This is a genomic window from Kribbella sp. NPDC000426 (assembly GCF_040300265.1).
Taxonomy (GTDB): domain Bacteria; phylum Actinomycetota; class Actinomycetes; order Propionibacteriales; family Kribbellaceae; genus Kribbella.
This window is the reverse complement of sequence record NZ_JBEPDK010000010.1, coordinates 280,281-366,501: the sequence shown is the minus strand read 5'-3', so window position 1 is coordinate 366,501 and position 86,221 is coordinate 280,281. Positions and strand designations below refer to the sequence as shown.

Sequence of the window (86,221 nt, the reverse complement as noted above, 5' to 3'; positions counted from 1 at the left end):
ACCCGCCTCCTGCTCGACTGCCGGTGAGCGGCGCCCAGGGCAAGAGCCAGACCAGCAACACCGCGCCAGCACGCGTGCAAGACAACACGCGGACCTGCTCGCCGAGTCGTGGGAACCGGCTCCGGGCCTGTCGGTCGTCGAGTCGTGGAGAGTGGTTCAGAAAATCTGCCACGATCCACGACTCGGCGTTCGAGGGCGGAACCATTCGCCACGACTCGGCAGGGTTATGAATGACGAGCGCCGACGGACGCCGACGTCCTCAGCGAGCCTGACTCGAGGTGCCGAGCCCGTCCGGAGCTGTTCACAGTCCCCAACCCACCACCGTCGCTTAAGGGTAGACGCCGGCCAAGCAGTCACTCGCGAGCGTCAGCGAGCAGACCTCGGGCGGCAGCCCGCAATCCCGGCGATAGCCGGACGGATGCTCCGGGCGATAAGCCCGGGGGTGGGTGGGTAGCGGGCGGAGCTGCCGCGCCGAGCGGAGCGACGAGAGGCGGCTGCGGAGCACGCGGGGGCGACCGCAGTACCGGCTATTCGCCGGTGGAGCCGTCCAGGCGTTCGCGGAGGAGGTCGGCGTGGCCGTTGTGGCGGGCGTATTCCTCGATCATGTGGATGTAGAGGTAGCGGACGGAGTACGGGGCGTCGTGGCCGGGGCGGGTGAAGGTGGCGTCCAGGGGGTAAGCGGCGGCCAGGGTGTCCGATGTTTTGACTAGGTCGCGGAAGTCTTCGACGTCTTGCTCGGCTTGGGCGGGGTCGGCTAGGTCGAAGTCGCCGTCGGGGTGTTCGGCGGTCCAGTACTTCGGGGGCGAGTCGTGGCCGGCGAGGGCTCGGTGGAACCAGTACTTCTCGACCTCGCCCAGGTGTCTGACCAGCCCGATCAGCGACATGCTCGACGGATCGACGCTGCGCCGGACCAGTTGGTCGCCGGTCAGGCCGGAGACTTTCCACAGCAGCGTGCCGCGGTGGTAGTCGAGGAATCCCTGCAGGAGCGTGCGCTCGTCGGCGGCCGTGGGCGGGTCCACCCGGAACTCTGTCGTCACGTGCAGAACCCTAGGCATGTGACGAGGGTCCTGTGAATATCCGGCGGATGTCGGCCCCCGGTGACGTAGACTGGTAACGACGGCCCGCCCAGTTCTGCCTCGGGCCGGTGAGCGCAACTACCTTGCGCCAGCAGTCGACCACCACGCGCCGCGGCCCACCAGGCCGCGCCGGGCAGGACGACCCCCGACTTTTGGAGTACCTCTATGGCGGCCCGCCGCCCCACGTCTACAACCACGCAATCCACGTCCCCGCGCCGCACCGCGAGCGCAACCACACAAGGCCCGGTCGCGTCGTCGCGACCGCGCCGCCGGCGCCGTACCGGTGCCGCGCGCAACAACTCGACGACAGCACAGCCCGTAGTTGCTGAAGACAACGAGACGGTTGCTTCTGACAACCATGTGGAGATCGCCCCGGACAACCGCACGTTCGCAGAGCTCGGCGTACCGGCTCCGCTGGTCGCCGCGCTGGACGCGTCCGGTGTGACCAAGCCGTTCCCGATCCAGGCGGCCACGCTGCCGGATTCACTGGCCGGCAAGGACGTTCTCGGCCGCGGCCGGACCGGCTCCGGCAAGACCTACGCGTTCGTGCTGCCGGTCCTGGCCCGCCTCGCCGCGAGCGGGACCAAGCGCCGGCCCAACCAGCCGCGCGCTCTGATCCTCGCGCCGACCCGCGAGCTCGCCACCCAGATCCAGGCGTCGATCACGCCGCTCGCCGACACGCTCGGTCTGCGGTCGATGACAATCTTCGGCGGTGTCGGTCACGGTCCGCAGATCAACGGCCTGCGCAAGGGTGCCGACATCGTCGTCGCCTGCCCGGGCCGGCTCGAGGACCACATCCAGGCCGGTCACGCGAAGCTCGGCGCGGTGGAGATCACCGTGCTCGACGAGGCCGACCACATGGCCGACCTCGGCTTCCTCCCCGCCGTACGCCGGATCCTCGAGGCGACCCCGGCGACGGCACAGCGGCTGCTGTTCTCGGCCACGCTGGACGCCGGCGTCGACGTTCTCGTCCGGCGTTTCATGAAGGACCCGGTCACGCACAGCGTCGACTCCGCCCGCTCGCCGGTCGCCAAGATGACCCACCACGTACTGCACGTCCAGCCGGACACGCGGCTCCCGGTGCTGGTCGACCTGACCGCGGCGCCCGGGCGTTCGCTGGTGTTCACGCGGACGAAGTACGGCGCCAAGGCGCTGACCAAGAAGCTGATCGCCCAGGGCGTCCCGGCGGTCGAGCTGCACGGGAACCTGTCCCAAGGTGCTCGGACCCGCAACCTCGAGGCCTTCGCGGAAGGTACTGCGAAGACGCTCGTCGCCACCGATATCGCGGCCCGCGGCATCCACGTCGACGGGGTCACGCTGGTGATCCACGCCGACCCGCCGATCGAGCACAAGGCGTACCTGCACCGCTCCGGCCGTACGGCGCGGGCCGGCGCCGAGGGGACCGTGGTCACGCTGATGACCGACGAGCAGGTCCGCGACGTCCGCGACCTGACCCGCAAGGCCGGCATCGCGCCGACGGTCACCAAGCTCACCACGGGCGACCCGCTGCTGTCCGAACTGGCCCCCGGCGAACGCACGTACGTCGAGCCGCCGGCCAGGCCGGTCCAGACCGAACGCGTCGCGGGCTCGAACGGTAGCGGATCGGGCCGAGGTAATCGCCGTCGGCGCTCTTCGGGCTCAGCTCAACCGGCGAGCGGCAAGCGGTCGAGCCAGGCGGCCTCCGCCCAGCCGACCGGAGGCTCTCGGGGCTCGGGCCGTTCCAGGTCCCGCGGCGGATCGGGCGGGGGGCCGAAGAGCTACACGACGAGTACCCCGGGGTCGGCGGCTCGTCCCGCCGGAGCCGCTGCGTTTTCGGCGGGATCGCGCGCCGGCAGCTCCCGCCGAGGTCGCTGACACCACCGGTCGCTCGTCGAGACGATGGGCCGCAGGCACCCCGCGGAACGCTACGTTGGTTGTGTGATTCGTACTGTTCTGGGGGACCTGCGGCCCGATGCGCTAGGCATCACCGACTCGCACGACCACCTGTTCTTCCGCTCTGCAGCCCTCCCCGGCCAGGAGCTGGACGACGAGGAGGCCGCAGTCGCGGAGGTGCGGGCGTTCGCGGACGCGGGCGGTCAGGCGATCGTGCAGTGGACCCCGCACGGGTTGAACCGGCGTGCCGAGCTGCTGCCCGGAATCTCAACCAGCACAGGGGTTTCGATCATCGCGGCCACCGGTCTGCACCGCCGCGAGCACTACCCCGACGGATTCGTCGACAAGGTCCAGGACCAGCTGGCCGAGATCTTCGTCCGCGAGCTGACCGCAGGCGTCGGCGACACCCAGGTGCGCGCCGGCCTGATCAAGGTGGCCAGTGGTTTCCACGTCCTGGACGCCCACGCCGAGCTGGTGATGCGCGCCGCGGCCGAGGCGCACCACGCCACGAACGCGCCGATCGCGATCCACCACGAGCTGGGCTCGGCGGCAGACGCCGTACTCGATCTGCTCGTCGACGAGCTCGGCGTACATCCGGGCGCTGTCGTCCTCGGCCACCTCAACCGCTTCCCGGACCATCGTGTGCATCGAGAGCTGGCGGAGCGGGGTGCGTGGCTGACGTTCGACGGGCCGTCGCGGGCCAACAACGCAACCGATCCGCGGCTGATGGACTGCCTCGCCGCGCTGATCGACGCCGGATACGCCGACCGCCTACTGCTTGGCGGCGACACGACGACAGCTCGCGCGCGGGCCTCGACCGGTGAAGGCCCGGGCATGCCGTACCTGCTGACGCACCTGCGGCCGCGGATCACGCGGTACTTCGGTGCCGACATCGCGGACGCCGTGTTCCGGAACAACCCAGCGCGTGCCTTCACCACGGATTGGCGGGCGTAGCGGTACCTTCCGGGCATGAGCGTTGTCGCGCAGGTCTTCGTGGTGATCGCTGGCGTGTTCCATCTGTTCGTGTTCGCGCTGGAGAGCCTGCTGTTCCGCAAGCCGAGCACCTACCGGCGGTTCCTGGTCAAGGACGACACCGAGATGGCGGCCGCGCGGCCGTGGGCGTTCAACCAGGGCTTCTACAACCTGTTCCTGGCGATCGGCGCGCTCGGCGGGCTGATCTGGGGTGGCGACACGGGCCACGCGATCGCGCTGTTCGCCTGCGCGTGCATGGCGGGCGCGGGCGTCGTGCTGGTCGCCTCCGACCGCCGGATGGTTCGGGCCGCGGCGACGCAGGCGGTACCGCCGATCGTCGCTCTCGTACTCGCAGCCTTGACTTAAAGTGCACTTGAGGACCGAACCTACTCGGCATGACCACCCTTGCCGAGCCGACGACCAGCCCGACGTCCAGCCCTGACACAGGCGGCGTCCTCTCCCCGCAGTACCGCGCCCTGACGATCGGGATGGTTGCCCTGATCACCCTGGTCGCGTTCGAGTCACTGGCCGTGGCGACCGCGATGCCGACGGTCGCGCAGTCGCTCGACGGCCTTCGCCTGTATGCGCTCGCGTTCGGCGGACCGCTCGCGTCCGGTGTGGTCGCGATGGTTGTCTCCGGCACCTGGAGTGACCTGAAGGGACCGGCCCGCCCGCTCTGGCACGGTACGGCGTGGTTCCTCGGCGGGCTGCTGATCGCCGGGTTCGCGCCGACGATGGAGGTGCTGGTCGTCGGCCGGATCATCCAGGGGTACGGCTCGGGCCTGCTCACCGTCGCGCTGTACGTCGTCGTCGGGCAGTTGTACCCGGCCCGGTTGCGCCCGAAGATCTTCGCCGCGTTCGCGACGGGGTGGGTCGTCCCATCGTTGGTCGGTCCAGCGATCGCGGGGTTGATCGTCGAGCACACCAGCTGGCGGTTCGTGTTCCTCGCCGTACCGGCGCTGGCGATCCCTGCCGCGCTGGTGATGCGGCCCGGTCTGGCGCAGGCTGGTGAGCACGAAGTACGTGCGGGGAAGCTGTGGGACAAGCGAGCGATGTGGGCGGTCGCGGCAGCGGTCGGGGTCGGGCTGCTGCATTACGGCGGACAGCAGCGCGGCGTACTGCAGGTGGTTCTGCTGCTCGTCGGGCTGGGTGGCGTGATTGCGTTCGGGCCGCGGTTGCTGCCGGCGGGGACGTTCGCGTTCGGGCGTGGGCTGCCGTCGGTGGTCGCGCTGCGTGGGCTGGTTGCGGCGTCCGGGTTCGGCGCGGAGGTGTTCCTGCCGCTGATGCTGACCAGGGAGCGCGGCTTGTCGCCGGCGCTGGCGGGGCTGGTGCTGACGGTCAGCGCGCTGAGCTGGTCGGCGGCGTCCTGGTACCGCGGGCGGCCGAATCAGCCGTTCTCGCACTCGGTCTTCCTGCAGGGCGGCATGGTGCTGATCGTGCTGGGCATCGCCACCGCGACGTTGACGCTCGATCCCCACGTCCCGGTGCTGGTCGGCATTCTCGGCTGGAGTCTGACCGGGCTCGGGATGGGGACCGTGTTCCCGACCCTGTCCGTGCTGACCTTGGAGTACTCCGAGCGGGACGAGCAGGGTGCGAACAGCTCCGCGGCGCAGCTGAGCGACTCGTTGTCAACGGCAACGGTGTTGGCGATCGGCGGATCGTTGTTCGCGGCCATCGAGCCGCATTCCGACCTGACGGCGTACCTCGTGGCGTTCGGGTTCCCAGCGCTGCTCGCACTGCTCGGCGTGCAGGCGGGTCGGCGTACTACTCCTTAGAACCGGTGACGGCGATGCTGGCGCCGAGGCCGATGATCATTAGGCCGCCAGTACCGCCGACCAGTTCGAGCCGGCGCGGCGAGCGGGCGAACCACTCGCGCGCCGTACCGGCAACGACTGCCCAGACGCTGTCCGAGCAGAGCGCGATCAGGATGAAGATGAGTCCGAGGACGAGGATCTGAGCCCATGCCGGGCTGCTCGCGCTCTTGTCGACGAACTGCGGGAGGACGGCCGCGAAGAACACCGCGGTCTTGGCGTTGGTCACGCCGACCAGGAAGCCTTGCCGCACGGTCTTCCGGCTGCTGCCCGGCTTCACGCCGGTGGCGAGCGCCTCCGCCAGCGACTTCCGCGAGCGGAACGCCTGGACGCCGAGATAGATCAGGTACGCCGCTCCGCCGAGCTTGACCACGGTCAACGCGATCGCACTGGCCGCGATCAACGTGCCGAGCCCGAGCGAGATCAGCACCAGCATGAGAGCGGCGCCGAGCGTGTTCCCGACCATCGTCAGGACCGCTTCGCGCCGTCCGACCGCGAGCGCACGGCCGACGATGAACAACACACTCGGCCCCGGAACCACGATGATGATGAACGCAGTGATCGCGAACGCAAGTAGATGATGAGCGGACGGCATCCACCCAGAATAGGTGAGACCGCCCGCGCTCAGGTGGCTGTGGCCAAGGATTGGCGGATGGCCTCGGTCAGGGAGCCCAGGTCCTGCGGGCCGTCGTGGCGGTGGCTGTTGATGAAGAAGGTCGGGGTGCCGGCCACTCCGCTGCGGTCGGCCGAGTCGATGTCCTGGGCAATCCGGGTGGCGAAGTCGTGGGAGGTCAGGTCGGTTCGGAAGCGCTTCAGGTCCAACTGCAGATCTTCTGCGTACTGCAGGATGTGTTCCAGTTCGAGGTTGTTCTGATTGGCCAGGAGCAGGTCGTGCATGGGCCAGAACTTCCCCTGGCGTCCAGCTGACTCGGCCGCCTCCGCTGCCAGCTGCGCATGCGGGTGGACGTCGTGTAGCGGCAGGTGTCGCCAGACGTAGCGGATGTGGCTGTTCGTCGCGAGCAGCTCGCGGGCGGTGGGCGCGGCCATCTGGGTCCACGGGCATTCGAAGTCGCCGTACTCGACCACTGTGACGACTGCGTCCGCCGGACCGCGCACATGGTCGCGGGCGGCGTCTACAGGAGTCGCTAGGTCGACCAGCTGGCTGCCGGTTCCCAGCAGCGCCCGGGTGTGGCCAGCCATGAGTCGGTAGAAGACCAGAGTGATCACGGCGGCGGCGACGGCGGCCGCGAGTACGCCGATCTTCGCCTCCTCCAGCGCCGTTCCAGTCAGAGCAAGGTCGGCGATCAGCAGTGACACTGTGAACGGCACCCCGGCGATCAGACCGCTCCCCACGACACCGGCCCAGCCGACAGACGGCCGCACCGAGCCGTGCGTCGTCTTCGTGAGCGCCCAGGAGGTCCCAGCGACAGCAAGCGGCTTGCCGACCACGAACGCAACAAACAGACCGACAGCTACAGGTGCGGTCAGTGCGTCCCGCAGCAGAGTCGGCCGCAGCGAGATGCCCGCGTTCGCGAGTGCGAACAGCGGCACGATCACATAGCTCGTCGCGCTGTGGTACGTGTGCTGCAGGCGAGCGTTGGCCGACAACGTCCCCGTCAGTCCGGTGGTCGCCTCCCGAACCAGCTCTGGCGTCGGCTGCTCACGGAACAGCCGGACCAGTGTGGTCGCCTGCTCGAGTGCATCCCTCCGAGGCAGGTACGCCGACGTGGCCAGTCCGACCGCGAGACCAGTGACCACCGGGTCGATCCCGCTGGCCAGCAGCGCGCACCACAGCACGACGGCGAGCGCGGTGAAGAGCACCCGTCGCTGCCGGTACGGCACCCGCCTGGTCGCCAGCAGACCGCCGTACGCCGCGATCGCGACCAGCAGTCCGACGACGTGCACCTCGCTCGTGTACGCGACCGCGATCACCACGAGTGCGACCACGTCGTCGACGACGAACACGGTCAGCAGGAAGGTCCTGATCCGGTCCGGCACCTGCTTGCCGGCCACTGCGAGCACACCCAGAGCCAGCGCGGTGTCCGTCGACATCGCAGCGCCCCAGCCGTGCAGTCCGTCGCCGGAGTGGTTGAAGGCCAGGTAGATCAGCACCGGTACGACCATCCCCGCCAGGCCGGCGGCGAGCGGGAGGACCAGTCGGCGGCGTTCACGGAGCTCACCGAGGTCGAACTCGCGGCGAGCCTCGAGTCCGACGACCAGGAAGAACAGCGTCATCAGGCCGCTGTTCACCCAGGTCCGAAGGTCGAGGTTCGCGGACCACGGCCCGATCCGGATCGGCAGCTCGGTCGTCCAGAAACCCTCGTACCCGGTGCCGCTGACGTTGGCCCAGATCAGCGCGACGGCGATCGAGGCGACCAGGACCGCCGCGCTGGCCGCCTCGGTGCGCAGGAACGCGCGCAGCGGACTGGTCGCGGCGCTCGTCTGCGACATGCCGCTGGGATCGAGCTCGGTCATCTGTTGCTGATCTCCTGCAGCGTCCAGGTGTTGCCGTCCGGGTCGCTGAGCTCGGCCATGCTGGCGTACGGGCGACGCTCCGGGTCGAGGCCGGGTACGAGTTCGCCGGCCCAGGTGTCGATCGGCTCCTTGTGCCGGATGTCGCCGATCTTGATGCCGTTGGCAAGCAGTTCCCGGTGCGCGGCCTCGAGATCGTCGACGACGAGGTAATTGGTCCGCGCCGAGCCCGGCGCCGCGTCGGTCAGCCCCTCACCGAACTGGATCGAGCAGGCCGAGCCGGGTGGTGTCACCTGGACGACGCGGAAGCCGTCGCGCGGGTGGTAGTCGACGTCGACGCTGAAGCCGAGCGATCGATAGAAGGCCAGCGACGCGTCCACGTCGCTGACCGGCAGAGTGACAACTTCGATTCTGTAATCCATCACATGTCCAGTACGAGATCAGTCGTCGGGCGGGCGCAGCAAAGCAGCGTCTGACCGTCCGGCGGGGGTTCGAGTGGGGTGGGAGAGTAGGTGACTTCTCCCGAGAGCAGTGGGGTGACGCAGGTCTGGCAGACCCCGGTCCGGCAGCTCCAGCGCGTCGGTACATCGCATGCCTCCGCCAGATCGAGGAGACTGCCGGTCCGCATCGCAGTAGCGATGCCACTGCGAGCGAAAGTGACCTGCGGTCCGTCGCCGGGGGGTCCGTCCGGCTGATGCGGCGTACGGGCGGTCTGGCCGACCAGGCCAGGGTTGATCGCGGCCAGCGCACCGAACAGTTCGGTGTGGACCTGAGTGACCCCGACCGCGCCCAGTGCGGCCTGCATGTCGGTCATGAAGGCCGCCGGCCCGCAGATGTACGCCGTTGCGTCGGCTGGTAGTCCCAGTTCGGCCAGCTTCTTCTCGGTGAGCCGACCGTCGACAGAGCTGTAGTAGATGCGCTCATGCCCGTTGGGGATCCTGGCCAGCAGTTCGTGCGCTTCGGACGCGAGCGGGTGCTCGGATGGTCCACGGGCGGTGTGGATCCACCACACCTCGCGAGAGCTGCCTGCGAGCGCGTGCAGCATCGCCAGGACAGGAGTCAGCCCGATCCCGGCCGAGAGCAGCACGACCGGCGTGGTGCCGTCCTGCAGCAGGAAGTCACCACGGGGTGCAGCGACGTCGAGGACCGCTCCGGCAGCCAGCCGAGTCATGTACGCGCTACCAACGCCGTGCGGCTCGCGCTTGATGCTGACGCGGTAGTCGGGCGTTGAAGACAACGAGTAGCTGCGCACCGCATCCGGCAGTTTGAAGGTCAGGTACTGTCCGGGGCGAGCCGGGGGCAGGTCGCTGCCGTCCAGGGTGGCGAGGCGTACCGAGAACACGTTGGTGCTCTCCGGAACCACCTCGGTCACCCGCAGCCGGCGAAAGCCGTCCCACGCCGGCTTCGGCTTGTCATCCGCAGCCAGCAGGTCCTGGAACGACCCCAGCCACCCGGGACTCAACGCAGGGATCTGTACGGCGACCTGCAGCTTGGCCCGGTCCCGGTGCGGCAGATAGAGCAACGCATCCGTGTCGGCCACGCTGAGCGCTCCCGGCCCGGTCGAGACCTTCACGATCGGGTCACCGGCCTGCACCGGTCCTTCGGTGATCACGCGGCAGTAGAACCCCGGCCGGTGATGGCTGACGAGCAGCGCCGGCAGCTCCGGCTCGCCCATCCGCAGACCGACCCGGTAGCACGTCACGCGTGGCTGTGTGACCTCGAGCTCGGCGCCGCCGATCCGGTACCGGTCGCCGATGCACACCTCGTCATCAGGCAGCCCGTCGATCGTCAGGTTCTCGCCGAACTGGCCGTACACGAGGTCGTCCCGGCCGAAGTGCTTCTCCCAGTGACGGTACGAGTCGATCTGGTAGACCATCACGGCCCGCTGCTCGCCGCCATGACCGGCCTTGTCGCCTTGCCCGTCGCCGTCGAGGTTCAGCCTGCGGACCATCACCGGTCCGTCGACGGGCTCCTTCCAGACCCCGGTGAAGACGGTCTTCCCGTTCCACTCGACGTTCTTCGGCATCCCGACGTTGACCGACAAAACACTGGCTGCACTCATCCGGACAGTTCCTCCACGGTCAGGTCGCGGTCGACACCATGCGAGATCACACCCTGACCAGGCTCCTGCCGCATCCGCTTCCCGTCCAGTTCCACCTCGACCTTGTCCGGTTCGAACGAGACCATCCCGGAGATCCGGCGGACCTCGGTCCAGGCGTCCTCGTAGGACCAGGCGGCCCGTTGCGCCGTACCGATGTCGTAGTAGCTGCACAGGCCCTTGTACGGGCAGAAGGTCTGGCCGTCGACCGGTGTGAGCACGCCGTCGACGACGTCCTCGCGCGGGACGTACCACCGCGGCGCGAAGCCTGATTCGAACAGCACCAGCGGGCGTGACGAGTCGGCAACGACCTGTTCGCCGGCACGGACGATCAGGTGCCGGCTGGTCTGCCGGATGTCGATCCGGTGGTACGCGTCGGCCGCGTGACCGACGATCCGCTCGTCCTCCTCGTAGAAGGCGTCCATCGCCCGCCACGAGAAGGCGACCCGTCCCTTCAGCTCGCTCGCGTAGTCCGGCAGCTCCACATGCTGCCAGGCCGAACGCGGCTTGCTCGCGTCACCAGCCGTCACCGTGTACCAAGCGGTCGCGCCGAGATCCTTGTGCTGCGTGGTCCGGTCCTCCGGCTTCAGTACGTCGGCCACCACGTCCGCCACCGGGAAGTACGCCACCGGGTACCGAGCAGGCTCGTGCAGCAGTACGACGTCCTCGCTGTCGGCGATCCAGTTGTCGCCGAACCGGACGCGCATCCGCCGGCGCGCCGGCTCGGCGTACAGCATCCGCTCCGGCAGCTCGACCGGTACCAAGAACCGTCCGATCGCACCGGTCCCCAAGGGACCTTGTTGCCAGGCCAGTCCCATCACACATCTCCGTTCAGATCAGCAGAACGCTTACGGACCACGAACGGCTCGCAGCGCTGCTCGTGGCACCGCTAGAGGGTGCGGCAGGCGTGAATCGGTTCGCATCCGCCACTGGCTAGCCACTCCGCGACGCCGGCAAGCGGGGATACCTTGAGGCTGTGCCACCTCTCCCTCGCCCTGCTGAACTGACCGGCCGCGACACGGAATGCGATGCGCTCGATCAGCTCGTCGCTGCGGTGTGCTCGGGGGAGAGCCGAGCGCTGGTGCTGTCCGGCGAGGCCGGGGTCGGCAAGTCGGCGCTGATGGACTACCTGGCGGCTCGGGCCCACCGCGGTCAGGTCGTCCGGGTCTCTGGCGTGCAGTCGGAGATGGAGCTGGCCTTCGCGGGTCTCCACCAGGTGTGCGCGCCGGCGTTCGACCTGCTCGACCGGCTGCCGGCACCGCAGGCCGACGCGTTGCGGACTGTGTTCGGTATCAGCGCTGGTCCGCCGCCGGACATGTTCCTGATCGGCCTGGGTGTTCTGAGCCTGCTGGCCGAGGCTGCGGTCGACCAGCCGCTGCTGTGCCTGGTCGACGATCAGCAGTGGCTGGACCGGTGCTCTGCCCAGATCCTGTCGTTCGTGGCACGTCGCCTTGGCGCTGAGTCCCTTGGCCTCGTCTTCGCGACCCGTCAGGTCGGGCAGGTCCTGAGCGGACTACCGGAGTACCAGATCGGTGGCCTGCGTGATGCGGATGCGCGTTCGCTGCTGGACGCCGTACTGACTGGGCCGATCGATGCGCAGGTGCGGGACCAACTGGTCGCCGAGGCGCATGGGAATCCGCTGGCGCTGCTCGAGTTGCCGCGTGGGTTGACCCCGGCGCAGTTGGCGGGCGGTTTCGGACTGCCGATCGCGACCGGCATCGAGGAGAGCTTCATCCGGCGGGTGACCGCGATGCCGGCCGAGACCCGGCGGCTGCTCCTGCTCGCCGCGGCTGAGCCGTCCGGCGACGACGCCTTGGTACGACGGGCCGCCGTACGGCTCGGGATCGATCCACAGGCCGCGGCGCCGGCGGCCGATGCGGGGCTGGCGGAGTTCGCGAACCGGATCCGGTTCCGGCATCCGCTGGTGCGATCGGCGGCGTACTGCTCCGCGTCGGCGGCCGACCAGCGCGAGGTACATCGGGCGCTGGCCGCGGAGACCGACGCCGAGGCCGATCCGGATCGGCGCGCCTGGCACCGGGCGCAGGGTGCGGCCGGGCCGGACGAGGAGATTGCGGACGAGCTGGAGCGGTCGGCCGGCCGAGCGCAGGGCCGGAGTGGGTTTGCCGCGACTGCCGCGTTCCTGCAGCGGTCCGCTGCCCTGACCATCGACCCGGTCAAGCGAGCCGGTCGGGCGTTGGCAGCTGCACAGGCCGAGCTGCAGACCGGTGCGTTCGACTCGGCCGCCGAACTGCTCGCCATGGCCGAGGGAGAGCAGCTCAGCGAGCTCCAGCGGGCTCGGGCGGACCTCGTGCACGCACAGCTCGCGTTCCTGACCAACAGAGGCAACGACGCGCCGCAGCTGATGCTGAAAGCGGCCAGGCGGCTCGAGAAGGTCGATGTGGTGCTGGCGCGTACGACGTACCTGGATGCGTTGTCGGCGGCGATCTTTGCCGGTCACTTGGCCACTCCGGACGGCGATGTGCTCGCTGTCGCGCAGGAAGCCGCTGCTGCGCCGCAGCCTGAGGTCACACGTTGTGTGGACCTGCTACTGGAGGGCTCTGCGCTCTACTACCGCGACGGGTACGCAGCGGGCGCTCCGACCCTGCACAAGGCGCTGGCCAGCTTCGGTCCTGGTCTCTCGGTCGAGGAGGAGCTGCAGCTGCTGTGGATGGCCACCACGACCGCACTGCGGTTGTGGGATGCGGACTGGTGGAGGCAGTTGTCCCACAGGCACATGCAGCTCGTGCGACAGACCGGAGTGCTCAGTGATGTCGCGTTGGCACTGACGTCGTTGGCGTACGTGTCCGTGTTCGCCGGTGACCTGGAGACGGCGGCCACGCTGACCGACGAGGTTGAGGCGGCGAACGAGGTGACCGGTGGCAAGCTCGCGCCGTACGGTCGGCTCGCGCTGGCTGCGTTCCGTGGGGATCGGTCCGAGACGCTGGCGCTGGTTGAGGCGGCTCAGCGGGAGGGAAGCCGACGTGGTGAAGGTATCGGGGTCGCATTCGGGGACTGGGCGGCCGCGGTGCTCGCCAACGGGCTGGGCAGGTACCAGGACGCGTTTGACGCGGCTCAACGTGCCAGTCAGGACCGCTCGATGATGCTCGCGCCCAGTGAGCTGGTGGAGGCGGCGGTCCGCACGGGTGCGATCGACACTGCGCACCGGGCTGCGCAGACGCTCGAGGAGATGGCCAACGCGACCGGGACGGACTGGGCGCTCGGAGTGTCCGCGCGGTGCCGGGCGATGGTCACAGCGGGCGAGACGGCCGAGGGGCTGTATCGCGAGGCGATCGCGCACCTGGAGAAGACCGCTCTGAAGGTTGAACTCGCTCGTGCCCAGCTGCTGTACGGCGAATGGCTGCGGCGGGAGCGACGGCGTACGGATGCCCGTGAGTACCTCCGCACCGCACACTCCGGGTTCGAGGCAATGGGACTGGCCGGGTTCGCGGACCGCGCACGGCGGGAACTCCAGGCGGCCGGCGGGACTGCCCGCAAGCGCGTCGTACCCACCCGCACCGAGCTGACCGCGCAAGAGGCGCAGATAGCCCGAATGGCTCGCGACGGCCTCTCCAACCCCGAAATCGCCACGCGGTTGTTCATCAGCGCTCGCACCGTCCAGTACCACCTGCGCAAGGTCTTCTCAAAGCTGGAGATAGCCAGCCGCAGCCAGCTGGACCAGGTGCTGCCACGGTAGCCACCTGCACAGTTCTGAGGGCTTCGGCCGCTACGCTGCTCGGACGGTGTCGGTGTGAGGCTTGAGCGAAGGTGGCTGCAGGTTGACGAGTTTGACTGTGGTCGCGCATGCCCTGACGCCTGCGCTGCGTGGGCTTGTGCTCGGCGGGGACATGGATCCGGATGCGGCGGGTCTCGAGGCAGCACGGGAGCTGAAGCTGTCGGCCGACGTGGTGTACGCCGGGCCCGAGCGGGCCGCTGTACGGACCGCCTCCGCGCTGGGGTTCGACCCGGTGGTCGAGCCCGCTGTGCGCGACCGTGAGTACGGCGAATGGGCCGGGCGCGAGCTGGAGGAGTTGCTCGCCGCCGAGCCGACCCAGGTGGCTGCATGGCTCGACCGGCCGCACACCGCGACACCCGGCGGCGAGACGGAGAACGACCTGATCGCGCGGGTCGCCGACTGGCTGGGTGATGTTGCCGAGCGCCACGAAGACGGCGGCTCGGTGATCGCGGTCGTGCATCCCGCGGTGGTCCGGGCGATCGTGCTGTACGTCGTCGACGCTCCCGCCGAGTCGCTGCGGCATGTCGACGTACGCCCGCTGGCGAGCGTCAACCTGTCCCTGCACGTCGGCTCCTGGTCGCTCGCGCTCCACTGAGTGATCCACAGGTCGGCGCCTGACGGGATGCGTGGGACCTCATCGCCTGGCAGACTGCGGTCAGTCCGGTCTCACGCCCAGGTGACCGGCTGTCACGGGGAGTCACGCCATGGACGAGCTGGCTGAGCGGTATCGCGCCAATCTCGAGTTGCTGGAAGCTGCCCGGGTCCGTCTGCAGGCAGCGGTCGACGCCGGTACCGCGGACGACGCCGAGCGACGACGGCTCGACACGGTCAAGGAACTCCTCACGCCGGTCACGGAATCGGCATCTGATGCCGAGGGCAACGTCGTGTCCGTGCAACGGCCACGGCAGTTCCTCAAGGTCGATGTGGACGGGCAGGGGCGTGCCGTCGAAGTCCTCGGGGATGTGCAGCACGCGAAGAACGTCGCGGTGCTGGTGCCCGGGATGGGGAACAGCCTGGACACCTTCCGTGGCCAGTCGGACCGCGGCGACCTGATCCGGCAGGAGTCTGGTCCGGCGGACACCGCTGTCGTGGTGTGGCTCGACTATGACTCGCCTCGGGGCGTGGTGCAGGCTGCGAGCAAGGACGCGGCGCTCGAGGGCGGGCCGCGGCTGGCGGAGTTCCTTCACGAGCTCGACGGGCTGAAGGCCGACGGAGCCGAGGTCACGGCGGTCGCGCACTCGTACGGGACCGACGTGCTCGGGCAGGCGCTGCTCGACGGCGGACGGGCGAAGCGCGTCGTGATGACCGGATCGCCGGGCATCACGAAGTACGTCAATGAAGCGGCCGACTTCGTGCAGCCACCGACCCGGCTGTACGTCGAACGCGCGCCAGGGGACTACGTCGCGTACTCCGAATGGCACGGGCCTGATCCGGCGACCTTCCCCGACGCGATCCGGATGGCGACGAACGACCCGATCGCCAACGACGAGGCGGTCTCGGTGCACTGGCACAACGAGTACTACCGCCCGAACAGCGAAGCGCTCCGCAACATCGGGCGCGTGGTCAGCGGCAAACTGAACTCGATCACGACGACGAACACCAGCCGGTCCGCGGAGACCAAGCTGGTCCTCGGAGCCTCGTGGGGCGGGCCGCTCAACGCAGTCGCCGGCGCAGCCTCGAAGGTGTACGACGGTGTTGTGTCCCTCACCAAGCCGTCGAAGGAATCCACCCGAGCCGCCGTCGACTCGGGCGGGGCCGGTTCGGGTAGCGGTGTCCGGGCGACCGGGGTGACGCGCGGCCGGCGGCCAGAAGGACCGAGACGATGACTGCACGGTCAGCGGGTGGGAGGAGCGCTGGGATGACGGGCGAGCGGGAGTTCTTGCGGAGTGAGCTGGTGGCGGTGGCGGCCGCCGTCGTACCGGATCAGGAGCCGGTGGTCACGCACGATCCTGGCGCTGTGAATCCGGGTGTGTTGTTCGACGGGCGCGGGGCCGCGACCGTGTGCCGGGTGTCGGTCGAGACGGGCAACCCGAAGGACCCGGACCCGGCGGCTGCGGTCTCGGCTGCGGCGGACGTGTTGCGCGCCCGGGGATGGAACGCCGAGGTGGCGGCGCCGGAGGACGGGCACTTCCGGGTCGCCGCATCGCGCGACGGGTACGAGGTCGCCGTACACGCGTGGGCGTCGGACTGGCGGATAACGTTCACCGGAGAGACACCGCTCGTCTCCTGACAACGAAAACGCGGCGTGCTGTCGCGTGGGTTGGCCGCACGGTGTATCACGGATACCGTGACGTTGACCGAAGCGCGAAACTACCTCCGCTCGGAGCTCCTGGCGGTGGCGGCGATCGTCGTACCGGACCAGACACCGACGGTCACGCAGGACGTCGGCCCTGCCGACCAAGGCGCCCTCTCCGACGACCGCGGCCGCGAGTCTGTCTGCACGATCACCGTCGAAACCGGTGATCCGACAACCCCCGACCCGGTCGCCCAGATCGGCTTCACCGCTGAGACCCTCGAAGCCCGCGGCTGGAAGGTGACGGTCTCCGACGTCACCGACGACCACCACCAACTAACGGCCCGCCGAGAGGGCTACGACTTGACAGTCGACGCCCACACCACCGACTGGCGATTGACCCTCACCGGCCACACCCCGTACACCGACGACCTGTAGACGGTCAGCTGGTTGCGGCTCGTTCGGCGGCGCTTCGGAGGACGCAGAACTCGTTGGCTTCGGGGTCGTGCATCACTACCCAGCCGGTGCCGTCGGGGTTGCGGAAGTCGGTGGCGATGGTGGCGCCGAGGGCGAGCAGGCGGTCGACCTCCTCGTCGCGCGGGATGTCGGGCTCGAGGTCGAGGTGGACACGGTTCTTGACGGCCTTCTCGTCGTCGTTCTGCTCGAACAGCAGCGTCATGGAATCCGTCACCACCGCCGCGTACGGGTCGCCGGGCTGGTCGTCGTCGGGCCGTGGGGCGTTGAGGACCTGGAGCCAGAAGCCGGCCAGCTCGTACGGGTTGTGGGTATCGAAGGTCACCGATCGCACGCGAGATGTCATGCGCAGAGGCTACTTCTGGAAGAGCAGCCGGTCGTGCGGAATTTCCGTCGCCAGGTACGGCGCGAAGCCGGCCGCGACGGCGAGCTCGGTCAACTCCGCCGCTGTCCAGCGGTGGACGTGGATGTTCATCGGGTGGCCGCCGTACCCGGAGGTCTTATGGGTCGACGTCGAACCGGCGTGAAACCCCAGCAGCAGGACTCCGCCGTGAGCCAGCACGCGGTAGAACTCGGCGAACGCCTGGGGGACGACGTCGCGCGGCAGGTGGATGATCGACCACCAGGACACGACGCCCGAGGCCGCCCCGTCGCCGATGTCCAGCGCGGTCATCGAGCCGACCCGGAAGTTGAGATCGGGGTGGTCGCGCCGGGCGACCTCGATCATCCCGGGCGACAGGTCGATACCGGTCACGTGCAGTCCGCGCTCGGCGAGCAGGCCGGTCGTCCGTCCCGGCCCGCAACCGACGTCGAGGACCGTCCGCCCGCTCCCGGCGACGAGCTTCGCGAGCAGGTCGAACGCCTCGTCCTCCCAGTCCGCGCCGTCCACCACGAGCTCGGCGTACGAGACGGCGACGGTGTCGTAGGAGGTGCGGATGTCGTCCAGGAAGTCAGTCACCCGGCCGACCCTAGAGCCGGCCGGGGACAGTTTCAGGCCTTGCCGAGGGACTGCTTCTGCCGGCCCAGACCCTCGATCTCCATCTCCATCGTGTCGCCGGGAGACAGGTACGGGAACCGGCCCGAGAGCGCCACGCCCTCCGGCGTACCGGTGTTCACGATGTCGCCGGGGCTCAGCACCATGTACTGCGAGAGGTCCCGGATCAGCGCCGCCACCGAGAAGATCATGTCGCGCGTGTTCGAGTCCTGCCGCGACTCACCGTTCACCCACGACTTCAGCGCGAGATTCGTCGGGTCGACCTCGTCGGCCGGGACCAGCGACGGCCCGAGCGGGTTGAAGGTCTCGCAGCACTTGCCCTTCGACCACTGCCCGCCGGAGACCTCGATCTGGAAGGTCCGCTCGGACACGTCGTTCGAGACGGTGTACCCGGCGACGCAGGCCAGCGCCTCCTCGTCGGTCTCGACGTACCGGGCCTGCCTGCCGATCACGACGGCGAGCTCGACCTCCCAGTCGGTCTTGGTCGAGCCGCGCGGGACCAGGACGTCGTCGTCCGGGCCGACGACCGTGTTCGGGTGCTTGAAGAAGACGATCGGCTGCTTCGGCGGCTCGGCGCCGCCCTCGGCCGCGTGCGCGGCGTAGTTCATACCGATGCAGACCACCGCGCCCGGGCGGGCGATCGGGGCGCCGATCCGGAGCCCGTCGACCGAGGCGACCGGCAGCTCTCCGGCGTCCAGGGCGGCGCGGGTGCGCGCGATCCCGTCGGAGCCGAGGAACGCGGCGTCGATGTCGGCGGTGATCGGGGTCAGGTCGTGGACGGTGCCGTCGGCGGCGCGCACGTACGGGCGCTCCTCGCCGATCGGACCGAGGCGGAGCAGTTCCACAGAATCTCCCTGGAGTCAGTCCTGGTCAAAGATGGGCCGCAGGCGGGCACGCGAGGCTTCGATGTGCGACCGCATCGCCGCGGCCGCCTCCTCGGGGTTGCCCTTGCGGACCGCGGTCACCACTACCTTGTGCTCTCGCAACGCCTTCGTCGCGATGCCGCCACCGTAGTACAGCCGGAACAGATGCAGGTGGCAGTGTGTCCGCTGGAAGGACAGCCGGGCCGTCTCGTTGCCGGCCAGCTCCAGGACCAGGTCGTGGAACCGCTGGTCGTGTGCCGCCATCGCACGGTAGCTCTCGTACGACGGACGGTCCGGTACGTCGGTGTAGCTGAGCATCTCGGCCTTCAGCCGGGCCAGGTCCTCGGACCCGGACCGTTCGGCCGCCCGCGAGGCCGCCCACGGCTCGATGTGCAGGCGGTACTCGAACAGGTCCTCGAACTCCTCCCGGGTCAGCCGCGACGACACGCGGTACCCGCGCAGCGGCTCCTTGATCACCAGGCCGTCGGACTCCAGCCGGGCCAGCGACTCCCGGATCGGGGTCTGGGAGATCCCCAGCTCGCGGGTCAGCGCGTCGATGTTCAGCCGGGTCCCCGGCTCCACCACGCTGTCCATGATCAGGCCCTTGACCGTCTCGTAGACGTCGTCGCTCAGCACCTGTCGCTGGGGCAGGCGGGCGAGCTGCCCCGCGAGCCCAACATGCGCATCCGTCACTGTCACTCCTCCCGGAACGCTCATTCTGCCCCACACTTGACGGCTCCAGTGTGAAGCGGGAGCATCAGGTACGCAATATCCTATAGGATCTGGAGCCGCCGCCCGTGAGCACGATCACCAAGGCCGAGGCGTACCTGGTCGACCTCGAGGTCGAAACGGTCCGCACGGACGCCGTCCAAGCGTTCCTGAAGCAGGAGACGATCTTCGTCTCCTTGTCGACAACCGACGGGCTCACGGGTCTCGGGTACTCGTACACGATCGGCACCGGGGGCACCGCGGTGCTGGCGTTGTTGCGGGACCACCTGCTACCTCGGCTGGTCGGCAAGGACGCTCGGAACGTCGAGGAGCTCTGGTCGGACCTGTTCTGGTCTACCCACGCCACCACGGTCGGTGCGATCACGTCGCTCGCACTGGCGGCCGTAGACACCGCACTGTGGGATTTGCGGTGTGTGCGGGCCAGCGAGCCGCTATGGCGACTGGCAGGTGGCTATCGACAGCAGGTGCCGCTGTACGACACCGAGGGCGGTTGGTTGCACCTGACAACCGATGAGCTTGTCGCGGGCGCACTGGCCTCGCAGAAGGCCGGCTGGCCCGGTGTGAAGCTCAAGGTCGGCAAGCCGCGCGTACACGAGGACGTAGAGCGGCTGAGCGCCGTGCGGGACGCTGTGGGGCCGTCGATGGACATCATGGTCGACGCGAACCAGTCCATGACCTATCCGGAGGCTCGGAGGCGCGCTGCGGCGTTCGAGGCGGTAGGCCTGTCCTGGTTCGAGGAGCCGTTGCCGGCCGACGACGTGACCGGGCATGTGCGTCTGGCCGAGTCGACGTCGATCCCGATCGCGGTGGGGGAGTCGCTGTACTCCGTGTCGCAGTTCCGCGAGTACGTCGCTGCCGGCGGCGCCGGGATCGTCCAGGCGGACGTGGCACGCATCGGCGGGATCACGCCGTGGCTGAAGGTCGCGCATCTGGCCGAGACGTTTAACCTGGAGGTCTGTCCGCACTTCCTGATGGAGCTGCATGTGAGTCTGACCGCTGCGGTGCCGAACGGCCGCTACGTCGAGCACATCCCGCAACTGCGGGCGATCACTCGCTCAGAGATGGCTGTGGTCGACGGGCATGCCGTGGCACCCGACGTACCCGGTCTGGGGATCGACTGGGACCAGGACGCCATTGACGATCGGCGGGTCGGATGAGCCGGGTCGACGCGCATCACCACGTGTGGGATCTGAGCGTTCGCGAGCAGACGTGGATGGTGGGACCGGAGCTGGATCCGATCCGGCGGAACTTCTCGATCGAGGACCTCGCTCCGCTCGCCGGGGCGGCCGACATCACGTCGACCGTGCTCGTGCAGACGGTCGGGCTGGTCGAGGAGACCGTCGAGTTCCTGGAGATTGCCGCCGGCAACGACCTGGTGGCCGGTGTCGTCGGCTGGGTCGACCTGACGGCCGAGGACATCGGCGAGGCGCTGGACGGTCTGCTGTCCCGTCCTGACGGCTCCTACTTGAAGGCGATCCGCCACCAGGTCCACGACGAGCCCGACGACAACTGGCTGCTGCGCGCCGACGTACAACGCGGCCTGACCGCCATCGCCGACGCCGGCCTCGCCTACGACCTCCTCACCAAGACGCCGCACCTCCGCGCCGCGATCCAAACGGCCCGCAACCTCCCCGAGCTCAGCTTCGTCGTCGACCACATCTCCAAGCCCGTCATCGGCGAGGCGCTCGAGCCGTGGGCGGGGCAGCTCCGCGAGCTGGCAGCCCTCCCCAACGTCACTTGCAAGCTCTCGGGCATGGTCACCGAAGCCCCGTGGACCACCTGGAAGCCCGCGGACCTCCAGCCGTACGCCGACGTCGTACTCGAGGCCTTCGGACCGGACCGGGTGATGTTCGGCTCCGACTGGCCCGTCTGCCTCCTGGCCGCCACTTACGACCAGGTCGTCGAGACGGCGGAAGCCCTGACCTCCGGCCTCGGTCCCGCCGAGCGCGACGCCATCTTCAGCACGACCGCCACCCGCACGTACAGGCTGTAGATGGAGCTTGGAGTCGTCGAGGCGATCTGCCGGCGGGCGTTCGGCGCAGACGCGACGCCGGTGCGGGTCGTTGAGCTGGGCTTCGGGTCGTACAACAGCGTCTACCGGGTCGAGCTGACCGGGCGGGACGAGCCGGTCGTACTACGGGTGGCGCCCGCGGAGTCGGGCCAGTTCGGGTCGGAGCGGCACCTGATGCGGAACGAGTACGCCGCCGCGCCGTGGCTCGGCGTGATAACCGGGTTGATGCCTCGAGTGCTGGCGGTGGACTGGTCGCATGAGCTGATCGACCGCGATTGGATGATCCAGTCGTGCCTGCCCGGAGTGCCGGCGCCGGAGGGGCTGGGCAGGTATCCACGGTCTGGGCGTACGACGTTCTTCCGCCAGCTCGGAGTTATCGCCCGCTCGGTGCACGACGTACGCGGGCCGTACTTCGGTCGGCCAGGCGGGCCGGCGTACGCGTCCTGGAGCTCAGTGCTGATCGCGTCGTTCACCCAGATCGCGGAGGACCTGGAGCTGCTTGGGCTCGACGCGGCAGACGTACAGACAGCCGCTGACCTGGCAACTCAGGGTCGGGCGACGCTGGATGACGTGCAGGAGCCGCGGCTGCTGGCTGGCGACCTGTGGACCGTCAACTGTCTCCTCGACCCTGCCGAGCCGGAGCCGTTGATCTCCGGGGTGCTGGACTTCGACCGGGCCGAGTTCGGCGACGCGGCGGCGGACTGGACGATCCGGATGGCGCAGGCGAAACCCGACGAGCGCGAAGCATTCTGGGAGTCGTACGGCGAACTGGACCGCTCACCGGAAGCGCTGTGGCGGGCGAAGATCTACGAGGCACGTCATCTCGCGGCGATCCGCCTGGAGCGCCATCGCCTCGGCAAGACCGAAGCAGTTCAGGAGAGCTACGAAGCGATGGCGAAGGTCCTCAGCTAGCGGCGTCGGGAGGGACGAACTCGACGCGGACGCCGATCAGGCGGATCGGACGCCGGATCTCGAACTTCTGCAGTAGCTCGAGGGCCGTGCCGGCGATGACCTCGGGATCCTGCGTCGGTGCCTTGAGCTTGCGGCTCTTGATCGGTGTGTAGAAGCTGATGAAGCGGAGCTTCACCCAGACGCGCTGGATGGTTCGGCCGTCGGCGACGACCTCGCGGGTGACCTCCTCGGCGATCCGGCGGACCTCGCGTTCGATGTCGGGGAGTTCGACCAGGTCAGTCGCGAAGGTCTCCTCGTGGCTGCGGGAGACCGGTTCGCGCGGTACGTCGGACACCTGGGTGTCCCCGAGTCCTCGGCCGAGCGCGGCGTACCAGGCGCCCATGTTCGGGCCGAAGCGTTTCTTCAGTACGTCGACGTCAGCAGCGGCGAGCTCGGCGACGGTGGTGATGCCGAGCTCGTTCAGGTTCTTCTCCATCCGGCTGCCGATTCCCCAGAGGTCCCGGATCGGGCGATGGTCCATCACCTCGCGCCAGTTCGCGGCCGTGAGCCGATAGACGCCGTCGGCGGGCGCGGCACCACCGGCGGGCGTCGCGCCCTGGAAAGGCTCAGCGTGCGAGCGCTCGTGCTTCGCGAAACCAGTGGCGAGTTTGGCCCGGGTCTTGTTGTCCCCGATGCCGACCGAGCAGGTCAGGCCGGTCCGCTCGGCCACGGCCGCGCGGAGCTGACCGGCCAGCGCCTCCGGGTCGTCGGTCTCGGCGCCGACGAAGCACTCGTCCCAGCCCCAGACCTCCACCACGACCGGGAACGAGCGCAGCGTGTCCATCACCTCGGCCGACGCCGCGTCGTACGCCTTGGGGTCCGACGGCAGGAACACCGCCTGCGGACATTTCTTGTACGCCGCCCGCACCGGCATCCCGGAATGTACGCCGAACTCGCGCGCCTCGTACGACGCGGTGGCGACCACCTGCCGTGGCTGGGTCGGATCGCCGGACCCTCCGACCACGACAGGCAGCCCCCGCAGCTCAGGCCGGCGCCGGATCTCCACGGCCGCGATGAACTGATCCATGTCCACGTGCAGGACCCACCAGCTCATACCCCACAGATAACCACATCAGCTCGACGCGCTGGAGTACGTCAGCAAGCCGCGCCGCCAGACCAATCGAACTAGTGTCATTGCCACTATCGCAAGCCCGACCCCGAGCACAACCGGCCACCAGCCCAGATCGCCGGCCAGTGCCCGCACCGGGAACGTCGTCGCGAACGCCACCGGAAACGCGAACGTGAGGAACGTCCGCACGGCAACCGGGAAGAACACCAACGGGTACCGCCCGGCCTCCACCATGCTCAGGTAGACGACCCCGATCGGGTTCACCGACTGCAGCCAGAACGCCAGGAACGACATCGCCGACCACACCGCCGTCAGCAGCACCGATCCACAGCCGACCAGCACGACCGCTTGCATCACCTGCCCGGCACCGGGGCGGAGATCGGACTGCACCAGCCCGATGACGAGCACAACGATGCCGCTGGCAACGTTCGTCAGTTCGGCGACGTTGATCCAGCGCAGGGTCAGGTAGAACTGACTCGACACCGGTCGGAGCAGTACGCCGTCCAGCTCGCCTTCGGTCAGGTACGTCGTCATCCGATTCAGGTTCGGCGCCACGAACGTCGCGATCAGCCCGGTGACGATCTGGTACACGCCGATCAGCGCGATCACCTCGGCCCGCGACCAGCCGTGCACTTCAGCGGTGAACCCGAACAGCAGCAGCGTCGGCACGATCCCCAACCCCAGCTGCACCAGCCCCACCAGCAGCGTGGTCAGAAAGTGTGCGCGGTAATGCGTTTCGCGAACGACCGCCTGGGCGAAGAACCGGCGCCACAGCCGGACATGCCGCCACTGCTTCTGCAGCCAGTTCCGGTCGAGCGAAGGGCGTTCCTCTGCATACGTGCTCATGCTCCCACCGCCGAATACGCCCGGATCCCGGCTGCCCACACGAGGCGGGTGAGCGCGCCGAGCACAACGACGTACCCGAGCTGGATCGCGAACCCGGACAGTAACTCGCGGCCCGTCAGCTGACCGGCGACGATCTCGACCGGGAACGACACTGTGTACCGGAACGGCTGGTGGTCGACGAAACCGCGCGACCACGAGGGCATCAGCGCCAGCGGTACGACGGCGCCGGACAGCACGCTCGCGATGATGACGCGGGCCTGCACCAGCGCGCCCACGTCGTCCATCCAGAACGCCAGCGCCGCGATCAGGATGTCGATCGTGAACACCAGCACCGCACCGAGCGCGATGCTGACCGCGAACAGCGCCCATCGGCCGACGCCGGCCGGGATGTTCATCGAGTCCCGGAAGATCCACCAGACGATGCCGATCATCGGCACCAGCGCGAACAGCTTCAGGAACTTCTCCGACAGGTTGTTCGCGACGAACTTGACCAGCAGCGACGCCGGCCGCACCATCCAGCTCGACAGCTTCCCGAGCCGGATGTCGTTGGCCAGGAACGCCGCCATCCACGACGACGTCGCCATCGTCACGAACCCGAGCAGCACGAAGTACGTCGTGATGTACCGCTCGTCGACCGGCAACTGCGCGCCGTTCGCGAGCGCGGTCCGCCAGATCAGCAGCGAGATGATCGGCATGCAGATGTTGGCGAGCATGAAGATGATCCACGCCCCGCGGTACACGGACTGCTGGGCGATCTCGGCCGCCGTCATCCGGCGGACGACGCGCAGGTTGCGGGTGAGCGTGCTCATGAGGCGTCCCCCAGCGTGCTGCGGCGGAGGAACAGGTCGCGCATAATGTCCTCGACATCCGCGTCCGCGACGTCGAGATCGACCAGCGGACCGAGCCGGGTGAGCTGCTCCATCACGACGCCGGCCCGCTCCCGATCGGCTTCGAGCTTCACTGTCTGGCCGTCGACGTCGACCCCGGTCACGCCGTCGAGCCCGTCGAGCCGCGAGCCGTCGACAGGCGTCGCGTACGTCGCCCGCACCAGCTTCCGCGGTTGCGCCGTACGGACCAGATCGTCCAGGCCGCCGTCGAACTGCAGCCGGCCGTGGTCGATGATCATCACCCGCGAGCAGAGCGCCTCGATGTCGTCCATGTCGTGGCTGGTGATCAGGATCGTCGTACCGCGCAGCCGGTTGACGTCGGCGAGGAACGACCGGACGCGGGCCTTCGCGACCACGTCCAGGCCGATCGTCGGCTCGTCGAGGAACAGGATCTCCGGCCCGTGGACGAGCGCGGCCATCAGTTCGAGCTTCATCCGCTCACCGAGCGACGTCTTGCGGACCTGGACGTTGAGCAGGTGTTCGACCTCGAGCAACTCGGCGAGTTCGGCGACGTTGCGGTCGAACTCCGCGGTGGACAATCCGTACATGTCCTTGTGCAGCAGGAGACTCTCCATGGCCGGGACGTCCCACCAGAGCATGGTCTTCTGCCCCATGACGAGCGCGATCCGGCGCAGGTAGTCGTGCTTGCGGTCCGACGGCGTGTGGCCGAGGACCTCCAACTCGCCGGCGGTCGTGTACAGCAGGCCGGACAGCATCTTCAGGGTCGTCGTCTTCCCCGCGCCGTTCGGGCCGAGCAGGCCGACGACCTCGCCGCGGCCGATGTCGAAGGTGATCCGGTCGACGGCGAGCCGGGTCTCGTACGTGCGTTTCACCAGGCTCTTCAGAGCCCCGCCGAGTCCGGCGCGCTGCTGGTGGAACGTGTAGGTCTTGGTCAGATCATGGGCCGCGATGACCGGCGGCAAGGCAGGAACAGGCGTCACGAAGGAACACCGCTTTCGAAGGGAGTCGATTGACAGGACCGGGCAGCGCCACCGCGCAAACGCGCAGAGCGCAGGACGAGCACTTCGCCAGGAGAGTTCGGCCGGGGGACTGCGAGGTCCGTCCCGGCTGCGCGATCCGGTCCGATCGCGGAGTTCGCTAACCCATATCCAGGCGACGTGTCGACATCGCTCCCTGTGGTCCTTTCGATGCGGCTACCGCCGACCACGGTAAGCCGGGACGGAAAGCGCCGTCCAACCGATTTAGAGCTCCTTGCGCATCTGCTGTGAGACGACCGCGTAGCCGAGCGAGTCGTACAGGCCGATCGCGGTGGCGTTGTCGCCGAAGACGTTCAGGTCCAGGTACTGGTGGCCGAGGCGGCGGCACTCCTCCTCGCCGGCCAGCATGATCGCGCGGCCGTACCCCTTGCCGCGCTGGGTGCTGTCGACCTCGATGCTGTAGATGAACGCGATCCGCGGCCCAATCCTGATCCAGAGGCTGCCGACAGTCTCGTCATCCGCCAGCGCGAACCAGAGGAGGTGCTGCTCGGTGGCAGGCCCGTCCGGGAGCAGCTTGTTGGTCTCCTCGTACGCGGCCTTGAGCGCGTCGGCCTTGGTCAACCCGCGCGCCGGACCGATCGCGGCCGCGTACGACGTGGCGGTGCGGTCCTTCCATCCCGGGAACTCGGCGTCGGTGATCGGGCGGAGCTGCACCGGTGGGGTGGTCACGGCCTGACGATAGCCCGATATCGTGCGCCGGGTGACGGAATTGACCCTCGAGGTGGCTCAGAAGCTGTTGGCGGCGCAGCCGTTCAGTCTGCTGGTCGGCGCGCGGGTGACCGCGTTCGGGGACGGGGGCGCGACGCTCGAGCTGGACATCCGCGAGGAACTCCAGCAGCAGAACGGGTTCCTGCACGGCGGCGTTCTCGCGTACGCCGCCGACAACGCGATCACGTTCGCCGGCGGCTCGGCGCTCGGCCCGAACGTGCTGACCGGCGGGTTCACGATCAGTTACCTCCGCCCGGCCCAGGGCACGATCCTGCGGGCCGAGGCGAAGGTTGCCCACGCGGGCCGGCGTCAGGCGACGTGCACCTGCGAACTCACCACGCTCGACGACGCCGGTACGCCGACGCTGTGCGCGATCGCCCAGGGCACGGTCATCGCCCGCTAGTCGAAGAGCTCCTCGAGGAACGACTTCTTCTTCTTGCGCTGCGGGTACTGGTTCCCGTACCGCCGGTCGTCGTCGTACCGGCGGTCGTCGTACCGCTTCTTCTCCTCGTACCGCTTCTCCTCGTACCGCGGCTGCGGCGACGGGGAGTTGTACTGCAGTTCGGCGTCGACCAGCCGCTCGAGCTCACCCCGGTCGAGGAAGATCCCCCGGCACTCCCCGCACTGGTCGACGGTGACGCCGTTGCGCTCGTACGACCGCATCTCGCCACGACACTTCGGACACGTCAGGCTCTCCATCCAGCAACCCTAAGTGACGATTTCCGCCCGAAGCCCTACTCTCAGCGAACTCTCAGCAAGTCCTCATTTGAAGCTGGAGAGGAACGTCTTGAGGATCGGGCCGGCGGTGTGTGAGCCGGACTCGCCGCCTTCGACGATGACCGCGAACGCGACGTCGCCGCGGTACCCGGCCATCCACGCGTTGGTGATGACCTTGCCGCCGGAGACGAGCTCCGCCGTACCGGTCTTCGCCGCGACCGCGCCGTTGCCGGCCAGCACCTTCGCCGTACCGCCGGTGACCGTGGTCCGCATGAACGTCCGCAGCGCCGCAACAGTTGCCGCGGGCAACGGAGAGGCGGCCGCGCCGGCGGCGTCCTTGCCCGGCACGAGCACCGGCTTCATCGCCGTACCGTGGTCGACCGTCGCGGCGACCAGCGAGATCGCCAGCGGGCTCGCGGTGACCGTGCCCTGGCCGATCATCGAGGCGGCCTCGGCCACGTCGTCCTTCGGCAGCGGCACCTGGCCGCCGTACGCGTTCAGCGACAGGTTCAGGTCTCGGCCGATGCCGAACATCGCGGCGGCCTTGGTCATCCCGTCCTTCGGCAGCCGCGCGTGCTGCGAGATGAACGCGGTGTTGCAGGACTCGTTGAACGCCTTCTGCATCGTGCCCGCGCCGTAGGCCGCCAGGCCGTCGTAGTTCTTGAAGGTCTTGCCGAAGACGTTGATCGTGTTCGTGCACGGCAGTGCGGTCGCGCCCGTCTCACCGCTGCCGATCAGCGCCGCCGAGGTGACGATCTTGAACGTCGAACCCGGCGCGTACCGGCCCTGGAACGCCTTGTTGTAGCTCGCCGGCGTCGGCCCGTTCGCGGCGGCGAGGATCTGCCCGGTCGATGCCTGTACGGCGACCAGCGACGCCGGCAGCTTGCTGGTCGCCAGCGCGGCCTCGGCCGACTTCTGCATCGCCGTGTCGAGCGTGGTCTTCACCGGCTTACCGGCGGTGCCCTTCTGGCTGAAGACGGTCTTGATCGTCAGCTTGGTCTTCCCGTCCCGCAGGGTGACCGTGCCGCCCGGCGTACCGGCGAGCTGCTGCTGGAACGCGTACTGCAAACCAGTCGTGCCGACCTGGTCCTGCGCGGACGCGGTCGGGCCGGCGTTCTTCAGCGTGTCCGCGGTCGCGGTCTTCATCGTGCCGATCAGGTTCTTGGCGAACGTCGCGGTCGGCGGGAGCGACTGCGTGCCGCCCATCGTCAGTACGCCGGGCAGCTTGCTCATCGTCGGCCGGAGCGTCTCCCACTGCTCGGCGCGGATCGTGATCGCGTCCACGAACTGCCCGGCCGGGGCCGCCTTCGCCCGGGCCGCGAGCTTCGTCCCGTCGACCTGGAGGTACTTCGTGAACGCGGCGTACGTCGCCGCCGTCGCGACCGCCCCGGATGCGACGCCGACGATCACGACCGGCCGGTTCGCGGTCAGCGCGACACCGTTGCGGTCGAGGATCGAGGCCCGTGCCGGCAGGGCCCGGACCCGCTTGAGGTAGTTGTTGTCGCCCAGACCCGGGTAGATGGTGTCGCCGGATGCCTTGATCTTCCACGCGTCGCCGGTCTTCACCGCGGTCGCCGTACTGGTCCACTTCATCGCGCCGATACCGCGCAACTGGGCCTCGACTGCGAGCTCCTGCGTGCAGTTGCTGGCGTCACTGCACTTCGGATCCCCCTGCGGCGTCACCGTCACGGTGCTGGCAACCAGCGCGGTGTCGGTGTCGTCCAGCCGCTTCGCGAACACGGTCGGGTTGTCGGTGAGCGCGCCCGCCGCGTCCGGCTTCCCGTCCGGCGCCCACGCCTTCACCCATGCATCGGCAAACTGCTTGATCACCGCACCGGAGGCCTGCTGCTCGTCGCTCCCGGACTTCCCACCACCAGACTTGCTGTCCGAACAACCAGCGGTGATCAGCAGACTACTCAGGCAAACGATCGCAGTGGTTCGCTTCACGTTCTCAACTCTCGCACGACGACGGATGGACACCGGGGCACAGTCTTCGGCGTGTGGCGGGCTTGCCACGAGGGCGAAACTACTCAATGCACGCAAGTACGACGCGGCTGGGCGCTCAGGAGTTGGCGTCAGAGGGGGTGTGAATCAGGGGCAAGAGGTTGTGTGAATCGGCGGGGGCTGGTTCTGGAACCGCGTTCCAGGAGCGGCCGGTGCGGCGTATTCTGCTCGTTTGTGACCCGCCTAGCGCTGCACAGCCGCCTGATTCCCGGTACCGAAGAGGCCTACGAGATCGAGCATGCTCGCGTCTGGCCGGAGCTGATCACTGCGATGCACGCCGCCGGCATCAGCGACTGGTCGATCTGGCGCAGCGGGCGCGACCTGTTCCACCTGGTCGACGCCGACGATTTCGAGGCCTCGGTCGCGTACCTGCGCAACGACCCGACCGACCAACGCTGGCAGCAACACATGAGCCAGTTCGTCGAGGGCTTCGCCGAGAACCCGGAAGGCGTCGCCGGCCAGTCCCTGCGCCACGTCTGGACGATGAGCGAGCAGGCCGACTAGCCCGTCATCTCCCACACCAGCAGTTCGGCGCCGTCCGGACCGGCGGTGACACGCTCGCCGTCAGAGGGAGCCAGGCGTACGGCGTCCGCGGTGGCCAGCTCGCCCGCGTCCTCAAGCACTGCCGTGCCCGCCGCGACGAACAGATGCAGGTACGGCGCCGCCGGTAGCTCGAGGCTCTGCGCCGGGGCGAGGCGGGCCACCGACATACCGGCGCCGGGCTGGTTCAGGTGGATCGCGGTGCTCGCAGCGTGCTTGGACAGCCCGGAGGCGACCGGAATCAGCTCACCCGTGCTGAGGTCCAGCTCTGTCTGCTCGTACGACGGGGGCAGGTCGAGCTGCCCCGGCCGGACCCACATCTGCACGTAGTGCACCGGGTCGTCGCCATCGTTCCACTCCGAGTGCCGGATCCCCGAGCCCGCACTCATCCGCTGCGCCAGCCCTGGGTACACCACTCCGGTGTTCCCCCGCGAATCACGGTGCGCCAGCGCACCCCGCAGTACCCAGGTCACGATCTCCAGGTCCTGATGCGGATGCGTCTCGAACCCGGTGCCCGGGGCAACCGTCTCGTCGTTGTGCGCGAGCAGGAAGCCGAACCCGACGTTCGCCGGGTCGTAGTGCTCCCCGAACGAGAACGAATGCCGGGAGTCCAACCAGTCGCTCGCAGTACGGAACCGCTCGCCCGCCCGACGGATCTCCATGAGGTCTAGTAATACCCCGTCTGCCCGTCGAGCGACTCCCGCATGGTGTCCAGCTGCCCGAGATGCCGGGCGGTCTCCTCGACCATGTGGATCAGGATCCACCGCAACGACGGCTGGAACTCCGCGTCCTTGCTGACGTCATCCAGCGCGTGGGCAGCGGTGATCTCGTTCGACTGCGCCCATTGGGCCTCGAACTCGTCCAGCAGACGCGCCAGCGGTACGCCGTCCACTCTCCAGTCGGCGCTCTGCGGCTCCTTCTGGAACTGCGGGTTGGTCGTCTCCGGCTCTCCCAGGAAGATCACGTTGAACCAGCAGTGCTCCGTCCAGCGCAGATGCGACACCAGCCCGGCCGGCGTCATCAGCGGCGACGTCGGGAACACCGCCCGGTGCTCGTCGGCTTCGGCGAGCCCCTCCAGCTTCCGCCGTACCAGGACCCGCTGCAGGTCCAGCCAGCCGACGAGCTGCACCCGTTCGTCGGCCGTCAACGGCGGCCGCCTGTCGTAGAAGTTCATGCCGGGACCGTAGTCAACGAACCGGGCCACCACAGCAAAGGGACTGCGCCGCTCGGTGGGCGGCGCAGTCCCGGTTCTGGTACGACGGTCGGTCAGCCGGTCGGGTTCCCGTTGTCGGAGCCGAGGGTGGCCTTGATCGCTTGCGGCTTGCCGTTGCGGGTGACGGTCAGCGTGACCTGGTCGCCCGGGCGGTGCGAACGGACTGCGGCGACCAACGCGTCCCCTGACGCGATCGCCTTGCCGTCAACAGCGGTCACCACATCACCTGACTGGAGACCGGCTTTGTCCGCCGCACCGCCGGACGTGACCTCGCCGAGGCGCGCTCCGTTCGTGAGCCCGTCGGAGGACTGCGCGTCGCCGACCGTCACACCGAGCCGCGCATGCGTGGCCTTGCCCTTGGCCACCAGCTCGTCGATGATCGGCTTGGCCTGGTCGATCGGGATAGCGAACCCCAGGCCGATGTTGCCGCCTTCGGATTGTCCCGATCCGCCGGCGGTTTTGATCGCGCTGTTGATACCGACCACCTGGCCGGCGAGGTCGATCAGGGCGCCGCCGGAGTTACCCGGGTTGATCGCGGCGTCCGTCTGGATTGCTGGGAAGACTGTCGTGCTGTCCTGCTGCTCGTCGCCCGATGTCACCGGGCGGTTCAGCGCCGAGACGATCCCGCTGGTGACGGTCGCCTCCAGGCCGAACGGCGAACCGATCGCCACCACGCCCTGCCCGACCGCGAGCTTGCCGCTCGACCCCAGCGTGGCCGGGGTCAGGTCGGTCGCGTCGGCGTGGATGACGGCGAGGTCGGTGAGCGGGTCGGTGCCCTTGACCGTGGCGTTGACCGTGCGGCCGTCGTTCAGCATCACGGTGATTGTGGCGCCCTGCCCGGCACCCGCGACCACGTGGTTGTTGGTGACGATCAGGCCGTCCTTGCTGATCACGATGCCGGACCCGGTCGCCGCGCCCTGCGACGTCGCGACCGCGATCTTCACCACGCTCGGCAGCACCTTGGCCGCCGCGCTCTGCACGGAGCCGTCCGGCGCGGCCGCGGGTGCGGCCTGGTTGCCGTTCAGCGGTGCGGTCACGGACGGGCTGTTCGTGGTGTGGTCGTTGGTCGCCGAGTACACGGCGGCACCGCCGACACCGCCGGCCAGACCGACGAGCAGCGCGGTCAGCGCCACTACTGCCAGGCCGGCCCGCTTCTTCGGCTTCTCCGCCTTGACGGTCGCCGGCTGCGGTCCGAAAGGCCAGTTCGGGTCCGGAGACGCCCCCTGATGCGTCCCCGGCGCTCCGAACTGCGGGTAAGCACTCCCACCTGAGGGGTACTGTCCCGGCCGCTGCCCCTGCGGCCCCGAGTCCGGCCTCTGCTGTCCCGGCTGGCCACCCTGCGGCGCGAACTGCTGTTGCTGATGCTGCCCGTACATCGGCAACTGCTGCGTCCGCTCCGGCCCCTGCGGACCTTGCGGGTTCTGGCCGGGCTGGTTCTGCGGCGGCTGGTTCTCGGTCATGAGAAGTACTGTGTCCGCCGGACCTGAGAGGGCCCTGAAGATCCGCTCGGAGTGACCGAAGAACTCCGTGAAGATCCTCTGAAGGACCTGTCAGGAACCTTTCAGCGTGTCTGGGTCGCCGCGTGCGGCAGCCACAGCGTGAACTGCGCGCCTGCGCCGGGAGCGTTCCGGGCGTAGATCATGCCGCCGTGCTGTTCGGCTGCGTGCTTCACGATGGCCAGGCCGAGGCCTGAGCCCGGGCGGCTGCGGGCCTCGCTGGAGCGGTAGAAGCGCTCGAAGACATGTGGCAGGTCCGCCTCGGCAATGCCCGGGCCGGAGTCTGTGACTGTCAGTACGCCGTCCAGCAGGCGGACCGTGATGTGCCCGACCGGCTGCCCGTCACTGCGCTGCTCGGCCCCCTCGGGGACGCTGTACTTAGCGGCGTTGTCGAGCAGGTTGGTCACGGCGCGTCCGAGCAGCCGCTCGTCACCCCAGACCGGGAACGGCGTGATCTGCACGTCCCACTCCAGTCCGGGTGCGCGGCGGCGTACCTTCATCACCGCGTCCTCGACCACGTTGGACAACTCGATCAGCTCCGCGTTCCGCACCTGCGGAGTGTCGCGGGCCAGCTCGGTCAGGTCGCCGATCAGCGTGGTCAGCTCGTCCATCTGAGCGCGTACGTCGTCCAGCAGCTGCTGGCGATCCTCCGGGCGGAGTCCGCCGCGTTTGTCCGCCTGGGCGAGCAGGTCGAGGTTGGTGCGCACGCTGGTGAGCGGCGTACGCAGCTCGTGGCCGGCGTCACCGACGAGCCGGCGTTGACGGTCGCGGGACTGTGCGAGCGCGGCGAGCATCGCGTTGAACGCCATCGCCAGCCGGGAGATCTCGTCCGTACCGCCCACCGGGATCGGCTTCAGGTCCTCGGTCCGCGCAACATGCTCTGCGGCGCCGGTGAGCCGTGCCAACGGGCGCAGACCGGACCGGGCGACGGCGTTACCGGCCAGCGCGGCACCGATCACACCGATCAGCCCGAACGCCCACAGCACGACGCCGAGGTTGTGCAGGGTCTCGTCGATCGGGCCCAGCGATTGGGCGACAACCAGCGCACCGGGCTGGAGGAAGTTCTCCGGCTCCGCGCGGCAGGCCTCGGTCCGGCCCTGCGGGCAGTAGCTCGCGGGGACGGCGACCACGCGGAAGTGCGAGCCGCCGTTGCGGATGCCGACGGTCCGCAGGCTGGCCTCGTTGCCCTGCTCCCGCGCTATCTGGAGCTCGTCCTGGCCCATCGGCGGCAGCAGGCTGTTCGGCGGCCCGAACTGCTGCCCTTGCGCGCTGATCACGCCGACGCGGATGTCACTCAGACCGAGAGCGTCGGAGGGTACGCCCTGCAGGATCGTCAGATCGGTCAGCACGCCCTTCTTCGCGGCCGCGGCGGCCCGCTGGGTCAGGCTGTTGTCGAGGTTCTGGTACATCTGCTGGCGCACGGTGATGTACGCCGCGACGCTGACGATCGCGACCGCCAGGCCCACCGCGACCGCGGCGAGCAGCGTCACGCGGGCGTGCAGGCTGAGCTTGTGGAGGGTCTCGTTCCACCAGTTCTGGGTCCGGGCAGCCGTCGCCGCAACCCGATTTCCATTGCCATTGGCAACGGGTTGCGCAGGTTGTTTCGGCTTCGGCTGCGGCTGCTGCGGTCGTCCGGCGTACGACGGGAAGTCGTCGGGGTGTTGCTGGCTCACGGCGGGGTGTCCCTCAGCACGTACCCGATGCCGCGGACGGTGTGGATCAGGCGGGGCAGGCCGTTGACCTCGGTCTTGCGGCGCAGGTACCCGATGTAGACCTCGAGCGAGTTCGCCGTGGTCGGGAAGTCGTAGCCCCAGACCGCGTCCAGGATGACGGCGCGCTCGAGCACGCGGCGCGGGTTGCGGATCAGCAGCTCGAGCAGCGAGAACTCGGTCCGGGTGAGCTGCATCGCGACGTCGCCCCGGTGCACCTCGTGTGCGTCGACGTCGACCACGAGGTCGGCGTACTGCAGCACCTCGCCGCGCTGGCCGCCCTCGCCGGGCGTGGTGCTGCGGCGCAGCAGCGCGCGCAGCCTCGCCAGCAGCTCCTCGAGCGCGAACGGCTTGGTCAGGTAGTCGTCGCCGCCGGCGTCCAGGCCGTCCACCCGGTCCGCGACCGCGTCCCGCGCGGTCAGCACCAGGATCGGCACGTTGTTGCCCGCAGCCCGCAAGGCCTTGGTGGTCTCGAGCCCGTCCAGCCGCGGCATCATCACGTCCATCACCACGACGTCCGGCTCGACGTTGCCGATCACCGCGAGCGCCTCGGCGCCGTCGGACGCGGTCACCACCTCGAAGTCGTTGAACTCCAGCGAACGGCGCAGCGAATCCCGGACCGCCCGGTCGTCGTCCACCACCAGTACCCGCATCGTCCTGCCCCGCTCCGCTCGAAGTTCCGCTCAGCCGAGAGTAGGTCGCTTCTTTGAGAATCGCCTGAGAACCCGCTGATCGCTCGCACAACACCTCCAGGACACCTTAGGTTGCCAGACGTGGACGTTCTGGAATTCACCCCTGAGCCCGCCGAACTCGCCTGGACCTTCGGCGGCGCGCCGCCCGTCCGCCGGGTCAAGCCCGGCACTGCCCTCCGGCTGTGGACCGAGGATGCCTTCGCCGGCAGCCTCCGCAGTACGACGGACCTGGCCAGCGCCTCGCTGAACATGCCCTTCGTCAATCCGCAGACCGGTCCGTTCTACGTCGAGGGCGCCGAGCCGGGGGACACCCTGGCGTTGCACCTCGTCGAGCTGACTCCGGCGCGGAGCTGGGGCGCCTCCGCGACCATCCCGTTCTTCGGCGGCCTGACCAGCACGGACCGGACCGCCACTCTGCAGGACCCGCTGCCGGAGCGGACCTGGATCTACGAGGTGGACACCGCGAACCAGACTGTCGGGTTCCAGGCTCAGGGCAGTGACTTCGAGCTCGCCCTGCCGCTGGAGCCGATGCTCGGCACGGTCGGCGTGGCGCCGGCCGCCGGTGAGGTCCGGTCAGCGCTGGTGCCGGACATGTTCGGCGGCAACATGGACTCGCCCGAGATGCGCGCCGGCGCGACCTGCTACCTGAGGGTCAACGTCGAGGGCGGGCTGTTCTCGGTCGGTGACGGCCACTACCGCCAGGGCGAGGGTGAGTCCTGCGGTACGGCGGTCGAGGGTGCGATGAACGTCGTACTGATCGTCGACCTGATCAAGACACCCGGACCGGTCTGGCCGCGGCTGGAGAACGACGAGTACCTCGCCGTCATCGGCTCGGCCCGCCCGCTCGAGGACGCGTGGCGAGCCGGCCAGGTCGACATGGTCAACTGGCTCGGCTCGCTCTACGGGCTGGACAAGCTGGACGCGTACCAGCTGCTCAGCCAGGTCAGTGAGGTCCCGCTGGCCAACGTGGTCGACGCCAACTACAGCGTGGTCACCAAGGTCCCGAAGCGCCTGCTCCCACCGGTCACCGCGTACGACGGTATCCATCAGCACCTGCGCGAGGCTGCAATCCAGTCGTTCAGCTGAACTGCCGTACGACGTCCTCGGCGTAGCGCTGCATCGGCTCGTGGTCGTACGCGACGCCGGGGATGTACGAGATCACGTAGTCGACCCCTGCCTCGGCCAGCTGTTCGACGTGCTCGCTGAGCTCCTTCGTGGTGATCACGTCCGCCAGCACGTGGGACGTGCCGCCGGAGCCGATCTCCAGGAACTCCTCGAGGCTGTACCGACCCCGGGCCCTGGCGGTCGCGGTTTCCGGATCAGCACCGGACTCGATCGGGAACACGTTCAGGCTGGTCGACTTGATGATCTCGTCGTAGTCGCGGCCGACCTCCTCGCAGTGCCGGCGGAGGATCGCGAGCTTGTGCTTGATCACATCGACGCGCCCGGTGCCGAAGTTGCAGGCGTCACCGTACTTTGCAACTAGTCGCAATGTAACGCGTTCACCACCGCCACCGATCCAGAGCTTGGGCTTGCGCCGCGGTACGACGTACGGCTTGTCGACCGAGTGGTACTGCCCGTCGAACACCACGTCGTCCTCGGTCCAGAGCCGGTGCATCAGCTCGACCGACTCGACGAACGAACCCATCCGCTCCTTCTGGCTCGTCCACGGATAGCCGTAGGCCTTCCACTCGTGCTCGGACCAGCCGGCGCCCAGTCCCGCGTACATGCGCCCGTGACTCGCCACATCTACGGTGGCGGCCATCTTGGCGACCAGAGCCGGGTTGCGGTAGCCGTTGCAGCCGACCAGCTGCCCCAGGTTCACCCGTGAGGTGTCACGTGCCAGAGCGGCTGTCGTCGTCCACATCTCGAAGACGGTCTCGCGGACGGGCTCAGGGACGGTGTGGAAGTGGTCGAAGAGCCAGATCGAGTCCCACGGACCTGCGTCCGCTGCCTTGGCCACGGCGGTCATGGCCTCCCACTGCTCGACCGGGTCCGCCAGCTCGACCAGATCCATCCGCCAGCCCTGCGGTACGAACACTCCGAACTTCATGCACTCCTCCGAGAGATTGCGACTCCAGTCAGGCACAGCGCCCCGCCGGCCAGCGCAAGCACTGCAGGGGTCTCGCCCAGGAACAGCCAGCCCAGCACGATCGCCACCACCGGTACGGCGTACACCGTCACGCCCATGCGTCCTGCGCTGGTACGGCGGAGCGCAAAGGCCCACGTGGTGAAGCCGAGTGCGGTCGGGAAGGCGGCGAGGTAAACGACCCACCAGATGGTGGATGCGTCGGCCGTGCGGAGCTCATCGACCAGCGTGGGCGCGAAGGGCAGGCAGACGACCGCACCGATCGTGCAGGCGAGCCAGGTGACCTCGGCGGCAGGCAGTCGGCTCAGCAACGGCTTCTGCGTGACCACTCCGACGGCGTACGAGATCGCAGCGACGACACAGAGGACGACTCCCCAGGTCTCGGTGCGGCCGCTGGAGGTCGACGTACCGATGATGACGATGCCCGCGAACGCGACCAGGCCGCCGATCACCAGCTGCCGCGGGAAGCCTTCGCGGAGGCCCAGGCCCGCGAGTACGGCGATCAGCAACGGGGCGATGTGGACGAGCATGGCCGCCGTACCGGCGTCGAGGCGGCGCTCGGCCTCGTTGAGGGCGATGTTGTAGACGCCGAACCACAGCACTCCACAGGCGATCAGCGGCAGCCAGTCCCGCTGAGCGGGCCAGCGGCGTACGGCGGTCGGCCGGGCCCGGGTGAAGAGCAGCGCGCCGAGGAAGATGCTGCCGAGCCCCAGCCGGGCCAGCGAGAGGGCGCCGGCGGAGATCTCGGTGCCGACGTGCCGGATGGCGACGAACGACGAGGCCCACAGGACGACGGTCACGGCAGCGGCGCCGGTGGCGAGGCCGGTCCGGGCCGGGGCTTCGGTGAGGGTTGTCACGGTCACTAGAGTAAGAATGGAGTCTGCGCGGTTCCATGGCAGATCGGAGCCTAGGAGGCGGTTGTGCTTACCGAAACGAGAAGCCAGATGCTGGATGAGCTCAATACTCGAATCCTCGAGGAGCTGATCGCGGACCCTCGCCTGCGGACCACCGAGCTGGCCCGCCGGCTGGGCGTCTCGACGCCGACGGTGCGGGAGCGGGTCGCCCGGCTGGAGGAGTCCGGAGTGATCCGCGGGTACCGCGTCGACATCGACCCGGCGGCGCTCGGCCGGCCGGTCGCGGCCTGGGTGCGGCTGCGCCCCGGGCCCAACCAGATCCCGCGGATCATCGAGCTCGCGGGCCGGACGCCGGAGGTCGTCGAGTGCCACCGGATCTCCGGCGAGGACTGTTTCCTGATGCGCGTCCAGGTTCCGGAGATCGCCGCCCTCGAGGACGTCCTGGACAAGTTCCTGGTGCACGGCCAGACGACCAGTTCGTTCGTCGTCTCCACGCCGGTCCCGCCACGCTCCGTGCCGCTGTCCGCAGGGTGAACCCCAACCACTTCCGGGAGTGGTCTGCATCACTAGTCTGTAGCGGACTTCAGTGACCCTTGGAAGGACCCTGGACCATGGCTGTCCGCAGAGTTGCCCTGCTCACCGCCGGCGGGCTCGCGCCCTGCCTGTCGTCCGCCGTCGGCGGGCTGATCGAGCGCTACACCGAGGTGGCGCCCGACGTGGAGATCATCGCCTACCTGAACGGGTACCACGGCCTGCTCAGCGGCCGGTTCCTCGACGTGACGCCGCAGGTGCGGGAGAAGGCGTCGCTGCTGCACAAGTTCGGCGGCAGCCCGATCGGCAACAGCCGGGTGAAGCTGACCAACACCGCGGACCTGGTCAAGCGCGGCCTGATCCAGGACGGGCAGAACGCCCTCCAGGTCGCCGCCGAGCGGCTGGTCGCGGACGGTGTCGACGTACTGCACACGATCGGCGGTGACGACACCAACACCACGGCCGCCGACCTCGCGGCGTACCTGCACGAGCACGACTACGACCTGACCGTCGTCGGGCTGCCGAAGACCATCGACAACGACGTGATCCCGATCCGGCAGAGCCTGGGCGCGTGGACCGCGGCGGAGCAGGGCGCGCTGTTCGCCCGCAACATCATCGCCGAGCACAGCTCGAACCCGCGGATGCTGATCGTCCACGAGGTGATGGGGCGGAACTGCGGATGGTTGACCGCGGCAACGGCTCAGGCGTACCAGCAGTGGGTCGACGAGCAGGAGTGGAACCCGGGTATCGGCCTGGACAAGGCCGGCTGGTCGGTGCACGCCGTGTACGTGCCGGAGGCAACGATCGACCTGGACGCCGAGGCCGAGCGGCTGCGCAAGGTGATGGACTCCGCGGACTGCGTGAACATCTTCCTGTCCGAGGGCGCCGGTGTGCCGTCGATCGTGGCCGAGCTGGAGGCCCGCGGCGAGGACGTCCCGCGGGACCCGTTCGGGCACGTGAAGCTGGACACGATCAACCCGGGCGCGTGGTTCGCGAAGCAGTTCGCGGAGCGGATCGGCGCGGAGAAGACGATGGTGCAGAAGAGCGGGTACTTCAGCCGGTCGGCCGCGTCCAACGACCGCGACCTCGCGCTGATCAAGGAGTGCACCGACTACGCCGTCGACGCGGCGCTGCGCGGTGAGAGCGGTGTGGTCGGCCACGACGAGGAGCGCGGCGACGAGCTGCGCGCGATCGAGTTCCCGCGGATCGCCGGCGGCAAGGAGTTCGACCCGACCGTCGACTGGTTCGTCGGCCTGAAATCGGGGATCGGCCAGAGCTAGGAGCTCGAACTCAGGCGGCCGACCCACTGGTCGGCCGCCTTCTCGATCTGTGCGAGGACCGCGTCGAAGCCGTCGTCCTCGCCGTAGTACGGATCGGGTACGTCGTCGGCCGCGAACAACTGCGCCGTCGTACCCCGTCGGCGCAGCTCGGCGACATGTCCCGAGTCCATCGCGAGCGTGAGATCCGCGGCGCGCTCGAACTGGCGGGCCCGGTGCGCGCTGCCGTCGTACCCGCGCCGGCGTAGCGCTGCCGCGGCGCGCGGGTCCATCCGGTCGCCGACGTGCCAGCTGCCCGTACCCGAGCTGGTCACCTCGACGTCGTCCATCCCGGCGTCGGCGAGCTTGGCCCGCAGGACGACCTCGGCCATCGGCGACCGGCAGATGTTCCCGGTGCAGACGATCTCGACGTGCACTGAGGGCATGGGTGCCGGTCCCACGCCTACTGCGCGGCGCTCGGCACGGCACCTCGCCGCACGGGACCGAAGGCCACGATGCTCCGCATCGAGACCTTCGCCCCCGCGCGCCGATGCACCGCACCGAGCACCTGCTCGCTACGGCGTGGGACCGGCACCCATGCCCTAATGAACTTCGGCCTTGTCCGGCAGGACGATGTTGATGATCATGCCGACGACCGTGATGATCAGCGCGCCCCAGAGCGCGGACCAGAAGCCGTCGACGTGGAACTGGACGTCGAGCTTGCCGGTGATCCAGGACGTCAGCCACAGCATCAGCGCGTTGATCACGAAGGTCAGCAGACCGAGTGTGAGGATCAGCAGTGGGAGGGACAGCAGCTTCACCACGGGCCTCACGATCGCGTTCACGACGCCGAAGATCGCGGCGACGATCAGCAGCGTGAGGATGCGCCTGCCGGTGGTCGCGCCCTGCAGCGTGATACCGGCGACGAGCCAGCTCGCGACCGCCAGCGCGACCGCGTTGGCCAGCAGCCTGATGATCAAGTTCTTCATGCCCTCGATCCTCCCACCCGGCCGGTAGCACCACGCTCGGTACACACCCTGATCGATCCCGGGGTCTTGACACGGAAAATGACCAAGTGATCTGATCATTTTCATGTTCCGTCCCCTGGTAGCGGTTGTCGCGTCGTCTCTCACGGCAGTGGGCCTCACGGTCCCTGTCGCCTCCGCCGCCCCTTCGAGCTGCAACGCCGTCCGGACGAACTGGACCGCCCAGGCCCAGCCGCACGCCGCTCCCGAAGGGCTTCTGAACGCCTACAGCAACACCGGCAAGGGCTGGACCGGTGCAGACAGCACGTACTCCGTCGCCCTCCCTGGCGGCCGGACGGCGTGGATCTTCTCCGACACGTTCCTCGGACCGGTGAACCCGGACGGCAGCCGCCCGACGTCGGCGCCGTTCGTCAACAACTCGTTCGTGATCCAGCAGGGCAAGAACCTGAGGACGGTCACGGGCGGTACGCCGGCCGAGCCGACGGCCCTCATCCCGCCGCCGTCCGACGGCTGGTACTGGGTCGGTGCCGCGCAGACCAGCCACGGCGGCCGTGACCTCGACGTGGTCGCGCTGCGCTTCGTGAAGACCGGGACGGGTCAGTGGGACTGGCACTGGGCCAGCAACTACCTCGCCCGCTTCGACAGCACGACGTTCAAGCTCAAGTCGCTCACCCCGCTGCCGTCGGCTGCGAATGTGCAGTGGTCGGGCTGGCTGCTGCGGGATCGCGGCTACACCTACATCTACGGCGTCGAGGACCTGGGCGCCTCGAAGTACCAGCATGTCGCCCGCGTGCGTGGTGACGACCTGACTGCGAAGCCGTGGGAGTACTGGACCGGTTCCGGCTGGTCGTCCGACGAGGCGGCGTCGACCCGCGTGCTCGAGGGCGTGGCCAACGAGCACAGCGTCACGCAGTTCAAGGACGGCTACCTGCTGGTCACCCATGACACCAAGGAGCCGTTCAGCAAGCGGGTCGTCGGGTACTTCTCCTGCTCGCCGACCGGTCCGTGGGTCAAGCCGGTGGAGCTGTACCAGACTCCGGAGACCGGCGGGAACATCATCACGTACAACTCCCACGAGCACCCGGACCTGCGCCGCGGCAACGAGCTCCTGCTCAGCTACAACGTCAACAGCCTCGTCAGCGACGACCTGTACGGCGATGTGAGCATCTACCGGCCGCGGTTCCTGGCCGTGACGCTGGCGGCGGCCAAGTGAGCACCCCGGGTGGCGTCGTACGCCGCAGCCTGCTGGACGATCTGGCGACGTCGATGCTGTCGCTGATCGCGGAGCGGAAGCTGTCGCCCGGTGACCAGTTCGAGGCGGTGCGGTCGCTGGCGGAGCGGTTCAAGGTCGCCGTACCGACGGTCCGGGAGGCGCTGCGCCGGCTGGAGGCAACCGGTGCGGTAGAGCTCCGGCACGGTTCCGGTGTGTACGTCGGTCCGAACGTCGGCCGACTCGTACTGGCAAACCCCCTGGCGCTGGCACCCAGTGCGGACCGGCTGGTCGAGCTACTGCAGGCTCGCGCACTGATCGAGCCACCTGTTGCTGCACTGGCCGCAGCGACCCGTGGAGCGGCAGCACTCGAGCAGATGGAGCAGGACCTAGCCACTGCGGCCGAGCTGATCGCATCCGGCGACCATGCCCGGCTGGCCGAGGTGAACATGGACTTCCACCGCTCGCTGGCCCAGGCGTCCGGCAACGCGACCCTGGCCGAGGTGGTCGAGTCGGTGACCGTCGTGAACGCACGGGAGCAGCTGGAGATCCTGCACATCCACGGTGACCGGCAGGCCGACCTGGACGAGCACCGCGCGATCTACGACGCAGTCCGCTCCGGCGACTCAGACCTCGCCGAACTCCTCACCCGCGAACACCTGGACGGCGTACTGGCCGTCATCAACCAACGACTTCAGCATCCCTGAGCTGGAAGGAAACACCATGCAACGCAAGACCAACCGGAAGGCGCTGGCTGCCCTGGTGATGGCCGGCACGCTCGCGCTGTCCGCCTGTGGCGGCGGCGGAGCGGCCGCCCCGAAGAAGGGCGAGGACAAGCCGGTCGATTCACTGAAGTTCTACAACGACAAGGGCGGCTGGAAAGACGCCTTCACCCAGGTCGGCGCGGCCAGCAAGAAGGACATCGGCGTCGGCATGGAGCCGGTCGGGTACTCCGACTCGAACACGTACACCGCATTCATCCGGTCGTCGTTCCGGACCAAGGAGAAGGCCGACCTGTTCACCTGGCACACCGGCAAGGAGCTTCAGGATCTGGTGGACCAGAAGCTCGTCGCCGACACCACCGACCAGTGGACCAAGGCGATTGCCGACGGCAACATTCCGGAGCAGCTCAAGCAGTACTTCACCTACGGCGACAAGCAGTACTGTGTGCCGCTGAACGCCGGCTACTGGGTGATGTACTACAACAAGGCCGTCTTCAAGAAGGCCGGCATCACCGCCAGCCCGAAGAGCTGGGCGGACCTGATCAAGGACGCCGACAAGCTCAAGGCGATCGGCGTGAAGCCGTTCTACCAGACCAACATCCTGTTCTCTTTCGTCTGGTTCGAGACGCTGCTCGCGGGCAAGGACCCCGACCTGTACGACGCGCTCGCCGCCGGCAAGGCGAAGTACACCGACCCGGGCGTGGTCGAGGTGATGAACGAGTGGAAGAAGATGATCGACGCCGGGTACTTCAGCGACCCGGGCTCTAAGACCGAGCCGCAGGCACAGCTGAAGAACGGCGATGTCGCGATGATCAACTTCGGCACCTGGTTCAGCGGCAACCTGAACACGCTGAAGATGAAGCCGGGCACCGACTACGACTTCTTCGTGATCCCGAACGTGAACCCCTCGCTGCCGAAGACGTCGATGATCTTCGAGACCGGACCGGTCTGCTCGGCCGCGGCCAGCGACCACGCGTCGACGGTGCAGAAGTGGACCGACTGGTGGGTCACGCCGCAGGCACAGACCGCGTGGGCGAACTCCCGCGGCGACCTGTCGTTCAACCCGAAGGCCGAGGTCAAGGACCCGGGTCTGGCGGCGCTGAACAAGGACGTCGGCGGTGACGGCTACCGGCTGATCAACCGGTGGTTCGAGGCAACGCCCGTACCCGTTGCGAACAAGGCGCTCGAGGTGTTCGGCGCATTCGTGACCAAGCCGGGTGACCCGATGCCGGGCCTGCAGAAGATCCAGGCCGAGGCGGACGCGTACTGGGCCAAGCAGAAGTGACTTCCACGATCGAACGGCCACCGGTGAAGGTCCGGGCGAGCACCCAGCGCCCGGACCGGACCGGGGCCCGCATGGCGCCCCTGTTCGGGCTGCCGGCTGCCGGTGTGGTCGCACTGCTGCTCTACCTGCCGTTCCTGTGGACGACGTACGTCAGCTTCACGCAGTACGACGGACTGGCGTCCCCGGTCTGGACCGGGCTGGCGAACTACAAGGCGATGTTCAGCGACCCCGATCTGACCGGGGCGCTCGTCAACACGCTGCTGTGGGTCGTCGGCATGGTGACTCTGCCCGTAGTACTCGGGCTGCTGATCGCAGTACTGACCTACGGGCACAAATGGGGCACGTGGCTACGGCTGCCGTTCCTGCTGCCGTATGCGATCTCTGGTGTGGCCGTGGGCGTCATCTGGGGCTTTGTACTGCAGCCCGATGGCGCACTGGGCCAGGCACTCGGCTTCTTCGGGTTGCCGGGAGCACACACCGGCTGGCTGCAGGCAGGTCCTGGCAACACGCTGATGATGATCGTCGCGGTGACCTGGCAGGCGGCCGGCGTGAACGCGTTGCTGTTCGTCGTCGGTCTGCAGTCGATCCCAGGTGAGCCGCTGGAGGCTGCGCGGCTGGACGGTGCGGAGGGGTTCAGTCTCTTCCGCCACCACCTCTGGCCGCAGCTCCGTCCGATCACCACGGTGGTCATCGGGCTGTCGATCGTCGGCAGCTTGAAGACGTTCGACGTGGTGTGGGTGATGACGCAGGGCGGCCCCGGTACGTCGTCCGAGACGCTCGCGCTGTCCATGTACAAGGAGACCTTCGTGCTGAACGACTACGGCCAGGGTGCGGCGATCGCGCTGTTCCTCAGCCTGGTCACGTTCGCCGCCTCGATCCTGTACCTGCGCTACCAGTTGGGGGACGCCCGTGAGCAGGGTTAAGACTCCCTTCCTCGTCGTACTCGGGCTGATCTGGCTCGCGCCGATCTACCTGCTGATCGTCAACGCCTCCAAGTCCGTCGACGGGTACGACGCCAAGACCGTGTGGAAGCCGGCCGGCTTCTCGCTGTTCGCGAACTTCGGCGACGCGTGGAGCAAGGCGTCGCTCGGGGACACGCTGGTCGCGACCACGATGTACAGCGTGATCGCGCCGGTGCTGGCCGTGCTGATCGGCGCGGCCGCCGGGTACGCGATCGTCGTACTGAAGCTGAAGCGCGGGTTTCTGTGGTTCGTGTTCATCTTCGGCGGGACCATCTTCCCGCTGCAGATGATCCTGATGCCGCTGTTCTCCGGGTACGCGGACTCCGGGCTGTACGACACGCGGGTCGGGATGATCATCGTGTACACCGCGATCAGCGTGCCGTTCTCGGCGTTCGTGATGCGCAACTTCTTCACCGGGATCGCGCGGAGCGTGTTCGAGGCCGCGGTGGTCGACGGCGGCGGGCTGTTCCGGATCTTCCGCAGCATCTACCTGCCGATGGCGGGCTCCGCGCTGGCCGCGATCTTCATCCTGCAGGCGACCTTCGTGTGGAACGACCTGCTGCTCGGCCTGACGCTCTCGCAGTCCGACTCGGTGCGGCCGATCATGCCGGCGCTGACCGGCCTGCAGAGCACGTACGGCGGGGCGTCGCTCCCGACCGTGCTGGCCGGCGGCCTGCTCGTCTCGCTGCCGACAGTCGTGTTGTTCCTCGCCGCCCAACGCTTCTTCTCCCGGGGCCTCGCCCTGGGGCAGTTCTGAAAGGACACATATGCCGCAACAGTCCAACGCCGCCCCAGGCGGAGAAGAGAACGCCGCCTCCGGCGGCGGGGAGGGGGGCGGTAGCCGCACGATCGTCGTCACCGGCGGTGCAGCCGGGATCGGACGAGGTGCTGTCGAACGGTTCGTCTCCGCGGGGGATCGAGTGGTCGCGCTCGACCGGGACGCCGACGCTCTCGGCCGGCTGGAGGCCGAGCTCGGCGAGCTCGTGACCGGTCGGGCTGTCGACGTCGGCGACCGCGCAGCCCTCGCTGCGGTCGCCACCGAGATCGGGCCCGTCGATGCGCTGGTCTGTGCCGCGGGAGTCCAGCGGTACGGGACCGTCGTCGATACCCCTTGGAACGTTTACGACGAGGTGATGGCCGTGAACGTCGGCGGGGTGTTCTTTGCCTGCCAGGCGTTCGTGCCGAAGTTGCCGCGTGGGGGAAGTGTCGTGGTGGTCGCCTCGGTGCAGGCGTACGCGGCGCAGACCAGCGTCGCGGCGTACTCGATGGGCAAGGGCGCGCTGTTGAGCCTCGTCCGCGCGATGGCTGTGGACCACGCCGCCGATGGCATCCGGGTGAACGCCGTCTGCCCGGGATCGGTGGAAACACCCATGCTGCGGACGTCGGCCGCGCAGTTCGGCAACGGGCGATCGACCGACGAGGTGGTCGCCGAGTGGGGCCGATCGCATCCGCTCGGTCGGGTCGCGACCCCGGGAGAAGTTGCCGAGGTCATCTATTTCCTGGCGTCACCGGCCGCGTCGTTCATGACGGGCGCGGACGTGAAGGTGGACGGCGGCCTGACCGCCGGGCTGCCCGTCGTACTGCCGGAGGGCACGAAGTGAAGATCGTCGACGTACGCGCGACCACGGTCACGATGCCGCTCGAGGCACCGCTACGGCACAGCAACGGGGCGCACTGGGGACGCTTCGTACGGACTGTCGTAGAGGTCGAGGCCGACAACGGGCTGATCGGCCTGGGCGAGATGGGCGGCGGCGGGCAGAGTGCGGAGGCTGCGGTCGCCGGCTTGAAGCCGTACCTGCTCGGGCACGACCCGGCGCGCACCGAGGCGTTGCGCTGGATGCTCGCCAACCCGACCGCGAGCCTGTACAACAACCGCACTCAGTTGCTCGCGGCAATCGAGTTCGCCTGCCTGGATCTGCAGGGCCGTGAGCTCGGCGTGCCCGTGCACGAGCTGCTCGGCGGCAAGGTGCGAGACACGGTGCCGTTCGCGAGCTACCTGTTCTTCCGGCATCCGAACGACGACGGCACCGGCGAGATCCGGACCGCTTCGCAGCTGGTGGACCATGCTCGCGCGCTGGTCGACGAGCACGGTTTCAGTGTGCACAAGCTGAAGGGCGGCGTGTTCCCGCCGGACTACGAGCGCGAGTGCTTTCGTGCGCTGGCCGAGGCGTTCCCCGGGCATCGCGTGCGGTTCGACCCGAACGGCGCGTTCAGCGTCGAGGAGGCGATCCGGTTCGCGCGCGGTATCGAGGACCTCGACAACGACTACCTCGAAGACCCGACCTGGGGTCTGAACGGGATGCGCCGCGTTCGCGAGAACACCCCGATCCCGCTCGCCACCAACACGGTCGTCGTGAACTTCGAGCAGCTGGCGGCCAACGTGCGTGATCCGGCCGTCGACGTGATCCTGCTCGACACCACGTTCTGGGGCGGGATCCGGCCGTGTATCAAGGCGGCCGGCGTCTGCGAGACCTTCCAGCTCGGCGTGGCCGTGCACTCGTCCGGCGAGCTGGGCATCCAGCTGGCGACGATGCTGCACCTCGGTGCCGTCGTACCGAACCTGTCGTTCGCCGCGGACGCGCACTACCACCACCTGCGCGACGACATCATTGCCGGCGGCAAGCTTCCGTACGTCGACGGCGCGATCGCTGTACCGGATGCTCCCGGGCTCGGCGTCGAGCTGGACCGCGACAAGCTGGCCGAGTACGCCGAGCTGTTCCGCGAGCTCGGGCCTTATCCGTACGACCGCGATCCGGCCCGCCCGGACTGGTACCCCCTGCTCCCGAACACCGATTGGGCCGACCCCTCATGATCCCTCGCAGTGCCGACCTGGCCAGCGACGTCCTCACCCACACGTACGACGACATGTTCAACCCGCCCGGGCTGACGAACTTCCTGGGTACGGCGCAGGTCGACCATGACGTCGTCGCGATCCGCAGTGTGAACTTCCCGCCGTACTCCCACGGCGACACGATCACCGCCCAGCTGTACGTCGACGGCCGGCTGGCCCGCTCGTACGGCGGCACCGTCGAGGTGGTGTGGCGACCGGACTGCGTCGTACGGTCCACGACCGTAGACGGTCTGGAGCTACGCACCACGACCGCCTGTGCCCCTGGGCGCCCGGCTGTTGTGGTGCAGTTGGAGGTGTCTGGCGCACCAGGCCGATCGGTCCAGCTGGGGTTCGCGCTGGAGAGCACTGCGACCCGCTCGTCGACTGGTTGGTTGCGCCCGGAGCCGCCTTCCGAGCCGAACACGCTGCGGGTTGTCGATGGGCGAGTGGTCGGCACAGGAGAGTCCGAGTCGGCTGTGAGCCTGCAGGGCCTCGATGTGCCCTGCAGTGTGGACAGGGCGATGCTCGAGACGACCCTGGTTCTGGACGACGCAGGGCGCGGGCAGTTGTCGTACGTGCATGTGCTGGCGGGGTCGCTGGAGGAGGCCGCGGAGCACTTCGACGTCTGCGTGGCCGACGTACCTGCGGTGATCGCCGTGGCGGAGAGCGTGTGGGACGTGGCGATCGCGGATGCCTTCGACCCGTCCAGCGACGGCTTCAGCGGATCTCTGCCTGTGCTGGAGACCTCGAACGAGGCGCTGCAGAAGCTGTACTGGTGGGGCGTGCTCGGTGTCATCTGGTTCCGGCGGGACAACCCGGCCAGCGTGCTCGGGCGGACCTACGACACGTTGATGCCGCGGTACTGGCAGACGACGACGTTCATCTGGGACTACAGCCTGTCGTCGTTGACGCATGCGCTGCTGGACCCGGAGCCGATGCGCAAGCACATCGAGCACTGGATCGGACTCGACACCCACAAGCACTTCGGCACCGAGTGGCTGACCGGCGGACCGGTCGGCTACTGGTACTCGGTCAACGACTTCGCCATGACCAGACTGGTGCGCGACTACGTCCGGTTCACCGGGGACGAGGCGTTCCTCGACTCTCAGGTCGGTCCGAAGGTCGTCGCGGAGCACCTGCACGACTGGGCGACCGCCTGGCGCGGTCTGCGCGGTGACCATGCTCTTGCCGACTACGGCGGCATCGACAACCTGATGGAGTGCGTGAGCAGCTACGTGCACGAGGTCGCCAGCTTCAACGCTGCGAACGTGTGGTGCATGCGCGTCGCCGCTGAGATCGCGGACCGCTCCGGTGACTCGGACCGCGCCGCCTTGCTGCGCAAGGAGGCGTCGGCGCAAGCCGGCCACGTCAACGAGCTGTACGCCGAGGGCAAGGGCTTCTGGCACGCCCGGCAGCCGGACGGGTCGCTGGTGCCGGTGCGGCACTGCTACGACTTCAACCTCATCGGTACGACGATGCCGGACGACCTGTCCGAGTCGCAGTGCGCCGAGATGGTGTCGTTCTTCCAGAACGAGCTGCAGACACCGACGTGGATGCGCGCGCTGTCGCCGTACGACGCGGACGCCGCGTTCAGCGTCCGTCCGGACCACCAGTGGAACGGCGCGTATCCGGCGTGGCCGGCGGATGCGGGGCGGGCGCTGTTCGCCCTGGGCCGCGGCGACGTACTACTGGACTGGCTGCCGGGTCTGGCCAAGACCGCCAACCAGGGCCCGTGCGGACAGGCGCACTTCGTGGAGGAGGCACAGCCGACCATGGCCGGTGGAGCGGCCAAGTCGCCGCCGCAGTTCCCGTACCTGATCGACTGGTCCTGCTCGTCGTCCGGCGCCTGGGTCAGCCTGGTCCTGGAGGGCATCTTCGGCATCGAGGTAGCCCTCGACGGCACGGTGACGGCGAACCCACAGGTCGCCGAGCTGGACCCCGACGCGCGCCTGACCGGCCTCCGGGTCGGCTCGAAGACGTACGACGTGACGGCTGACGGTCTGGTCTGAGTCAGGCGGGCGGCATCGCGATGGCTTCCAGGAGCGACTCCTGGGCGCCTTCGAGGTGGCGGCGGAGCTCGTCGACGCATTCGTCGAGCTCGCCCCGCTCGAGCAGCCGGATGAGCTTGCGGTGGGACGCGACCTGCTGGCGAGCGTCCTGCCGCAGTGCGTCCACCCGGGCCAGGGCGAGTCGCGCCTCGCCGGTGACCGAGTCGGCGGTCGCGATCAGGCGCTCGCTGCCGGTCAGCGCGACCAGACTGCGATGGATCGCGAGGTGGGTCTCGGTCAGCGCCTCCGGGTCGGCGCCGTCCTTGGCGGTCGCGGCGAACACCCGCATGGCCTCGCGGACCCGCTCCCGGGCGGCTTCGTCCGCGTCGAACCAGGCCCGGATCCCGGCCGACTCCAGCACGAACCGGGCCCGGCAGATGTCCGCCACCGCCTCGGGATGCAGGATCGCGACGCTGACGCCCTTGTTCGGCTCGCGGACCGCGAGGCCCTCGGTGACCAGCATCGTCATCGCCTCGCGGATCGTGCTCCGGGCGACGCCCAGCGCTTCGGCCAGCGGTTGCTCGCGCAGCGGCGTACCGGGCTCCAGGTCGCCGGCGAACAGCGCGGCACGCAGCGCGTCGACCACCCGGTCGACCGTGGTCGAGCGGTCCACCCGCAGCCGTTCGTACATGGTGTGATTCTCGTCCAGACCCGGTCCGTTGTCGCGCTCGCCCCGCCCCGCCGGCCCGGCCTGTGGATAACTCCCGACACGATGACCCGGTTTTCGGGCACCATTTTCCTCAAGTGGCCGCCCCTCTTCGCGGACCGGCGCGGGAGTCCACTCGAGTGAGCGAGGAGCACAACGTGGGAGACAGCAAAGTGCTGCCGATCCTCGGCGCGATCGGGCTGATCCTGCTACTCCCGCTCCTCATCGTTCTGATCATGCTGCTCGGCGTCCTGGGCGGGATGGACACCGCCGAGGCGCAGTGCGCCCAGCAGGCCACCGAGCAGAGCCTGTTCGCCTATCCCACCGATTCGCAGAAGATCGACGTCGAGTGGACCGCGCCACTGGCCGTCGCCCCGCACCAGGGCTACGACTTCAAGGTCGACGAGGGCAGCAAGGTCTACGCCTCCCAGGACGGCAAGGTCGTCAAGGCCTCTGACGGCGAGGTCCGGATCCGGCGCGAGGACGTCGAGACGCGGACGACGTACCTGAAGACCATCGGCGTGGCGCTGAACGCCGACGTCAAGCGCGGCGACGTGATCGGCACTTCGGGCACCGGCAACGAGGTCGCGCCCGGTCTGAGCGGCCCGCACATCCACTGGGAGATGTGGGTCAACAAGGCCGAGAAGAAGGACGATCCGGCCGACTGGGAGACGCAGAAGCCGGACAAGAACCCGTTCGAGCTCGACACCTCCGATTCCGGCGACAGCGGTTGCTCGTGCCTCAACGGCGACCTGAGCGGTGCGAACAACCAGCAGAAGGCCTTCAACTTCTTCGTCCAGAACGGGTACACCAAGGAGCAGGCCGCCGGCATCGTCGGCAACATGATCAGCGAGTCCAGCGTCGAGCCGGGCCGCAAGCAGGGCACCGCCCCGGGCACCGTCACCAAGCCCGCCGACGTCCTCGGGTACTCCGGCGGCTGGGGCATCGTCCAATGGACGCCGGCCAGCAAGATGATCAACCCGTCCCGCGACGCCGGGGTGGGCGACGACGTCATCGGCTCGCTGGCCTATCAGCTGGAGTTCCTGCACAAACAGCTCCTCGGCAAGCCGCCGCTCTCGGAGAAGGGCGCCGGTGACGCGGTCAAGGCCGCCACCACCGTCGACGCCGCCGCGGTCGCCTTCGGCGGCCAGTTCGAGCGCTTCGCCGGCTACGAGAACCCGAACAACCCGCGGTACGCCGAACGCAAGGCGAACGCCGAGCACGTCCTGAACACCTTCGGCGGATCGGCTCCGGCCGCCGGCAAGGGCGACGACCCCAGCGGCTGCGGCGCCGGCAGCGGCAACATCGCCCAGGTCGCGAAGAACCTGGCCTGGCCGGACAGCGGTCACAACGGTGTCGCCGCGAGCATCGCCAAGCCGGAGTTCGTGGAGGCGATGGCGAAGTACAACGACGGCGCCAGCGGCGAGGATCCGTACAGCGACTGCGGACGGTTCGTCGCGACCGTGATGCACATGAGCGGCGCCGACCCGAAGTACCCGAACGTGGGCACCGACGTGCAGCGCACCTACCTGGAGTCCTCCGGGAAGTACGACTGGTGGCACGGTGAGCCACCGGGCGGGATGAAGCCGGGTGACATCCTGAACGGGCCCGGCCACACGTACCTGTATGTCGGTCCCTGGGGCAAGGAGGGCGGCGGCTACAACTCGGCGTCGGGGTCGCTCCACGGTCACGTGCCGGAGGCCGGCTTCCTGTACGGCGTCGGCGGGCAGTTCACTGTCTACCGGCTGAAGAGCGCGCCGGTACCGAAGAGCTGACGAAAGGAACGGGAGCAGCTGATGCTGGAGGAGAACCGGCGGCCGTTGTTTATCGGCGTGGTCGCGCTGGCGGTCGTCGTCGTGCTGGTCGGCGGCATCCTGCTGTTCCGCGGCGGTTCGCAGACCAGCCTCACCATCGAGTCCATTCCGAACGACCTGACGCTGAAGCTGGACGGTCACGAGATCCCGGCGAACGGGGAGGTCAAGGTGAAGGCCGGCCAGCACACGCTCGACGGTCAGCGCCGGGGCTTCGAGGGCTATTCGATGACGTTCACCGCCGAGGGCGATCGGCAGGCGGTCAAGATGTACCTCTACGCCAACAGCGCCGAGGGCCGGGAATGGGCCAAGAACAACCCTGAGCAGGAGCTGAAACTCGAGGCGGAGGCCGGCCAGAGGTTCGACGAGATCCAGGCCCGGCTGAGGCAGAAGTACCCGATCCTCGGCCAGCTCCCGTACGTCGGCGACGGCTTCGAGGCGACGTACACCAAGTCCAAGACCGACCCCACCAACCCCGAGGCGATCTCGGTCGTCATCGAGGTCTACGGCCCCCAGGGCAGGGAAAAAGCCAACCAATGGATCCAAGGCTATGGCTGGGACCCGGCCACCCTCGACCTGATCTGGACCACCGGCAAGTAGAACAAGAACTCCTGGCGGCAGGCTGGACCCACTGCGGTGTCGGCGACTGGGCGGTCGCCCTGCAGTCCCCGGACGGTACGGCGGTCGCACGCATCAGCCCGTTCGACCCGGCCGGCCCGTACGTCGCCGCGTTCTACCGCGAGGCGGCGTACACCGGCCAAGTCCCGCAACTGTTCGCGCACCACCGGCTGACCGGCGGTGGCGACCTCCAACTGATGGAACCCCTCCGGCCGGTTCCGGAAGCCGAAGCCGCCGCGTTCCACGAGGCGATTGCCGCACGAGCACCCGAAGTCGCCGACCTCGTCGACGTCGTACACCGGGTCCACGAGCGCGCCCAGGCAGAGCTTCCCTGGTGCGGCCCGTTGGACGACAACCCGGACAACATCATGCGAACCGCCGACGGAAGATTGGTCATCGCGGACCTGTTCTCCGCCGACGGCCCGAAGATCTACGCGACCGCCGTCTCGGACCCGGACCTCGTCGTCGCCCGGATCCCCGAGGCCGAGCGGCGGTTCATGACCGAGATCCCGCTCGCCAACACCGGGTCGTGGGAGCCGGCGGTGCGGGAGTCGATGCGGGCCGGGTTGGCGGCTGCTGACGCGCGTTCAGGCCGGGAGGAGTAGTTCACCGGCTGGGGTGGTGATGGCGGTCAGTGGGAAGTCCAGTGGGTTGGTCAGGCAGCGGGCCGAGCCGCCGCCCTTGTGGAACTCGGAGAGGTCCAGGACGACGACGCGCAGGCCGAGGTCGGTGAAGACGGCGCGAAGGCGTGGCGAGCAGGCAGGCATGATGATCGTCTCGTTCACCACGATGGAGTTCGCGGTGAAGGCGAAGGCCTCGTCGTCGGTCAGCACGATCGGGTCCGGGACGATGCCGGCGAGCTCGGCCTGGCTGGCGGCGTCGAACGCCGGCGGGTAGACCATCGCGTGGGTGCTGTCCACCGGGCAGAACGGCAGGTCCAGGTGGTACATGCCTTCGTGTGCGATCCGCAGCCCGCGGACGCGGATGTTCCACCCGGTCGCGAGGTGCTTGAGCGCGTCGGCCTCGGTGCGCGGACCGTACCCGACGACGAGGCTGTCGCCGAACACGAACGCGTCACCGGACTCGAAATGCGGCCCGACGCCCTCGCCGCCGGTCCGGTCCAGCTGGAACCCCTGCTCGGTGAACCACTCCGCGGCGCTCAGCGACTCCTTGCGGCGCGGCTCGAACCGCATGTGCGAGAGCATCGCCCGCCCGTCCGCGGCCGCCAGCCCGAGGTTCATCGCGTACACCATGTCGGGGGAGTCCTCGCGCTGCGCCAGGACCTCGACCTCGCCGCCGGCGTCCACGATCGCCTGCCGTAAGGACTCCCACTGCTTGAGCGTCAGCGCCGGGTCCGGCTGGTCGTGCGTCGACATGTACGGGTTGATCACGTAGTCGATCCGGAAGTGGTCCGGCCGGACCATCAGATAGCGACGACCCCACTCCAGCGGCTGCCCCATGAACACCCTCCCTGACCCGATGAGATCCAGTATCAGATCTCCTGATTGTCCGACAATCAGTCAGTTTGAGGCTCGTCGTACCCGGAGTCAAACGGTGTGCGCGAGGTCGCTCGAAGGAGGGTGGTTCCGGCGTGGGGTAAGGACTAACCTGCGGTCATGACCCCTGACAACGAGGTTCGCTTTCGCGCCTGCCTGGACGACGTCGCGGCTTACAAGCCGGGCCGTCCGCCGGCGCGCACCGATGGCCGGCCGACGTACAAGTTGTCCAGCAACGAGAACCCGTACCCGCCGCTCCCGGGTGTGCTCGCTGCCGCGACCGAGGCCGCGGCCCAGATGAACCGCTACCCGGACATGGGCTGTGTGGAGCTGCTCGACGCGCTCTCGGCCCGGTTCGGCGTACCGGTGAGCGACCTCGCGGTCGGCACCGGATCGGTCGCGCTGCTCTACCACCTGCTGCAGGCGACGGTCTCCGACGGTGACGAGGTCGTCTACGCCTGGCGCTCGTTCGAGGCGTACCCGATTGCGGTCCAGCTGACCGGCGCCACGTCGGTCCAGGTGCCGCTGACCGCGGATGCCCGCCACGACTTCAAGGCGATGGAAGCCGCGATCACGGATCGCACCAAGGTCGTGTTGGTCTGTACGCCGAACAACCCGACCGGGCCCGTCGTACGCCGGGACGAGCTGGTCGCGTTCCTCGACGCCGTACCGTCGAACGTGCTGGTCGTGGTCGACGAGGCCTACCGCGAGTTCGTCCGCGAGACCGAGGTCGTCGACGGCGTCGAGCTGTACCGCGAGCGGCCGAACGTGCTGGTGCTGCGGACGTTCTCGAAGGCGTACGGGCTGGCCGGGTTCCGCGTCGGGTATGCGATCGGGCACCCGGAGGTCGTCGCCGCGATTCGGAAGTGCGCGTTGCCGTTCGGGGTCAGCTACGTCGCGCAGGCGGCGGCGATCGCTTCGCTCGCGGTCGAGGAGGAGCTGCTCGAGCGGGTCGACGCGCTGGTCGTCGAGCGGACCCGGGTGGTCGAGGCGCTGCGTGCCGCCGGCTGGGATGTGCCGGAGTCGGAGACGAACTTCGTGTGGCTCGAGCTGGGTGAGGACACGGTCGAGTTCGCCGAAGCTGTGCAGGCCGAGGGCGTCTCGGTGCGTCCGTTCCCGGGTGACGGCGTACGCGTCACGATCGGCGAGTCCGAGGCCAACGACCTCTTCCTCGGCGTCGCCCGCGCTTGGCGCCAGTGACCGCGCTCGTCTGGATCTCCGGAGCCTCGGCCGGGATCGGCGCCGCCCTCGCCGCGGCGGTGCCGTTCCCGGACGCCCGCGTCATCGACATCTCACGCTCGGGCGGTACGACGGAACACGTGCGCGCCGACCTTTCGAACCCCGCCGACTGGCAGCTGGTCGAGCAGCACTTCACGAAAGAGCTGGCCGAGTACGACGGCGACCACGCGATCTTCATCCACAACGCCGGCACGATCACCCCGATCGGCCCCGCGGCGACTGCTGATCCCGACGCGTACACCCGGGCAGTGCTGCTCAATTCCGCCTCGCCGCAGGTCCTCGGCGCCGCGTTTCTCCGCGCGTCCGCCCACCTCACGTGCGAACGCCACCTGATCCTGCTCTCCTCCGGAGCCGCGAAGACGGCGTACGCCGGTTGGTCCTCGTACAACGCGGGAAAGGCTGCCGTCGAACACTGGGTCCGCACCGTCGGCCAGGAACAACCCGCGAACTCCCACGTCATCGCGGTGGCTCCCGGCGTGGTCGACACGGCCATGCAATCCGAGATCCGCGCCACGGACGAGGCGGACTTCCCGTCGGTGTCCCGCTTCCATGACCTGAAGCGCTCCGGTGCCCTCGTGACCCCGCAGTCCGCCGCCGCCGGCATCTGGTCGCTCCTGACCCGCAACCTCCCCAACGGCTCCTGCGTAGACCTCCGCCACCTCTGACCCTCCGCCGAGTCGAGGCGGTGCAAGGGCCGGACAGCAAAGAGCGGCGCCGGGAGGAGTGAGGCTTGCTCCCGGCGCCGCTGTTGTTGCGTGTTGCTCCGAATCAGTCAACCCACCGAGGTGGCTGGTTCGGGTCCTGCATCACTGACCAGGGAGGGTCAGTTGTTCTGCTCGTTGCTCTGCTCGCAGGTCTTCAGCGAGTCGACGGAGTTGCCGTCGTTGTCCAGACCCAGGATGCCGGTCGGGTTCGTCAGCGGAACGGTGCCGCCGATGCCCGTGGCGTCGATCTCGTTGTGGCAGACCTGCCACGGACCGACCTTGTTGTCGCTCACCGAGACAACACCGTTGCCGTCGGCCTTGTACCACTTGCGGTTCTGCTCGTTGCTCTGCTCGCAGGTCTTGACGGCGGTGATGCTGTTGCCGTCGTTGCCCCAGCCAACGATGCCGGTGATGTCCTCGGCCGGCACGGTGCCGCCGATGCCGGTGCCGGCACCGAAGTTGTGGCAGGCCTGGACCGCACCGAGGTCGTTGCGGTCGAGGGCGACCAGCGAGCCGTCCTTGTGCATGCCCCACCAGCGAGCGTGGCCCATGTCGTAGCCCTTGCTGGCAGCCGACGCCGCGTCAGCCAGGCCGGTGTCCTGAGCCTTCTTCTGGGCGTCGTCCAGAACGTTGGCGCTCACCATGGTGGCCAGGCCAAGGGTGGCCACGGTCGCCACTGCCGCAGCTGCGACGATCTTACGCGTTACCTGCATTATGCCAGGTTTCCTTTCGGGTTTGACGGATTCGTCTTAGTGCTAACGACACCTGGCAGCACCGGTTACAAACTTTTTCGTCAACCTTTTTCGCCGCCACCGGACACATAGGCGGCCGGTGATGAGTTCCCTGACAAAGCAAACAATCCCGTGCTGACCAGGCAACTTACCAGCAACGACACGGTCGGAAGAGCGAGCGGAAGTTGATACGGAAGTACCCGTAACCGACGTCATGGTGCGTCGTTGAGTCAGCGCGGGTGACGGATGCCCGGTGAATCGGAAGATTGTTTCGGTGGGCTCGGTGGTCGCCGAATTGGCAATAGCACGATCCGCCGGAATATCGTTGGAACCATTGCCGGAGATTCGCGCCGTGTTTTTTCGGGGCAGGGTGCGACCGGCGTCAGGCCCGCTGCCGCGCGCATCGGCAGCGGTGGGAGACCCGGGTCCCTCGTGGGCCCGGGTCTTTCCTTGTATTAAGGGGCCCGGCTACTTCCGCCGGCGCTCGGACGTCACCACGAGCGCGACCCCGACGATGATCACGGCGCCGCCGAGCAGGATCTGCCAGGTCAGGCTCTCGCTCAGGATCAGCCACCCCAGGAACACGGCCACGGCCGGGTTCACGTACGCATAGGTCCCGACCAGCGAGATCGGCGCGTTCGCCAGAAGATACGAGTACGCCGTGTACGCGAGCAGCGATCCGAACACCACCAGGTACGCCAGCCCGAGCCACCCCGACCCGTCCACGCGGTCTAGGTGCAGCCGGGCCGGCTCGCCCCGCAGTACGCCGAGCAGCACCATCGCCGTACCGCCGAACACCATCTCGTAGAGGGCGGTCACCAGCGGATCCCGCGGCAGGCCCAGCCGGGGCGCGAACCGCGAACCGATCGCCCAGCAGATCGTGCCGACCACGAGGATCGCGACCGACAGCGGCTTCGCGCTCGTGTTGCCACCTGACAACGCCAGCAACGCCGCTCCGCCGAACCCGATCAGTACGCCGACCCACGTCATCGCGCGCGGCCGCTCACCGCCGCCCACCCGCAGCAACATCAGCCACAACGGAATCGCCGCGACCAGCAGCGCCGCCAGCCCGGACGGGACCGTCTGCTCCGCGATCGCTACCGCACCATTGCCAAAAGCAAGCAGCAGTACGCCGACCGTCGCCGCCCCGATCGCCTCCTGCCGCGTGATCCGCAGCCGCTTCCACCCGGACTTGAGCGCCAGGCCTGCCGCCATAAGTACAGCCGCGGTCAGGAAGCGGGTCGCCATCCCCAGCATCGGCGGGATGTCCGCGTCCACGACCACCCGGATCGCCAGGTACGTCGAACCCCAGACGACGTACACGACCGTGAGCGCGGTCCAGATCATCGCGCTCGACGCCGGGCGGGAACCGGTCTCGACCACTGTGGCCGGGGCAGAGGCGGCCATCCGATCCTCCTCGGGAGTGACAGGGGCGTTATGCAAGAACGATGCTTACGCTAAGACGAGGTGATCCGGCGCGCAAGGCGGTTTCCGGCCAGCGACCGGCTGTTTCCCGCCAGGCCTCGATCGAGACTAAGTTGTGACACATGTCGTCGATGTGCCAGATTTCTGTAATATGAGCGCTGGGATGGGACCAGTGAGTGGACTGGTGTCTCATCCTGAGACCGTTTCCGGTACCGCCGTACCCGCCGGAGTCCAGACAGTTAGCGGATCAGGCACCTGGTCGGTACGGTGTCCGGCAAGATGGGAGTGAGACCGGTGAGGAGGTCCACTGCCAGCAGTGCATCAACCCCTGGAATCACGCGGACCAGCCTGCGAAAGCCTCATCCGGCGAAACAGGCCGGCCCCGTGCAACGTTGCGGTCGCGGCGATCCCGCGCTCGAACCCGAGGAGTGCATGTGAGTGAGTCGGTGCCGGGGACTCCCCCGGAAGTGTTCGCGCCCGTGGAGGCGCCGGTGAGTCCGCCCCAGGCCGCCGAGGAGGTCGAGTTCGTCCAGCTGCTGACGCCCGAAGGTGAGCGCGTCGAGCACCCGGACTACTCGTTCGACCTCGACGACGACGCGATCAAAGGCTTCTACCGGGACATGGTCCTGGTCCGCCGGATCGACGCCGAGGCGACCGCCCTGCAACGCCAGGGCGAGCTCGGGCTGTGGGCGTCCCTGCTCGGTCAGGAGGCCGCGCAGATCGGCTCCGGCCGGGCGTTGAACGACCGGGACATGGTCTTCCCGACGTACCGCGAGCACGGTGTCGCGTGGTGCCAGGGCGTCGACCCGCTGCGGCTGCTCGGCCTGTTCCGCGGCGTCGACCAGGGCGGCTGGGACCCCAAGGACAACAACTTCCACCTGTACACGATCGTGATCGGCGCCCAGACGCTGCACGCGACCGGGTACGCGATGGGTCAGCAGCGCGACCACGCGATCGGCGACGCCGAGAACGGCGAGGCGACGATCGCGTACTTCGGTGACGGCGCCAGCAGCCAGGGCGACGTGAACGAGGCGTTCATCTGGTCCTCGGTGTTCAACGCGCCGGTGGTCTTCTTCTGCCAGAACAACCAGTGGGCGATCTCGGAGCCGATCGACCGGCAGACCCGGATCCCGCTGTACCAGCGCGCCGCCGGCTTCGGCTTCCCCGGCGTCCGCGTCGACGGCAACGACGTGCTCGCGACGTACGCCGTCACGCAGCAGGCGCTGAAGCGGGCCCGCGAAGGCAGCGGCCCGTCGCTGATCGAGGCGTACACGTACCGGATGGGCGCGCACACCACGTCCGACGACCCGACGAAGTACCGGCTCAACGAGGACCTCGAGCACTGGAAGCTCAAGGACCCGATCGAGCGCGTGCACGCCTACCTGGCCCGGCACGCCGGGGTCGACCACGACTTCTTCGACGCGGTCGACGCCGACGCCGACAAGATCGCCGCCGAGCTGCGGGCCGGCTGCCTCGCGCTGCCGGATCCGGTGCTCACCGACTTCTTCAAGAACGTGTACGTCGAGGAGACGCCGCAGCTCGCCGAGCAGCGCGAGCAGTTCGCCGCGTACGCCGCGTCGTTCGAAGGCGAGGGCTGAGCGATGACCAAGATCACTCTCGGCAAGGCCATCAACGCGGGCCTGCGGGCCGCGATGGAGAAGGACCCGAAGGTCGTCGTGATGGGCGAGGACATCGGCAAGCTCGGCGGTGTGTTCCGCGTCACCGAAGGTCTGCAGAAGGACTTCGGCGAGGACCGCGTGATCGACACCCCGCTGGCCGAGTCCGGCATCATCGGCACCGCGGTCGGCCTGGCGCTGCGCGGGTACCGGCCGGTGTGTGAGATCCAGTTCGACGGGTTCGTGTTCCCGGCGTACGACCAGATCATCAACCAGGTCGCGAAGATGCACTACCGCTCCGAGGGCCGGATCAAGATGCCGGTCGTCATCCGGATCCCGTACGGCGGCGGCATCGGCGCGGTCGAGCACCACTCGGAGTCGCCGGAGACGCTGTTCGCGCACGTGCCCGGGCTCAAGGTCGTCTCCTGCGGCGACCCGGTGGACGCGTACTGGATGATCCAGCAGGCGATCTCGTCCGACGACCCGGTCGTGTTCTTCGAGCCCAAGCGCCGGTACCACGAGAAGGCGGAGCTGGACGAGTCCGTGCCGCCGGTGCAGCCGTTGCACCAGGCGAAGGTGGTCCGTGAGGGCGCCGACGCGACACTGTTCTGCTACGGCCCGATGGTGAAGACCTGCCTGCAGGCGGCCGAGGCCGCGGTCGAGGACGGACGCAACCTCGAGGTCGTGGACCTGCGGACGATCGCGCCGCTGGACCTCGCGACGATCTTCGCGTCGGTCAAGAAGACCCGGCGGGCGCTGGTGGTGCACGAGGCGCCGCTGTCGCTCGGCACCGGGTCCGAGATCGCGGCGCGGGTGACCGAGGAGTGCTTCTACCACCTCGAGGCGCCCGTACTGCGCGTGACCGGGTACGACACGCCTTACCCGCCGTCGCGGATGGAGGACGACTACCTGCCGGACCTCGACCGGGTCCTGGACGGCGTCGACCGCGTGATGGAGTACTGATGGGCATCCAGCAGTTCCGCCTCCCCGACGTCGGTGAGGGGCTGGTCGAGGCCGAGATCGTCAGCTGGAAGGTCAAGCCCGGCGACACGGTCAAGCTCAACGACACCATCGTCGAGATCGAGACGGCCAAGTCGCTGGTCGAGCTGCCGGTGCCGTTCGCCGGCGTCGTCAAGGACCTTCTGGTTCCCGAGGGCGAGACGGTCGACGTCGGTACGCCGATCATCTCGGTGGAGACCGATTCGCCGGCCGAAGCCCTGGCCGACGACATGGTCCCCACGGTCCCCGAGCCGGCCGAAGAAACCGGCGGCCGCACAGCGGTCCTCGTCGGCTACGGCCCCAAAACCACCGAAGCCAAACGCCGGGCCCGCAAGTCAGCGGCTTCTGCTCCGGCGGCTGCTCCGGCGGCTGTTGTCGCGGCGCCGGTCGCTGCCCCCGAGCCAGTTGTTGCTAAGAGCAATGAACAGGCTGCATCGGTACATGTGCTGGCCAAGCCGCCGGTGCGGAAGTTGGCCAAGGATCTGGGGATTGATCTGGGTGCGGTGACGGCTACTGGACCGGGTGGTGTGATCACCCGGGCTGATGTCGAGGGTCACGTGGCGGCTCCGGCTCAGGTTGAGGCAGCACCGGTGGTCAGTGCGCAGGGTGACACGCGTGTGCCGGTGAAGGGTGTGCAGAAGGTGATGGCGCAGGCGATGGTTGCCAGTGCGTTCACCGCGCCGCATGTGACCGAGTGGATCACCGTCGACGTCAGCGCCACGATGGAGCTGGTCGAGCGGTTGAAGGCCGACAAGGCCTTCCGGGACCTCCGGGTCTCGCCGCTGCTCATCGTCGCGAAGGCAGTCACGCTCGCGGCCCGTCGTACGCCGATCATCAACGCGGCCTGGGACGAGCAGGCGCAGGAGATCGTCTACAAGGGTGCGGTCAACCTCGGCATCGCCGCGGCCACCCCGCGCGGCCTGATCGTCCCGAACATCAAGGGCGCCGAATCGCTCACCCTGCCCGACCTGTGCAAAGCGTTGAACGACTTGGTCGCCACCGCGCGCGAAGGCAAGACCGCCCCGGCAGACCAGGCCGGCGGCTCGTTCACGATCACCAACGTCGGCGTGTTCGGCGTCGACGCCGGTACGCCGATCATCAACCCGGGCGAGGCCGCGATCCTCGCGTTCGGTGCGGTCCGCAAGCAACCGTGGGTGGTGGACGACGAGATCGTCCCGCGCTGGATCACCACGCTCGCGCTGTCCTTCGATCACCGCCTGATCGACGGCGAGAAGGGCTCGATCTTCCTCTCCGACGTCGCCAGCATCCTCGAGGACCCGGCCCGCGCACTGATGTTCTGATCCGCAGAGGAAGACCCGGGCAGACGACCGCCCGGGTCTTCGCCTGTTCGCGGGCGGACCCCAGACACTCACCAACGCTGCCTCTCGCGGTGTGCGGAGCACCGGCTGAGCGCGAGCCTGGGGCGAGCGCGCCGGTTGGTGAGTGCCACACGTCCGGGGTTTGACCTCAAGCGCTTGAGGTGTGTGACCGTGGCGGCATGACGGTTTTCACCATTCAGGAAGTCTCCCGCCGGAGCGGCCTGAGCGAGCCGACGCTGCGGTACTACGAGGACGCCGGGCTCGTCGGCCCGATCGACCGCGACGCGCAGAGCGGTCATCGCCGCTACCGGGACGCGGACGTCGACACGCTCGAGGCGCTCGCGTGTCTGCGCGCCGCCGGCGTCGGCATCGGCGATATGCGCACGTATCTTGCCAACCGGATCCGCGGTCGCGAGGCCGCGGCCGATCAGCGCGATCTGCTGCTGCGCCACGCGGAGCGGATCGAGGAGGAGATCGCAGCCCAGCGCGTGCGGCTCGATTACCTCCGCGAGAAGGCCGCGCTCTGGGATGCCCGCGACCGCGGCGACGCGACTGCCGAGGCCGAGACGATCGAGCGCCTCATCGGCGTGGTGGAGGTACTGCGATGATCCTGGTCACCGGCGGTTCTGGATACCTTGGCACCCACCTGATCGCCCGACTGCTTCGCGACGGGCAGGACGTTCGTACGACGGTCCGCTCGACGGCGCGCAATGCCGAACTACGCGCCGCCGTACGCCGAGGTGGTGCGGACGACGCCGGGTTGGAGATCGCCACGGCCGATCTCATGTCGGACGACGGCTGGTCGGCGGCGGTGGCGGGGTGCGCGGAGGTGCATCACGTCGCGTCGCCGATCCCGTTCACGCAGCCGGAAGATCCGGACGAGCTGATCGTCCCGGCGCGGGAGGGGACGCTGCGAGTGCTACGGGCTGCGAGTGACGCCGGTGCGCGACGCGTCGTACTGACGTCGTCGTTCGCGGCTGTCGGGTACACGCCCAAGCCGAGTGCGGAGTTCACCGAGGACGACTGGACGGATCCTGATACGCCGGGCCTTGCGCCGTACCCACGCTCGAAGGCGATCGCCGAGCGGGCCGCGTGGGAGCTGATGCGCGGCGCCGGCACAGAACTCGTCGTCGTGAACCCGACCGGGATCTTCGGCCCGACGCTCACCGCGGATCTCCGGTCGTCGACCCAACTGATCAAGCTGATGCTCGATGGCACGATGACGGTGGCGCCCAGAGCGCGCTTCGGCGTGGTCGACGTACGCGATGTCGCCGACCTGCATGTGCGCGCCATGGCCGCACCCGATGCCGCAGGCAAGCGTTTCCTCGCCGTGGCCGACGGTCCGACCGTCAGCTTCCTCGAGGTCGCAGAGATCCTCGGCCCGCCCGCTCCCACCGAGGAAGCGCCCGGTCCCGACCTGCCCCGGCCGATCATCCACAACGACCGAGCCCGAAACGAACTCGGCTGGCAACCCCGCGAGGTGAAGACGACCATCCTCGAAACCGCCGAAAGCCTCCGGGATCTCGGGCTAGTTCCAGGCGTCCTCTGAACGCCACCGCCAGCCGGCCATCGAAGGACGACCCCGCCGCCCGACCACCAACGAATGAAAGGTTGCGGACCAACTCCGTGGTCGCACTCGGAGCGTCCGGACCACGTCGGCGGCGACGTCTTCAGGTGATCGTCCGGGCAGCTGGAAGCGCAGGAACACCTGGAACTTCTCGGCCGGGGCAAACAGCGCCACCAGGAACTTGTCAGGATCTCGGTGATCCGCCGCGGCCCAGCTCAACTCGAGCCCGGCACCGGCGAGCACGTCGCGATCCACATCCTCGAGCACCAGGCGCGACGCCGTGTCGACGGGCTGCTGCCAGCTGCGGTCCGCAGCGAGCTGGTCGATCGCGGCGTCGTACGTCGTGGCGTCGAACGAGACCCCGTGATCGAGCGGCACGTCGACGTACCAGTCCCAGTGGACGGCGTCGCCGTCGCGGGTGATCTCGGTCTCGGTCGAACCGCAGCCCGGCTCACCACAGGTGCACCGGGCAACCAGAACCCGCCGCGGCTCCGCCGTTGCGACGAGCTGGTTCGCCGGGACGATCAGGTCGAACGGGTGCATGCCCATTCCGGCCCCGGCCTCGGTGATCTCGACGCCGTTGACGTAGACGAGTACCTCGTACGAGCGTTGTAGCTCGCGTGCCGGGACGATCTCGAAGCGGAGGTCGTCGGTGGGCAGGCGGGCGTACGTCGTACCGTCCTGGGTCACCTTCTGGCCGGGTGAGTGGCGGGTCGGACGCGGGATCGACAGCTCGTCCAGCGAGGTCCACAGGAGCCGGCGGAGCTCCTTCGAGCGAGTCGAATGAGGTACGCCGGCCAGCTCGCGTAGTGCGGGGGAGTCGAGTCCCTCGACCAGGAGGCGGGTGGCGACGTCGATCAAGCCGGCCGCGTCCGACGTACTGCGGGCGGCCGCGTCGTAGAAACGCTGCTCGAGGGAGACGTCCACCGGACCATCATCGGTGGTCGGCCGCGTGCTGACGACAGAGATACCGCGTCAGCGAGGCGGTCGGCTCCGGCGGCGGTCTGCGGTTGGCGTAATCCGGCTGCCTTCTGGGGTGGGCGGTGAGAGGGTGGGGCGGTGCTGGTCATCTTTGTGGTGCTGGGGGCGGCGGTTCTGCACGCCACCTGGAACGCGATGGCGCACGGGGCGCCGGACCGGGTCGCCGGGCTGGCGCTGTTCGAGCTCGCGGCCGGGGTGATCGGGCTTGTCGCGATTCTGCTGACGGGGCTGCCGCCGGCCGGCACGTGGGGGTACATCGTCGCGTCGGCGCTGCTGCACCTTGCGTATCTGGGCGGGTTGCTGGCGTCGTACCGGCTCGGTCAGTTCAGCCAGATGTATCCGTTGGCTCGCGGTACGTCGCCGTGGGTCGTGGCTGTGGTGTCGATCGTCGTACTGCACCAGCACCTGGCCGTCATCGAACTGGCCGGCGTGCTGCTGATCTCCGCCGGGCTGATCGGGCTCGTGTTCATCGGCCGCCCCGGTCGCCGTCAACTGCCGGCGCTGCTCGCTGCTTTTGGCACCGGCCTGATGATCGCGTCGTACACGGTCGTCGACGGGGTCGCCGTCCACAAGATGCCGGTCGCGACGTACATGGGCTGGGTCTTCATGCTCCAAGGCTTCGCGGTCCCGCTGGCCGTCGTGTTGTGGCGCGGCCCGCAAGCCTTCAACCTGCCCAAACCCGCCATCCTCTCCGGCCTGTTCGGCGGAGTCGTCTCGATGGCCGCCTACGGCCTCGTCCTCTGGGCCCAAACCCGAGGCACCCTCGCCGCCATCGCCGCCCTCCGCGAAACCAGCATCATCTTCGGCGCCCTGATCGGCACCCTCTTCTTCAACGAACGCTTCGGCCCCAAACGAGCCGCAGCCGCCGCCGTAGTAGTCACCGGCATCGTCCTGATCACCCTCGGATAGCTGATCTGTGCCCGGCCAGCAGTTGGTGTCGGACGACTTCGATCGGTTGGATGCGGCTGACGACCTCAGGTATCTGGGAGGCTCGGAGTGTGGCGCATCATCTGTGGCTTGATGTGGTGCTGATCGTTGCGTCGTTCGGGACCGCGCTGCTGTCTGGTGTTGCGGGCTTCGGTGGTGGTGTGTTGCTGTTGCCGGTGTTCGTTGCGGTGTTCGGTCCGCGCGACGCGGTGGCGGTGCTGACCGTTGCGCAATTGGCCAGCAACGGCAGCCGGGTCTGGTTCAACCGCCACGAGGTCAGCGGGCGCCTCGTCGCGATCTTCGCCGTCGGCGCGGTGCCCGCCGCGGTAGCCGGGGCGTTGCTCCTGGCCGGCGCGCCGCTCCCGGCTCTGACCCGGGTCATCGGGGCCTTCCTGCTTGCCATGGTCGTCTGGCGTCGCGTCCGGCCGGCGCGGGCTCGGGTCGGCGATCGCGGGTTCATCGCGATCGGTGCCGCCTCCGGGTTCGGATCCGCGCTGGTTGGCAGCGTGGGACCGATGGTGGCGCCGTTCTTCCTCGCCCGAGGACTGGTACGCGGCGCCTATATCGGCACCGAAGCAGCCTCGGCAGTTGTCATGCACGTCACGAAGCTGATCGTGTTCGGCGCCGCCGCCATCCTCACCTGGCGTACCGGACTGATCGGCCTTGCACTCGCTCCGGCAGCGGCCGGTGGTGCCTGGGTCGGCAAGAAGATCGTGGATCGGCTTCCCGTCACCGCGTTCATCATCCTGGTCGAGGCCGGCCTCGTCATTTCCGGACTACTCCTGCTGATCACCGGCGGCTGATCCGCTGCAGGTCGCAGACTGGGCGACGTGAACCTCAGTTGGTGGTCCGCTCTGATCAGCGTTGCGGGTGGCGTCGTGCTGCTGTGGGTGGCGCTCATCGTGGCGTTGTGGATCGGGAAGCCTGATGAGCTCACCGTCAAGGATGTGCTGCGGCTGCTGCCCGACCTGGTCCGGATGCTGCGGCGGCTTGCGGGCGACAAGACGCTTTCGGGCGGGGTTCGGGTTCGGCTGTGGTTGCTGCTCGCGTACCTCGCGCTTCCGATCGACCTTGTGCCGGACTTCATACCGGTGATCGGGTACGCCGACGATGCCGTGATCGTCGCCCTCACGCTGCGGTCGGTTGCCCGGCGGGCCGGCCCGAAGGCGCTGGAGAAGCACTGGCCGGGCACACCTGATGGACTGGCGGCGGTCAGGAAACTTGCCGGACTTGGTGGCTTGGCGTAGCAGGCCCGAGGAGTGAGTGGGGGTCCCGGGCGGTGGACCCCCACTCGGCTTTAGCGGTGGACGGCGTCCAGGGCGTCGGCGATGCCTTCGCCGTAGAAGGCGTTGTTGGCGGTGGTGCCGGTGCAGCGGGCGTCGGGGGTGGTCGGGCAGGCGGTGTCGTCGGCCTCGTGCCGCAGGGCTCGCTCGAGGTCGCGCGGGCCCCACCACGGGTGGGTGGACTTGAGCAGGGCGGCGACACCGGTGACGTGCGGGGACGCCATCGACGTACCGCTCATCAGGCCGTAGCCGCCGCCGGGCAGCGTCGACAGGATCGAGCTGCCGGGGGCCGCGACGTCGATCTTGTTCAGGCCGAAGTTCGAGAAGCTGCTCTTGGCCCGGGCCTGGGTGGTGCTGGCGACGGTGATGACGCCCGGGAGCTCGGTCGGCATGTCGAGGCAGTTGTTGTCGATCGTCCGGCTGACCGGGGTCGAGTCGTTCGGGCTGGTGGTGTCGGTGGTCTTGTTCGCCAGGTCGTAGTTCGAGTTGCCGGCGGCCGCGACCGACAGCGTCCCGCGGTCAGCGGCCCACGCGTACGCACGCCGTACGGCTTCCTGCACCGCGCCCTGGTCGCCGTTGTCCTTGCACCAGAACTGGAACGGGTCGATGAAGTAGCTGTGGTTCGTCACGTCCATGTGGTGCTCGGCGGCCCACACGATCCCGCAGATCGAGTACTCCGGGTAGATGAAGCCGTCGTCGTTCACGACCTTGACCGACGCGATCCGCACACCCGGCGCGACCCCGACGATGCCGATCCCGTTCCGCGCAGCGGCGACCGTGCCCGCGACATGCGTGCCGTGCGGACTGGTCGTCGGCCGCCAGATCCCGGGCGTCTGGTCCGGTACGCCGTTCTTCACGCAGCTGACCGAGTCGCGCGCGTCGAAGTTCGGCGCGAGATCGGGGTGGGTGTCGTCCACGCCGCTGTCGTTGATACCGACCAGCACGCGCCGCGAGCCGTCGGTCACGTTGTGTGCCTGGTCCGCCTTGATCTGGACCATGTCCCACTGCGAGCCCTCTTGCGGGTCGAGCACCGGCGTTGCAGTGGACTCGTCAACGGACCCGACCGAGCTCAGCCCGCCCGCGCCCTCGCTGACCGCCGCGGTCCGGGTGGCGCCGACCGACTGCACCTCGCGCCCGTTACGCCCGGATCGCACGTCGACCTTGAAGTTCGCGTTGGTCGACTGCGCGACCACCACCCCGAACTCCCGGTACGACGAGAGCACCGTCCCGCCGGCGTGCTTCACCGCGTCCTCGACCTTCCGGACGTGTCCGGGCGAGGCCTTGGTGTTGATCACGTAGTTCATCAGCGGCCCGGGCGTGGGGTCGTCGAGCGGTGCGGCGTACGCCGTCGCGGTGCTGAGGGACGTCAGCGCCAGCGTGGCCGCGGCCAGGCCGGCCGACAGCCTTCGGGGACGGGAAGTTCGGGACACGCTGCCTCCTCGGGGCGGGGCCCGGGCGGACGGGCCCGGGCCGTATCCGGAGACTCTAGAGCGGATTCCGGACCGAGGGAGTTCCTCATCCACAACGCAGGGGAAACCCTGCATTCGTCACTACCGAGCGTCCACCAGTTCACGCTCAGTTGCCCACATGCTGTGGATCGGCCTGTGGATAACTCGTGGACAAGCTGGGGAATAACCGGCCCCGCCGGTGGATTAGCTGTGTGTGTAAGATAGATACAACAGAGATACCAGTCGTATGGGTTGGGGAGTTCAGTGGTGAGCGGGTCGCCGGAGCCGGCGAGCGAAGCGTTGATGCTGGGAGACGAGACCGCGGAGATCGCGCGGGTGGTCGTCGAGGCCGCGCCGGGGGTGGAGAAGATCCCCGCGGCCGAGCGCGTCTACGCGTACGTGAAGGCAGCGATCCTCGATCGCACCTACCCGGGCGGCGAGCTGCTGACCGAGGGTGAGCTCGCCACGGCGGTCGGAGTCTCCCGTACGCCGGTCCGCGAAGCGCTCCTCCGCCTCGAGGAATCCGGGCTCGTGAAGCTGTACCCGAAGAAGGGCGCGCTCGTCCTCCCCGTGCTGCCGCAGGAGATCGAGGACGTCCTCGAGGCCCGCGAGCTGCTCGAGACGCACGCTGCCGCCAAGGTGTGGCCGCGGCGCAAGCAACTGATCGAGCGGCTGACGCAGCGCGTGGACGAGATGCGCGCGCACCGCAAGGCGGGCGACGCGAAGAGCTTCCTGGAGGCCGACCGGGCCTTCCACGAGGCCATCGTCGGTGCCGCCGGCAACGAAATCCTCGCCAAGCTCTACAACAGCCTGCGGGACCGTCAGGTCCGGATGGGCGTGCCTGGTATCGAGGTGCAGCCGGCCCGGATGGACAAGTCGATCACCGCGCACCAGGAGATGATCGACGCGCTCGGCGGCAACAGCGTCAAGCGGTTCCGGGAGCTCGTCGTCGCACACATCGCCGAAGCCGCGAACGATCTGCGGGGCACTCGGTGACCGAACTCCTCTTCCCCCTGGGCGGTCGGCGAGCCTGGGCGGTGTGGGCCACTGCTGTCCTGACGTACCTCGTCACGGTGCTGCACCGCGGCTCGATGAGCGTGGCCGGCCTGCAGGCTGCTGAGCGCTTCCACATCTCCGCATCCGCGCTGGCCAGCTTCACCGTCGTACAGCTGACTGTGTACGCCGCCATGCAGGTGCCCGTCGGCATCCTGCTCGACCGGTACGGATCCAAGCGTCTGCTGATCGCCTCGTCCGGACTGCTGTTCGTAGCGCAGTCAGCCTTCAGCCTGGTCGATTCGTACCCCGCTGCACTCGCCGCACGCGCAGTACTGGGTGTTGGCGACGCACTGGTGTTCATCAGCGTGCTACGCGTGGTCATGTCCTGGTTCCCCGCACTGCGGCAGCCGGTGATGTCACAGGCCACCGGAATGCTCGGTGGTCTCGGGGCGATCATGTCGACCGTTCCGATGGCTGCTGCCTTCCATGCGTTCGGCTGGACGCCCACGTTCGCCGGTGCGAGCGTGCTGAGCCTCGTGGCCGGCGTACTGGTCCTGTTCCTCATCAAGGACACGCCGTACGACGAACCGCTCCGTCGGGCCAAGCAGCCGCTCCATGAGGTCAGGAAGAACCTGCGTCGCGCCTGGAAGGAGCCGGGCACCCGGCTGGGGCTGTGGACGCACTTCACTACCAGCTTCTCCGGCAGCACGTTCGGACTGCTCTGGGGCTTCCCGTTCCTCGTGCAGGGCCAGGGCGTCGCGCCGACGACGGCTGCGGCGATGCTGATCCTCCCAGTGCTCGCCGGGCTCTGTTACGGCCCGCTGGTCGGGCGGTACGCCGCCAGGTTCCCGTTCTACCGGTCGTGGATCGTGCTGGCCGTCATCGCGGGCTCCGTGCTGATGTGGACCGTCGTACTGCTCTGGCCGGGTCGTGCGCCGATGCCGGTGCTCCTGCTGCTGATCGTCGTACAGGCCGCCGGCGGTCCGGGGTCGATGCTCGGACTGGACTATGCGCGGACGTTCAACCCCGCGACCCGGTTCGGTGCGGCCAACGGGATGGTCAACACCGGCGGGTTCATCGCCACGCTGCTCTGTATCGGCATGGTGGGCATCCTGCTCGACACCTCGTCCGGTGGAGCGCCGCAGACGATCGAGGACTTCAAGTTCGCGCTGGCGTTCCAGTACGTGCTGTGGGCGATCGGGACGCGGCAGATCCTCAAGTACCGCCGCAAGGCGCGCGGTCACCTGGCTCGCTACAACCCGGAGGCCTACCAGGCCCTGCTGGCCAACCAGATCGTCCCGCTGAAGGGCTGAGACAGCGCGCTGGCACGGGGTGTCAGGCAAGTGCCAGAGCGGTGCCAGGACGGCGCGCGAAGGTAATCCCAGTGAAGTAAGGCCACTGGGAGGAACTGATGACCACAACGAACCAGGTCGCCATCGAGGCGGTCGGTCTGGTCAAAAAATATGGCAACACGACCGCGCTTGCCGGCGTCGACCTGAGCGTGCCCACCGGCACGGTCCTCGGGGTCCTCGGCCCGAACGGCGCCGGCAAGACGACCGCGGTCCGCATTCTCGGCACCCTGCTCCGGCCCGACGCCGGTCACGCGACGGTCGGCGGGTACGACGTCGTCCGGGAGGCCGGCAAGGTCCGCAGCATCATCGGGCTGACCGGGCAGTACGCCTCCGTCGACGAGGACATGTCCGGCCGCCGGAACCTGATCATGATCGGCCGGCTGCTCGGATTCTCCAGGGAGCAGTCCCGCGCCCGGGCGGACCAGCTGCTGGAGCGGTTCGAACTCACCGACGCGGGTGAGCGGATCGCCAAGACGTACTCCGGCGGTATGCGCCGCCGGCTCGACCTGGCCGCGAGCCTGGTCGGCAACCCGAGCATCCTGTACCTGGACGAGCCCACCACCGGGCTCGACCCGCACGCCCGCAACGGTGTGTGGGAGACGATCCGCAACCTGGTCCTCGACGGCACCACGGTCCTGCTCACCACGCAGTACCTGGAGGAGGCCGATGCGCTGGCCGACTCGATCGTCGTGTTCGACAAGGGCAACGTGGTCGCCTCCGGCCGGCCCGCGGAGCTGAAAGCACAGGCGGGCAAGCAGTCGCTGGACGTCCGTCCGGCCGAGCCGGCGCACCTCGAGCGGGTCGCCGCGATCGTCGCCGAGTCGACCGGCACCCGGCCCTCGGTGGACGTGGTGAACACGCTCGTCAGCGTCCCGGTCAGCGACGGCTCGTCGATGCCGGTCGTCGTACGGCGGCTGGACGAGGCCGGGATCGCGGTCACCGAGCTGTCGCTGCGACTGCCGAGCCTGGACGAGGTCTTCCTCGCCCTGACCGGTCACACCGCCGAAGAGAAGACGTCCGACGCCGTACTGGAAGGAGCGGGTCGATGACCACCGCAACGCTTGAACCCCCTGCGCACCTCGCGCACCGGTCGCGCCCGTTCGCCTGGGTGTCGCAGAGCCTGACGCTGGCCTGGCGGAACATCGTCCGGATCCGGCAGAACCCGGAAGCGCTGGCGGACGTGACGTTCCAGCCGATCATCTTCCTGGCGCTGTTCCTGTTCGTCTTCGGCGGTGCGATCGCCGGCGGCGGCGGTTGGCGCGGGTACCTGCCGACGCTGCTTCCGGGCCTGCTGGTGCAGACGGTGGTGTTCGCGACGATGGGCACCGGGGTCGGTCTGAACGACGACTTCGCCAAGGGCGTGTTCGACCGGTTCCGCAGTCTGCCGATCGCCCGGATCTCGCCGCTGATCGGCGCCGTCCTCGGTGACGCGGTCCGGTACTCGCTGTCGATCGTGATCCTGATGACCAGCGGGTTCGTGCTCGGGTTCCGCTTCGAGAACGGGGTCGGCAACGGCCTGCTGGGCATGCTGATCGTGCTGCTGTTCGCGCTGTCGATGTGCTGGATCTGGGTCTGGCTCGGCCTGGTCATGAAGACCGCCCAGGGCGTGCAGGGCATCGCCTTCCTGGTGATGTTCCCGCTCACCTTCGGCAGCAACATCTTCGTCCCGACCAGCACGCTCCCAGGCTTCCTGCAGGCCTTCACCAAGGTCAGCCCGATCACCTACCTGGTGAACACGGAACGCGCCTTGATGGGCGGCGGCGCGCTCCAGAAGCCCCTGCTGATCACGCTGGCCTGGATGGTCGGCCTGGTCGCGATCTTCGCCCCACTAGCAATCCGCGCCTACCGCCGCCGTACCTGAAGCTGCGGTAGCTGAAATCTGTCGGTGGTGAGCGTCAGAGTTGTCGTATGACGACGACTTGGACGCTCACCATCGACTGCGTCGACCCGGCCGTGGTCGCGCGCTTCTGGTGTACGGCGCTGGGCTACACCGAGGCGGATCCGCCGGCCGGATGGGACACGTGGGAGGACTGGCTGACCGCGATGAACGTCCCCGAGGACGAGTGGAACGACGGCGCCTCGATCTCCGATCCGAACGGTGTGCTCCCGTCCATCTCGTTCCTCAAGGTGCCCGAGCCGCGCACGGTCAAGAACCGCCTCCACCTAGACCTGCAGGTGGCCGGCGGCCGCGCCGAGCCCCAGCACCTGCGCGAACAACGCATCCGCGCCAAAGCCGAAACCTTGCTGACCGCCGGCGCTGCCCTGATCCGCGAGGTCCCGATGGACAACTCCACCACCCTCGACCACCTCTGGATGCAGGACCCCGAAGGCAACGACTTCTGCGTCGTCTGATCAGGGCATCCAGGGGCATCCGAGGGCAGATTGACCGCGTTGTCCACAAGGGCATTTCAGGACAGGAGATTCTGTGCCCGTCGTGGATAACCTGCCCAGGTGCGGATCAATGTGTACATCGACGGTTTCAACCTGTACTTCGGCTCGCTCAAAGGCCGGCCGTACAAGTGGTTGGACCTCGAGAGAATGTGTGGTCTCTTGCTGCCCCGGTTCGAGCTCGGGCGCATCCGGTACTTCACCGCACTTGTCAAGGAACGGCCAGACAACGAGCAAGCACCGGTCCGGCAGCAGGCGTATCTGCGGGCACTCGGGACACTGCCGGCCGTGGAGGTCCACCTCGGTAGTTTCCTCACCAAGCCCACGCGGATGGCGCTCGCGAATCCGCCTCTCTCGGGGCCGCGGACGGTCGAGGTCATCAAAACCGAGGAGAAGGGCTCCGACGTCAACCTCGCGACCTACCTGACGGAGCCGATCCGGATCGTCCGGCATGAGCTCGGGAAGGTGGTGGGGTTGCTCAATCCTCAACCGGTGCCGAGCCAGCGACTTCTGACCTGCCGCCCGACGTTTGCGAAGCAGATTCGGGCGGGAGTTCTCGGAGCCAGTCAGTTCCCCGAAAGAGTGACGGACGGCAGGGGATCTGTGATCCGCAAACCTACCGGGTGGTGAAAAGCAGAAGCCCCACCGAAGTGGGGCCTCGCACCCAGCCACCGAAGCAACTGGGGGAATAGTCAGAGGCTAGCTGACGATCCGCTTCCGGGCAACACGGATCACCCGGGGTTGATCTCGCTGAAGGACAGTGGTTGGCGGGTGCAGAGGTAGGTTGCCCAGTGCAACTTTTGTGGGGTGCCGGTGGAGTCGCGGGTGATCTGTAGGAGTTCGCCGGTCTCGCGGCCGGAGACGGTCCGGTAGGTGTCCTCGGCGATCTTCTCGAAGACGGCCGGGGACTGCCACTCGGCGGCCGCGGGGGACTTCGCCTGCAGTACGCCGTTCTTGACCGTGAAGTCGAACGGGCTCCCCTCGGTGAACCACGTGCCGAGTACGCCGGCCAGCTCGGCCGGGACCTCGGTCCCCGGGACCCACGCGTCGGGCGGGAGCGGGTCGTCCTCGAGGACCTTGATGATCAGGTCGGTGGCGAGCGCGCTCGGCGCCGGCGAGGATGTCGCGCCGAAGAGTGCGATACCCGCAGTACCGGACTCGCGGTCGACGAAGGTCGACGTGATGTGGCCCGGCATGCCGCCGTCGTGCCCGACGAACAGCCGGTCGCCGCGGCGCAGCAGCATGAACCCGAGCCCGAACGCGAGCTGCCAGCGGTCCACGTCGGCCATGATCTGCACCTGGCACATCTCCTCGAGGGTGTCCTTCGACAGCACCTCGTCGACCGGGTTCGCGATGAACATCGCCCACTTCGCCAGGTCCTCGGCCGTCGACGCCAGCCCGCCGCACGCGTCCATCGCGCCGATGTCGAGCAGCGGCTCCCGGACCGGTACGTCGGTCCACGGCGGCACGTAGTACCCGCTCTGCGCCGGGCCGCCGTCCATGCCGACCGTCGTCCGGCGCATCTCCAGCGGGTCGAGGATCCGTGCCTTGACCGACTCGTACCAGGACCGGCCGTCGATCCGCGCGACGATCTCGCCGAGCAGCGCGAACACCAGGTTGGAGTAGTGGAACCGGTGGTGCGGCCTGCCGATCCGCTCCGCGTCGTTCCACCCCTCGACCAGCTCGTCGCGGGAGGGGAACTTCATCAGGTCCCACACGTCGCCGACCGGCTCGCGCTGCATGCCGCTGGCGTGGCTGAGCATCTGCCGGACGGTGATGCCTTCGTGCTTGCTGCCCGGGATCAGCTTGTCGACGGTGTCGTCCAGGGTGAGCTTGCCCTCGTCGCGCAACGCCATGATCGTGACCGCGGTCAGCGTCTTGCTCTGCGAGGCGATCAGGAACTGCGAATCCGCGGTCGGCGGTACGCCGGGATTCTCCAGGTCGGCCGATCCGGCTCCGGTCGACCAGGCCAGCTTCCCGGCGCGGGCGACAGCGCCCACCACCCCGGGAACCCGGCCCTTCGACTGCCGTTCGGCGACGATACGGGTCAGTGCGTTCTGCGTCTGCTCGGCGATATCTGTCACGAGTTCCGACCTTAAGCCTCGTGGGTGACAAAAGGCAGGGGGATTTGGTCGGTCGGATATGCGAGGCTGGTGGGGTGCGCATAGCGGTGCTTGGGCCTCTCGCGATGTGGGCGGCTGACGGGACTCCGCTCGACATCCGTGGCGTTCGCCTGCGCGGACTGCTCGCGCGTCTGGCGCTGAGCGCCGGCCGACCGGTCAGCGTCGAGACCCTCGTCGACGGCCTGTGGGGCAGCGAGGCCCCCAGTGCGAACGCTCTGCAGTCGCTGGTGTCCCGCCTGCGGGCCGGTCTCCCAGCGACCGAGTCGAGCATCTCGGTGCAGTCCGGCCCGGCCGGCTACACCCTGACGATCGGTCCGGACTGTGTGGACACCCTCCAGTTCGAAGACTTGGTACGCCGCGGCCGCGCGCTGCTGACGACCGAGCCCGAGCGCGCCCACGCCCTCCTGACCCAGGCCGACAGGCTGTGGCGCGGCGAAGCCCTCACCGACCTCCGGGACCTCCCGTTCGCCGCAGTCGAGGCGGACCGCCTGGGTGAGCTGCGCCTCGCCGCCGCGGAGGACCTCGCCGAGGCCGCCGTAACCTGCGGTCAGGCGCGCGACCTGGTCACCGACCTCGAGCAGCTCGCAGTCACGCATCCACTCCGCGAGCGGGTCCACGAGCTCCTCATCCGCGCTCTGTACGCCGACGGCCGCCAGGCGGAGGCCCTCGCGGCGTACGAACGGGTCCGGACCACGCTGGCCGATGAGCTGGGCGCCGACCCCGGCATCCGGCTCCGTGACCTGCACGTCTCGGTACTGCGTGGCGACAGCGTCGACCCGGCAGCCAAGTCTTCCGCCGTACCGGCCCCTGCGCCTTCGACGCCGCGCAGCAACCTGCGTGCCCCGCTGACCAGCTTCGTCGGCCGCCGGGAGGACGTGGCCGAGCTGACCCGGCTCATGAGCAACGGGACCCGACTGGTCACCATGGTCGGCCCAGGCGGCGCCGGCAAGACCAGACTGGCCACCGAGGCCGGCCGGACGCTCGTGGACCAGAGCGGCGACGGCATCTGGTTCGTAGAGCTCGCCCCACTCGGCGACGCCGCCGACGTGGCACCAGCTGTCCTGTCCACCCTGGGCGCCAGCGAGTACGTCGACGTACAGCCGGCCAGCTTTGCACCGAAGCACATCCCGACCAGCCGGGCCGCAACGCTCAGGCTCGTCGAGGTGATCGGCGACCGCCGCGTGCTGCTCGTGCTGGACAACTGCGAGCACCTGATCCAGGAGGTCGCCGGACTGGTCGACTCCCTGCTCGCCTCCTGCCCGCGGCTCCGGGTGCTGACGACGAGCCGCGAGCCGCTGAGCATCCCCGGTGAGCACCTGCATCCGGTCGGCCCGCTCGCCCTGCCGCCTGAGGACGAGCAGAAGGACACCGACGACTATCCGGCGATGCAGCTGTTCGTCGACCGAGCCCGCGCAGTACGCCCGGACTTCATGCTGGTCGACAACAACCGGGAGGCGGTCGCCGAGATCTGCCGCCGGCTGGACGGGATGCCGCTGGCGATCGAGCTGGCTGCGGCTCGTTTGCGGGCGCTCACCCCGTCGCAGATCGTGGACCGGCTCGCCGATCGCTTCCGACTCCTAACCAGTGGCTCGCGGACCGCACTGCCAAGGCACCAGACCCTGCGCGCCGTTGTCGAGTGGAGCTGGGACCTGCTCGATCCGGACGAGCAGGCGGTCGCTCGGCGACTCTCATTGTTCTCCGGCGGTGCCACGCTGGACGCTGCCGAGCAGATCTGCAGCGACGACCGCATCCCGCCCGAGTCCGTGCTCGGCGTCCTCGCATCGCTCGTGGACAAGTCTCTGGTGGAGGCTGCCGCCGACGAGCGGTCCGTGCGCTACCGGATGCTGGAGACCGTCCGTGCGTACGGCGCCGAGCAGCTGAAGGCCTCGGGCGAGCACGACCACTTCCGGCGCAAGCACACGGCGTACTTCAGTCGCATGCTGCGTAAGGCCCGGCCGAAGCTGCGGACCGGCGAGCAGATCCAGTGGATCGCCCGGCTGACCGCCGACAACGAGAACCTGCTCGACGCGCTCCGTACGGCGATCGACATCGGCTCGGCGCGGGTCGCCGTACAGATGGTTGCCGTGCTGGGTGAGTACTGGACGATGAGCGGCCGCCCGGCCGAGGCGGTCAACTGGATGCGCGCGGCCCTCGCCGTACCGGGGAAGAGCGCGCCGCTGGACAAGGCCGAAGCGCTGTACCTGCTCGCGCTCGGGCAGATGTCGACCGGGGACGATCCGGCCAAGTCGTTCCAGCAGATGATCCGCGGACTGGCGACGGTCCGCTGGATGACCCGGCGTCATCAGCAGCTCGTCGACGCCGGGATCGGGCTGTTCACCAACGCGGTCTGGGCCGCGATCCGGCGGGACAAGGCCACCTGCTTCCGTGAGCTCGAGGCGGCCGGTGAGCATCGCGATCCGTGGATCCGGAACATGGGCGTGATGATGGGCGCGATGTTCCGCGAGAACGAAGGCGACGTCGAGCAGATGGCCGCGAACCTGACGGTCGCGCTCGACGGCTTCCGCCAGCTCGGCGACCGCTTCGGTACGTCGATGGCGCTGCGCGGCCTCGCGAGCTACCAGGCCACCACCGGTGATCACGCCCAGGCACTGGAGTCGCTGATCGAAGCACTCCAGCTGATCGAGGAGCTCGGCACGACCGAAGGCGTCCCGCAGCTGCTCGGCGGCGCGGCGATGAGCCGGATCGAGCTGGGCGACATCGACGGTGCCCGGGCCGACCTCGAGCGCGCGTTGCGGCTGTCCGAGGAGACCGGGTCCCGCGGCAGTGAAGCGATGGCCTACATGGGTCTCGCCCGGATCGCGTACCGGACCGGTGCCTTGGACGAGTCGAGGGACCTGGCGGAGCGCGCGTACGGGCTGCTCGATCTCGAGGCCGAGCGGGTCGCGCCGCACGGACAGGCGAGCATGCTCGCGCAGCTGAGCCGGACGAACGCGGCCACCGGTGACCTCGAGCTCGCGCAACAGCGCAATCGGGAGGCCGTGCGGCTGGCGCTGACGACCGAGGACATGCCGCTGGTCGCCTCCGTCGTCGAGACCTCTGTGGATGTCGACGTGGCGGCCGGCGAGACCGAGCGCGCGGCACGGACGCTCGGGATGGCAACAGTACTGCGAGGCATGCGGTCGATCCCGGACGGCGACGTCCAACGGTCCATCGACCGCCTACGTGATGCCTTGGGCAACGAAAAGTACGACGCCGGCTTCGCAGCCGGCGCCGCACTGACCCGCGAGGACGCGATCGCCGAACTACGCAAGCGCTACAGCTCTTAAGCAGTGATGAGCTGTACGGCGAGGTCGCGCAACGACTTCTGCACCTTCTGCTCGGGCGGTCGCGGCTCGGCCAGCATCCAGTCGTAGACCACCGTGTTCACCGCGCCGAAGAACGCCAGCGCGAGGAACCGGAAGTCCTTGCGCTTGATCTCGCCGCGCTCGACCGCGGTGTCGCCGAGGTCGCGGACGTTGCCGATCAGCAGCTCCCGGAACGCGATCCGCTGCTCCTCGACCGCCGGGCTGGTGCCGACCACCTCGACGAACGTGATCCGCGCGCGGCGGAGATCGGCCATGATCGTGCGCAGGTACGAGTCGACGGCCGCGGTGATCCGCTCCCGGACCGGCCGGTCCGCGGTCCGGCGGAGCGCATCCCCGGTACTCCGGACCGCCAACTCGATCACCTGCGCGTGCACCGCGAGCAGGACAGCTTCCTTGTTCTGGAACTCGTGGTAGAAGTGCCGGGTGGACACTTTCGCCTGTGTACACAGGCGTTCCACGGATGTCGCCGGATATCCTTCGGTCCCGAAGAGTTCGAGCGCGGCGGCCAGCAGCCGTTCCCGGCGCGCGGCCTTCCACTCCTCGACTGACCGCCCGGAATAACGGCGTACGGAGGGTTCCCTCATCACACCTCTTGTCGCTACCCCGTGCCAGATGCCGGACATCCTATCCACCCTGCGGATCAGGTGTAACCGGGTTGGTCCTCGCGCGGAGGACCAACCCGGCTGCGCTCAGTTCATCTTCTCGTAGCCGGTCCCGCCGTCGAGGAGTTCCCGGATGATGTCGAGTTGGCCCAGGTGCCGCGCGGTCTCCTCGATCAGGTGGCACAGGACGTACCGGACCGACGCCTTGCCGGAGTCGCGGACGGCCTCGGCCCGTTCCACGTCGCCGAGGTCGTCGAAGCCGGCCACGATCTCGTTGGACCGCGCGCATTCGGCGTCGTACTCGTCGAGCAGTTGGGCCAGCGGTACGTCGTCGACGAGCATCTCGGCGTCCGGGTGCCCGTCCTCGGTCCACGGGGTCTGGCCGGTGTCCGGCGTACCCAGAAGGTTCATGCTGAACCACGAGTACTCGACCCAGCGGAGGTGCGCGACGAGTCCCGCCACGGTCATCAACGGGGAAGTCGGCAGCACCTGCCGGTGTGCGTCGGTCTCGCTCAGACCTTCACACTTGATTCGCACGAGCGACCGGAGGTGATCGAGCCAGCCGGTCAGCTGGGTCCGCTCGTCGGCGGTCAGCGGCGGCCTCATGCCAGGCTCATCTTCGTGTAGCCGGTCTTGTGGTCGAGAAGCTCTCTGATGATGTCCATATGTCCCACGTGGCGGGCGGTCTCCTCGATCATGTGGCAGAGGATATAGCGCAGCGATGCGGCTTCCCCTGCGGCGGCGTACGGTCCTTGCTCGGTCGCGTCGAGCGGCAGTCCGGCGATCGCCTCGTTGGATCGCGCGCATTCGGCGTCGTACTCGTCGAGCAGTTGCGCGATCGGTACGTCGTCGACGAACATCTCGGCATCCGGGTGCCCGCCCTCGGTCCACGGACTCTGGCCGGTGTCGGGAACGCCGATCAGGTTCTTCTGGAACCAGGACCACTCGTTCCACCGCAGGTGCGCGGCCACTCCGGCCAGCGTCATCAGCGGTGAGGTCTCCAGAACCTTGCGGTGGGCATCTTCTTCGGAGATTCCTTCGCACTTCATCCGGACGAAGGAACGCTGCAGGTCGAGCCATCCGATCAGCTGGCCGCGCTCGTCGGCGGTCAGCGGCGGACGTTGTACTTCGGTCATTCGAAAGCTCCTGTGGTGATGAGGAGCCACCCGTCTCAGCCGCGGGCGCGGCGGACGGGCAGCACGACGATCGGACTCGACATCGCGCTCACCTCCTCTCCGCCGCCGGCGGTGTCGTCCCCCGGCAGCAGCACCGTACACCGGCGCCTTGGGCACCGGGCAACCATATTTCCGGCTGCGAAACGGTTGGTGGGTGCTCAAGGTGGGATCCGGGGATGGCATGCTCAGGAGCAGCACAGCGCCCGCACCGCGCGATGAGGTGAGACGTGGACCCACGATTCGATCTGCCGCTCTACACCCGTGCCGAGGTCGCGCTGCACCTCGGACTACCCGCTACCACGCTCGGCGACTGGTTGCGATCGGGCGCGCTCGAGGCCGGCAGCGGAAGCCGGGGTGAACCGACGATCACCTTCGCCGGGCTGGTCGAGACCCATATGCTGCGACACCTGCGCCGGTCCGGTCTGTCGCTGCAGGCGATCGGCGAGGCCGCGGTCGCCCTCCGCTCGCGCGCCGGCCGGCACTATCCGCTCGCCTGGTCCGGCCTGGCGTACGACGGCCGCGACCTGCTGATCGAGATCTCGAACGAGGGCCGCGAGCACGGCTGGGAACGGATCCGCGACAGCCAGGGCGGCCTGCCCGGAGTACTGCGCCGTGGCTCGGCCGCCATCGGCTGGGCCGACGACGGGTACGCCGCAACGCTGCGGCTCGTCATCTACTCCGACATCGACGTGATCGTGGACCCGGGACGCTCGTACGGTCGCCCCATGGTCGACGACGTCCCCGTCGAGAACGTCATCGATCAGGTCCGCACGGGAGCGTCGTACCGCGAGATCGCCGCGAAGTTCAACCTCGAGGACTTCGAGGTGGAGGCCCTGGTCCGCCCCCACATCCGCCCACCCGCCTTCCGCAAAACCCGTCACCTCCAACCCCAAACCGACTCCCTCCTCTGACGAACGCAAACGCCCCACGCGCGCTCCGCAGCCGTCTCTCGTCGCTCCGCTCCTCGGCACGGCCGCTACGCCCGCTCCCACCCACCCCCGGCTCATCGCCGGTGTGCCGGCTACCGCCGGGCGTTGCCGGCTACCGCCGGCGATCTGAACCCCGCGCGCGACACGGCCGCTTCCTTCGTCGCTCCGCTCCTCAGCGCACCCGCTCCACGTGCTCCCACTCACGCCGGCTCATTGCCGTGCATCCGCTCCGGGTACCGCAGGAGCCTGCCGGCGGCTGTCCGGTGTTGGGCTGCCGACTGACTGCAGTGGCGAAAAGTTGGCGCGACTCTGTGGATAACTTCGGCGGAGTGTCGGGGTCGGCTGGCATTCTGGTGGGAGTCGCGTCGAGAAGGGTGGTGTGGAGATGGATCCGCGGTTCGATCTGCCGATATTGACCCGGGCGGAAACTGCTACGCATCTTGACCTTTCGCCTTCGACGCTCGGCTACTGGGTGAAGACCAAGGCGTTGCATGTCATCGAGCGTGAGCGGCCCGGCGACGCCTCGATCACGTTCGCCAGTCTGGTCGAGACGCACATGTTGCGTCAGTTGCGTCAGTCGGGTCTTTCGCTGCGGGCCATCCGTGATGCGGCAATCAGACTTCGCACGGAGCTGGGCAGGGAGTATCCGCTGGCCTGGCGTCGGATCGCTCATGACGGGCGAGACGTCCTGGCGGAGATCGCCGCCGAGGGAGAGGACTCCTCGTGGGAGCGGATCCGCGACCGTCAGGGAGGTCTTCCTGGGGTGGTGGAGTTGGGGCTCGAGTCCATCGAGTGGGCCCCTGACGACTACGCCGAGCGGCTTCGGCTGACCGCTTACCGAGGGGCGGACGTGATGGTCGATCCGCAGGTCTCGTTCGGGCAGCCGATCCTCGCCGGCGCCGGAGTCCGGGTCGAGGATGTCGTCGACCTCGCGCGAGCCGGTGAGCCGTACCAGGTGATCGCCGACGAGTTCGGTATTCAGACCGCAGAGGTCGAGGCCCTTGTCCGGCCGCACATCCGAGCCGCCTAGGTTCTACGTCGACGTCGGTCTCGGAGGCATCGTCATTCCGAACCTGGTTCGCAGGATGGGGTGCATCGCACTGACCAAGGCCGAGGTGTTCGGTCGACGGCGCGTCGAGGACACCGAGTGGATCGAGTGGGCGGACGCGGAAGGTGTCGCCGTACTGACGAAGGACGACGCGATCCGCAGGCGTCCCCTCGAGCGCGCTGCGCTGGGGAGATCGAACCTGCGAGTCTTCTGCCTGACCAACGCAAACCTGACGAAGGCCGAGCAAGAAGCCCGGTTCGAGAGCCGATGGCAAGCAATCCTTCGGCGATGCGATCAGCCTGGCCCTTATGTCTGCGGCGTGTATGTCGACCGCCTGCAGGACCTCCGGATCTAGCGGTTGTCCTTGATTCGTTTGGCTTTGCCTAGGGAGCGTTCCAGGGTGTGGGGTGGGACTACTTCTACTGCGGCGGTGATGCCTACTCGGTCCTTGATGCGGTGGGTGAGAGCGGTTGCGGCGGGGGTGTAGTCGGTCAGGTCGGGGGTGGCTTCTACCTGGACGGTTAGTTCGTCGAGGCGGCCGGGGCGGGTGAGGACGCAGAGGTAGTGCGGGGTGAGGCCTTCGACCAGGAGGATCTGTTCCTCGATCTGGGTGGGGAAGACGTTGACTCCTCGGACGATCATCATGTCGTCGGTGCGGCCGGTGATCTTCTGCATGCGGCGGAGGCCGGGGCGGGCGGTGCCGGGGAGGAGGCGGGTCAGGTCTCGGGTGCGGTAGCGGAGGACCGGGAAGGCCTCCTTGGTGAGGGTGGTGAAGACCAGTTCGCCTTCGGAGCCGTCGGGGAGGACCTCGCCGGTGACCGGGTCGATGATCTCGGGGTAGAAGTGGTCTTCCCAGATGTGGAGGCCGTCCTTGGTCTCCACGCATTCCTGGGCGACGCCTGGACCCATGACCTCCGACAGCCCGTAGATGTCGACGGCGTGGATGCCGGTGCGTTCCTCGACCTCGGTGCGCATGGCCTCGGTCCAGGGCTCGGCGCCGAAGATGCCGATCCGGAGCGAGGTGTCGCGTGGGTCCAGCCCGCGGGCGGCCATCTCGTCGACGATCGAGAGGAAGTACGACGGGGTGACCATGATGATGCGCGCGCCGAAGTCGCGGATCAGGTCCACCTGCCGCTCGGTCATCCCGCCGGACACGGGTACGACGGTGCACCCGAGCCGCTCGGCCCCGTAATGCGCCCCCAGTCCGCCGGTGAACAGACCGTAGCCGTAGGCAACATGACACACGTCGCCCGCACGCCCGCCGGCAGCGCGGATCGACCGCGCCATCAGATCGGCCCAGTTGTCCAGGTCCCGCTTGGTATACCCGACCACCGTCGGCCGGCCGGTCGTACCGGACGACGCATGCACCCGCGCCACCTCGGTCCGCGGTACGGCGAACATCCCGAACGGGTAGTTGTCGCGCAGATCCTTCTTCGCCGTGAACGGCAGCCGGCCCAGATCCTCGAGCGACTGAAGATCACCCGGCTTGAAACCGACCTCGTCCAGCGCGGCCCGATAGTGCGGCACGTTCTCGTAAGCGCGCCGTACGGTTGCCTGCAGCAACGACAATTGCCGGACGCGGAGTTCGTCGACGGACAACCGTTCGCCGGCGTCCTGCAACTCCGAAGGACAAGCCTCACCGAGCATGGTGAACCCCTAAGGACGAGTGAGCAGGGTCGCGATGCCCTGTCCGACACCGATGCACATGGTGGCCAGCGCGTACCGGGCGTCGCGGTGGCGAAGCTCGAGCGCGGCGGTCAACGCCAACCTCGCGCCGGACATACCTAGCGGGTGGCCCAGGGCGATCGCGCCGCCGTTCGGGTTGACGTGCTCGGCATCGTCTGGCAGGCCGAGCTGCCGCAGTACGGCGAGGGACTGGGACGCGAACGCCTCGTTCAACTCGATCACGTCGACATCGGACAACGCAACCCCGGTGCGGTCGAGCAGCTTCCGGGTCGCGGGCGCCGGCCCGATCCCCATGATCCGGGGCGGTACGCCGGCCGCCGCCGTACCCACGACCCGCGCCAACGGATTCATCCCGAAGCGTTCCACCGCGTCCCCGCTCATCACGAGCAGAGCGGCAGCTCCGTCATTCACGCCCGACGCGTTGCCCGCGGTCACCGTGCCGGGCGACCGGAACGGGGTCTTCAAACCGGCCAGAGCCTCGAGCGACGTCTCCCGCGGATGCTCGTCGGTATCGACCACGGTGACGGCGCCACGCTTGCCCGGCACGTCAACCGACACGATCTCCTCGGCCAGCCGCCCGTTCGCCTGCGCCTTGGCCGCCCGCTGCTGGGATCGCAGCGCGAACAGATCCTGGTCCGCACGAGAGATCGAGAACTCCGCCGCGACGTTCTCCGCGGTCTCCGGCATCGAGTCGATCCCGTACTGCGCCTGCAGTGCCGGGTTCACGAACCGCCACCCGATCGTCGTGTCGAAGATCTCCGCCTGCCGCGAGAACGCAGTCGTTGCCTTGGGCATCACAAAAGGGGCCCGTGACATCGACTCGACGCCACCGGCGACGACAATGTCGTTGTCCCCGGCAATGATCGACCGGGCGGCGGACGCGACCGCGTCCAGCCCGGATCCGCACAGCCGGTTGATCGTCGTGCCGGGCACCGAGTCCGGCAGGCCGGAGAGCAGCACCGCCATCCGGGCGACGTTCCGGTTGTCCTCGCCGGCCTGGTTCGCGCAGCCGAGGATCACGTCGTCGATCAGCGCCGGGTCGAGCGCGGTCCGGTTCAGCAGCGACGAGATCACGTTCGCCGCGAGGTCGTCGGGCCGGACGCCGGCCAGCGCGCCGCCGTACCGTCCGATCGGGGTCCGGACGCCGTCGACCAGGAACGCTTCGCGAGTCATGCTTCCTCCGGGGCAATGATGGTTCCGGACAGTTGGCGGCTGCGGCCGCGGAACTCGGCGATCACCTCGTCGCCACGGGTGACCGTCACGTCGTAGATCGCGTTCCGCCCGAACGTCGTCCGCTCGGCAGCCTCGGCGACCAGCAGATCGCCGCGCCGGGCCGGGGCCACGAAGACGATGTCGCAGGCCTGCGCGACCGTCACCTGGTTGCGCGAGTTGCAGGCGAACGCGAACGCGGAGTCGGCCAGACTGAACACGAATCCACCATGCGCGATCCCGTGCCCGTTGACCATGTCGTCGCGCACGCTCATCTCGAGCCGCGCCGTACCCTCGCCGACCGCCACCAGCCGCATACCCAGCCCGGCGCTGGCGGTGTCCTCCGCCCACATCGCCGCGGCCACCCTGGCTGCCAAGTCCATCCGGCCTGCCCCATCGAGAAGAAGGTTTATGACACTCTAGTCCCGGTTGCGCCCACGACTGTAACATCGCAGGCATGACCGATCTGCTCGCCGCTCATCGTGACCGACTCGACGCTGCTCTGACCGCGATCCGCAGCCGCGGCTACCACTCCGCGTTCCCCGAGTCGCCGAGCCCGCGGGTGTACGGCGAGAACGCCGCAGCCAACGGGAAGGCCGCGTTCGAGGCCCATCTGGCCAAGACGTACGAGCTGGA

Annotated in this window: 88 protein-coding genes (1 of these 88 running past the window's edge); 49 read left to right on the top strand and 39 right to left on the bottom strand. The window is 68.5% G+C overall.

The window, feature by feature from the left end:
* Positions 1-527: 527 nt before the first annotated feature.
* Complete coding sequence (locus ABT313_RS40985) at positions 528-1,037, bottom strand: DinB family protein (protein ID WP_350865844.1); 510 nt, start codon at positions 1,035-1,037, stop codon at positions 528-530.
* Positions 1,038-1,241: 204 nt separating this feature from the next.
* Between ABT313_RS40985 and ABT313_RS40980 the strand changes: the two genes are divergently transcribed.
* From ABT313_RS40980 to ABT313_RS40965, 4 genes are all read left to right on the top strand, one after another.
* Positions 1,242-2,930: a DEAD/DEAH box helicase gene (locus ABT313_RS40980; protein WP_350865842.1), complete on the top strand. Its 1,689-nt coding sequence runs from the start codon at positions 1,242-1,244 to the stop codon at positions 2,928-2,930.
* 63 nt (positions 2,931-2,993) lie between these two features.
* Complete coding sequence (locus ABT313_RS40975) at positions 2,994-3,902, top strand: phosphotriesterase family protein (protein ID WP_350865840.1); 909 nt, start codon at positions 2,994-2,996, stop codon at positions 3,900-3,902.
* Positions 3,903-3,917: 15 nt separating this feature from the next.
* Positions 3,918-4,286 (top strand): DUF1304 domain-containing protein, encoded by a 369-nt coding sequence (locus ABT313_RS40970; RefSeq protein ID WP_350865838.1) that lies wholly within the window; start codon positions 3,918-3,920, stop codon positions 4,284-4,286.
* 29 nt (positions 4,287-4,315) lie between these two features.
* Positions 4,316-5,695, top strand: a complete 1,380-nt coding sequence (locus tag ABT313_RS40965; protein WP_350865836.1) for an MFS transporter — start codon at positions 4,316-4,318, stop codon at positions 5,693-5,695.
* Here the strand turns inward: ABT313_RS40965 and ABT313_RS40960 are convergent.
* Genes ABT313_RS40960 through ABT313_RS40940 form a run of 5 tightly spaced genes read right to left on the bottom strand, consistent with a single transcriptional unit; the run spans position 5,685 to position 11,119 of the window.
* Positions 5,685-6,326 carry a LysE family translocator gene (locus ABT313_RS40960; protein ID WP_350865834.1) on the bottom strand — a complete coding sequence of 214 codons (642 nt, stop codon included), beginning with the start codon at positions 6,324-6,326 and terminating at the stop codon, positions 5,685-5,687. The two genes, ABT313_RS40965 and ABT313_RS40960, sit on opposite strands and share 11 nt — an antisense overlap.
* A gap of 29 nt (positions 6,327-6,355) precedes the next feature.
* Entirely contained in the window at positions 6,356-8,206 is a 1,851-nt protein-coding gene (locus tag ABT313_RS40955) for a Na+/H+ antiporter NhaA (protein ID WP_350865832.1), read from the bottom strand.
* The gene (locus ABT313_RS40950; RefSeq protein WP_350865830.1) at positions 8,203-8,625 is read right to left on the bottom strand and encodes a VOC family protein; all 423 of its coding nucleotides are present in this window, start codon (positions 8,623-8,625) and stop codon (positions 8,203-8,205) included. The genes ABT313_RS40955 and ABT313_RS40950 overlap by 4 nt, the downstream gene beginning before the upstream one ends.
* Positions 8,625-10,265: an MOSC domain-containing protein gene (locus tag ABT313_RS40945; protein ID WP_350865828.1), complete on the bottom strand. Its 1,641-nt coding sequence runs from the start codon at positions 10,263-10,265 to the stop codon at positions 8,625-8,627. The genes ABT313_RS40950 and ABT313_RS40945 overlap by 1 nt, the downstream gene beginning before the upstream one ends.
* Complete coding sequence (locus ABT313_RS40940) at positions 10,262-11,119, bottom strand: DUF427 domain-containing protein (RefSeq protein WP_350865827.1); 858 nt, start codon at positions 11,117-11,119, stop codon at positions 10,262-10,264. The genes ABT313_RS40945 and ABT313_RS40940 overlap by 4 nt, the downstream gene beginning before the upstream one ends.
* Before the next feature lie 158 nt (positions 11,120-11,277).
* Here ABT313_RS40940 and ABT313_RS40935 point away from each other — a divergent pair, with 158 nt between their 5' ends.
* The 5 genes from ABT313_RS40935 (at position 11,278) to ABT313_RS40915 (ending at position 16,705) form a co-directional block, all read left to right on the top strand.
* Positions 11,278-13,995 (top strand): helix-turn-helix transcriptional regulator, encoded by a 2,718-nt coding sequence (locus ABT313_RS40935; protein WP_350865825.1) that lies wholly within the window; start codon positions 11,278-11,280, stop codon positions 13,993-13,995.
* A gap of 82 nt (positions 13,996-14,077) precedes the next feature.
* Complete coding sequence (locus ABT313_RS40930; protein WP_350865823.1) at positions 14,078-14,629, top strand: histidine phosphatase family protein; 552 nt, start codon at positions 14,078-14,080, stop codon at positions 14,627-14,629.
* A 109-nt stretch (positions 14,630-14,738) separates the two neighbouring features.
* Entirely contained in the window at positions 14,739-15,860 is a 1,122-nt protein-coding gene (locus tag ABT313_RS40925; protein WP_350865821.1) for an alpha/beta hydrolase, read from the top strand.
* Positions 15,861-15,892: 32 nt separating this feature from the next.
* Complete coding sequence (locus ABT313_RS40920; protein ID WP_350865819.1) at positions 15,893-16,264, top strand: hypothetical protein; 372 nt, start codon at positions 15,893-15,895, stop codon at positions 16,262-16,264.
* Positions 16,265-16,321: 57 nt separating this feature from the next.
* Positions 16,322-16,705, top strand: a complete 384-nt coding sequence (locus ABT313_RS40915; RefSeq protein WP_350865817.1) for a hypothetical protein — start codon at positions 16,322-16,324, stop codon at positions 16,703-16,705.
* A gap of 4 nt (positions 16,706-16,709) precedes the next feature.
* On the opposite strand, the gene ABT313_RS40910 is transcribed toward ABT313_RS40915, so the two are convergent.
* Genes ABT313_RS40910 through ABT313_RS40895 form a run of 4 tightly spaced genes read right to left on the bottom strand, consistent with a single transcriptional unit; the run spans position 16,710 to position 19,291 of the window.
* A complete protein-coding gene (locus ABT313_RS40910) occupies positions 16,710-17,087 on the bottom strand; it encodes a VOC family protein (protein WP_350865815.1) in 378 nt (125 codons plus the stop codon).
* A gap of 9 nt (positions 17,088-17,096) precedes the next feature.
* Positions 17,097-17,699 carry a class I SAM-dependent DNA methyltransferase gene (locus tag ABT313_RS40905; protein ID WP_350865813.1) on the bottom strand — a complete coding sequence of 201 codons (603 nt, stop codon included), beginning with the start codon at positions 17,697-17,699 and terminating at the stop codon, positions 17,097-17,099.
* Between the two features lie 32 nt (positions 17,700-17,731).
* Positions 17,732-18,580, bottom strand: coding sequence for a fumarylacetoacetate hydrolase family protein (locus ABT313_RS40900; protein WP_350865811.1), 849 nt, complete (start codon positions 18,578-18,580; stop codon positions 17,732-17,734).
* 15 nt (positions 18,581-18,595) lie between these two features.
* Positions 18,596-19,291 carry a GntR family transcriptional regulator gene (locus ABT313_RS40895; protein WP_350865809.1) on the bottom strand — a complete coding sequence of 232 codons (696 nt, stop codon included), beginning with the start codon at positions 19,289-19,291 and terminating at the stop codon, positions 18,596-18,598.
* Between the two features lie 104 nt (positions 19,292-19,395).
* Here ABT313_RS40895 and ABT313_RS40890 point away from each other — a divergent pair, with 104 nt between their 5' ends.
* The 3 genes from ABT313_RS40890 to ABT313_RS40880 are packed head-to-tail and all read left to right on the top strand — an operon-like array spanning position 19,396 to position 22,250.
* Positions 19,396-20,484 (top strand): mandelate racemase/muconate lactonizing enzyme family protein, encoded by a 1,089-nt coding sequence (locus ABT313_RS40890; protein WP_350865807.1) that lies wholly within the window; start codon positions 19,396-19,398, stop codon positions 20,482-20,484.
* A complete protein-coding gene (locus ABT313_RS40885) occupies positions 20,481-21,320 on the top strand; it encodes an amidohydrolase family protein (protein WP_350865805.1) in 840 nt (279 codons plus the stop codon). The genes ABT313_RS40890 and ABT313_RS40885 overlap by 4 nt, the downstream gene beginning before the upstream one ends.
* The gene (locus ABT313_RS40880; protein ID WP_350865803.1) at positions 21,321-22,250 is read left to right on the top strand and encodes a phosphotransferase family protein; all 930 of its coding nucleotides are present in this window, start codon (positions 21,321-21,323) and stop codon (positions 22,248-22,250) included. It abuts the gene before it with no gap.
* On the opposite strand, the gene ABT313_RS40875 is transcribed toward ABT313_RS40880, so the two are convergent.
* From ABT313_RS40875 to ABT313_RS40855, 5 genes are all read right to left on the bottom strand, one after another.
* Positions 22,243-23,343 carry a DNA polymerase IV gene (locus ABT313_RS40875; protein ID WP_350865801.1) on the bottom strand — a complete coding sequence of 367 codons (1,101 nt, stop codon included), beginning with the start codon at positions 23,341-23,343 and terminating at the stop codon, positions 22,243-22,245. The genes ABT313_RS40880 and ABT313_RS40875 overlap by 8 nt on opposite strands.
* Before the next feature lie 18 nt (positions 23,344-23,361).
* Entirely contained in the window at positions 23,362-24,204 is an 843-nt protein-coding gene (locus ABT313_RS40870) for an ABC transporter permease (protein ID WP_350865799.1), read from the bottom strand.
* Positions 24,201-25,013, bottom strand: a complete 813-nt coding sequence (locus tag ABT313_RS40865) for an ABC transporter permease (protein ID WP_350865797.1) — start codon at positions 25,011-25,013, stop codon at positions 24,201-24,203. The genes ABT313_RS40870 and ABT313_RS40865 overlap by 4 nt, the downstream gene beginning before the upstream one ends.
* Complete coding sequence (locus tag ABT313_RS40860) at positions 25,010-26,032, bottom strand: ABC transporter ATP-binding protein (RefSeq protein WP_350865795.1); 1,023 nt, start codon at positions 26,030-26,032, stop codon at positions 25,010-25,012. The genes ABT313_RS40865 and ABT313_RS40860 overlap by 4 nt, the downstream gene beginning before the upstream one ends.
* A gap of 261 nt (positions 26,033-26,293) precedes the next feature.
* Positions 26,294-26,758 (bottom strand): GNAT family N-acetyltransferase, encoded by a 465-nt coding sequence (locus tag ABT313_RS40855; RefSeq protein ID WP_350865794.1) that lies wholly within the window; start codon positions 26,756-26,758, stop codon positions 26,294-26,296.
* A 31-nt stretch (positions 26,759-26,789) separates the two neighbouring features.
* Between ABT313_RS40855 and ABT313_RS40850 the strand changes: the two genes are divergently transcribed.
* On the top strand, positions 26,790-27,200 hold the full coding sequence (locus tag ABT313_RS40850) for a PaaI family thioesterase (RefSeq protein WP_350865793.1): 411 nt from the start codon (positions 26,790-26,792) through the stop codon (positions 27,198-27,200).
* On the opposite strand, the gene ABT313_RS40845 is transcribed toward ABT313_RS40850, so the two are convergent.
* On the bottom strand, positions 27,197-27,496 hold the full coding sequence (locus ABT313_RS40845; protein ID WP_350865792.1) for a TFIIB-type zinc ribbon-containing protein: 300 nt from the start codon (positions 27,494-27,496) through the stop codon (positions 27,197-27,199). The genes ABT313_RS40850 and ABT313_RS40845 overlap by 4 nt on opposite strands.
* A gap of 63 nt (positions 27,497-27,559) precedes the next feature.
* Positions 27,560-29,461: a penicillin-binding transpeptidase domain-containing protein gene (locus ABT313_RS40840; protein WP_350865791.1), complete on the bottom strand. Its 1,902-nt coding sequence runs from the start codon at positions 29,459-29,461 to the stop codon at positions 27,560-27,562.
* A gap of 231 nt (positions 29,462-29,692) precedes the next feature.
* On the opposite strand from ABT313_RS40840, the gene ABT313_RS40835 reads away from it, so the two are divergent.
* Positions 29,693-30,022, top strand: a complete 330-nt coding sequence (locus ABT313_RS40835) for an L-rhamnose mutarotase (RefSeq protein WP_350865790.1) — start codon at positions 29,693-29,695, stop codon at positions 30,020-30,022.
* On the opposite strand, the gene ABT313_RS40830 is transcribed toward ABT313_RS40835, so the two are convergent.
* The 5 genes from ABT313_RS40830 to ABT313_RS40810 form a co-directional block, all read right to left on the bottom strand.
* Positions 30,019-30,720: a pirin family protein gene (locus ABT313_RS40830; RefSeq protein WP_350865789.1), complete on the bottom strand. Its 702-nt coding sequence runs from the start codon at positions 30,718-30,720 to the stop codon at positions 30,019-30,021. The two genes, ABT313_RS40835 and ABT313_RS40830, sit on opposite strands and share 4 nt — an antisense overlap.
* A 5-nt stretch (positions 30,721-30,725) precedes the next feature.
* A complete protein-coding gene (locus ABT313_RS40825) occupies positions 30,726-31,232 on the bottom strand; it encodes a DinB family protein (protein ID WP_350865788.1) in 507 nt (168 codons plus the stop codon).
* Between the two features lie 92 nt (positions 31,233-31,324).
* Entirely contained in the window at positions 31,325-32,731 is a 1,407-nt protein-coding gene (locus ABT313_RS40820; protein ID WP_350865787.1) for a S1C family serine protease, read from the bottom strand.
* A gap of 101 nt (positions 32,732-32,832) precedes the next feature.
* Complete coding sequence (locus ABT313_RS40815) at positions 32,833-34,440, bottom strand: sensor histidine kinase (RefSeq protein ID WP_350865786.1); 1,608 nt, start codon at positions 34,438-34,440, stop codon at positions 32,833-32,835.
* Positions 34,437-35,129 (bottom strand): response regulator transcription factor, encoded by a 693-nt coding sequence (locus ABT313_RS40810; RefSeq protein WP_130442918.1) that lies wholly within the window; start codon positions 35,127-35,129, stop codon positions 34,437-34,439. Before ABT313_RS40810 ends, ABT313_RS40815 begins: the two co-directional genes overlap by 4 nt.
* 120 nt (positions 35,130-35,249) lie before the next feature.
* Between ABT313_RS40810 and ABT313_RS40805 the strand changes: the two genes are divergently transcribed.
* Positions 35,250-36,254: an acetamidase/formamidase family protein gene (locus ABT313_RS40805; RefSeq protein WP_350865785.1), complete on the top strand. Its 1,005-nt coding sequence runs from the start codon at positions 35,250-35,252 to the stop codon at positions 36,252-36,254.
* On the opposite strand, the gene ABT313_RS40800 is transcribed toward ABT313_RS40805, so the two are convergent.
* Both ABT313_RS40800 and ABT313_RS40795 read right to left on the bottom strand, forming a co-directional pair.
* Entirely contained in the window at positions 36,247-37,221 is a 975-nt protein-coding gene (locus ABT313_RS40800) for a TIGR03560 family F420-dependent LLM class oxidoreductase (protein WP_350865783.1), read from the bottom strand. The genes ABT313_RS40805 and ABT313_RS40800 overlap by 8 nt on opposite strands.
* A complete protein-coding gene (locus ABT313_RS40795) occupies positions 37,218-38,114 on the bottom strand; it encodes a DMT family transporter (protein ID WP_350865781.1) in 897 nt (298 codons plus the stop codon). Before ABT313_RS40795 ends, ABT313_RS40800 begins: the two co-directional genes overlap by 4 nt.
* 87 nt (positions 38,115-38,201) lie before the next feature.
* Here ABT313_RS40795 and ABT313_RS40790 point away from each other — a divergent pair, with 87 nt between their 5' ends.
* Positions 38,202-38,645, top strand: coding sequence for an Lrp/AsnC family transcriptional regulator (locus tag ABT313_RS40790; RefSeq protein WP_350865779.1), 444 nt, complete (start codon positions 38,202-38,204; stop codon positions 38,643-38,645).
* A 77-nt stretch (positions 38,646-38,722) separates the two neighbouring features.
* The gene (locus tag ABT313_RS40785; RefSeq protein WP_350865777.1) at positions 38,723-39,922 is read left to right on the top strand and encodes a pyrophosphate--fructose-6-phosphate 1-phosphotransferase; all 1,200 of its coding nucleotides are present in this window, start codon (positions 38,723-38,725) and stop codon (positions 39,920-39,922) included.
* Here ABT313_RS40785 and ABT313_RS40780 read toward each other — a convergent pair.
* The gene (locus ABT313_RS40780) at positions 39,919-40,344 is read right to left on the bottom strand and encodes a low molecular weight protein-tyrosine-phosphatase (RefSeq protein ID WP_350865776.1); all 426 of its coding nucleotides are present in this window, start codon (positions 40,342-40,344) and stop codon (positions 39,919-39,921) included. The two genes, ABT313_RS40785 and ABT313_RS40780, sit on opposite strands and share 4 nt — an antisense overlap.
* 156 nt (positions 40,345-40,500) lie before the next feature.
* Positions 40,501-40,887 (bottom strand): phage holin family protein, encoded by a 387-nt coding sequence (locus ABT313_RS40775; RefSeq protein WP_350865775.1) that lies wholly within the window; start codon positions 40,885-40,887, stop codon positions 40,501-40,503.
* A 103-nt stretch (positions 40,888-40,990) separates the two neighbouring features.
* On the opposite strand from ABT313_RS40775, the gene ABT313_RS40770 reads away from it, so the two are divergent.
* The 8 genes from ABT313_RS40770 to ABT313_RS40735 are packed head-to-tail and all read left to right on the top strand — an operon-like array spanning position 40,991 to position 49,902.
* Positions 40,991-42,097 (top strand): DUF5005 domain-containing protein, encoded by a 1,107-nt coding sequence (locus ABT313_RS40770; protein ID WP_350865773.1) that lies wholly within the window; start codon positions 40,991-40,993, stop codon positions 42,095-42,097.
* A complete protein-coding gene (locus ABT313_RS40765; protein WP_350865771.1) occupies positions 42,094-42,801 on the top strand; it encodes a FadR/GntR family transcriptional regulator in 708 nt (235 codons plus the stop codon). Before ABT313_RS40770 ends, ABT313_RS40765 begins: the two co-directional genes overlap by 4 nt.
* A gap of 16 nt (positions 42,802-42,817) precedes the next feature.
* On the top strand, positions 42,818-44,101 hold the full coding sequence (locus ABT313_RS40760; RefSeq protein ID WP_350865769.1) for an ABC transporter substrate-binding protein: 1,284 nt from the start codon (positions 42,818-42,820) through the stop codon (positions 44,099-44,101).
* Positions 44,098-45,024: a carbohydrate ABC transporter permease gene (locus tag ABT313_RS40755; RefSeq protein WP_350865767.1), complete on the top strand. Its 927-nt coding sequence runs from the start codon at positions 44,098-44,100 to the stop codon at positions 45,022-45,024. Before ABT313_RS40760 ends, ABT313_RS40755 begins: the two co-directional genes overlap by 4 nt.
* Positions 45,011-45,820 carry a carbohydrate ABC transporter permease gene (locus ABT313_RS40750; protein ID WP_350865765.1) on the top strand — a complete coding sequence of 270 codons (810 nt, stop codon included), beginning with the start codon at positions 45,011-45,013 and terminating at the stop codon, positions 45,818-45,820. The genes ABT313_RS40755 and ABT313_RS40750 overlap by 14 nt, the downstream gene beginning before the upstream one ends.
* 10 nt (positions 45,821-45,830) lie before the next feature.
* Positions 45,831-46,664, top strand: a complete 834-nt coding sequence (locus ABT313_RS40745; RefSeq protein ID WP_350865763.1) for an SDR family NAD(P)-dependent oxidoreductase — start codon at positions 45,831-45,833, stop codon at positions 46,662-46,664.
* The gene (locus tag ABT313_RS40740; protein WP_350865762.1) at positions 46,661-47,875 is read left to right on the top strand and encodes an enolase C-terminal domain-like protein; all 1,215 of its coding nucleotides are present in this window, start codon (positions 46,661-46,663) and stop codon (positions 47,873-47,875) included. The genes ABT313_RS40745 and ABT313_RS40740 overlap by 4 nt, the downstream gene beginning before the upstream one ends.
* Positions 47,872-49,902, top strand: coding sequence for a glucosidase family protein (locus tag ABT313_RS40735; protein WP_350865760.1), 2,031 nt, complete (start codon positions 47,872-47,874; stop codon positions 49,900-49,902). Before ABT313_RS40740 ends, ABT313_RS40735 begins: the two co-directional genes overlap by 4 nt.
* Before the next feature lies 1 nt (position 49,903).
* Here ABT313_RS40735 and ABT313_RS40730 read toward each other — a convergent pair whose 3' ends face one another.
* On the bottom strand, positions 49,904-50,572 hold the full coding sequence (locus ABT313_RS40730) for a GntR family transcriptional regulator (RefSeq protein ID WP_350865758.1): 669 nt from the start codon (positions 50,570-50,572) through the stop codon (positions 49,904-49,906).
* 173 nt (positions 50,573-50,745) lie between these two features.
* Between ABT313_RS40730 and ABT313_RS40725 the strand changes: the two genes are divergently transcribed.
* From ABT313_RS40725 to ABT313_RS40715, 3 genes are read left to right on the top strand one after another with little or no spacing between them, the layout of a single operon-like run.
* Entirely contained in the window at positions 50,746-52,362 is a 1,617-nt protein-coding gene (locus tag ABT313_RS40725; protein WP_350865756.1) for a phage tail tip lysozyme, read from the top strand.
* 21 nt (positions 52,363-52,383) lie between these two features.
* Complete coding sequence (locus ABT313_RS40720; RefSeq protein WP_350865755.1) at positions 52,384-52,998, top strand: S-layer protein; 615 nt, start codon at positions 52,384-52,386, stop codon at positions 52,996-52,998.
* Positions 52,935-53,621, top strand: a complete 687-nt coding sequence (locus tag ABT313_RS40715; protein WP_350865753.1) for a hypothetical protein — start codon at positions 52,935-52,937, stop codon at positions 53,619-53,621. Before ABT313_RS40720 ends, ABT313_RS40715 begins: the two co-directional genes overlap by 64 nt.
* Here the strand turns inward: ABT313_RS40715 and ABT313_RS40710 are convergent.
* Positions 53,604-54,476 (bottom strand): dimethylarginine dimethylaminohydrolase family protein, encoded by an 873-nt coding sequence (locus ABT313_RS40710; RefSeq protein WP_350865751.1) that lies wholly within the window; start codon positions 54,474-54,476, stop codon positions 53,604-53,606. The two genes, ABT313_RS40715 and ABT313_RS40710, sit on opposite strands and share 18 nt — an antisense overlap.
* A gap of 156 nt (positions 54,477-54,632) precedes the next feature.
* On the opposite strand from ABT313_RS40710, the gene hisC reads away from it, so the two are divergent.
* Positions 54,633-55,712 (top strand): histidinol-phosphate transaminase, encoded by a 1,080-nt coding sequence (gene hisC, locus ABT313_RS40705; RefSeq protein WP_350865749.1) that lies wholly within the window; start codon positions 54,633-54,635, stop codon positions 55,710-55,712.
* Positions 55,709-56,416: an SDR family NAD(P)-dependent oxidoreductase gene (locus tag ABT313_RS40700; protein WP_350865747.1), complete on the top strand. Its 708-nt coding sequence runs from the start codon at positions 55,709-55,711 to the stop codon at positions 56,414-56,416. The genes hisC and ABT313_RS40700 overlap by 4 nt, the downstream gene beginning before the upstream one ends.
* 158 nt (positions 56,417-56,574) lie before the next feature.
* Here the strand turns inward: ABT313_RS40700 and ABT313_RS40695 are convergent, their stop codons facing one another.
* The gene (locus ABT313_RS40695; RefSeq protein ID WP_350865745.1) at positions 56,575-57,168 is read right to left on the bottom strand and encodes a hypothetical protein; all 594 of its coding nucleotides are present in this window, start codon (positions 57,166-57,168) and stop codon (positions 56,575-56,577) included.
* A 486-nt stretch (positions 57,169-57,654) separates the two neighbouring features.
* The gene (locus ABT313_RS40690; RefSeq protein ID WP_350865743.1) at positions 57,655-58,593 is read right to left on the bottom strand and encodes an EamA family transporter; all 939 of its coding nucleotides are present in this window, start codon (positions 58,591-58,593) and stop codon (positions 57,655-57,657) included.
* A 452-nt stretch (positions 58,594-59,045) separates the two neighbouring features.
* Here ABT313_RS40690 and pdhA point away from each other — a divergent pair, with 452 nt between their 5' ends.
* The 5 genes from pdhA to ABT313_RS40665 all read left to right on the top strand — a co-directional run bounded on the left by pdhA (position 59,046) and on the right by ABT313_RS40665 (position 64,094).
* A complete protein-coding gene (gene pdhA, locus ABT313_RS40685; protein ID WP_502884061.1) occupies positions 59,046-60,209 on the top strand; it encodes a pyruvate dehydrogenase (acetyl-transferring) E1 component subunit alpha in 1,164 nt (387 codons plus the stop codon).
* 3 nt (positions 60,210-60,212) lie between these two features.
* Complete coding sequence (locus ABT313_RS40680) at positions 60,213-61,190, top strand: alpha-ketoacid dehydrogenase subunit beta (RefSeq protein WP_350865742.1); 978 nt, start codon at positions 60,213-60,215, stop codon at positions 61,188-61,190.
* A complete protein-coding gene (locus tag ABT313_RS40675; RefSeq protein ID WP_350865740.1) occupies positions 61,190-62,527 on the top strand; it encodes a dihydrolipoamide acetyltransferase family protein in 1,338 nt (445 codons plus the stop codon). Before ABT313_RS40680 ends, ABT313_RS40675 begins: the two co-directional genes overlap by 1 nt.
* 197 nt (positions 62,528-62,724) lie before the next feature.
* Positions 62,725-63,153 (top strand): MerR family transcriptional regulator, encoded by a 429-nt coding sequence (locus ABT313_RS40670; RefSeq protein WP_350865738.1) that lies wholly within the window; start codon positions 62,725-62,727, stop codon positions 63,151-63,153.
* Positions 63,150-64,094: an NAD-dependent epimerase/dehydratase family protein gene (locus tag ABT313_RS40665; protein WP_350865735.1), complete on the top strand. Its 945-nt coding sequence runs from the start codon at positions 63,150-63,152 to the stop codon at positions 64,092-64,094. The genes ABT313_RS40670 and ABT313_RS40665 overlap by 4 nt, the downstream gene beginning before the upstream one ends.
* On the opposite strand, the gene ABT313_RS40660 is transcribed toward ABT313_RS40665, so the two are convergent.
* The gene (locus ABT313_RS40660; RefSeq protein WP_350865733.1) at positions 64,074-65,039 is read right to left on the bottom strand and encodes a hypothetical protein; all 966 of its coding nucleotides are present in this window, start codon (positions 65,037-65,039) and stop codon (positions 64,074-64,076) included. The genes ABT313_RS40665 and ABT313_RS40660 overlap by 21 nt on opposite strands.
* A 132-nt stretch (positions 65,040-65,171) precedes the next feature.
* Here ABT313_RS40660 and ABT313_RS40655 point away from each other — a divergent pair, with 132 nt between their 5' ends.
* The 3 genes from ABT313_RS40655 to ABT313_RS40645 are packed head-to-tail and all read left to right on the top strand — an operon-like array spanning position 65,172 to position 67,267.
* A complete protein-coding gene (locus tag ABT313_RS40655; protein WP_350865731.1) occupies positions 65,172-66,002 on the top strand; it encodes an EamA family transporter in 831 nt (276 codons plus the stop codon).
* Positions 66,003-66,052: 50 nt separating this feature from the next.
* Positions 66,053-66,823, top strand: a complete 771-nt coding sequence (locus tag ABT313_RS40650) for a TSUP family transporter (protein ID WP_350865728.1) — start codon at positions 66,053-66,055, stop codon at positions 66,821-66,823.
* 27 nt (positions 66,824-66,850) lie between these two features.
* Positions 66,851-67,267 (top strand): YkvA family protein, encoded by a 417-nt coding sequence (locus ABT313_RS40645; protein WP_350865725.1) that lies wholly within the window; start codon positions 66,851-66,853, stop codon positions 67,265-67,267.
* 50 nt (positions 67,268-67,317) lie between these two features.
* On the opposite strand, the gene ABT313_RS40640 is transcribed toward ABT313_RS40645, so the two are convergent.
* A complete protein-coding gene (locus tag ABT313_RS40640; RefSeq protein WP_350865723.1) occupies positions 67,318-68,733 on the bottom strand; it encodes a S8 family peptidase in 1,416 nt (471 codons plus the stop codon).
* Positions 68,734-69,018: 285 nt separating this feature from the next.
* On the opposite strand from ABT313_RS40640, the gene ABT313_RS40635 reads away from it, so the two are divergent.
* From ABT313_RS40635 to ABT313_RS40610, 6 genes are all read left to right on the top strand, one after another.
* On the top strand, positions 69,019-69,747 hold the full coding sequence (locus ABT313_RS40635; protein ID WP_350865720.1) for a GntR family transcriptional regulator: 729 nt from the start codon (positions 69,019-69,021) through the stop codon (positions 69,745-69,747).
* Positions 69,744-71,060 (top strand): MFS transporter, encoded by a 1,317-nt coding sequence (locus ABT313_RS40630; protein WP_350865717.1) that lies wholly within the window; start codon positions 69,744-69,746, stop codon positions 71,058-71,060. Before ABT313_RS40635 ends, ABT313_RS40630 begins: the two co-directional genes overlap by 4 nt.
* Before the next feature lie 98 nt (positions 71,061-71,158).
* Positions 71,159-72,148, top strand: coding sequence for an ATP-binding cassette domain-containing protein (locus tag ABT313_RS40625; protein ID WP_350865714.1), 990 nt, complete (start codon positions 71,159-71,161; stop codon positions 72,146-72,148).
* On the top strand, positions 72,145-72,960 hold the full coding sequence (locus ABT313_RS40620; RefSeq protein ID WP_350865711.1) for an ABC transporter permease: 816 nt from the start codon (positions 72,145-72,147) through the stop codon (positions 72,958-72,960). Before ABT313_RS40625 ends, ABT313_RS40620 begins: the two co-directional genes overlap by 4 nt.
* Before the next feature lie 47 nt (positions 72,961-73,007).
* The gene (locus ABT313_RS40615; protein ID WP_350865708.1) at positions 73,008-73,451 is read left to right on the top strand and encodes a VOC family protein; all 444 of its coding nucleotides are present in this window, start codon (positions 73,008-73,010) and stop codon (positions 73,449-73,451) included.
* 99 nt (positions 73,452-73,550) lie between these two features.
* Positions 73,551-74,117 carry an NYN domain-containing protein gene (locus ABT313_RS40610; protein ID WP_350865705.1) on the top strand — a complete coding sequence of 189 codons (567 nt, stop codon included), beginning with the start codon at positions 73,551-73,553 and terminating at the stop codon, positions 74,115-74,117.
* Positions 74,118-74,218: 101 nt separating this feature from the next.
* On the opposite strand, the gene ABT313_RS40605 is transcribed toward ABT313_RS40610, so the two are convergent.
* Positions 74,219-75,571 (bottom strand): serine hydrolase domain-containing protein, encoded by a 1,353-nt coding sequence (locus ABT313_RS40605; RefSeq protein ID WP_350865702.1) that lies wholly within the window; start codon positions 75,569-75,571, stop codon positions 74,219-74,221.
* A 74-nt stretch (positions 75,572-75,645) separates the two neighbouring features.
* Between ABT313_RS40605 and ABT313_RS40600 the strand changes: the two genes are divergently transcribed.
* Entirely contained in the window at positions 75,646-78,897 is a 3,252-nt protein-coding gene (locus ABT313_RS40600) for an ATP-binding protein (RefSeq protein ID WP_350865699.1), read from the top strand.
* Here the strand turns inward: ABT313_RS40600 and ABT313_RS40595 are convergent.
* The 3 genes from ABT313_RS40595 to ABT313_RS40585 all read right to left on the bottom strand — a co-directional run bounded on the left by ABT313_RS40595 (position 78,894) and on the right by ABT313_RS40585 (position 80,674).
* Positions 78,894-79,520 carry a TetR/AcrR family transcriptional regulator gene (locus ABT313_RS40595; RefSeq protein WP_350865696.1) on the bottom strand — a complete coding sequence of 209 codons (627 nt, stop codon included), beginning with the start codon at positions 79,518-79,520 and terminating at the stop codon, positions 78,894-78,896. The genes ABT313_RS40600 and ABT313_RS40595 overlap by 4 nt on opposite strands.
* Positions 79,521-79,625: 105 nt before the next feature.
* Positions 79,626-80,144, bottom strand: coding sequence for a DinB family protein (locus tag ABT313_RS40590; protein ID WP_350865693.1), 519 nt, complete (start codon positions 80,142-80,144; stop codon positions 79,626-79,628).
* Positions 80,141-80,674 carry a DinB family protein gene (locus tag ABT313_RS40585; RefSeq protein ID WP_350865691.1) on the bottom strand — a complete coding sequence of 178 codons (534 nt, stop codon included), beginning with the start codon at positions 80,672-80,674 and terminating at the stop codon, positions 80,141-80,143. The genes ABT313_RS40590 and ABT313_RS40585 overlap by 4 nt, the downstream gene beginning before the upstream one ends.
* A 266-nt stretch (positions 80,675-80,940) precedes the next feature.
* On the opposite strand from ABT313_RS40585, the gene ABT313_RS40580 reads away from it, so the two are divergent.
* The 3 genes from ABT313_RS40580 (at position 80,941) to ABT313_RS40570 (ending at position 83,045) form a co-directional block, all read left to right on the top strand.
* Positions 80,941-81,624 carry a hypothetical protein gene (locus ABT313_RS40580; RefSeq protein ID WP_350865688.1) on the top strand — a complete coding sequence of 228 codons (684 nt, stop codon included), beginning with the start codon at positions 80,941-80,943 and terminating at the stop codon, positions 81,622-81,624.
* A 403-nt stretch (positions 81,625-82,027) separates the two neighbouring features.
* Positions 82,028-82,672, top strand: coding sequence for a DUF433 domain-containing protein (locus ABT313_RS40575; RefSeq protein WP_350865685.1), 645 nt, complete (start codon positions 82,028-82,030; stop codon positions 82,670-82,672).
* Between the two features lie 55 nt (positions 82,673-82,727).
* Positions 82,728-83,045, top strand: coding sequence for a PIN-like domain-containing protein (locus ABT313_RS40570; protein WP_502884060.1), 318 nt, complete (start codon positions 82,728-82,730; stop codon positions 83,043-83,045).
* Here the strand turns inward: ABT313_RS40570 and paaK are convergent.
* Genes paaK through paaI form a run of 3 tightly spaced genes read right to left on the bottom strand, consistent with a single transcriptional unit; the run spans position 83,042 to position 85,968 of the window.
* A complete protein-coding gene (gene paaK / locus ABT313_RS40565; RefSeq protein ID WP_350865679.1) occupies positions 83,042-84,337 on the bottom strand; it encodes a phenylacetate--CoA ligase PaaK in 1,296 nt (431 codons plus the stop codon). The genes ABT313_RS40570 and paaK overlap by 4 nt on opposite strands.
* 9 nt (positions 84,338-84,346) lie before the next feature.
* Positions 84,347-85,549 carry a 3-oxoadipyl-CoA thiolase gene (gene pcaF / locus ABT313_RS40560; RefSeq protein ID WP_350865676.1) on the bottom strand — a complete coding sequence of 401 codons (1,203 nt, stop codon included), beginning with the start codon at positions 85,547-85,549 and terminating at the stop codon, positions 84,347-84,349.
* Entirely contained in the window at positions 85,546-85,968 is a 423-nt protein-coding gene (paaI, locus tag ABT313_RS40555; protein ID WP_350865673.1) for a hydroxyphenylacetyl-CoA thioesterase PaaI, read from the bottom strand. Before paaI ends, pcaF begins: the two co-directional genes overlap by 4 nt.
* 74 nt (positions 85,969-86,042) lie before the next feature.
* Here paaI and paaN point away from each other — a divergent pair, with 74 nt between their 5' ends.
* A protein-coding gene (gene paaN, locus ABT313_RS40550) for a phenylacetic acid degradation protein PaaN (protein WP_350865670.1) crosses the window boundary here: on the top strand, positions 86,043-86,221 show its start. The gene runs 1,492 nt beyond the window's last position; 179 of the gene's 1,671 nt are visible here — the first part of the coding sequence; its start codon is at positions 86,043-86,045; its stop codon lies beyond the right edge, outside the window.

Bases quoted from the DNA above. Each gene is read 5' to 3' on its own strand.
- ABT313_RS40865 (WP_350865797.1), bottom strand. From the start codon at position 25,013: ATGAGCACGCTCACCCGCAACCTGCGCGTCGTCCGCCGGATGACGGCG.
- ABT313_RS40710 (WP_350865751.1), bottom strand. From the start codon at position 54,476: ATGGGGCAGCCGCTGGAGTGGGGTCGTCGCTATCTGATGGTCCGGCCG.
- ABT313_RS40920 (WP_350865819.1), top strand. From the start codon at position 15,893: ATGACGGGCGAGCGGGAGTTCTTGCGGAGTGAGCTGGTGGCGGTGGCG.
- ABT313_RS40955 (WP_350865832.1), bottom strand. From the start codon at position 8,206: ATGACCGAGCTCGATCCCAGCGGCATGTCGCAGACGAGCGCCGCGACC.
- pcaF (WP_350865676.1), bottom strand. From the start codon at position 85,549: ATGACTCGCGAAGCGTTCCTGGTCGACGGCGTCCGGACCCCGATCGGA.
- ABT313_RS40925 (WP_350865821.1), top strand. From the start codon at position 14,739: ATGGACGAGCTGGCTGAGCGGTATCGCGCCAATCTCGAGTTGCTGGAA.
- ABT313_RS40720 (WP_350865755.1), top strand. From the start codon at position 52,384: ATGCTGGAGGAGAACCGGCGGCCGTTGTTTATCGGCGTGGTCGCGCTG.
- ABT313_RS40870 (WP_350865799.1), bottom strand. From the start codon at position 24,204: ATGAGCACGTATGCAGAGGAACGCCCTTCGCTCGACCGGAACTGGCTG.
- ABT313_RS40910 (WP_350865815.1), bottom strand. From the start codon at position 17,087: ATGACATCTCGCGTGCGATCGGTGACCTTCGATACCCACAACCCGTAC.
- ABT313_RS40800 (WP_350865783.1), bottom strand. From the start codon at position 37,221: ATGAAGTTCGGAGTGTTCGTACCGCAGGGCTGGCGGATGGATCTGGTC.
- ABT313_RS40880 (WP_350865803.1), top strand. From the start codon at position 21,321: ATGGAGCTTGGAGTCGTCGAGGCGATCTGCCGGCGGGCGTTCGGCGCA.
- ABT313_RS40940 (WP_350865827.1), bottom strand. From the start codon at position 11,119: ATGGGACTGGCCTGGCAACAAGGTCCCTTGGGGACCGGTGCGATCGGA.
- ABT313_RS40970 (WP_350865838.1), top strand. From the start codon at position 3,918: ATGAGCGTTGTCGCGCAGGTCTTCGTGGTGATCGCTGGCGTGTTCCAT.
- ABT313_RS40965 (WP_350865836.1), top strand. From the start codon at position 4,316: ATGACCACCCTTGCCGAGCCGACGACCAGCCCGACGTCCAGCCCTGAC.
- ABT313_RS40615 (WP_350865708.1), top strand. From the start codon at position 73,008: ATGACGACGACTTGGACGCTCACCATCGACTGCGTCGACCCGGCCGTG.
- ABT313_RS40830 (WP_350865789.1), bottom strand. From the start codon at position 30,720: ATGGAGATCCGTCGGGCGGGCGAGCGGTTCCGTACTGCGAGCGACTGG.
- ABT313_RS40745 (WP_350865763.1), top strand. From the start codon at position 45,831: ATGCCGCAACAGTCCAACGCCGCCCCAGGCGGAGAAGAGAACGCCGCC.
- hisC (WP_350865749.1), top strand. From the start codon at position 54,633: ATGACCCCTGACAACGAGGTTCGCTTTCGCGCCTGCCTGGACGACGTC.
- ABT313_RS40845 (WP_350865792.1), bottom strand. From the start codon at position 27,496: ATGGAGAGCCTGACGTGTCCGAAGTGTCGTGGCGAGATGCGGTCGTAC.
- ABT313_RS40735 (WP_350865760.1), top strand. From the start codon at position 47,872: ATGATCCCTCGCAGTGCCGACCTGGCCAGCGACGTCCTCACCCACACG.
- ABT313_RS40730 (WP_350865758.1), bottom strand. From the start codon at position 50,572: ATGTACGAACGGCTGCGGGTGGACCGCTCGACCACGGTCGACCGGGTG.
- ABT313_RS40810 (WP_130442918.1), bottom strand. From the start codon at position 35,129: ATGCGGGTACTGGTGGTGGACGACGACCGGGCGGTCCGGGATTCGCTG.
- paaI (WP_350865673.1), bottom strand. From the start codon at position 85,968: ATGGACTTGGCAGCCAGGGTGGCCGCGGCGATGTGGGCGGAGGACACC.
- ABT313_RS40665 (WP_350865735.1), top strand. From the start codon at position 63,150: ATGATCCTGGTCACCGGCGGTTCTGGATACCTTGGCACCCACCTGATC.
- ABT313_RS40715 (WP_350865753.1), top strand. From the start codon at position 52,935: ATGGATCCAAGGCTATGGCTGGGACCCGGCCACCCTCGACCTGATCTG.
- ABT313_RS40650 (WP_350865728.1), top strand. From the start codon at position 66,053: ATGCGGCTGACGACCTCAGGTATCTGGGAGGCTCGGAGTGTGGCGCAT.
- paaK (WP_350865679.1), bottom strand. From the start codon at position 84,337: ATGCTCGGTGAGGCTTGTCCTTCGGAGTTGCAGGACGCCGGCGAACGG.
- ABT313_RS40620 (WP_350865711.1), top strand. From the start codon at position 72,145: ATGACCACCGCAACGCTTGAACCCCCTGCGCACCTCGCGCACCGGTCG.
- ABT313_RS40625 (WP_350865714.1), top strand. From the start codon at position 71,159: ATGACCACAACGAACCAGGTCGCCATCGAGGCGGTCGGTCTGGTCAAA.
- ABT313_RS40790 (WP_350865779.1), top strand. From the start codon at position 38,202: ATGCTGGATGAGCTCAATACTCGAATCCTCGAGGAGCTGATCGCGGAC.
- ABT313_RS40670 (WP_350865738.1), top strand. From the start codon at position 62,725: ATGACGGTTTTCACCATTCAGGAAGTCTCCCGCCGGAGCGGCCTGAGC.
- ABT313_RS40820 (WP_350865787.1), bottom strand. From the start codon at position 32,731: ATGACCGAGAACCAGCCGCCGCAGAACCAGCCCGGCCAGAACCCGCAA.
- ABT313_RS40780 (WP_350865776.1), bottom strand. From the start codon at position 40,344: ATGCCCTCAGTGCACGTCGAGATCGTCTGCACCGGGAACATCTGCCGG.
- ABT313_RS40585 (WP_350865691.1), bottom strand. From the start codon at position 80,674: ATGACCGAAGTACAACGTCCGCCGCTGACCGCCGACGAGCGCGGCCAG.
- ABT313_RS40945 (WP_350865828.1), bottom strand. From the start codon at position 10,265: ATGAGTGCAGCCAGTGTTTTGTCGGTCAACGTCGGGATGCCGAAGAAC.
- ABT313_RS40885 (WP_350865805.1), top strand. From the start codon at position 20,481: ATGAGCCGGGTCGACGCGCATCACCACGTGTGGGATCTGAGCGTTCGC.
- ABT313_RS40980 (WP_350865842.1), top strand. From the start codon at position 1,242: ATGGCGGCCCGCCGCCCCACGTCTACAACCACGCAATCCACGTCCCCG.
- ABT313_RS40950 (WP_350865830.1), bottom strand. From the start codon at position 8,625: ATGGATTACAGAATCGAAGTTGTCACTCTGCCGGTCAGCGACGTGGAC.
- ABT313_RS40760 (WP_350865769.1), top strand. From the start codon at position 42,818: ATGCAACGCAAGACCAACCGGAAGGCGCTGGCTGCCCTGGTGATGGCC.
- ABT313_RS40590 (WP_350865693.1), bottom strand. From the start codon at position 80,144: ATGAGGCCGCCGCTGACCGCCGACGAGCGGACCCAGCTGACCGGCTGG.
- ABT313_RS40575 (WP_350865685.1), top strand. From the start codon at position 82,028: ATGGATCCGCGGTTCGATCTGCCGATATTGACCCGGGCGGAAACTGCT.
- ABT313_RS40695 (WP_350865745.1), bottom strand. From the start codon at position 57,168: ATGCAGGTAACGCGTAAGATCGTCGCAGCTGCGGCAGTGGCGACCGTG.
- ABT313_RS40690 (WP_350865743.1), bottom strand. From the start codon at position 58,593: ATGGCCGCCTCTGCCCCGGCCACAGTGGTCGAGACCGGTTCCCGCCCG.
- ABT313_RS40960 (WP_350865834.1), bottom strand. From the start codon at position 6,326: ATGCCGTCCGCTCATCATCTACTTGCGTTCGCGATCACTGCGTTCATC.
- ABT313_RS40785 (WP_350865777.1), top strand. From the start codon at position 38,723: ATGGCTGTCCGCAGAGTTGCCCTGCTCACCGCCGGCGGGCTCGCGCCC.
- ABT313_RS40570 (WP_502884060.1), top strand. From the start codon at position 82,728: ATGGGGTGCATCGCACTGACCAAGGCCGAGGTGTTCGGTCGACGGCGC.
- ABT313_RS40675 (WP_350865740.1), top strand. From the start codon at position 61,190: ATGGGCATCCAGCAGTTCCGCCTCCCCGACGTCGGTGAGGGGCTGGTC.
- ABT313_RS40825 (WP_350865788.1), bottom strand. From the start codon at position 31,232: ATGAACTTCTACGACAGGCGGCCGCCGTTGACGGCCGACGAACGGGTG.
- ABT313_RS40680 (WP_350865742.1), top strand. From the start codon at position 60,213: ATGACCAAGATCACTCTCGGCAAGGCCATCAACGCGGGCCTGCGGGCC.
- ABT313_RS40775 (WP_350865775.1), bottom strand. From the start codon at position 40,887: ATGAAGAACTTGATCATCAGGCTGCTGGCCAACGCGGTCGCGCTGGCG.
- ABT313_RS40595 (WP_350865696.1), bottom strand. From the start codon at position 79,520: ATGAGGGAACCCTCCGTACGCCGTTATTCCGGGCGGTCAGTCGAGGAG.
- ABT313_RS40770 (WP_350865773.1), top strand. From the start codon at position 40,991: ATGTTCCGTCCCCTGGTAGCGGTTGTCGCGTCGTCTCTCACGGCAGTG.
- ABT313_RS40875 (WP_350865801.1), bottom strand. From the start codon at position 23,343: ATGAGCTGGTGGGTCCTGCACGTGGACATGGATCAGTTCATCGCGGCC.